This is a genomic window from Nocardioides cavernae (assembly GCF_016907475.1).
Taxonomy (GTDB): Bacteria; Actinomycetota; Actinomycetes; order Propionibacteriales; family Nocardioidaceae; genus Nocardioides; species Nocardioides cavernae.
The window spans coordinates 223021-338363 of record NZ_JAFBCA010000001.1 but is presented as its reverse complement, the minus strand read 5'-3'; the positions used below and the strand labels follow the sequence as shown (position 1 = coordinate 338363).

Below are 115343 nucleotides of genomic sequence, written 5' to 3'. Positions count from 1 at the left end.
CACGTGTTGCGCCCCTCGTCTCTTCGCTCAGTCGGTCACTCCCGAAGGCCGCGGCGACTCGGCACAGGTGAAGCTGACGCTGGATGAAAGTTGCTGGTGTCGAGTCCCCGCGTCTGCTGAGTCGACTCAGAACTTCATTGCAGATACGCCGTGTGGCGCCGACGTAGCCGAACCAACTTCATGAGTGCCGCCAAGAAGTTCCACGCGGTCGAGTCAGTTCCGTCAGTTTGGCTGGGGGCACCCGCGTGGAGCGCCAGCGGCTCGATCGTGTGGCGGGAACGATTCGACACTGCTCTGCATGATGCTGTGAGCACCAACTTCCCGATGTTGCTCTGCGGACGAAACAGCAAGGACAGCAGCCGCGTGGGTGCCTACGACGCTGCTGACGACCTACATCTCGCAGCGACCTTCCTCGCCGAGAACCATGGGCTGGACGTTCGCCCGATCCTGCCGTCACGCGACTTCATCGCAGACGCGCTCATGAAGCACGGCATCGTGGTTGAGTCGAAGGACGTTAACGGACGGAAGTTCAGTAACCGCTTCCTTCTGATCGACCTACGTGAGCACGGCGTCGTTCTCAGCGTGTCGGCCGGCTCAGGCAAGAAGATGACGGCGGACTTTCAGCAGCCCCATGTGCAATGGCTGGACCTGCTCGCCAAGACACCAGACCTGGCACTCGGAGCGTTGTACTTCAAGCGCCCCGATCGGATGGCACGTGAGTACTGGGCCATCGGAACGCTCCTGCACCGGTTGCGCCACCTGGAGAGCCAGCGGCCCATCTGGGTCGGCGACGGCAAGCGCGGTCGCTGGGATCTAGCCGCGGTCCAAGACATCGTCCGCTTCGTCGAGGCGACGGGCAGCACCCAAGAGGCTGACGGCTTCATCCTGAAGCGCCTCGCAAGCCAGCGCGAGCACACAGGTGCGGGGATGGAGCACTATCGCGTCCCATACGCGCTCCACAGCGCCTGCCCGCCCGGCACCTACCGGTACCAACCCCATGGCAGCAAGCGATGGACCCTCGCCATCGACTCACCCGACCTCTACCCCGAGGAAGACCCGGTCGCCGGCAAGCCCCGGGGCGTTCCTGATGTGGTTCTGCCTAATGCCTGTCTCGCCGATCAGGCGGCCACCATTCAATGGCTGCTCAGTGAACTTGGGAAGCCAGGCAAGGGTCTACGCGAGCTGTGGCCAAGCCTCATCGCTCGCGGCTACAGCACCGAGACGCTGCGCCTCAGCGAAGGTCAAGGCGCGCGGGCCTATTACGGAGGACCATCCAAACCAGTCACGGGGATCTCGTGGGACTACGTCTCGAGTTGGTCCCGGTCCATCATCGAGAACCTGGACTTCTACGAGACGGGCATCCTCGTTCGCTCCATCTCTCCCGACGTGGACCCGATCGAGATCGCCAATTGCTTCCCTCCCTCAGGACGGTGGGCCGAGCCCGCTGACTTCGAGCGGATCCGCAGGTACCTGCGTGACCGGAAACGGGCCGCATCGACACGCACGGCGTGGTCGTGGACGGGGATGCCGGTCACGGTCAACGGCGTCTCCGGACAACTCGGGACGCCGCGAAGGCCCAAGGAGCGGCAAGCGGTCCGGTGGCCTGTCCTCCTCGACAGCCCCCTTCCCGCAGGTGACCCAGCGCTTCGCGGCGGCCTGTTCGTGCCATTGGTTCCGGATGAAGTCCTGACGACCGGGATCGTCGAAAGTCTTCTGGCCGCGAACGGTCGTCCCCTGCTCGCTGCTATCGGCCACCAGTCCATGGACGAAGAGAATGCGGAGCTGGCAGCTCAGTTGGGCGATCTTGACCACAAGGTCGGCGTGCTGGAGCGCCGGATCGCGCGAAAGCAGGAGGACATCTACGCCGAGGACCCCGAGACCGGCGAGGCGGTGATGCCCAGCCTGATGCGGATCGAGGCCATGAAGGACATCGAACGTCTGCAGTTCGAGGCCGCTGCTCTTCTGGCACAGCGGCGCGACCTGTCCGACCAGTTCGACGGTCTACGCGTGAGTGACTCGGGTGTCAGCGTCGATGACCTCCAGGCGATTCTCGACGGCCTACACAACCCGCGGACGAACGCCTATCGGCAACGCCTGGGTCAAGCAATCCGATCGCTCGACTTCCAGATCGAGGCGATCAAACGCGACCGGCTGCGTGGACGATCGGTGACGTTCACGGGCGAGATCATCCTTGAGACGAGCGTCGGCGCTCGCTCGGTCCCGTTCGGAGGCGCATACGAGTTGGGCGCGGCGGCGGAGTCGGCAGCGACGACGCTGGATGGTCTAGTTCGACTCCGGGCGGGCGACCTGCCGGCGGCGTATCCGCGAGGAAGTCGCGAAAGGGTCGGCGTGACACTAGCCCTCAGGGCACTCGGGGCGAACGCAGAGGCATTCGCGCTCCGCACATGTGAAGACGGGCCTTTGCTCCGCCTCGGAATGGCTGCCCTCTTCCCCACGCCGGCGCAAGCCGAGGCCGGGGCAGCCATCGCGACGGTCGAGGACCTAGCCGCGGACGAAACATTCAGGGCTGACTTCGGCGACGTTGCCCTCCTGGCCGAGCGCATGGCGGAAGTGCACGCGAACCGGGGGACCCCCCGATGGCTCGATCCGGGTGAAGCTGTCATCGAGGTCGACCTCATGATTGCGTCGATCGTGCCCAGCCGTTCGGTCTCGTACACGCGTAAGCAACTCACGAACCTCCGCCGTCGGCTGAGCGATGATCCGCACAAGGCCGGCGCATGGAGCTGGGACGGCGGCCAACCGGTCCTGTCGCCCTGCCCTCACTGCGAGGGCATCTGGCGCGTACCTGTCCGCTTCCGCGAGGCCGCCGGCTACCTGTGCTTGGAATGTCGGTTGGACGTGGTCGGAGTTCGCTGGCCAGCGCGATTCGACCAGTGGGTCACACGTGTCGACGCATGGCAGGCGATCGGCGCGCCCATCGTCACGACCAATTGTGAGCCCGCGGCTCCGCCCAAGAGGCGCGCACGGCGCCACCGCTCATTGGCTGACCTCGACCTGAGTGCACGGGACGCGATCATCGCCGACTACCTCGACCGCAGCGTCCCAGTCAGTCGGATCATGACGACGCACAACCTCAGTGCCGACACACTGTCGAAGCTGGTGAAGTCGGCAGGGGTCCCGACTCGGTACGCCGCCACGCGCGAACGCTGGGACAGTCGTTCCTGACGAATGTCCGCCTCGTCTGGCCGCGGCGCTGTCGGTGGCCCCTGCCATGCTCAGCCTCCGACAGAAAGAGGGGCGTCATGGAGTGGGAGCTGTGGGTCTGGCGCGCCACTGCGAGTCGCGGCGTGCGCAAGTCCATCGCAGCGTCGACGGGCCTCGTGATCGTGTGGCTGTTCGCCTTCGGGCCACTGGTCGAGTGGCGCCAGAAAGCAATGATGGAGCGGCTGCAGCCGATCATCGCGGAGATCGTTGACGTTGATTCTGTGCCTACCGATTGAGCCGAGACACGAGATCGATGAAGACGGGTATGGCCTGGCCCCGCTGCTCGCCGTAGTGTGTGTTCAAGCCCGGTTTGCGGGCAATGCCCCTCCGTGCCGGAGGGGCATTCGTCATTTGCCGACTTTTGCATACGCGCCGTCAAGCAGCGAGGAGGCCTGCTGTGCCGAGAGACCCGAACGAGCCCGTAGCTCTGACGCGATGGATCCACGGTGAGGTGCGGGTCCACTTCAGGAGCGGCCACATCGCCGACGTGCCATCGTCCCTGCGCGGGGCTCACTCGCTGCGAAAGCAGCTCGAGGACCGCCAGGGCTCCGACAGCATCGGAGGGTTGCACGCACATTCTGGATGGGTGTGGGCACGCAACGACGAGGTCGTCTTGGCTGAATGGGTGCCGTCCGCTGACTACGGCTGGAAGGACACCTCGGTCGAGGACCGGCGACTGCTGGAGAAGGCTGGGCTTCCCTACGGGGTTCTGCGGGCACTGGCCGACCTCTGGGGAGGCAAGGGTCACCATAAGGCCGCCTACTCAATCAACGCCGTCGCCGCCTTGATGACGATCGCGACCAAGCAGCCGGGCATGACTCGCGACCTCTGGGACCGGATGGCCATCAGGTTGGAGGGGGACGAAGGCGCACGACTAGCTGATCCGGAAGCCATCCGCGCAGCGGTCGATGACAAATCCGAACCTGAGCCGGCCGCCTCGCCCACTCCAGGCACCGGTGGGTCACCTGGCGAAGCTCCACCCGCCGATCATGAGGCTGGACCGAGCGACTACACCTCAGACCAGCACCCTGTTGAACGCGACTCGGACGACATGGGGACGTGACTGTCGTGGCTCGGCGATACGCAGGCCGAGATCCGGTGGAAACGGTGCGACACCTCGAAGGTGAGCAGGTCGAGGACCAACCGAGGGGCGCCCTGTGGTTGACACTCAGGGCGCCCCGACTCGAGCAGCGCATTTCGCCCAGAATGGGGCACCTCTCATTGATCGGGGCTACGTTCGAAAGGCAAGTCTCAACCACCGCCGGGGAACGCCTACCTGAGTTGCGCCCGCCACCGCCGGGGAATTGATGTGGAGTCGCCTATCCCCCGCCACCCGGGTGTTGGGTCGCGCGGCCAGCGTCGGAGCGTGTGTCCAGGCTCAACGATCAGGCAACGGATGAGTTGCGCCTGCCAGGCGCCGCAGCGGAGTACAGGAACTCCTTGCCGCCTCTCGCCGCGCCAACGTTACGCATTTTGCGCAAAGCGCCGACTGCGACGAGGCGCTTGAGTCGGTTGTTGACGTTTTGGGGAGAGATGGACAGCGCTTCTGCAAGGTCAGCAGCTCTGACACTCCCGCGCGTCGCGGCCGCACGGTACGTCTCTTGGAGCAACACGTCACCCACGAGCTCGAGATGACCAGCATCATTAGCGACCACGACGGGTCGATCACGACGCTCCAAACAGACCTCTACTGTCTCGGCGTTCTCCGCGTTTAATCCAGAGACGCAAACCGTCATGTCGTGGCTTGCGGCGTCCAACGTGGCAAGGAACTTGCCGAGAAACTCGTCGGCGAAGCTGATGGTCATGGCTGTCACGCCGGCGAAGTCGATCGTCAGATCGAGACCGCGACTGTCGGCAAGGAGGTCGTCCAGCCTTGCTCGGCCCTCTCGTCCCTGAGCCCGCGAGGCGGGGAACTCGGCGAGTTGGTTCACACTGAACGTCACTTGTTCAGTCATCGCTTCTCCCGTTTCATTGTCCGGATTGAACCATACTGGCACTGTCCGCACCTAGATGGTGAGTAAGCCACGCCCAAGTTCCAGGCGTCCGGTCGATGCGTGGGCGGACCTCGTGCGTCACACCCTGTGGCGTCCCGAGAACCGAGATCTCTGCGCTTCCAGAGCGGATCTGAAGACGCGTGGTCCCGTGGCGCCGGCTGAACTCGACAAGGTCGTGAAGCCCGTTTCCACGGTCATCGCTGACGCCGCTGACACCTCTGCGTACGGCCTTCCCGAGCGCGGACTCGTCGTTAGTGAGGTGCGCATATCGCGGGTTCTGGCGCAGGTGGTCAAGGACGCCAACTCCGGTGTCGCAGACGGCCATCTCCAAGCGCGCACCGCCGCCTGACTGTCCGGAGTAGGCCTGAACGGCCACAAAGGATCCTGAGGAACTGGCCCCATGTTCCGTTGCATTGGCCAGGAGTTCCCCGCAGGCGGCGTAGGCACGGCGCCCCGCGCCGGCGTCGGCACCTCGGAAGTAGGTCGTCACGAGGCGACCGACTCGCTCGGCAACGTCGTCCTCGTTGTCCGGCGTCAGGCGCGTGACTTCGAGGAGGCGATGTCCTTGATTGGTGCGGACCTCGGGCGGCACGCGGCCGACGATCCTGGTCCGCGAAGGCATGTGGCGGAGCACGTCCAGCCTCTGGAGGTAGGAAGCAACCCCGGCGTCACGCGGCAGACGCAGCGTCACGGGCACGGAAGCTTCAGAGACGGCGTGTGCGGTGGCCACCATGCCCGCAAGGTCGAGCGGACATGCAAACGCGAGTTGCGTCGCATCGATGGTTAGCGATGTCGACCCCGTGTGGAAGCCAAGGTGAGCCGCGGTCGCCAGGGGCGCCTCGCCCACCAGCATCAGCTCCATCCGCACAGTGTGAGCGCCGCAGCCCCCCGTAGCAGGTGCGACGCGCAAGGGCCGCTTGACAACTGTGCAGGTATCCCGTTTCATTGATCTCAATGAAACGGATGAGCACGCAGCGCTCATGCCGCCGGTCAACCGGTACAACGAATCGAGGATCACCATGACCACCCCCATCACCACCGACCTTGCCGTCCTGCGTCAGGCCATGAATGTCGACGTCGAGTCCGTGGCGCCGAGCTACGGCTACAACGGCGACGCCTACGACGTCGTCAACAGCACCATCACGGCGACAGTGCAGGTACCACTAGAGGCTGAGTACCGCTTGGTGCTCGCCGGCCAGGTGGAGAGCGGCACCTCCGCGATCGTCCGTGTCGTATCCGCGACTGACCAGGACTTCAAGAACGTGGAGAACTTCAAGCGCATCAACAAGGGGGAGGCCAGCATCATCAAGCCGGTCCTGGACAAGGCCGGCATCGTGCTCGACCCCGCACTCGACGAGCGGGACCAGCTCATCGAGCACGCCGCCAACTACAAGGTCGCGGACATCAGGCTCCCGGCTGGTCAGCACGTTCTCCGTATCCACGCCAGTGAAAAGCTCACGCCGGTCGATGGTGACCCCCGTCAGTACCGCTTCACCATGTACGCCCCGCAACTCTCGCTCGCACCCGTAGCGAACGTCCGCCTGGGTGTGACGGTGGTGTTCCCGCTCGACTTCGCCGCGGCCATCCAGCCGCCCCTCGTCGAGGCGCTCCCCAACCAGGTGCAGCCGAACCTGGTCGCCGGAAGCGACCAGCCCGTGACCCTCGGCGCCCAGCAGGCCTACGGCTGGGCGTTTCAGGCCGACCCCAAGATCACGATGACCTACCGGTACGCCTGACGAGCGGCGAACGCGCGAGGACGAAAGGGGTGAGCCCATGGCCCGGAACACCGGACTTTCGGTGGCTCCACCCACGCTGACGCTGAGAGGAGGTGACGACATGGCTGGAAAGCCGAGCAAGGCCGCGCTGTCGAAGGCGGGCAAGACTCTCGCGTCCAACGGATCATCCAAGGGCGCAAAGTCGAAGGCCGGTAGCACCCTGGGTAAGGGCTGATATCAGCGCGGCCGCGCTCCTGTTTGACTAGGGAGCGCGGCCGTCCCCTGCGTCTGTCCCCCGCTTGTCGCGGTCATGAGCCGCTGTCGCCTCGGAGACCTCACTGCGAGTCGACCTCGGTTGGTTGGTTCTCACCGATTACGGTGCGAGCGGCAGTTCCAGATGGTGAATCGGGAGGATGAGTCTGTGTCTGCACTGGACGCGGTAGGTCAACGACTGCGAGCGTCCTTACGCGATTGGCTTCAAGCGGAGCCATCGAGCGATGGCAGTACCCATCTTGAGCGGGTCCGGTCCGGATGGTCTGACGGACGCAAAGCACTCGAACTGATCAGCACTCAGCAGGACTGGACTCACCGACGAGTTGAGACCTACTCACTTGAAGAGCACGGCGAGACGCGTCAGAGAATTTCGTGGGATTTCACAATCGACCGGTCGCTCGCCATACCTGCGAGCAGGGGCCGGACAGCTGTGCCTCTTGCCACAATGCGAAAACAGTCCTTGAAACGCCTCGACGTTACCGATGCCAGCGGGACGGCCCTTTCCGTATGGGGAAGAGACGACAACGGCCGCCTCGCGCAGGCCGCTCTGACCTCCTACCTGACCGGGCTCCTCGGCCGCGACCTAACTGATCGCGAGGAGTTGACCCTGCACAGAATCGTGTTCGCCACGGACGCCGAAGCCGCCTACCCGGATCTGCAGCGCCTGAGTCGAACTCTTTCGAAAGCAGGCGACGGCGGTGCGAGCTTGATGGCTATCGCCAGCGATCTCGCGGCGAACTTCCTATTGGTCGTTGAGGTGCCCACCGACTCTGTCGGCTCACGCTCGCTGGTGAAGCTGCAGCATGAGGGCGACATCGGTGAAGGCGAGCAGTTCAATGCCCTAGCCACAGTTCACGGTTATCGGTTCGAGGGGGCTGCGTGGTCCAGTGTTGCCAGTTGGCACGTTGAGATCCACGCCCCGCCGGGTTTGGCAATCGCTGGTCTCACCGCCCGAGTCTCCGACACAGATGACAAGGGGGAGTTGGTCACGCGGGAAGTCCTTATCTCGCCGGCGACGGGGCCGACGGCGCACATCAGCGGCGAGAAAACGCCGCTTGGGTCTTTGTCCTTCGCCGACCTGGAGTTGCGCCCTGCCGCCGCGGGGCTTGTCAACCAAACTGTCGCAGGCGCGATCGCTGCTTCGTTGCTCCTCGGTGCAGGTTGTATCTGGACCGACCGGCTCTTCGACGCGGTGAAAGAAGCCGATCGAGCAGCCGCCGTCGCAGCGGTGATGCTCGCCGTTCCAGCCGTCCTGATCGCGCTCGTGGCCAGAGGTCCCGAGCATCCGTTGGTATCCCGCCTTTTGCTCGCTCCCCGGCTCGTGAACTTCGCGGTCGCGACCGTCCTGCTTGCGACAGCGGCAGCGCTCGTCCTGGGACTTGACCAATACGCCTTCGAGTGGACGCTGAGAGCCTTGCTAGCAGGCCAACTGTTGCTCCTCATCGTCGCGATCGGCATTCGGATCCGCGCTGTCGGTGGTCGCACCTAACCTTCACTGCACAGGTAGAATCGATCTCGCACCACTGGGTGCACGGCTGGAGGAGCACACATGGCGAGGAAGAAGCACCTGCGCGTGACTCGCAAGGGGTCCACTGTGTCCGCTCCCAAGAAGGGCCTCATGGTCCGCTCGGCTGAGAGCACACGAATGACCGGCTTGCGGAGCCTGCCCGTGGACAAGCGCCAGGCAGCTGTCACGGCGATGCTGCGCACCGCCCGCTGAGCTCAAGATCATCCAGCCCTGAAGGGTCGTCCGTCCCTCGTCACACGCAGCAAGCACTAGGCCATGCCAGTGCGCCTGCGGGCGGGTAGCGCGTCAATCCGCCGCGTAGTCACGCTCGCTCAGTCATCCGGCGTAGGCAGCCGCCTTCAGAGCAGCGACCGCAGCCCTCGCATGCACGTCGACACGATCGAACAATTCACGATATCCCCGCGCCTGAAGCACGTCCTTGGGCAGGACTGCGAACTTGTCGCCCCTGAGCGGCAGGCTTGGGTACTCGAGGTCGTGGCCCATCAGCCTCATCCAAGGAGCAAATGGCATAAGCAACGCAACGAGCGGCTGGAAACTGCGCCAGAGCTCCCAGAACTGCTGTGCCTCGCTGGATGTGAGTGGGCGTCCGGCGGTCGGTGGGAGCGGTTCAGTCCAACGGAGAAACTCGTCGAAGCGCTTGCCAACCTGGGGCACGAAGTGCGCATCGATCCACTGGTGTTCAAACTCCGCCTGAAACTCCGTCCAGGTCAGAAGTTTGACGTTGGTTGATTCGACCGCAGCGAAGGCACCTGCTTGGAAACCGGAGGAGCCGACGATGTAGCCGATGTTTGCGCCGGTATCAGCCATCGTTGTTCGAAACCCGTGAACGACGTTCTGGGGAACACGAGCCTTCCAGTGCTTGCACTCGCAAAGAACGATGCTCTTACGTCCACGAATCACCTCCTCCGCGTAGACATCGACCTCAGTAGCGCCACGTACGGTTTGCAGGACGTGCTCTACCTTGACCAGGAAGCCACATTCCTCCAGTACGTCCCCAACTGCGCGCTGCAGGTCTCGCCAATCGGTGGGGACGTGTTCCGTGATCACCCGCGCAGCCTAGTGACGCCTAAGTCGCGATCGTCTCCCCATTGGACTCAGGCAGTCGGCCGTGAGTTCATCGATGTCACCGCTCAGGATGGATCGGGGTTCGCTCTACTTCTACTGATCGCTGAACTCGCGTCACTCCGCCGCGCTTATGGTGCGTAACGCACCCCCCGCGCGGGTCGCATCTTGATGCGCTGAAGCGACTTGGCCAGTACGCGTGGCTCGGCTCTCATGAAACGCTGGGCGCGCCCGCGTGTGTTGGTCTGCGCCGCTTCGCTTTCCTTCGGGAGCTCGGCGTGGTCCAGTCCGATGCCAGCGCCGGCCGTCGCGCACGCTGAGCACCCGCTGAGGCCCGCCCAAGCGTTTAAAGCCCTGCGCCCAGCTGTGCCGCGCACACGACCTCAGTATGGGCCGGGAATCTCATCGCTGATGTCCGGTCCATCCTCGGGGTTTGGTTGGATCGCGATGTTGTCATCGGAATCCAGCTCGATCTGAGCAACACCCTTGTATGACGAAACCGTTCCTTCGGCGCAAATCGTGGGCGCTGGCGCCTCGGTAGCCCACTGATAGGACTCTGCCAAGTCCGGCTCAGAAGACCAGACCACGATTGTGAAGCGGTCGGGGTCCGGGTAGTCCCTGCCAAGGTTGAAGAACGTTGCCTCGGAGTCGGAATCGAAGGACACACTTCGCAGCGCGCCGCACACCTCGGCGTCGTCTCCGACCTTCGCGGCGGCCTCGTCCCAAGAGATGGACGAGGAGCAGCCGCCGAGGATCACAGTCCCAACTAGGGCTATGAGGTGCGATCTGGCCACGCTGAGTCGCATGCTCGATTCCGTCTTTCTACGCGTGTCGTTCCTGGTCAGCCTAGGTGCGTCGCGGGTTGCTGTCCCTAGTTCGCGGAACCCGTGCTGACCGGGGTGAGGAAGTGCTTTTGCTCAGCACAAACAAGTACACACCACCGTCTTATTTGCGTGGGCGGAGTGGCACCAGGACTATCCAAAAGACGACAGTCGACCGTGCGGCCGATGGGGTACCTCATTATCGATCAGGACCGCTCGACGTGGGGGGTCTGGTCATCGCGGTGACTACCCGCAAACAGTTGCGGCGCGACGCCTGGGAGCAGATGCGGCGTGGTGCGGTTTTTGGAGCGCCAGCAGCCTGGGTCTGTCGCAGAGTTCGCTGCACAGTTGAGCGAAGAGACTCCCGAAAGCAACGTGCACCGTCTCCACGCCAGTTGACGACCCACGCGGAACCACCCCCGGCGAAGGTTGCGCCAGGGGTGGTTGTGTCCTTCAGTGAGGACTACTGGTCGTCGGGCTCTAGCTCCGGAAGGGCTAGCTCCCGCTCCCAGTCGTCATAGTCATCGTCCTCAAGTGACCCGAGGTTCCGAAACTTGTTGCGGTGCACCATCTTCTGGCTGTTGCCGTTGCGCTGGTGGACCTTGGTAGTCAGTCGAATCGTGCCGGTCGCCCCGAGCTCGATGCAACGACTCGTGATGACCTCGACGGTGTCCTCAATCATTTCGTCGCCGATGAACAGTCGCCGGCCTTGCAGCTCGAGGGCGACAGCACCGAACACGAGGTCGTAGTGCTGCCCAGCGTCAATCTCCTGCGAGAGCTGAAACGCGCCTGCGTTCCGCTCGGGCGTGAGCCCAATGCGCGTGATCCAGCGATGCTTCATCGGGACACGAAGGTCACGGATCGACTCCTGCACCGACCACTCCCACATCGCGGGATGGACTGGCGTGGCCCCGACTGGGGAGAGTTCCATTCGCAACGGCTCCGAAGTGCAGCAGAATCGTTGCAGGGCCTTACGATGCCTGTAGTGAGCGTCTGTCCACTCCAGGCGCGTCTCTGTCAAGAAAGCTTCGCGCGGACCTTCGCAGCCCGATCGTCGTCTGACAGGTCGAGGCCGTGGACCCTCCGAAAGTCAGCAAGGACGGCGGCGCGCATGCTCGACGACGCAGGAACGGTCACGGACACACGCGACGCGACGCGCGACACTGCGTTCATGACGCCACTGACGTGACGATCGTGAGCCATCGTGCTCATGTCTCTGCCTCCAGTCGATTACAGCGCCGACTGTGAGAGTTTGGGCCGGCGCTGCCCTCATAGTGTGTCACAACGGTCGGAAAAATGTACAGGTTTACTTGACAAGAGCTCGGTCACACTACTCACATAAGTAGACATGTCGGCGCCGAGCCGCACTGTGGACCAATGGCGGGCGGCAAGACACCGGGCGGGCGGGACACGGTTGCCGAGCGTGTCGCCAACACCCGCGCTTGTCAGGGCGGCCCCGCAGCACCTTGGACCTACACCGGGAAGCGACTGACCCGCAGACTGGCTGGCGTCCTGCGCGACAGGGGCCCGAGCCGTCTGCGCCACCCGTCCGTCACTGCTGGTAGGTCGGTCCATGCGAACGTCAGGCAGCTTTGCTGCTCGAGTGGCGGAACGTGAGCGGCCACTACGCACGGATCTGCCGCTTTGCCGCGGTCGCGAAGGCGCCCCATTCCGCCGCATGACAGCGCTGCGTTTTGGCAGCACTCGCTGATGCCGGTGTTGCGTCCACAGATGCACTTGAGCATTCGTTGGCTGGCCAGAGAAAGCAGCGCTTGCCCGCCCGGGCGCGGGTGGCTCGGCCTGGGCGACTCAGGACTGCAGGCGCCGTTGATCTTCAGCGAACTCCGCCGCAAGTTCCCGCCGTCGAAGCGCAGCCGGACTGTTCGGGTCCTCAAGCCGACCACCGCGCCACGATTTCGCCCGAACCTGCTCATAGTGCCGACTCGGCCCATTGGCCACGTCATCTGGTGCAGCGACCTGACGACCATTGAGCTCGAACCACGACACGGAGTACGCGCTGATGTCAGCTCCACCTTGGCGCCACCAGGCCAGTACGACCGATACGCACAGGACGCAGTACTCGTCGTGCGGTGTCAGATCGGAACGATCCGGCTCGGCCGTTACGGTGACTTGCGCTCCGCACAACTGCGCTCCGGAGGGATGGGCAAGCGCGTTGTGGAGTCCCACGTTAGGAGGCCTCAGGGGGCGCTTTCCGTACTGCGGGAATGCTGCGTAGATAAGGTCGTCCTTTGCTACGGCAATCGCGTGAGCCTCCACTGGTTCCCCCGACCTACTGACCCGTCTCGTTTGTGCAACAACGGTACTGGTCGGTCGAGTTGCGGCGGAGCAACTCTGCCGAACTTCGCCATGGAGCTCGCCATGGACGATCAAGCACGGTGACTTGAGGCTGCTGCGGACCACAGCACCAGGTCCGGAGACACCGCAGCGCGTGCGTCTTTTCGCCGCCTGTCGGGTGCGTCCGAATTGCGGGTGAGGTAACGGTGAGCGGACCGTTCAGTCTGCGGCTGGAGGCATGGGCATGGCTCCACGTCCGCGGCGCTTGCGCCAATCGTCCAACCGCTTGCCGGACATCGCGTTGGCGTGGGTTCGAGCCAGCTCTCGGAACCCGTCCTCCGATAACCGCATCGTCTCGTCGGTGACGGACAGGACGCCTTGAAAGATGATCTCGTGGTCGCGTCGGTTTACGGCGACATCGACGACGTTGAAGTTCAAAGTCTCGACCAGTCGCTCGCTGTGCTCCAGCGCGGTGAGCACTTCCTCGCAGATGATTGCGAACTCGTCGTCGTCGAAGACGCAAAGAACCCAGCAACGTCTGGGCGGCCCTCACCCGCGGGTCGGCGAGCAGGAGGGTGTCAGGCGGACACTCTCAGACCTTGGCGAGGCTCGCGACCCTGGAGCTGATCGTTGGCGTCTCACGCCCAGGCGTTGCTCACTGGTCGGGAGGTGAGGATGCTGGTGGTCCGAACTCTGCTCTCGAGGAGGCAGCCCATGTCGAGTGACTCACCGACTCCGTGGGAAGTGACAACGGAGCTGATGGGCAACATCAGGGAAGCGCAACGCCGGGCGGAGAAGGATTCGCTCAGGTTGGCGCTGGTCACTGCCGGGTTCCTGGTGCTCAGTTTCTCGGCAACCGACCAAATTGCTGTTGCCGGGGTGGTGGTCTCCGATCCAAGCATCGTCCTTTACGGACTCCTCCCGTACGCGGCCCTGCTCGCGCTGAGTTTTGTGAAGGCGCAGGAACTGACGACGTGCATCGCCCGGCGCCTTCGCATCCACATGCACGAGGACCAAATGGACGTCCCACGGGAGGCGTACCCGATGGACTGGGACGCCCTTCGCGACCGGACTCGGGCGCTCGGGTTCCCAAAGGTCGCGGACGTAGTTGGCCCCGCGATGGTGTGGGCTGCCGTACTTCTCGGGTGGGGACTCAGCCTGCGTGAGGCTCTTCAGGCCGGCGAGTACTTCTGGTTCGTGTTGGCGTCGGTCGCCACCGCTGGCGTGGTGGTCCTGAGTGCGAGGTCCGCATGGCACACCTCGTTCCTCGGCGCCCCTGAACACCGGGAGCATCACTGTCCGCGCTGCGGGTCACCGGAGGAGGGACACCCCGCCGCCGACCTCTAGTGCGCGCGGAGCTTGTCCCGTCTGGCCCGGACGCGCCGCGAGCCAGTCGCCGGGTGCTCCGGCCTTTAGTTTGCATACTTCCGTCGCCCGCCTCCTGAATCTTCGCCACCGGCACTAGGACGTCCGCCAAGCATCGGCAGGGCCGCCGACGCCCCGCGTCGAGCCGCCGCGTATGACTTGTCAATCACTGAGCCGAGTTCGGCGCGAAGTAAGACATGCCTGCGTCAGGACCTCTCTGCCGCCAGTAGAGGCAACCTGCAGATTCACGCTTACACCGTTCGGGGTGCGAATCACCCGCGCATGCAAAGGGCGAGTGCAATGGCCTACCCGTGACTGCGGTAGTACGTAAAGGCGCGTAGACCGCGAGCGTCATTGTGCTGTAAACCTGCATTTGACCGCGTAATCGGCGGTCCCACTCTCAGGGGCCGCCTCGGGGAGGAGCGGGCATGGCAGTGAACGTCAAGATCGACGTGAACGGGAATCGCTACTCGGGCGACAAGGTCAACGTCCGGGCAGGCGACAAGGTCACCCTGTCCGCCGTCACCGCGGCTGCCGGCGCGGCTGCGATCGATGGCACCTGGAAACACGAGAAGGAAGCGCTCAAGCCCGCCAAGGATGAGGCGGGCGAGGAGCAGGCGGGCAAAGTTGAGATCACTATCGGCAGGAACACCGCCGGCAAGCACATTTTCACCTCTAAGGCCAACACCGCCGACAAGGCAGAAGCCACCCTCGAGCTCGTCGGCGAACCGGACGACGAAGGACGGTCCTCCTTCTGGAAGGGCACAGGAGCCGTTTTCGGTGTGCTGGGCATGTTCACCGTGCTGGTCGGCGTCACGCTGTTCGTGCCACCGGACAGGTTTCACGTAGCGCGCAGCATCGTGGTCGGCATCTTGACGATCGCCGCCATGCTCGTCCTCGCAGACGTTGCTGGGCGCGTGACTGCCGGCAAGAGCGGACTGCCGGCTCTGGTTAAGGGAGCGGACCAGCGAGCTTCCACCTCCAAGATCCAGTACCTGCTGTGGACACTTCTCCTCGGCTTCGTCCTCGCCCTGGTAGCTGCTTACGCCGGGCTCACCGACGGCAGCACCTTCCAGTGCGGCGAAAGCACCACCAACTTCTGCATCCCGGGCGAGGAAGCCACCTGGACCCCGTATCTCATCCTTCTCGGCGTTCCCGCGGCCACTGCTGCGGTGGCCAAGGGGATCGTGTCCACGAAGGTTTCCAACGGCGTGCTGCAGAAGACAGAGGCACAGCAGCCGAGCCTTGCCGATGTTGCCACTAACGACGCCGGGAACGCCGATCTCGTCGACATCCAGTACCTGGTGTTCAACCTGATTGCGTTCGTCTACGTAGGCGCCTACTTCGCCACCAACCAGACGCTTCCGCGTGTTCCTGACCTCCTGCTCGGCCTGACCAGCGCAGCCGCCGCCACCTACGTGCTGAACAAGTCGTTACTCAATAACAAGCCGACGATCACCTCGGTCACCCCATCAGCGATCAAGCCTGGAGACGTCCTGACCGTGAAGGGAGAGAACCTGCTGGTCAAGGACTCCGATGGGAAGACGCCGCAGACCCTGTCCGCGAAGGTCGCCGGGATCGCCGCGACCGCCAAGGTGTTCGAGGAGCCGTCCGGCAGCGGCCATCTGACGATCCAGGTACCTGAGGGAATCGCGACATCCACCCAGACCACACCGACCGTGACCGTGGTGACAACCGCGAACATCGAGACGGACGGGTACCCGATCAGCTTGGTGCCGATCACGGTGCTTGGGTGGTCGCAAACCGCGACGCAGACACGTGCGCCGGCGGCAGGAGCGGACAACGCCAAGCTGACCGTGACGGGTCTGCCGAAGAAGCTCGAGCTCGACGAAGCCGACTGGAAGACAGTTCGGGTGATCATCGGCGGCATGGACTCGCCAGGCGAGCTCACCGACGACAACGAGGTGACCTTCGACGTGCCCGATGGCCTCGTGAAAGGTGAAACTGAGGTCAAGGTTGCGTTCCAGGGAAGAACGAGCGCGGTCGCCAAGGTCCCGATCGCCTGAGTGCGACAGCCCGGCCGGCGTCCAGCGCCGTTGGCCCTTCGACGGCCCGGTCCCGGTCCGGCCAGGTCTTGGGCCTAGCCCCGCACCGCGGTGTAGCCGGCACGGTCTGTGGTGAACCGAACCGAACCGGGCAACTGCTCGTGCCGGTCAATGACCTCGATCGTGGCTCGCGTACGCCGTGGTGGTTCGTGACCATCCCCGAGCCACTGATCCCACCGTGGGGGTACCTGTTCCGACCGACGCGGCCCACCGTGGCGCAACTGTCTCGCAACGAACGACCGCCTGGTCCGCACGAAGTGGTGCCCCGGTGCAGACTGCGCACCCATTGTGGCGCTGTGGCCGATCGGCTGCCGCTGCCGCACGTTCGTCGTGAACCAGCCAGAGCAGCCGTCCATCGGAGCCCCACTCGGGTGGGTCCCTCCATCAGACGAGTAGGGACGAGCTCGACGGAGACCTCTGCCTGCAGGCAAGACGGACGTTGTCGGACCTGGCAGCGGGGGCGCGGTGCCGGACGTCGGCACCCTCGGCGATCTATTCGACGCCCACGGCGGCGGCCCCGACCTGAGCGACTGCGCAGTCGACTGACCGACCACTCACCCGCGTCCTACCGCCGCGATCGCCGGTCCGCACGCGTTGGTGTCGAGTGCTCACTCGGCGATCGGTTCCCAAACGAGTTCAGCAACGTCGATCACGAGATTGGATCTGTTCTTCGGGTTGTCCGGTGCGCGGACCTCGCCCACGCAGACGCACTGGACGTCATTGAGGCGCCGGTAAGGATCGCGATCGCTGGTGTGGCGCACCGAACCGACGATCTGCCGGCGGCCCGCCGGATAGGCGCGGCCGTATCCTTGGAGATCAACCATGATGACCGCGCCGTCATCGGTCGCGATGGCGGCACGGAAATCCGGACAGAACGGCCCAGCTGACGTCCGACGATACGGAAAGTTGGCACCTCGGAAACTGCCGACGACCGACCCCTCACAACGGCCCTCGGCGAGGAACAGGTGTTGCTCCCATCCGCCTTCCAACGAGACAGCCCAACTCTCGGGGTAGGTGAAGCGAATCCGGTACAGCTGCTCCAGTCTCACGATGCCGCTCCCGCCCTCGACCATGGAGCCTGCCGAGCGATGACGGACAGGCACGGACCCGTTCAGGTCTACCCCGGTGTCCGGGCCTGGTCCAGATCTGCGCATCGCTGGACCCGCGTCACTTCGCCGCCTGACGGCGCCAGCTGCTGGACCTGCACATGCCGACGACAGCGCGTCCCCAGAATGCACGTTGAGCAGGCCCCTATGGTGCGGTCATGGATGCCTTTGACGACGTCATCGAATCTGCCAAGCCGCCCAAGTCACCCAGGTCGGAGGACACCAGGCGTAGGCCGAGTTTCCTCCTTCAAGCTGTCACTGTGGCCGCCGTGGCGACCGCCGCATTCACTGGCATCACTGCATGGGAGACCTATCAAGACCGCGTCAACACCAAGGCGTTCTACTGCACCTTTGCCGCCAGTCCCGAGCCCAACCCGGATCAGACGGACTTGGCCGAACGACTCGACTGTTGACAGCAACGGGCGACGCCAGTCGAGCAGCGATCGGGGCAATACGCACTGACATGTGCGATGAGTGCGTGCATCGGTGGTCCGTGGGGTACTGCAGAGCGCGTGCTCGTCGGCGTCTTTTCCTTCGGGCGAGACACGCTCACGCCCTAGGGTGCGAGCGCGGCGAGCACGCCCGTCGACGGTGAATCGACGATCACGGCCCGCGTCTTATCGCCGCGTGCCGAGCGATGAGGGGCTTGTACACGTTCTCGCACCGTGTTGCATGCCCCCTTAATCGGGGCCTCCGGGTACTCAGAGACGACCACGGTGCTTATGGATTCGGTCAACGGCCGCTTCGGCTTCGTTTTCGGCAGGAGGCTGGCGGAGCCACCGGCGTCATTCGTCGGCCCCCGTCATCGACGCGGAACTGCTGAATGAGGAAGCAAACGAGATCGACCCCGATGACGCGGACCTCAACACCCAAATAGTCCTCGTCATCGGTGTCTACGTAATCACTGAGCCGCCTCGCGACGTATGACTGGCTGCCCTGGCGGTGCCCGACGAGGCCGCTGGCCCGCCGCAACCGAGGCCGGTACAGGTCTCCGGTGCGGGTGGTTCGCCCGGCGTAGCGAGAATGGAAGCGGGTCTTGACCTCGAATGCGACCAGCGTATCGTCGACAATCGCGAGGACGTCGAGATCCTGCCTACCCATCGCGCGCGGCATCTCCGCGTCCCCGAGCGCCACAATCGTGCCGCAGAGCTCGGACTCGATCCAGATCGCTGCTGTCTCCTCGCCGAGCCCGCCGATCTGAGCATTGGTAGCGCCGTCAAGATGCACGTCGAGGACCAGTTCATGCCGATCCGGGGCAAGATCGTAGCGATTGCGAAATCGAGCCGCCTCAACGTCCGGGCCGTCGATGACGGCCATGTCCAGGAACGCCGGAAAGTCGCTGTCGTCGGTGTACTGCGGGAGGACTACTAACACTGCGGCAGTTGCTCGGACTGCCCGGTTCTCCAAGGCGCGGTAACGCTTGCCGGCGGCTGACCACCCCCGGTTCAGCGCACGGTCCTGGTCGAACAAGTTGGGGCCGAACAGGCCTCCGCCGCTGAAAGCCACGAAGTGGCCACGGTCCAGCGCCCGCCCGTGCCATTCGGTGCGAGTCGGGAAACCTCGCTGGTAATCCGCGTCGCGCGGTCCATCCGGGGTCGTCGGGCGAGCCACCACGGCTGCCGTCCTCTCCGCGCGTGTCTGGGAGCCTAGGTCGAACAGGTACGTCGCGGGGCCATGCTCGAACTCGACGAGTTGGGACGCGGGCGTATTGGCTTGGTACCTCGTCTGGCCGTAGGACAGCGCGGCGGCTGCCACCTCATCGACCGAGGCCGTTGCAGCCATCTGCGCAAGCAGCGGCCTTAGCCCGCTCTCGATGGGCATCTCGAGTGATCTCACTTCGGGTAGTAGGAGCAACGGACCTCACATTAGGCGGCCAGCGACGCCGCTCCGCACGATCACGAGTTCCCGCTCGGCCCGTCGAGCTTGCCTTGCGGCAACGCAGCCCACCGACTATCACCCATTCGATGCGGTCGGCTACACGTCCGGCGTTAGGACGCGGATGACGATGATGTCGCCGTATGCCAGGCAATGAACTCGAAGGAGGGTCAGGACACGCGCCGTGCCGTGACTGCCCAGAGCAAGCCGGATAATGCGACCACAGTTCGGAATGACTCAGTAACAGAGTGGCCGTGCCCCCGTCATGAGCGAAGGTTTTGTGGGCACCACCGACTTTGGGGGTCGCACGGCGGAGACCAGCGACGGCCCCCACGCTCAGGGCGCTAGCGCCACACCAGCCAGACCATGGCCACCACCGCCAAGGCACCGACGACGGGGAACACTCCGTTGTGTAGTGGCCAATGAACCGGACGCCATGCCGACTTTCTACGCGTGTCCACGAGGCCACGGAAGGGTTGGTCTACCGGGCTCGTCATGAACGGTCGCCAAGTCTTCGAATAGCTGGTGAATCGCTGTCGGTCGGACAGCGCTTCCGAGTGCGTGAACTCGGGGGCGATCACATTGATCAGATCAGCAACCGCATCTGGGGCGGCGTTGAAGCCGCTACGCCCCGACGGTCCCGAGTCCGTGATCGTCCACTGAGCCCACGGGACCACGGAGTCTGCGGTGCCGTAGTGGTTGAGCACTTCCCCCACCAGACCCTTGGTCTGCAGTCGCTTCCACGGGAAGTCGGGGCGAAGAATGCATCCGGTCAGGATGACACGTCCGATCCTCAAACCCTTGGGGTCGGCTTCTTCGTCGAGCAGTACGTGCCCGAGGAGCCATGTGCCGAAGCTGTGAGCAACGACGTCCGGTTCGCTGCGGACGGAATGCTTGGGCGCCTGTTCACTGAGCTCGAGGATCTTCTCGCGCAGCCGACGTTTGAGGGTGCGGCGACGCCAAGGGAGGATGACACCTGGGACGATACGTCCGTACTTGAAGACGAAGGTCGGGATCGCTTGGCCCTGCCAGAGACCGATGTCGAAGGTCAGGTGCTCCTGCCAGAGCCCCTTGGTGTTCATGCCGTGCACGAGGAGCAACCAGCCAGGAGTTCGCCTGGGGCCGGCGTTCCACACGAAGACAGGGATCCGTTCCGGCTCCTCGTCGGGAAAGTCCGGATCTCGTTCACCGTCGCGCCAGTGTTCGAATAGCCAGGTGGCGTCAGCGAGGAGCGCAAGTGCCTGCCCTGGCTGGAAGGTGACGTCGACGGTGGAGGCGGCCGCGGCGAGCTCCGTCGTTGTGAACGAGATGCTGCCGCGCTGGTAGGCCGATTCGAGTTCGTCGACCAGGAGTCGCGGATGGCGGCTGCGGAGGTCAGCCCAGTCAGGATCCGCCATCGTTGGCCGCCTTCGGGGTCTTCCTCGGGTTCGTTTGGAATCTGTAGAGCGTGCGGAGAATGTGCCACACGCTGTCGGCGGTCAGGCTCGACCAGAGGCGGATGCGGAAGTCACCTGCGGACAGTTCGACGCGACCAAAGTCCCCGAACCGGAACGCCGCTGAAGTGCCGTCGAACGCGCCAACGGTCTGTTCGCTGCGGATCACCTCGCGAACGACCTTGACGTCCGGCGAGTCGAAGTAGCTTCCGTCGGTTACGGTGGCGCCGAACTCGACGTACGCGGCGCCGCTCTTGAGTCGGGTGGTCGACGGGGTGGCCGCGACCCCTGCTGTGCCGAAGGTGAGCGCCTGGTCGAAGTTGCGGATAACTTTCGACACGAGCAACGGCTTGGAGCGAAGCAGTTCGAAGTCGAACACGGACTGGACTGTCTCCATCGCGGTTGCCAGCGCGGCTTCGTGTTCCGCGGTCTTGATGGGGCTCGCTACGAACAAGGCCGCCATGGCGTCCTGGGGTCGGATCTCGAACCGCATGACTTCGCGCACGGCGCGGCCCCGGTAGGCACGGAACTGGTACTCGAAGCCATCGATCCACTCGTTGGGTTTGTCGTGTTGCGCCTCGTCCCTGCCTCGGATCCAATACTGCGCGCCGGTGTGCCAGTGGAAGCGCAAGGAGTCGTCGTAGGTGATGGCAACCAAATGGAACGATTCGTCCTCCGGCCAGTCGACAACGCCGGTGGTCGATCGGTCCCAATACTCGCCGAGTTCGGCGTCCTCGACCGCCTGCCGGGCCGCAGTCCGGGTCGCAAACTGTGCCTTTACGTCCTGGCCAAGCCTGTACACGTAAACGTGCTGTTGACCCCAGCCCTCGACGGCGTTGAGCCACGATTCGATGTGTTCTCGGGTGATGACGCCGTCCTCGATCGCCTTGGTCAGGTTGGCATCGAAGTCCGCCTTCGTCGCGCCGATGCGGACTTTGTGCTCGCGCAGCAGTTCCTTGATGAAAGTGTTGCTTTGAACGCGCACGATGCTGAGAGCGAGTTCCCTGAGAGCCTCTTTCTCAGTGTCGGACATCGATGCTCCTGCCATTCGATAAATGTCGGCCTGGCTTCTGCGAGTCTTGACTCAAAGCGACGTCCAGCCCAGTATGTCCTGCCCGGCACGCGACACTATTAGCCACACGGCTCCAAGCCAATAGCCCGTTGATCGAGCACGGCGAGGCGCTCCGGCGACTGCCTTCCGCCTCCGCCGCGATGAGTGCGTCAATCCGCCGCGGCTCCGCAGCGACTGCCCAGGCTGCAGGTCGAGGTCAGGAGTATTTGGACCTCAAGCTCCTCGCTGCCGCGCTGGCGTCGGCCTCTTCGATCTGGTGCATAGTCATTTCTTGGAGGTCCTCCCATGCGGCAACGTACCCGTCGATTGGCTCGCCGCGTTCCGGGTGGACTGGCTCTCCACGGATGTAGCGGTCGAGGTTCCTACGACCCCACCTGATGGCCGAATACGCCACGCTCCGAGCTGAGACCGCTACCTAGCGCTCGCCAGCGAGGCGTTCGACGTCAGGCAAGAGGTTTATCACTACGCGCACGTGTCCACGGAGTGGTTGCGTTAGGTAACCACTCTCGACGCTGATGCTGTTCAAGACCGAGCGCGCCGCATGTCGCGATTCCTCGTCTGCCCACAACGTGGTGTGGCTAATCACTATGTGTCGCGACAGATGCGAATTGAGCTGAGCTAACAGTTCGAGGATGGCCTGCGCCTTTTGGTCCATCCGCGCACCTACCTCGTCCCGTCGGGTCTGTTGCGCCTCTTCGTCGCGGTCCTTCAAGTGCCAGTGATGCTGCAGGATATTGCCACCCAAGCCGATCGCGCCGCCGAGTACCACCCCGACGAGGCCAGCCCCCGCGCCAATCCAAATGTCTGACATGGCTCGATTCTCGGCACGCTTGTTGATATCGACAGGAAGAGGTCTTCACTTCCCTTCACATGAGCGGACTCCCGGGCTTGCGGACAACCGCGTGGAACGCGACGCGTAGAGCAGTGATTCAACTTCGCCGCCTTTCCACATCGAGTCGAGGCGCGCGTCGGGGAGGACGCTTGAGGTAGTCCTTCCCTCCGCCGGCGACTCGCCTAAGTCGAGGATGCTGGTTCAACAGGGAGTAGGTGCATCTTTTGCGGTCGAAGCGCGCGACCTGGGGTCGCGCCCAACGACCCGGCCAAGGGAGGCGCACATCGCGGGCTGCACGGGCTGCATGCCCGCTGCCCTCATTCACTGACAGCACCAGACGCCGAGTGTCCTGTCGGCAACGTGGGTCATGCTCAGACGGCAGTGATGTCGAAGGTCGTGACTAGCGTTTACCGAGGGTTGTCCCATGACAGGAGCAAAAGGGGGTGGTCGAGTTGCTGGACGGGACCGGAGCTGTACTCGCAGGAGTCGCGGCGCTCGTCAGCGCCGTCCTGCTGGGTGCTCCGTCAGGCGTCAAGGCGTACGTCGACTTCGTGACATTCCGCGACAAGCGGAGGCGTGAACCCTTACCGCGGGAGTCTCTGTCGTCTCGACCACCGCCACCGCCAGGCGGTTGAGGAACCAGTTCAGCCAAGGTCGTCGACGTGATCAAGGGCGTCGACTACTACCGCCCGGCCCACGAGGTGAACCACGACGCGATCATCGACCTCTACGGCCGCGGCGAGCCGGCCGACCCGATCACGGTGGCCGCCGAGCTAGTCAAGCGCGGCGAGCTGGTGCGCATCGGTGGCGCCCCCTACCTCCACACCCTGTCGGCCAACGTGCCGATCGCGGCCAACGCCGGCTACTACGCCGAGATCGTGCGCGACAAGGCGATCCTGCGCCGCCTGGTCGAGGCCGGCACCCGCATCGCCGCCCTCGGCTACGCGGGCGAGGGCGAGATCGACAACGTCGTCGACCACGCGCAGGCCGAGGTCTACAAGGTCACCGACCGACGGGCGGCCGTCGACTACGCGCCGCTGAGCGACATCATGAGCGGCGTCCTCGACGAGATCGAGGCGATCGGCTACCGCGAGGCCGGAGCCAAGAATGCGGAGACGAATTCAGACGCCGTCCTCCGGCGCCGACTGGCCACGTCGTGGCGCGCGGCGCAAAAAGCGCGCTCGATCGCGCGCAGGCGCGGCCAAACGCCAAGGAGAGCAATCGCCAGCGCAGGCGTCCAAATGTTGCGAGGATTAGGCGGCACATTAGTTACGCAACAGTGGGGAAGCATGAACAAGAAGATCGTCGTGGCCGCGGTCGCCGCGCTAGCAGTGCTTGTAGGCACGTTTTTCGGAGGTAAGGCGTCCTCCGACCCCACTGCCTCGACCGAGTACAAGTCCTTGACCAAAGAATTGAAGGACACCAAGACCGATCTCGCTCAGACCGAGGATGAGCTATCGACGACCGCGAGCGACCTGGCAGACACCACTTCCAATCTCTCGGACGCCGAGGCGCAGGTCGACGCACTGATGTCAGAGATTCCATCCCAAGGCGCTGGGGCCAACGAGCCCGCTCTGAGCGGGGGTGCAGCACTCGCGCCCCGCAACATCAAGCTCGGCGTGCGAGTGCGAAGCAAGGAGTGCTTCGGGTCGGCTGGGTGCCTCGTAACAGTGCAGATCGATCCCTCCTACGTAGGCAACCAGGACGTCACCACGGGCTCCTGGGAAATGACGTACGAACTGCGAGGCGTCGAGGATGGCCCTGTCATCGAAATCATGACGCTGGAGGACGGCACGTTCTCGTTCCCTGAGGAGCAGGATGTGAGCACGACTTCCAGCAGCTCGCCCATCACCGCGGTGGTCACTGAGGTCTACTCACTCAATTGACACTGAGTGGTCGTAGAGGATGTCGGCAACGCCCGACCCTTGGGTCCCTTCAAAGCGCGTCAAACCGCCGCGAGCGAAGGTGCGTCCTTCCGCCGCGTGCAGGTACCAGCCGTCAGCTCGAGCGAGCCATGCCGTCCGGTCAGTGCGCGAATCGCGACAAGCGAGGGACCGGCGTACGCTCCAACCTCCGTAGCAGGCGGCGCCGGGTCGGCGAGCCAGTGCGGTCGTCTAGATTGGCGCTTTCGGCAACCAGGGCCAGCTACCAACTGGGGAAGTATCGATGTGCTGAGCGCAAGCGCGGTGCAACTTAGATCCGCACGCCAACGCGTCGACGTGAAGTCGGCTTCGCGAGCTGTTCTGCCGGCCTGAGTGTTCGGCTTGGACAAGGCTTGTGAACGCGCGAAGAACCCCAGAACTGATCATGCTGGCGGCGCGTCATTGGCGTTAGCCTCACGCCACAGCCCGGCCTTCGTCGAGGCCGGTCACGGGGCGGGGGGGTGCATGTTCGAGTCAATCCCCGTTCCGGCTACGCAGAAGCAACCTGAGCCATTTCAGGCGAGCGTTTCGGACGTTGGTGCGGACGACCGGGAATTTGGCGCTCCACCCGTCGCGACGCCGACGGTTGAGGCATCTGCCGCGGGTGACGAACATTCCCCAGAGGCGGAGGCGGCGGAGGCGTCCGAGCGGGCCGGTCGCTCGGATGAACCGCCGCCAGGCCAGCCACCGACCACCACCCCCGCACCTGCCCCCGTCGAGCCTGCTCGCGCTCGGCGGGACGACCCGGCGCGTGTGACAACTGGGGGTAGCGCCGGCCAGACCATCGCCTTCGTCATCGCGCTTACTGTTCTGTTCGTCGTGGCGCAAGCCGAATCCCCGCGCGTCGTGGTGCTGGCGATGTTCGTCGTCTACGTCGCGGTCGCCACTTTGTGGATACGCGGGCAGTACGCCGAGTCCTTAGCTGGGCGATTCACCGCACCGACGCTTCAATTCCTCAAAGTGTCGCTACTTGTGGCGGCCGGGTTCGCCGTCGGCGGCTTCGGCTACAGCAAGATCGACGATCGCGTACCTGAAACGTGGCCGTTGCGGCCGAGCAGCTTCTACCTCGTCGCTGTCCTCATCTTGTACTTCGTCCTTGGCTACGCCATTGCTCGCAATCGCACGCTCGTGGGCACGCAGCGAGCATCAGGGTCTCGCGTTGTGCGTGTCCTGCGCATGGTCAGGTCGTCGTTCGCTTTGCTGAGCGTGTGCTTGCTGCTTCTTGGTGCGGCGTTCGCCGGAGGTCTGCTCCTGCTCGGGCATGATTTTGGGTGGTGGCCGCTGGTGCCACTCCTCGCCGCCGTGTTCGGATTCCCGTGGGTCGCGAGCCTGATGTCCGAACACGTCATCCAGTTCTTCTCCGCCAACCCCCGAACCGTCGTGGACCCTGAACCCGAAAAGGCTGACACAGAGGCCGACAAGCCGGACCGCTGGAAGCGCTCTTGGGCTCGCCTTCGTCGTGACCGGAGCCATCTGCGCATCATCGCCATACTCGTCGGGGTTGTGGTGGCTATCGCGAGCCTGGTGGGCGTGTACGCGGTCGCAGGCAACTTCATCGCGGTTCTTGGTATTGCTGCCCTGATGCTCCTCGTCGTCGCGCTGACGTCGTTCACGCTCGCCGATATCGCCGTCGTCCTTGCTCTCGTCGCACTCATGGGAGTCACGCCTCGCCAGGACAAAGACCTGCCTGCGCCCACCCAGAACGACCCGAGTGTGCTGGTCGCGTTAGGTGACTCCTACATGTCGGGGGAAGGGGCCAGCACGTTCATCGCTGGCACCGACGAAGGCGACGAGAATGAGTGCCGACGCGCCAGAACGGCATGGGCAGCCATGGTCGGCTCCCAACCGCCGTTCGACTCAGTCGTGTTCTTGGCGTGCTCGGGAGCGGACACCTACAACCTGCGACACGAGGGCAGCGACGCACAACCCGTTCCGGAACCGTCCAGCGGTGAGGAGCTCACGCAGCTCGACGCATACGACGACGTCGCAAGCACGTTCCCAGAACCTGCGCTCGTTGTCGTGTCCATCGGCGGCAACGACGCAGGCTTCGCCTCCATCGGCCTCACCTGCCTAGCCCCAGGTGACTGCAACGACCCCACCCCGAAAAAGTTGTGGAGCACCGGGAACCTGGACCGGCTTGAGAACCGTCTGCGTCAGGCGTACGAAGAGCTGTACCGAGAGTTCAAGGATGTGCCTGTCGCCGTCATTCTTTACCCCTCCCCCATCGACGCGGCTAACGCTCCCTGCCCTGAAGCCGACCTGTCACCAGGCGACGTCACGTTCGTCAACGGGTTCCTCAGCAAGCTGAACAACCGCATCCGCAACATCGCACCCGAGTACGGCTTCTACGTCACCGAAGACATGGTCAACGCGCTGACCGACGGGGACTTGCGACTGTGCGACCCGGACAACAACGGCTACCCGGGGCTGAACTTCATCGGCCTGCGCTCCGTCGGCGGGCTCGCCGGACAAAGGTTCAACCCCGGCCAGTGGCATCACAACAGCCTGCATCCCAACGAGCGCGGCCACGCGGCCTTGCAGGCAGCCTTCCTACGCTGGCTCGAAGCGCGTGGCGGCGTCGAGGAACTCGAGCCGGCCAGGCAACGCGTCTTCCCGGCCCGCAAAATCATTGAGTCCGTGTCCGAAGAACACCTCGAAAGTCGAGACCCAGACAAGTGCTGGACATTCGACCCGGACGGCGCCAACGGCTGCAAGAAACAAAGCCAGAACTGGGCGGCGCGCTCTACCGCGTCGGCCGTCTTGCTGTGGGGGGTACCGGTGACACTGGCACTACTGGCTGTGTGGTTCGGGTCGTGCGCGTTCTTTGGTTGGCGACGCAACGCGACTACAAGGACCTAGCGCGCCTGCACTCGTGTGCCCCAGCAGGGTCGTGAGGTTCGATTTCACTCAAGCATGGCAAGCCTTTGCTACGGAGCGACAGCGAGGTCCGACGTGGCGGCGTCTTTCCGCCGCCAACGACTGCCGGAGCTGCTGCGCATTGAGATGTTCGGACCTCTAGCGCCATTCCTCATCGATTAACAGGGATCTGACCCGGTTGACCGTGTCGTATCCGCGGACGTCGGTTCGTTGGATGGACAGGGGCAAGCGACGAGCTGCCTCCCCCTCCACCACAGGAAGGACCACTGCCATGTCCAAGGTTGTCGCCATCATGTCCATGTCACTAGACGGGTTCGTTGCCGATCCCGACGACGGCGTGGCCGAGGTCTTCGATTGGTACGCCAGCTCGGGAGACGTCCAGATCCACACCGGCGGATCGAACCCCATGACGTTCTCGATGTCCGAGTCGAGCGCCCAGCACGTCCGCGGGCTCACGTCGGAGCTCGGCGCCGTGCTCACTGGTCGCCGCACGTTCGACGTCGCCGGCGGCTGGGGAGGCAACCATGCGTGGGGACCCGGGTTCGTCCTTGCTCACGAGATACCTGCCGGCTGGCCGCGAGCCGACTCAACCGTCACCTTCGTGACCGACGGGATCGAGAGCGCCGTGACTCAAGCCAAAGCCGCCGCTAGGGGTAAGGCAGTCGGCGTCCACGGCGCCGACACCATCCAGCAACTGCTCAATGCCGGCCTGCTCGACGAGATCAGCGTCGACATCGCCTCGGTCCTGCTCGGCTCAGGCGTACGGCTCTTCGACCACCTCGACGGCACGCCCGCGGTACTCGGCAACCCGTCATTGATCCAGGGGGTCGGGGTCACGCACCTGCGATACCCCGTCCACACCCGATGAACCTGGGCTGCGTCACACCGCCGCGATTCACGCGGCGGCGCGACGTGTCTGCGGGCGTGGTGCCAGCGACGTGAAGCTGGTCGCACGGTACGGACTCATGGGCGGCAGGCATCTCGTCAGGTCCGCGCGGGGACCCGTGTTCGAAAGGTGAGACGCGCGGTAGGTTGCGAGATGCCGTCCTAACCTGAACACCGTTCAGCTTCTTTCCAGGGCCCCGCTATCCGATCCACGAGGTTCCGCCATGACCACGCACCCCGACGCCCACGCCCGGCGCGACATCCCGCTCATCGCGATCTTCGCGGGGGTGGTCGCCGCACTCGGCCTGTTCCCGGCGATCTCCGCGTTCGGCGGAGCCGTGCCGATCACCGCCCAGTCGCTGGGCGTGATGCTCGCCGGGGCGATCCTGGGGCCGCGACGTGGCGCCCTCGCGCTTGTCGTGTTCCTGACGCTGGTGGCGATCGGCCTGCCGCTCCTGGCCGGCGGTCGGGGTGGGTTGGGCGTCTTCGCCGGCCCGTCGATTGGCTACCTGATCGGGTTCCCGGTCGCTGCGTTCGCTGTGGGCGCGTTGACGTACGCCTTCGGTGCTCCGTACCGCCTCGTCTTGGGCATCCCTGCGGCCGTGGTCGGGGGCGTCGTCGTGCTGAACGTGCTTGGCATCATCGGCCTTGTGCTCCGCGCTGACCTCAGCGTCCGGGACGCGACCGCCGCCGCCCTGGTGTTCGTGCCCGGCGACGTGGTCAAGGCGATCGTGTGCGCCCTCGTGGCCCGTGGCGTGCACGCCGCCTACCCCGGCCTGCTCCCTCAGCGCCGGGACGTCGCGCGTCGCTCCGATGTCGATGTCCCTGCCTGAGCACGTCGACGTCCTGGGGGCGCCGGACCCGCTGGGGATCCTCGCGTGCGCGGCCCCCGATGACCTCCTGGCCTTCCGCACCGCCGGTACGGCCGGTCGGCCGCGGACCGTGCTGCGGACCAGCCGCTCGTGGGTGGAGTCGTACCCGCACGTGTCCGAGCTGCTGGAGATGACGCCAGCCAGCAGAGTGTGGGTACCGGGGCCCCTGAGCGCCACGATGAACCTGTTCGCCGCGGCCCACGCATCGTGGGCCGGGGCGGAGGTGGTCGCGGAGCCGTCCGCCGCCACGCATGCCCACCTCACACCCTGGTGGCTGCGACGCCAGCTCGCCGACGACCCGTCCGCCCTCTCCGGTCTGCACCTCGTGGTGGCCGGCGACCGCCTGTCCAGCTCGCTGCGCGACGCCGCCGCCGGCGTGGGTGCACAGGTGAGCCACTACTACGGTGCCGCCGAGCTCTCGTTCGTGGCCTGGGGGGGCGACGCGGAGTGGCTGCGACCGTTCCCGGGAGTCGAGGTCACGGCCCGTGACAGTGAGCTGTGGGTGCGTTCGCCCTACGTGTGCGAGGGGTACGCCGAGCCGGAGCACGTGCTCCGCAGCGACCAGGATGGCTGGCTGACCGTCGGGGACCGCGGCGAGGTCCGGCCCGCCAAAGGGGCCGTAGGCGGCACGGTGACGGTGTTCGGACGCGCCGGTGGCGTCACGACCGGCGGGTCAACGGTCCTGGAAGCCGACGTCGAGCACGCCCTGAGCCTCGAAGCGGCGGGTGAGGTGGTGGTGGTGGGCGTCCCGCACGTCGACCTCGGTCAGGTGGTCGCCGCCGTGGTCACCGACCCGGACGACATCGCCCGCCTCCAGGAGGTGAGCCGACGTGTCCTGGCGCCGCAGCAGCGGCCGAGGTGGTGGTTCGACCTAGCCTCGCTGCCGCTGACCGGCAGTGGCAAGGTGGACAAGGCGGCCATCGTGCGTGCGGTGACGCGGGAGGGTGTGGACGCATGACCGCCGACGCCGCGCCCGTGATCGTCGCCGCGGCACGCACCCCGATCGGCACCGCCGGGCACGCCCTCAAGGACCTGACGGTCGACCAGTTGGCAGCACCCGTGCTCGCCTCGCTGCTCGAGCGCGGTGGCCTGGACGCGCTCGCCGTGGACGAGGTGCTGCTCGGCAACTGCATGGGCCCCGGCGGCGACATCGCCCGGGTAGCGGCCCTTGCGGCCGGCCTCCCGTGGTCGGTACCGGCACTCACCGTCGATCGGCAGTGCGCGAGCGGCCTCGCCGCAATCGACCTCGGCGCCCGGCTGGTACGCACGGGGGCGCGCGTGGTCCTGGCCGGCGGCGCCGAGTCGGCGAGCACGGCGCCGTGGCGGTCCTGGCCGCCGCAGGCGGGCGGCGAACCGGTGCGATACGAGCGCGCCCCCTTCGCACCGGCCGCCGACGACCTCGAGATGGGTCTCGCCAACGACCTGCTCGCCGACGAGGCTGGCGTGACGCGCGAGCGGCAGGACGCCTACGCCGCCCGCTCGCACCGGCTGGCCGTGGCTGCGCGTGACAGCGGGCAGCTCGACGGCGAGGTCGTGCCCGTGGCGGGCCTCGCGCGCGACGAGCGACCACGTGCCGGCCTGACCGCCGAGCGGTTGTCCCGCCTCCCCGCGGCCTTCCGGCGCGACGGGGCGGTCACCGCCGGCAACGCGTGCGGCGTCAGCGACGGAGCCGCCGCGGTGGCGGTGGTCAGCGCCGAGGTGCACCGGCGGCTGGGCGGCCTCGGCCTGCGCGTCCTGGCGAGCGCCAGCAGCGGCGTCGCCCCCTCTCGTCCGGGCCGAGGCTTGGTCCCGGCCGCGCGGCTCGCGCTCGAGAAGGCCGGGACCTCTCTGGACCGGCTCGACGCCATCGAGCTCAACGAGGCCTTCGCCGGGCAGGTGCTTGCATGCTGCGACGAGCTCGGCCTCGACCCCGACCGCGTGTGCACCCAGGGTGGCGCGCTGGCCCTCGGCCACCCGTGGGGGGCGTCTGGCGCGGTGCTCGTGGTCCGCCTCTTCTCCCAGCTGCTCATGCGCGGGCCCGGCGCCCTCGGCCTGGCCGCGATCGCCGCCGGCGGCGGACAAGGCGTGGCGATGGTGGTGCAGTCGTGCTGATCGAAGTCACCGGCGTCTCCCACACCTACCCCGGCCGCGACCACCCGGCGCTGGTCGACCTCGACGTACGCCTCGACGAGCACCGCATCGGCGTCATCGGTGCCAACGGGTCGGGCAAGTCCACCTTCGCGCGACTGCTCAACGGCCTGGTCGTCCCCTCCCACGGAACCGTCCGCGTCGGCGGGTGGGACACCACCCGCGACGGTCGCGAGGTCCGCAAGCGGGTGGGCTTCTGCTTCACCGACCCCGACTCCCAGATCGTGATGCCCACCGTCGCCGAAGACGTCGCCTTCGGCCTGCGCCGCCGCGGCCTCTCCAAGGCAGACGCCGCGACCCGGGTCGACGATGTGCTGCGGAGCTACGGCCTGCACGCGCACGCCGACCACGCCGCGCACCGGCTCTCGGGAGGCCAGAAGCAACTCCTGGCCCTCGCCTCGGTCCTCGCCACCGAGCCCGAGCTGCTGGTCATGGACGAGCCCACGACCCTGCTCGACCTCCGCAACAGCCGGATGGTCGCCGACACCGTGGCCGCCCTGCCCCAGCAGGTCGTCCTCCTGACCCACCACCTCGAGCTGGTCACCGAATTCGACCGGGTCCTGGTGTTCGACCGGGCTCGGCTGGTGCACGACGGCCAGCCTAAGGAGTCGGTGAAGATCTACCGCGAGCTGATGGCATGAGCGCTGTGATCGGGCTTTACCGGCCAGGCACGTCACCGCTGCACCGACTGCCGGCCGGCGCAAAGCTGGCCGGGCTTGCCGCCGCCGGCGTCGGCTCGGTCCTGGTCGACACGCCCGCGCAGACCGCCGCGTTCGTGGCAGGGGCACTGGCCCTCCAACCTCTCGGCCGAGTCCCGCTCCGGGTGCTCGTCGACATGGTGCGCCCGCTGATGTGGGTGCTCATCCCGCTCGCCGTCTTCCAGGTCGCGTTCATCGGGTGGGCCCGCACCACCGTCCTCGTCGGGGTCATCCTCGCCCTGGTACTGCTGGCCAACCTGGTCACGCTGACCACACGCACGACCGACCTGATCGACGTCGTCGTCGCCCTGTGCCGGCCGCTGCGCAGGATCGGCATCGACCCCCTGCGCGTGGGACTGGTGCTCAACCTCGCCATCCGGTGCGTGCCACTCATGGCCGACCTCGCCGCCGAGGTGCGCGACGCCCAACAGGCCCGCGGGCTCGAGCTCAGCGCCCGCGCGTTCGTCGTACCCCTCCTGGTGCGAGCCCTCCACCGCGCCGACGACATGGGCGACGCCCTCGCGGCCCGCGGACTCCACGACTGACCACACATCGTCCGCGCGATCAGCGTCTTTCCGCCGCCTGTCGGCGTGCGACGTCCGCTCCGGCGGACCCATAGGCGTCAGGCGCTCACGGCGGGGCCGGAGCCCTAGTCCGGCATTGGACTAGGAGGGCTTAGGAGCGTCGCCACTTGGTTCAACACGTGCAGCGTCCATCCGCTCTCTTCGACATACGATCGAAGCCGTTCCTCGCATCCATCAGCCAACTTGTTGCGGTGCGAGGTCCACGCGACGAAGTCGCGCACAAGCATCGTGTGCGGATCGGAAACCTGGCCGGTGTAGTCGAGGCTGCTACCTGGCGAGGACCAGCCATTGATGGCGATTGTGCTGATGGTGGACAGCATCGAAGCCCCGAACATTGCCAGGTCGCCATACGTAACGTCTGTGTGCTCGGAAACTCGGTCGAGGAGTGTCAGGAGCGAAGGGTCAGGCTCGTCCATCTATCCATGATGAGCGGGCCCGCACATTTTCACTCACCCAAGTTCGGGCCGGTTTTGCGTGCGTCTAGCCGCCGCCTGCTGGGGACATGGGGACTGCCAATGTTGGGGGACAAAGTCCACCCCCGTGCTTGACCGTCGGATCATGCGTGCGGCGTAACGTCCCCGAGGGTCCAAGCCGCACTCTCGGGATGCGCCAGCGCCGGGATGGGACGAAGCACCACGATCGAGCTGGCGCATCCGACGAGCCTTTGGCTCACGTGACGCCGGTCGAGTGTCACGACGTGTAGCTCGCCCAGCTTGGCGACGCGAGCCAGGTCTCCGTCATTGCTAGCGAGCAGAAAGCGATGCACCCCCGAACGGTGCAACTGACGAGCGCGCACGAGGAGTTGGCGGTCCGCGCCGGACTTGCTTCGGCCGCCCGAGTGCGTCTCGAAGCCGCACTCGTTCAGCAGCGGTGCCCACCTGCGAGCTGTGCTCCGTCTACCTGCCGCGATCTTGGGAGCGTGCGGGCCCGCAAACTCCCCGAGTACGGCGACGAGCTCAGGAAGGTGGCGCCACTTGGTAGTCACGTTGTCGAGGTCCCACAGGAGTGCCGTTATCGGACCGACCGATCCGATGACGTCGTGCTGTTGAGCGGTTGCTCGTGGGCCGCCTGGCAATGGCACGGGATCCTCTGGGGCGTCGAGCGTCACAACAGGTGCAGCGCTCACTAGTCCGCGTCTCCCGACTCGTTGGGGCCGATCGAGCCGTCCGTACTCGATTCATCCCCTGAACGTCCGGCCTCGGCGCCTTGATCCTTGGGTGAGGGTGCCGCGTTCACTTCGGCGTCGTCCAGGAGAGGCTCTACATCGACCGCGGCATACGCGCGTTGCACCATTGAGGCCCCATCGCGTCCTTCAGTGCGGCGGGCAACTCTGGCAAAACCATCGATGTCGACCGTCTCGGTGATGCCTTGGTGGAGCAGAACCATGGCCTTCGCCGAGTAGCTGGGCTCGAACCCGCCCTCATCACGCCAAAGGTCGACCAGCGCCGTGATGATGCCTCCGTGAAAGCCATTGGCTTGCTGGGCCTCGCGCTCCTCTGGCGTGAGTGGCCATCCGTAGTCGGGCGTCGCCGTCCACTCGAGAAGGAGGATCTCCTTCGACTGGTATTGCATGAAGGCGTCGTCGTACAAGTGCAGCCGGTCGGGGCCCTGGCGCTCGTCGATCATCATGCGCATGCGCTCCACGGTTTGCCGGGACATGCGGTGGGTGCTGGAGCTCCCGGATTTCCAGTAGATCGTCACGTGCCCCTCCATCCATCGGCTCAAGGGCAAGGGCTCATTCAGGTCCAACATGCGTTGGTGCCTCCTGGGTACGGATCGGATCGGCCTGCTTGGTACGTCTGCTCGAGGGCGGGGACGGAAGAGTCGGACAAGAACTAGGCATGGAATCTGCTCAGCCACGCGCGGGCGAGCATCTCGGCAACCCTCCGGTAGTCGGGGTTGGCGACAGCGCATTCGGGGGTCAGCCAGTCCAACTGTTCGTTGGGAGTGCGAAGCCATACGGCCGCGGACCAGGCTGGACCTCCAGCCACGATCCGGAGAAGTGGATTCAGCTCCGACCGCACGCGGCCGTCGGTGCCGAACTGAAAGGTCGGGTAGAGCGTCGTGCCGTCGGCAGTGTCAACCGACAGCAGGGCCAGGATCCCTTCCATGCCGGATGGGCACGCACCATCGCCATCCAAGCGAGCAGCAACTGACTCCGCGCTGTAGAAGGGCCCTACGAGGTCGGCCATGCGGTTCGGCTCGCTGTTCATAGCTCGTCGGGCCGAGTGGCGTAGTCGAGCCAGACCGCCATGGATGTGCCGCGAAGCGCTACGAGCGTCGCGACTGCCTCGCTCAACAGTTCGCCTCCCAGGCGCTTCGGCTCGAGCTCCTGGGCTCCGCAAGGCGAGTAGCCGGCCGAGCGATAGCGGAGCACCCACTCGGCAGGGATTGAGCTGGACACCCACGCGTCCACGCGGGCCATGTACGGGACGTCGTTGTCCCGGTGCTGGGCGGCGTCGAGGCTATCGATGAGCAGTAAGGCGCGGTACTGGCGCGGGGTCCACCCGTTCTTGGCGGCCATGACCTCGGTGGTGTGCGCGGGAAACCCGTGTCGCGACCACTTAAGCCCTGTCCTAGGGGGAACTCCCGTGGTTGCCCACTCGCTGAGCAGGCTGGCTTGTCGCTTGCCTTCTGCTTGGTGGTGAGGGCAGTCGACCATCCGCTGAGCCTTGGTCAGGTCTCCACCGCACCCTGCGGCTACGAGCCGAGCGAGCTCGACCGCGTTCGCCGAGAGGTGCGGCCCGATCTGGGTTACGGCGTCGTCTGGATGAGCGGTCAACGCCTTGTCCCATTCAGCGCTCGGACATCGGTGCCGTTCATCGCGGCCTGGACGGTAAGGCAACCTCTCAGCGAAAGGTCCCGATCAAACCGGCTCACGATCTCCATGGCATCCCGAAGGCTGCTCACCCCCACGGCCGCGCAGAGCACGATGTCGTCGGGGAGGAGGGGCGAGTAGAGCCAGTCCTGGACCTGAGGAGCCTCCAGGCCCAGCGTCTTGAATCGAGAGGACACGAACGACGCCTGCTCCGGAGAGAAGCCCTTCAGCCACCACGGTACGGAGGGAGCAGGGAGCCAGCCCGCCTGATGCCAACGGATCGCGTCAGGGCCCGGGATCCCCTCCCATGCCCATGCCTTCGCCGCCTCGATGATCACCTCCGGCTGACACGTGTCGACGAGGTACAACCACGCATCGACATCCGACGACGTCATCTTGAGCGCGGCCAGGGCCGTTTGAAGACTCCGAGGGGACAGATTGACGGGCATGTGACTCCTTGGGTGAAAGACGTAACGTACGGTACGTTACGTACCAAGACTACACGTGTACCCAGACAGGAGCTGGTCGCATGCAAGGACCGCAGACGTCCGATGACCACGGCGCCCCAGCCCGCGTTTCTCTGTTGAAGGACCCTGCTCGCGCGATAGCCAACTCGGCGCCGAACGATCGCTGGCACCGCGATGGCTGGCTGTCCGTGGGCATGGCTGAAGTGGAAGCGGTCCACTGGTGGGGTCTGCGTTTCAACCCGTTCGAGGCAAAGACCTGGTCGGACGCGGGATATGCGCCGCGCCAAGCCGAGTTCGTGCAGACGCTTTCGATGTACGCGTGCTTGACCGGCACTGACACTGAGAACCCACCTGCCGCTCCCATCGACTGGGTGCAGTCTGGGCTCCGTCCTCACGTGGTGTGCCTGTGCCTAGCCGCGGGAGCGTCAGGCCCGGAAGACGTGCCGAAGACTGTGGACGGACGTCTGACTTTTGACCAGTACGATCGCCTCACGGCTCAGGCAAAACGCCGAGGCGTGGACCCCTGGCGCCTTTCCTTCTCGCCCGCACACGAGTGGCCACCCACGCCGTCGGCTACGTCAAAGGTGCTGCGCAGGGTGTGGCGAAAGGCGTCGACTGTAGTGTTCGAATGTGCCAGAGCGATCCGACCGTCACTCACGGGGCAGGGTCCTACTAGGTCAGGCGATCAGAGGTCGTCGCGAGGCGATGGGACTGAGCCTCGCGGATCTGAGTGCGCGCGTTGACCTCTCACCGTTCACGATCAACAGCTACGAGCGGGGGCGGCGGCTGCCGTCGCTGGAGGCCCTGGACGTCGTTGCCCGCGCGCTCGACACCGACGTTCGGGAACTGCTGGCGGGTGTCTTCCCCTGGGACGGCGGAGCTGAAGCGCCTGGGAACTAATGTTGTCCCGCGCAGCGACGTGCCGTTTGGCCGTACCGCGGTCAACCCGAAGTGCGTGGGGCAGTGATGAGGTCGGTGGACACCGTACGATCAGTCAACTTCAAGTGGCCCGCAGACGACGTGGTCGTCATTCGTACAGCACACCTCGAAGCTCGGCGGCTCTACCGCCAGCCTGCGCCCGCGGCGCTCAACCTCACTCTGTCCGCTTTCACCGAGATGGCTTTCCAGATCGGCCGCCGCCGATCGGTCGACTGGTGGAGTGACGCCTACGAACCCTCGGAGCCGCGCGAGATTCTCCGTGACCAACTGTCGCTCACATGGACTCTCGAAACGATCGCCCAGCTCGAAGACGACTGGGAGGACCTCTCGCATCAAGTCCTGCGAACGGGCAATTCAACCTCGCCGGGCCGCCGGAGGATCTGGAAGTCGGACGTCGCTCGACTGGCTGTCTTGACTGGTTTGAGTGCGTGGGAGAACTGGGTCGCGGCGTGTCGGAACGACGCTCGGCGACCAGGCCCTGACGGGCAGGCGTGAGCTCGTGCCGATGCTGTTCGCCACCCCTCATGCGGCCATGCCGGACTTGGGCGAAGACAACGTCACCAAGCGATCGTGGTCCTGCCTCGCCTGCCGTGGCACTTCGGTCGATCACCAAGTGCCACGGCGTCGCGGCTCGTGTTCAGAACGGAGGCTCCGGCCCAGTCTCAGCCGAGGGATGCTTCGAAGGGGCAGCCCACGGATCGCCGGTAGTGTGCGGATAGCCCCACGAGTATCCCGGTCTCGGCTGCTTCAGTGCCAGAAGGGTGCGTGCTGCCTCCGCCACTTGCGCCGCTCCGCCACTGTCGCGACTAGCCGCTTCATCTACGGCTTCGGGCGAGAAGCCCGCGCGAACGAGGTCGCAGAGGTCCGTTGCGGTGATGGCGTGCTTCTCCACGGTCTCGCGCCATGATGGTGCGCGGTCCGGGTCGACGCCTGCGTGGATGTAGAAGGCAGCCTGGTCTGCATCGAACTCGGAAATGATCCAGGCCAACAACTCTCGTTCGTTCTCGGCGATAATGACCGGCACGTATTCGCCATAGTGCTCGGCCAAGAAGTCGCCGATCCTTTGTGAATACGGCATAGCCATCTCCGGGGTGACCCCGCGCTGCTGGAGTGTCTCAGCAGAGTGGGCGCTGAGCCCGAGGTCGATGTAGCGGCATGCTGCTTCAGGTGCGATGCCGCGTGCCACGTACTCGCCGATGCGCCGGACTGCCTCTCCGGCGTCGTTGCGGAGGGCCCACAGGCGGTAGCCAGTGACGTGAGTGGCCCACGCATCGATGGTCGCTTGGTCGTAGCCGGCCGACCGGAGTGCTTCGACGGTGGCCGCCTTCGGACGCTGCATGTCGCTGATCTGGGGGAGGAGTGAATCGAGTGCCTCGTCGAGGCTCCATCCATCACCGTGTGCGCCCGACCACCGGGGGCTGGTGGCGCGAAGAGTAGGTCCGCGATCACCCGGGAGGCGGTCGATGACGATGGGCAGGGGGTAGGGCAAGTTGAGGTATGCGTGGTTGATACTCATGGCGAGGGTTCCTAGTTGTTAGTCCTGGATGCTCCGGCGAGCGTCCAGCGTGCGGAAATCGGCTGGGCTCTACGGCGGCGCCCGTATGCGCAGGCCGCGCGTTGGTGGAAATGGCCGTCAGTCGAGGAGCGCATCCATGTGCGCTGTCTCGGTCAGGAGGACTTCGCTGCTGACCGTGAATGAGACGCCGAGTGCGTAGAAGGCCGAGTTGTCCTCATCCACCAGGTCCATCCGGCATCTCACCTTCGAGTTGCTGGTCGGGTCCGCAAGTTCGAAGTCCATATGAACGGACTTCGCGATCTCCGCGAATCCATCCGCGAACGCCTCGGCCACGAAGCCGTCCGCCTCGTCATCTGCGATGGCGCGTGCGACGCTGCTCGGGGTGGTCAGCATGTACTCGATCGATCGCGCGTCCGTCTCAACCTCGTCGCCCCAGACCCACTGGCCCTCCTCGTACAGGTTGACGAGAAGCGCGGTGGAGCCGCGGTGGTAGTGCAGGTGATAGCCGGTGCCGAGATCGTCGACCAAGCGGAGGTCGAAAGTCTTGGTGGTGTCGTGGTCCATGTGTTTCTCCTGATGGGTGATCGGTGGGTGGTGCCTGTCATGGAGGGTCATCGGCATGCCCGAAGCTCGGCGATACCGCGGCCTCGTATGACCTACGTCACTCCCGTAGCCCTGCGTGACCAACGACCCTTGGGCGCCTCTCAGCCGGGCAGCCCGGGGACGACCAGGACTCCCGGCTCGACAGCGGATGCCAAAGCGGCACCGAGTGCGGCGTGAGCGTCGTACAGAGATGCGAGCGCTCGTGCAACGGCTGGCTCGCCAATGCCTATCCCGTGACACCGGACCTGCGCTGCACGGACCTTCAGGTCGTGCACTACCTCTCGGCTCAATGGACCGAGGATCGCCGACGCCGAGCCCTGCAGATCGCCACATGACCCAGCGTGCTGGAGCGCAGCCGCGCGAAATGACGCGAACGCCTCAGCGAGATCTGCGCGACCCATGTCGTCGTAGGAGGCGAGTAGGCCGTCGAGATCGTCTTCAATCTGTTGCGAGGTGTCAGATCTTCGTGGCACCTGCAGTGCGCACTTCTCGAGCGCGAGTTGTTCGATAAGCGCGTAGTGCTGAGTTCCGCACCGAGCGGGACTGTCGAGGTCGCTGCTGCGGACGCATCCAGTCGTGATCAACGTCGAACCTTTCTCCGAAGGGGCTGTGCACCAGACATCGGCGGACATCGCGAATCACTTGAACTCGTGTCGGCGAGCCAACCTGCGACAAGCGCCAGTCGTGCCTCGACGGAAACGTGTGCCGACACCTCGCTCGATGTGCCGATAGCCGAGCCGAGCCGCCCGCCGAGAACGGGACCGGGCAGATCCGGCAAGGGCTCGGAGGTCACACCGTGGGCATCTCAATCAGCGACGATCGCGATCTGTCACAGGCGACCAAGCCATCCAGGCGCGCCCTGCCCGGCCGAAGCATCGATCTCATCCGTGACGGTGTCACCGTCGAAGCCATCCGGCAACGAGGCCACGACCGAGCCGTGTGGAGTGCACTCGTCTCCACCGCGATGAGCGCCGCGAACCGAAACTGGGCCGCACCGGACTTCGTCGAGCTCGTCCTCGACCCCAGGAGTCGTCTTGGGACGCAAGCGAGCCTCAAGAACTCCAAGGCCCGCGGCAGAAGACAGACGGTCGAGCACCTCTACAAAGCCTGGGAACAGGCTCAGGCCAACATCTCGAAGACCCCGGCCTGGAACACGAGCGATTTGTCTCATGTCGCACAGAGGCGCCAGGAGCAGTCAGCGCGGGATCTCGCGGAGGTAGAACTGACGCCTGCCGAACGACTGGTTCTCGATCACGTGCGCCATAGGCTGGCCGAGACTGGCTCCGTCCAGAGGGCGATTCCGCGACAGGACTTCGTCGATGCCACAGGGCTGGGCAAGACTGCCCTCGACACCGCTCAGCGCAGGTTGCTGGCCAAGGGCCTTCTCGTCCAAGTCGAGAGGGGGGCGCCTGGGGGCCCAAAGACAGGCCGCCGTCGAGCCCACGTCTGGGCGCTCCCGGATAACGAAGAGCATCCGACCGCGGTCGGTCGCCAGCCGCACGCCTCCAATACCGTGGACCGGTATGTGGCGCCCCGCCGCCAGACGGACGCCACTCCTTGTGGCGCCCCCTGCTCCGACTCAGGCAGCAGGCCTGCCGACCGTCGAGACGATCTCCCCACGCCTGCTGTCGAGCAGTTGCTGTACGCACTTATTCGGGCACTCAGGCCAGAGGCGCCACGAGAGACCGTGGTGTTGTCCTGGCCGTCCGATCCAGCGGGTGAGCGATCCGCAGGTCTCTGAAGCAAGGGGCCGGCGGGACCACCTCGGTTCGAGCAGGCGCAGAACGATCGATACCGTCAACGCGTGAACATCGATGAGGCGGGCACTGCGGCTGGCCGCGCGGCGGGGGGCGCCAACGACAGTTCCGCTGGCTCGCGGAACGACAACCTCAACAGCGCGATCGCTGCAGTCCGTCGTGGCATCGACGACCTGGCCCGCGAGCTGGCGGACCTGGACACTGATCACCCAGTCCGAGGTGCGACGCCGTTGGCTGTACTGCGCCTTGTGGGCCGGGCGCTGACAGATGTCGCTTCGCGGGCAAGCGCGTACGCCCCCAACCTCGATCCGCACGAGGTGTCCGCAGTTGTCACGACCGTCTTCGAAGGTGGACCACTTACGGACGATCGCCTTGGTCCGCAGCGCGCGTTGATGAGAACGCACTTCGAGTCCCACCTTCGGTCCCTGCAGCGTTGGATGGGCTGGGAAGCTGCTGAGCATGCGGTAGATGGCAAGTGGTACGACGACGTGACCACTCGTACGGTGACGGCGTTCAAGCGCGACGAGGATGGCGCGGTCGCCTCCGACCTCCTGGGCTTCGTCGACGATCCCGCTGATCTGGCCCTGCCAGGGAGGCCGTTCCTGGCCTTCGTGCGTGACGTCGAGGCCGCCTACGGCGAACTGGTGGCGGAGTACGGAGAGGACGCGGTCAAGGGGATTCGTCTCTGGATTCTGGGTTCCGACGGACGTCCCGTCGTCCGTTGGTTCCCTCCCCGGTGGTCGCCGGAGGACTAGTAGGGGCGCTCTTCCACTACGAAGGAACAGGTCCCCGGTCGGCTCTTGACGAGCAGCGACAACGCACCCCGAACGTTGCCGAGAGCAGCCATGAAGTAGGGCGTCTCTAGCTCAGCCTCGGTGAAGCGCGGCATTCTCGGGTGAACTCGCTGCCAGTGGCTGACCGCGCAACGCACGAAGTCGACCTCGCTCAACACGGAGGGGGTGTTAGGCGGGTACTCGTCATTCTCTGGATCGGTCGGATCCTCGACGTCCCAGCGCTCATCAACAACCTGATAGTTGGTGGCGTTCTTGGCAAGGAATGCAATGGACAGGGGGTCTTCGTCGTTGGGGTCGTCAGACCATGCCAGGTCGAGGATGACGTCTTCAGCAGAGAAGTACCGAAGCCGGAGGGGCGGAATGCTCATGTCTGCCTGATGGTTCATCACGGGCCCATCTTCGCTCGTACCGCGAAGGTCTGGACACGCGTCGGTCGTCGCGAAGGACCGACGGTCGAGACCATCAGGCCTCCCGCGATCGCCGAAGCATCTGTGCCTCGGTCGCCCACGTCTGCGACGAGCGGCTCGCGTAGTAAATCTGCATGACCTCCTCGGTGTGGCCTGCCCACTCAGCGGCGACAGCCGGCGCCACGCCTCGCTCCAGCCACCACGTGATAGCAGCCTTCCGAAGAATCTTGGGCGACGCGTGCACGAGCGCGTGCTTGCTCGTGCCGGCGAAGACCTTCACCAGCGCTGGTCGCCAGTACTTCTCATCGACGTTGCCCCAATCGAGGTGCCCGCGGCCGGTCGGGCTCAGCCACGTGCGCTCGACGCTGCCGTAGCCGCGCTCAAGATGAAGTTGCAGTGCCTCAGCGACTTCGTCGAGGACAGGGATGTCCCGATAGTCATCAGGCAGCCTGTGCTTGAGTTCCCGATCACGTCGACCAGCCGAACCTTCTTTCGTGTCGTAGACCGCTGCCTCTGTCCGGTGGAACCGGACGAGTCCGCGACCTGCACACGTGGTCCACTCTGGGCGATGCGCGACCAGCTCGCCGGGTCGGGGGCCGAGGGTGCCGGCAGCCAGAATCAGGCTGCGGAATCTTTCGCCCGTCGGTCGACCGTCCATCATCTTGGGACCAAGCGAGGCAATTGCTGCACTGAGCTCGAACACCTCATCGATGTTGGGAACCAGTCGGGCGCTGAGTCGGGCCGCCTGCGGCTTGGGGGCCAGGGCCATGACGCCGTTCATCAGATCGGCCGGGACATGCTTGCTCTCGGCCGCGGCCTTGACGATCATGCCGAGGGTGACGGCGAAGGACCGAACTGTGGTGATCGAGGCCACCTCCGGGCTCAACTCAAGGTCCGTCACATCCTGACCGGAGGACTTCGCCGCCTCTATGCGCCTGCGGTTCACCGCCGCCGTGCGGCCGTTGATCGAGCGCCTCGCCACGACTGCGGCCTTGAGGTCGTCTGCGACCAGGTGACTCAGGGAGATCGATGCTCCTGCTAGGTGTCGCGAGTCGAGCCGCCGATCGCCAGCGGCGTACCTGAGGAGTTCGACAGCAACCTCGGCGTTGCGGCGATGGCCGAGGCGGTTCTTGTCGCCGAGCGTCTTCGTCAGCGTCGGCCACCAGACCTCCCACACGTAGGACTCCAGAGTGTGGCTCATCCAGTGCCCCGGCTTCATGCCTCCGGCAGCGTCAGGCTGTTCGGACATCGTGGGCTGGACTGGCCGCGACGGGTCGACCGGCCAGCCGCGCTCATCGGCGGCCCAGGCGAACAGGCGGGCCTTCTCCAACTCATCGCGGAAGGTTGTGGCGTGGCCCTTCTGTCGGAAGGTGCGCCGCTTCCTCACCCCGTCGACACGCCACCGGATGAAGTACGCCTTCGCTCGCTTGTCGGATGAGTCCGTCTCGGTGCCGTTCGCGAGCCGACCCCGAATGCCGTACACGCCCCAGGTGCTCATCGGACGGCCTTTTTGTCGAGCCAGTCCTGGACGTCGGCGGGATCGAACCGGACCTGACCGTTGATCCGGAAGTAGGGCGGGATCTTCTTGGAGGTCGGGCCGGCCTGCACCCACTTCTTGACCGCGTGGTCGGACACCCCCAGCCACTCGGCCAAGCGTGCGATGCTGATCAGACCCGGGTACTCGGGGCGGGTCGTCTCGGGGGCGTCGTTGTCGTTCACTGGCCCGGTATCGGTAGCCCGAAACGGCGCTGTGACCGGTTGAGCAAGACATTCTTCGACTGGATGCGAGGAGCCGAGCGCGGGGCGCTGTCCCCATGGAGTCCCCATCGCCAGCGCGACGCCGACAGCCGAGCGATGACGCGCGCCGGTACGAGGCCCAAGACGGACGAAACCGCAGGTCAGGGGCGCTGACCTGCGGTTTCGTGTCTTGCGCGCCTGTAGGGATTCGAACCCCAAACCTTCTGATCCGTAGTCAGATGCTCTATCCGTTGAGCTACAGGCGCTCGTCCCGTGCGGCCGATGCGGCTGCGAGGACTGGTCGAGAATAGCCGACGCACTGCGGACGGACGAAATCAGGGGACCGGTCGCGCGGCTGGGACCTTCGTCGCCGAGTCGGGACTTCCGGCCCCGTCGCGCACCGCGACGGTGCCCTATCGTGCCTAGCACCCGCACAGCGGCGAGGCACCGCCGCACGACGAGAGGGAGCGCGATGGCAGATCTCGAGGCAGTGATGGACGAGGCCGGGCTGACCAACCCGAAGGTCCGAGAGTTCGTGAAGGAGTACGCCGAGCTGACGGGCGCCGAGCACGTCGAGTTGGTCAACGCCTCCGACGACGCACGTCTCCTCGAGGAGGCCGTGGCGGCCGGTGAGCTGCAGATGGCCGGCGAGGGCCGCTACTACTCCCGCAGCTACTACAAGGACACCGCTCGCTCCGAGGAGCGCACCATCGTCGCGACGAACAACGAGTCGGACCGCGGCGTCTACAACAACTGGCGTCCGGCCTCGGAGATGAAGCCGATGCTCCACGACCGGATGCGCGGCGCGTCCGAGGGCAAGACGATGTACGTCATCCCCTACCTGATGGCGCCTCCCGGCAACGAGCTCGCTCCGTGGGCCGCCGGGGTCGAGCTCACCGACACCCGCACCGTCGTCCTCCACATGATCCGGATGGCCCGCGTCGGCGTGCAGTTCGTCAACGACCTCGAGGACCCCGACTCGTTCGTCCGGGCCGTCCACGTCACCGGCGACCTCGAGCACCTCGGCCAGGGCACGCCCGACGACCAGCGCTACTTCGTCACGGTCGCCGACGAGCGCACCATCTTGCACTTCGGGTCGTCGTACGGCGGCAACGCGCTGCTCGGCAAGATCGCGCACGGCCTGCGGCAGGGTGCGTACGACGGTTGGGCGAGCAGGAAGTTCCTCGCCGAGCAGTACATGCTGATCGGCATCCACGACAAGGAGACGGGGCGGACCTACCACGTCTGCGGCGGCTTCCCGAGCGCGTCGGGCAAGACCAACCTGGCGATGATGGCGGCCCCGGATGCGCTGGGCGAGCGCTACCACGTGTCGTTCTACGGCGACGACATCGCGTGGCTGTGGGTCGACGAGGAGTCCGGCCGGCTGATGGGCATGAACCCGGAGTATGGCGTCTTCGGCGTCGCCAAGGACACCAACGAGACGACCAACCCCAACGCCCTGGACTCCATCGGCGAGGGCTCGCGGGCGATCTTCACCAACGTCGCCTACAACCCGAGCACCGGTGAGGTGTGGTGGGAGGGCAAGACGCCCAAGCCGCCGACCGACGTCCGCGGCTGGCTCGACTGGACCGGCTCGCCGCTGGCCGACCGCAAGGACAACGACACCGCGGCCTGGGCCCACCCCAACAGCCGCTTCACGACCACTCTCGCCAACGTGCCCAACATCGCGCCCGACTACGACGCGCCCGTCGGCGTGCCGATCGACGCGATCATCTTCGGCGGGCGCACCAGCGACCGCGAGCCGCTGATCCGGGCGATCACCGACCTCGCCGAGGGCGTGTACGACGGCCTGACGCTCGGCGCCGAGGCCACCTTCGCCGCCGAGGGCGTCGACGGCCAGCTGCGCTACGACCCGATGTCCAACCGCCCCTTCATGGCCTATGGCGAGGGCGACTACGCGCGCCACTACCTCGACATCGTCGGCGCGGCGAAGGACCAGCCGATCTTCGCCCACGTCAACTGGTTCCAGAAGGACCCGGACGACGGGCACTTCCTCTGGCCCGGCTACCGCGACAACCTGCGCCCGCTGCTGTGGCTGCTGCAGCTGCGCAACGGCGAGGTGGAGGGCCGGCGGACGGCCGTCGGCATCCTGCCGACGGAGGCCGAGCTCGACCTCGCCGGGATGGACGTCCCGGCCGCCGACCTCGAGCGGATCCTGACGATCGACAAGGAGCGGTGGCAGCAGGAGATGGGCTTCCGCGAGGAGCACCTGTCCCAGTTCGACCGGATGCCCGAGGAGATCTGGGAGGCCCACCGCCGCGTCGCCGGCGATCTCGACTCCGCGGACTGAGCCTCGCGACGTCGGACGCGCCACTAGGGTGGTGTCGTGCGACGTCGTTTCTCGGGGACAGCCGCGCCGGGGTCCGCAGCGTCCGACCTCAGGCGAGGCGGCCCTGCCCTGGCCGTGCCCTTCGGCATCGTGGCGGCGCTCGGCCTCGTCACCGTGCTCCTGCCGCCCTACGACCGGCCCTGGTGGGTGGCCGGCCTCGCAGCGGTCCTGCTGGCGCTGGTCGTCGTGCTCTACGTCGTCAGCCGCCGTCAGCAGGAACGCACCTGGCTCGATCCACTGCCCGCCTACCTGCTCTTCCCCTACGCAGCCCTGGTGAACGACGCTGCCGGTGCGAGCAGCGGCGGCTCGTCATCGGGCATGACGGTGCTGCTCCTCCTCCCGATCCTCTGGATAGCGATCACGGGCACGCCGCACCAGCTCTGGATCGCCAGCGGCCTGGCGGTCGCGACCCTCGTCCTCCCGGTGGTGCTGATCGGGCCGCCCGACTACACCTTCGGCGACTGGCGCCGGGCGCTGATGTGGGGCGCCGTCGCGCTCGTCATCGCGCCCGTCCTGCAGCGGATCGTGCGTGACCTCGAGCGGCAGAGCCGTCGCGCCCGCGTCTCCAACGAGCGGGTCGAGAAGCTCTTCGACGACGCCCCGCACGGGGTGGCCCTCCTCGACCCCTCCGGGTCCATCATCCGCGTCAACATCGCGATGGCCGTGCTCGTGGGCCTCGACCCGCCCGACATGGTGGGCCACCGCCTCGCCGACTTCGAGAGCCCGGGCGAGACCAGGATCGAGGACCACCTGGGGCGGTTGATGCTCTACCGCGGCGAGTCCCTGCAGTCGGAGTGCAACTTCCGTGACTCCGGCGGCAACGACGTCAGCGTGTCCCTGAGCAGCACCGTCGTCGGTGACGCGCAGATGGGCGAGATCGTGATGGTCAACGTCGTCGACATCTCCGACCGGCGGCGCTACCTCGACCGCCTCGCCCACCTCGCCGACCACGACGTCCTCACCGGGCTCGCCAACCGTCGCCGCTTCGAGAGCGAGCTCGACCGGCACCTCGACCGCTGCCGGCGCCACGGTCCCACCGGGGCGCTCCTGCTGCTCGACCTCGACAACTTCAAGCAGGTCAACGACACGCTCGGCCACAACGCCGGCGACCAGCTCCTCGTCACCATCGCCGGGCTGCTGCGTCGTTCGATCCGCAGCACCGACGTCGTCGCCCGCCTCGGCGGCGACGAGTTCGCCGTCCTGCTCACCGACTGCGAGCAGTCCGACGCCGCGCGGGTGGCCGGCCTCGTCGTCGACCGCATCGCCACCCACGCCGCGACCCTCGACGGGGTCGCGCGGCGCGTGACCGCCAGCGTAGGAGCGGTGACGTTCCGGGCCGCCGCCGAGCACGCCGCCGACGTGCTCGCCCTCGCCGACATGACGATGTACGACGCCAAGGAGGCCGGCCGCAACCAGGTGGTCGTGCTGTCCGAGGGCGACGAGCGCGGCCCCCGCACCGCCGCCCGGCTGCAGTGGCAGAGCCGCATCGAGGCGGCGCTCGCCGAGGACCGCTTCGAGCTGCACCTCCAGCCCATCATGGACATCGCCAGCGGTCGGATCAGCTCCGCCGAGGTGCTGCTGCGGCTGCGCGACGAGGGTGAGCTGGTCCCGCCGTCCCGGTTCGTCTACATCGCCGAGCGGGTCGGGCTGATGCCGCAGGTCGACGCCTGGGTCGTCGACAAGAGCCTCGAGCTGCTGGCCCGGATGCGCCGCGACCACGACCCGTCGTTCGAGTTCGAGGTCAACCTGTCGGGCCACTCGATCGGCAACCCTGAGATCGAGAAGGCGATCGTCGGCTCGCTGGCGAAGCACGGCGTCGACCCGGCGGCGCTCATCCTCGAGATCACCGAGACCGCGGCGGTCGCCGACGTCGCGCTGGCGAGGACGTTCGCCGAGAGGATGACCGAGCTCGGCTGCGCCTTCGCGCTCGACGACTTCGGCGCCGGGTTCGGCTCGTTCTACTACCTCAAGCACCTGTTCTTCGACTACGTGAAGATCGACGGGGAGTTCGTGGCCCACGTCCACGAGTCCGCGGTCGACCGGACGATCATGCGCTCGATCGTCGGCATCGCGCGCGACCTGGGCAAGCGGACGGTCGCCGAGTTCGTCTCCGAGCCGGAGATCCTGCAGGTGTGCCGCGACGAGGGCGTCGACTTCGCGCAGGGCTACCTGATCGGCAAACCTGTGCCTTTCGACCAGTTCGTCCTCGAATTCATGCCATCCGCAGTCGGATCGGCTCCGAACGACTGAACGGTGCGGGCCGTGTGCGCCTGCGAGGAGAGAAGGAGACCCCGGACAGATGCAGTGGCTTCAACGGTCGGTGGGCCTGGCGATCATCGGCTTGGCAACGCTGGGAGCGGGTGCCCTGTGGGTGGCCGTCGCAGCGGGGGACCCGGAGGCGGGTCACGCCCCCGACGAAGGGCTGCTGTTCGGCATCTGGCGGGTCTTCTACGACACCGAGATGCCGGCGCCGCGGGTGCTGCTCGCCGCCGTGGGCGTCGCCCTGCTGCTCGCGGCCGGTGTCGCCGGCGTCGAGCGGCGCCTGCTCACCCGCGCCCGCCGCAGCGAGGACGGCAACCGGATGCCCCTCGCACCCAAGCTCGTGATGACCGAGACCCGCGGGGAGTACGCCGGAGAGGTGACCATCACCGTCCTCATCCCGGCACACAACGAGGAGGGCTGCATCTCCGAGACCCTCGCCTCGCTGCAGTCGCAGTCGCTGCCTCCGGCCCGGATCGTGGTCGTCGCGGACAACTGCAGCGACGGGACGGTGCGGCTGGCCCGCGAGGCCGGCGTCGACGTCTACGAGACCGTCGACAACAAGCACAAGAAGGCCGGCGGCCTCAACCAGGCGCTCGCGCAGGTCCTCCCCGGCCAGGGCGACAACGACTGCGTGATGATCATGGACGCCGACACCACGCTCGACGCCGGCTTCCTGGAGGGCGCTGCGAAGCGCCTCACCAACGACCGGGCGCTGATGGCGGTCGGCGGGCTGTTCTACGGCGAGGACGGCTTCGGCCTGATCGGCCAGTTCCAGCGCAACGAGTACACCCGCTACCAGCGCGACCTGCGTCGTCGCCGGGGCCGGGTGTTCGTGCTCACCGGCACCGCGTCCGTGTTCCGCCCGCGCGCGCTGCGCGCGGTGGCCGAGGAGCGGGGCAAGATCCTGCCCGGCGTCCCCGGCGACGTCTACGACACGATCGCCCTGACCGAGGACAACGAGCTCACGATCGCGCTCAAGACCCTGGGCGCCCTGATGATCTCGCCGAGCGAGTGCACCGTGGTCACCGAGGTCATGCCGTCCTGGCGCGGCCTGTGGGCCCAGCGGCTGCGCTGGCAGCGCGGCGCGCTGGAGAACCTCGGCGCCTACGGCCTGCGGCCGCAGACCTTCCGCTACTGGATGCAGCAGCTCGGCATCGGCTACGGCGTCATCGCCCTCGCCGCCTACCTGCTGCTGATCATCCTGATGATCCTGGCGACCTCGAACTGGGTGTGGTTCCCGTTCTGGATCGGCATCGGCCTCGTCTTCACCCTCGAGCGGGTCGTGACGGTGTGGCGCGGCGGGTGGGGGGCCAGGTGGCTGGGGCTCTCGCTCTTCCCCGAGCTCTTCTACGCGATGTTCCTCAACGTCGTCTACCTCAAGGGGATCTGGGACCTCTCCCTGGCCAAGCAGGCGGACTGGAAGCACGTCGTCCAGACCGCTCCCGGCTCACGAGCGGAGCACTGACATGCCGAGCCTCGTCGTCCCGATGGGCGTGCTGCTGCCCGACAGCATCCTCCGCAACGACTTCATCGCGGTGCTGGCGGCCTTCGTCGCGATCAACACGATCGTCTACGTCACGCTCGCCGTGGCCAAGATCCTGCCCAAGTTCTACCTACGCGACTGGCTCGCGGCCAGCAACCGGCGCTCGGAGACCCGCAGCATCCACCCCGACGCCCCGGTCGGAGGACCGACGGGCGGCACGCTCGGCACGCGCCTGGCCCAGCCGCATCGGCGTACGCGCGAGTAGCGAGACGCAGGTCACAAGTCTGTGATCGATCCAATATGTGCGCCGATTCACGAGCGTTAACGTCCGCGACAAGTCGCCGACAACGAGGCCGCGCGAACCGACCGCGACGCAAGCTGTGAGGAACCGGCATGACCGCAACCATCGACACCCAGACGACGCCACCGACCACGCACGCAGGCATCCTGGCCTGGGTCACCGAGGTGGCCGAGCTGACCCAGCCGGACGCCATCCACTGGTGCACCGGCTCCGACGAGGAGTGGGCGCAGCTCACCGCATCCCTCGAGGCGACGGGCACGTTCACCCGGCTGAACCCCGACGTGATGCCGAACTCGTTCCACGCGGCCTCCGACCCCACCGACGTGGCCCGCGTCGAGGACCGCACCTACATCTGCTCGGTCGCCGAGCGTGACGCCGGACCCACCAACAACTGGATGGAACCGGAGAAGATGAAGGACCTCATGCGCGGGCTCTACGCCGGCTGCATGCGGGGTCGCACCATGTACGTCATCCCGTTCGTCATGGGCCACCTCGAGGCGGACCACCCGATGTTCGGCATCGAGGTCACCGACTCGGCCTACGTCACCGTGTCGATGCGCGTCATGGCCCGCATGGGCACCGACGTGCTGCGCCGCATCGAGGAGCTCGAGACCGCGGGCGAGGACCCGAAGTGGGTGCCCGCCCTCCACTCCGTCGGCATGCCCCTCGAGGCCGGCCAGGCCGACGTCGCGTGGCCGTGCAACGACACCAAGTACATCGTCCAGTTCCCCGAGGAGCGGATGATCTGGAGCTTCGGCTCCGGCTACGGCGGCAACGCGCTGCTCGGCAAGAAGTGCTACGCGCTGCGCATCGCCTCGGTGATGGCGCGCGACGAGGGCTGGCTCGCCGAGCACATGCTCATCCTCAAGCTCACGTCCCCGCAGGGCGTGACCAAGTACGTCGCCGCGGCCTTCCCGAGTGCGTGCGGCAAGACCAACCTCGCCATGCTCAAGCCCACCATCCCGGGCTGGAAGGTCGAGGCGATCGGCGACGACATCGCCTGGATGCGCATCGGCGAGGACGGCCGCCTGTGGGCGGTCAACCCGGAGTTCGGCTTCTTCGGCGTCGCCCCGGGCACCAACGAGCACACCAACCCGCACGCCATGGAGACCATCCGCCAGGGCAACTCGGTCTTCACCAACGTCGCGCTGACCCCGGACGGCAACGTCTGGTGGGAGGGCCTGGAGAACACCCCCGCCGAGGCCACCAGCTGGAAGGGCGAGCGCTGGACGCCCGAGCTGGCCGAGGAGACCGGTGAGCTCTCCAGCCACGCCAACAGCCGCTACTGCACCCCGATCAAGCAGTGCTCGATCCTCGCCGACGAGTACGACGACCCGCGGGGCGTGCCGATCGACGCGATCCTCTTCGGCGGCCGTCGCAAGACCACCATCCCGCTGGTGACCGAGGCCCGCGACTGGAACCACGGCACGTTCATGGGCGCCACGCTCTCCTCGGAGACCACCGCCGCCGCGGTCGGCGCCGTGGGCGTCGTACGCCGTGACCCGATGGCGATGCTGCCGTTCATCGGCTACAACGCCGGCGACTACTTCGGCCACTGGGTGGGCATCGGCAAGGACAACGACGCCGCCAAGCTGCCGAAGATCTTCTACGTCAACTGGTTCCGCCGCGGCGACGACGGTGGCTTCCTGTGGCCGGGCTTCGGAGAGAACAGCCGCGTCCTCAAGTGGGTCATCGAGCGCATCGACGGCCAGGCCGCCGCGGTCGAGACCCCCATCGGCCACGTGCCGGCGCCAGGTTCGCTCGACATCGACGGCCTCGACCTCTCCGAGGCCGAGCTCGCGCAGGCCCTCGCGGTCGACGCCGAGGAGTGGAAGGCCGAGCTGCCGCAGATCCAGGAGTGGTTCGAGAAGTTCGGCGACGACCTTCCCGCGGTGCTCTGGAGCGAGCTCGACACGCTCAAGGCGCGCCTCGACGCCTGAGGCCACGACACCACGCCGACCCGCCGTCCCGGTGCTCCGGGCGGCGGGTCGTTGCGTGGTGCACGGCGCCGTCGAGCGCCTGCTCGCGGTGCCTGCTGGGGCTGGTGTGGCACCATCCTCACCACGGGGACGTCGTTCGAGCGGGAGTGAGCCATGCCCTTGGGGCCAGATGAGCGGATCGTGTTCGAGGAGCACGCGTCGCCCCTCTACGAGGAGATCGTGACGTCAGGAGGCATCGAGGCCTCCGATGCGCGCATCGCCGAGGGGGGCGAGCTGCACGCCGCGTTCGAGCTGCTCGTCGAGGTGGGCCTCGTGGTGAAGAGCGAGGACGGCGCGACCTGGCGGGCCGTCGATCCGGCCGCCGTCCAGGCCCGCGTGGTCGCTCCACTCGGTCAACAGGGCGCGGAGCTGATCGCGGAGTCAGCCCACTGGGCGCAGTCCTTCAACGCGCTCTCCCAGACCTGGCGTCGCTCGCCGAGCGCCGTCGGCGCCCCCTTCGCGGAGATCCGCGGGTTGGCGACCATCAACGACTACTTGGCAGCCCTGGCCAGCGACGCGAGCGACGAGGTGCTCACCGCCCAGCCGCAGTACCGGCGCGGGATCAAGAGGCTCAGCCAGGCGGGCGCCCAGGAGATCGAGGCGCTCAAGCGAGGCGTCCGCGTGCGCACGCTGTACCAGCACGCCGCGCGACGGGGGGCCGACACCCGCCGTTACGTCGCTGCGGTCACCGCCGCCGGCGCGGAGGTGCGCACCCTCGACGAGTTCTTCAACCGCCTGCTCGTCTTCGACCGGCGCGTCGCAGTGATCCCCGGCCACGAAGGCACCGACTCGGCGATGGTGATCAGCGACAAGTCGACCGTGGCCTACCTCGTCGACATGTTCGAGCGCCACTGGGAGCGGGCCCGGCCCTTCACCAGCAGCGAGACGTCGCTGATGCGCGACATCGCGGCTGAGCAGCGGGCGATGACCATCCGGATGCTGCTCGAGGGGCGCGCCGACCCGGCGGGCGCCAAGCGGCTCGGCGTCAGTCCCCGCACCTATGCGGCCTACGTCGCCGACCTGAAGAGCGAGTTCGAGGTCGAGACGCGCTTCCAGCTCGGCTACGAGATGGGCAAGCGCGGCATCTCCGGCCGGGAGACCGACGAGTCCTCAGGCTGAAAATAAAGGGGGAGGGCAGCACCTCCGTGGAGGTGCTGCCCTCGTGCCGGGACGGGCCTGTGGGGGAGGCCAGCGGACCAGAACTCGTGGGGGGTTGAGGGGTCCGTGTCCCAGCTCTTCATTGCGTGCCCATTCTAGGCACGAACTGGCTCAGATCAGCGGCTGACGGTGCGCCCCCAGGTGATGTCGATCGCGCCGGCCGGAGCCGAGGTCGCGCCAACGAAGCCGAGACCGAGTGCTGCCACGAGTGCGGCTGCGGCGATACGACGTACTGGGGTCATGGGGTTTCCACCTCTTGGTCTTGTCACAGGGGCTGACTTTGTCCATTGTCACCCACCGCGATCAGCCACGTCCCGTCCAGTCGACTGCAGTTCTGTGCATTGCACGTTCCTGCAAATGCATGCACAGCGAGCCGGGCCGGCCCCCTCGGTGGGAGGGGGCCGACACTGGCGGAGGCGGAGGGATTTGAACCCTCGATGGGGTTTTAGCCCCAAACCCGCTTAGCAGGCGGGCGCCATAGACCGGACTAGGCGACGCCTCCATGCCCGACCACAGCCGGGCGGACAGAAGGTTACAAGGCCCGGCGCGCGCGCGCCGAATCAGGTCAGAGTTTGCGCAGGCCGTGTCCGCGCTGCAGGTGGTCCTGGACGTCCCGGACGAAGGCCTCGCGGTCCACGGCGAGCATCTGGACGGGGATGGTGGTCGTCCGGCCGTCGCGCAGGCGCAGCACCACGACCGGGGCCGCGGCCACCGTCGTGGTGACGGCGTCCTCGACGTCCTTCCAGCGGCCCGAGGCCACCCCGACGCCGCGCACCCACTGGACCCGGTAGCCCTCGGCCGTCATCCGCACCACCCAGCCCCGGGTGTGCCACGCCCACCAGCAGCCGACCAGCACCGCCACCGTGAGGAGGACCGGGACCAGCAGGAAGACGGTGTGCAGGTCGAGCACGGCGATGGCCAGCGTGCTCGCCAGGATGACCACGGCCACCAGGCACAGCACCACGCCCAGCAACCGCGCCGCGACGGCGGGGGCGAGGCGGTGCACGGTGGCGGTCTCGGTCGTCACGCCGACGATTTCACCACGGGCGCCACCCGCCCCCGGCGCGCGGGTCCCGCCATCCTGACCGCGTACGACGGCCCCGCCCGCGCGGTTGGGTAGAGTCCCGCGGTGTGCGGCGCCCCGGCGTCGTACGAGGAGGGGTGCCGGAGCGGCCGATCGGAACCGCCTTGAAAGCGGTCGTAGGGAGACCTACCGCGGGTTCGAATCCCGCCCCCTCTGCTGAGCCTTCGCGGAGCGAAGGCTCAGCAGAGGCTGCTTGAACGCCAGCGAAGCCTCGCTGGCTCGAGGTTCACTCGTACCTGCTACGAGCGACCGTCGACCTTCCGGGTCAGGTGGCCTCCCAGTAGGCGAGGTGCACGCGGTGCAGCCAGTCGTCCACCCAGGCCCGGTCGGGCTGCGGCGGGAGGTCCGCTGAGTCGCGCAGGTCTTCGAGCCGGCGCTCGGCGTCGCCGACAGCGGCCACCACCTCGTCGAGCCCGACCTCTCCCCGGCGCACGGCGCGGAGGAAGGACAGGTCGGGCTCGGGGACCGGCAGCGTGATCCGGCCGGTGGTGAGCAGCTCGGTGCCCTGCACGCCGAGACGCAGCGCGTGCATGGCGAACTTGGTGTCGTAGCCGTGGACGGCGACCAGCTCCGGCCGGTTGGTGTGCGCGCCGACGGCACCGGTCGTCGCCGCCTTCTGGGACCGCAGGTAGCCGAGGAACCGGTCGGCAGCCAGGCGTGAGACGAACCGGTGGGCGTTGGCGACGAGCTCCGCGCCGACCTCGTTGCGGAAGACCACCTCGTCGTCGGGCACGAAGAGCGCGAGGAGCACGGTCGGGTTGCCGGCCAGCGCGAGCCGGCACCACTTCCGGGCCGAGTAGACGACCACGTCGAGGTCGCCCGCCCCCGACCGGTTGGCCAGGCCGCCCGGCTCGTCCCACACGGTGTGGCGCTGGTACTGCTCGAAGTCCACCTCCCGGTCCTCCCCGTCGATGCCGCGGGGCACGCGCGCCAGGCCGGTCACGAAGGGGGCCGGCTCGAGGCAGATGCCCATCTCGTCGCGGTCGTCCTGCCCACTGATCGAGGTGCCGTGCACCCCGGATCCGACCTGGACGCGCAGGATCATGCCCGCCTCGGCGATGGTCCGGGCCTCCTCCGAGGCGTGCGGGTGGGCGAAGCCGGCCGGGAGCGAGCGGCTGCCGTGGACGGTGCTGACGGAGGACATCCCACGACCCTAGGGACGTGCACGTGTCCGCGCGAGGCGTTTGCAGCGACGCCGACCAGGGTGCGCAACCCCCCGCCGCGGGCGCGGCTAGGCTCGCCCGGTGACGACCTGGTTCGAGTCCCCGGACGACGCCGCGACCCGGCTGCGCGAGGCCGGCTACCTCACCGACGACGCCACGGCGCTGACGGCGTACCTCGCCGGCGCGCTCGAGAAGCCCCTGCTCGTCGAGGGCCCGGCGGGCGTGGGCAAGACCGAGCTCGCCAAGGCGGTGGCCCGGGCCGCGGGCGCGGAGCTGGTGCGGCTGCAGTGCTACGAGGGCCTCGACGAGGCGCGGGCCCTCTACGAGTGGAACTACAAGAAGCAGCTGCTCCGCATCCAGGCGGCCGGCGGCGACCAGTCGTGGAGCGAGACCCACGACGACATCTTCACCGAGGAGTTCCTGCTCACCCGGCCGCTCCTCAGCGCGATCCGGCGCGACGAGCCGACGGTGCTGCTGGTCGACGAGGTCGACAAGACCGACATCGAGGTCGAGGGCCTGCTGCTGGAGGTGCTCAGCGACTTCCAGGTCACCATCCCCGAGCTGGGCACGGTCACGGCCACCCGCCGTCCGTTCGTGGTGCTGACGTCCAACGCGAGCCGCGAGCTGTCCGAAGCGGTCAAGCGTCGCTGCCTGTTCCTCCACCTCGACTACCCCGACGCCGAGCGGGAGCGAGCGATCGTCACCAGCCAGGTGCCGCGGCTCGACGACAAGGTGGTCGCCCAGCTCGTCGACGTCGTCGTACGCCTGCGCGAGCTCGAGCTCAAGAAGGCGCCGTCGATCGCGGAGTCCGTCGACTGGGCGCGCACGCTGGTGGCGCTGCAGGTCGGCGACCTGGACGAGGCCACCGTCGCCCGCACCCTCGGCGTCGTGCTGAAGCACGCCTCCGACCAGCAGCGTGCGGCCAGGGAGCTGAAGCTGGCCGCGAGATGAGACTTCACCCCATGCGAATCCTCGCTGCGCTGCGGTCCGCACAGGGACCCCGATGAGCCTGCTCGACACCCACATCGGCTTCGTGGAGGCGCTGCGCTCCGCTGGCCTGTCGGTGTCGCTGGCCGAGGGCCTCGACGCGATCAGCGCGCTGGAGAAGGTGCACTGGCACGACCGCGAGACCGTGCGCGCCGCCTACGCCGCCACCCTCGTGAAGCGGCAGCCGCAGCGCGTCACGTTCGACGCCGTCTTCGACATCTACTTCCCGCGGCTCATCGGCAGCGGCGTGGCCGGCGACGGCCTCGAGCCGGCCGTGGGCCCGCAGGACACCGGCCCGGACCTCGAGCGCTTCCGGGAGGCATTGGCCGACGCCCTGGCCGCCGGGGACCAGCAGGCGTTGCAGGACCTTGCAGTCGAGGCGGTCGCGCGCTTCGGTGCGATGCCGGGCCGCGGGCCCGGCCTGTCGAGCTGGTCGGCCTACACCTCGCTCCAGAGGGTGTCGCCCGCCGAGCTGATGGACCGGCTCGTGCAGGGGCTGCTCGGCCAGGGCCTCGACGACGAGCAGGCCCAGCGCACCGCCGGGCGCCGGGTCGGGGACTTCACCCGACTGGTCGAGGGCGACGCCCGTCGGCGCATCGCCGAGGAGAAGGGACCCGAGCACGTCACCGACGTAACCGTCCGCCCGACCATCGACCGGCTCGACTTCACGGCCGCCCGCCGCAGCGACCTCGAGGAGATGCGGCGGGAGATCTACCCCCTCGCCCGACGGCTCGCGGCGAGGCTGACGAAGGAGCAGCACGCCCGCCGGCGCGGCCCCCTCGACGTACGCCGCACCGTGCGCGCCTCGATCGCCACGGGCGGGGTGCCGCTGACCACCCACCACCGTCCGAAGCGTCCGCACCGCACCGACCTGGTCGTGCTCTGTGACGTCAGCGGCTCGGTGGCCAACTTCGCGCAGTTCACCCTGATGCTGGTGTTCGCGCTGCGGGAGGCCTTCAGCGGCGTGCGGGCCTTCACCTTCGTCGACGACGTCGTCGAGGTCAGCGACAGCTTCCGGCCGGGGGCCGACGTGGTCGAGGTGATGGAGTCGCTGTCCGGTCGGATCTCGCAGGCGGCGCTGTGGGGGCGCACCAACTACGGCCGTGCGCTGACCCGGTTCGCCGAGGAGCACCCGGACGCCGTCGGGCCGAGGTCGTCGCTGCTGGTGCTGGGGGACGGGCGGTCCAACTACAGCGACCTGGCGCTTCCCGTCCTCGGCGACCTGGCAGGTCGCGCGCGGCACGCGTGGTGGCTCAACCCGGAGCACCCCCGCCACTGGGGCACGGGCGACAGCGCGGCCGACCGCTACGGCGAGATCGTCCCGATGGTGGAGTGCCGCAACCTCGCCCAGCTCGGCGAGTTCGTGCACGGCATCGTCTGACGCACCACGCTCAGCCGGCGAGGAAGCCGAGGTCCTGCAGGCGGGTGATCTCGGCGCGCAGCTCCGGGTGCGCGGCGCTGTCGGCGGCACGGGCGCCGGTGACGTAGAGCTGGGTGCCCTCGGCACCGGCCGCGTCGAAGACGACCGTGAGCCGGTTGGTGGTCGACGCGTTGATGAGCGACCCGAGCAGCACGACGGGGTCGGAGCGGTCCTCGAGGGACAGCACCCGGGTGGCCGCCGGGATCCGCGGCACCTGGGCGGACGGGGCGCCGGCGGTGACGACCTGGTCGACCACGAACCGCGACGAGCGGGCGGTCGCGGCGATCTCGGTGGCGATGGCGCCGCCGGCCGCCGAGCCCACGAGCATCACCCGGGCGTCGTCCTCGGTGACCGACGCCTCGATCGCCCGCACCACCTGGCTGATCGACGTCGTCGGGTCGGCGCCGACGAGGCGCAGCCGGCCGGAGTCGTGGCTGAGCGAGCCGGGGAGGTAGGCGATGTAGCGGCCCGCGCCGACACGCTGGACGCTGATCCGCTTGTCCTCGGCGAGCAGGTTGGCCATCAATTCCTCGAGCGAGCGGGGCGCGGTGCCGACACTGCTGTCGACCTCGGCCTCCGGGATCGCCGCCTCGACGAACGAACCCGCGGAGTCGCGGAACGCTGACACGGCGTCGGTGGGGAACGGGTCCACGCCGATCGCCCGCAGGCCGCCGCGCGCCGCGTGGGCACCCTGGTCGGAGGCGAGGGCCCCGGCGGTGAGCACCGAGCGCATCTGCAGCCCGTCGAGCAGGCCGCCGCCACCGGAGAGGTGGTCCATCAGGTCGGGGTTGTTCTCGGCGAGCTCGTTGAGGTACGCCGTGACGTCGTCACGGTCGAGCGTGTCGGTCTCGATGAAACCGGCGCTGACGATGGCGCCGCCGAGGGCGACCTCGGGGGCGAGGTAGCCGATCGCGCGGCCGGCGATCGACCCGAGCGTCTTGTAGGCCGCCTGCTGCAGCTCGTCGATCCAGCGGTAGGTGAGGACCGTGGCGCGTACGACGAGCGCGTCGGCGTCGAGCTCGACCGAGCGGGTCAGCAGCCCGCTCTTGCCCGTGGTGGCGGCGCGGATGTCCTCCTCGGCCTCGCCCCAGGTCGCCTTCGACAGCTCGCCGGAGTCGACGACGTCGTCGTCGGCGAGGATCTCGGTGCCCAGGCGGGCACGGGTGCGCATCTCGCTGCCGGAGCCGTCGAACAGGTCGGCCAACGCCAGCATCTGGTCGTACTTGTCAGCGGCGACCGATGCCGAGGAGTCCTCCGGCGGGCCGTCGTGGGTGCGGGGGATGTCGAGGTCGCTCATGTCGGGGTCCCTGCGGCGTTGTCGGACGGGGGAGCGCAGCGGGGGAGGCCGAGAAGGCCGTGGGGTGGCTTCATGTGGGGGTGTCCTCCGGGGCGGTGACCTGCGCCAGCACGGGCGCCAGCTCGGTGGCCAGGTCGTCGGGGTCGACGCGGACGACCGCGACCCGTGCGCCGTCGTCGTCGTGGCGAGGGGTCAGGGAGTGCCAGCCGTCGCGGAGCAGGACCCAGGACACGACGCCGACGGACGTCGTGACGCGCTCGGACACCTCGGCGGCGAGGATGCGCATGCGACCACGGCCCTCGGTGTGCACGGCCGACACGGCGTCGGCGGCCTCGGCGCCGCTGATCTCACGACCGTCGGCGAGCACCACCCCGCCGGCGGACTGGGCGACCAGCACCGGCACCAGGTCGGCGCGGCCGGAGCGCAGCGCCTCCCCGACCGAGTCGGCAAGGGCGTAGGGGACGTCGAGGTGGGCAGGCACGTGCGTGGGGCCGATCGGGAGGTCCTCGGGAGGGGCGGTGACCCGGGCGAGCTCGGTGGTCCACAGGTCCACGGGGAACCAGGCCAGCTCGAACACGATGCCGTCGCAGGTCGACAGGCTGGCGACCGCGCCGCCGGCCTGGCGGTGCCAGGCCTTCACCTGGGTGGCCCCGGCGGCGACGTCGATGTCGAGCGCCAGCCGTGGCGTCGCCAGCAGCCCGACGGCCCCGACGATGCCGGGGTCGGCGCCCGCGTCGGTCACCAGGCCGCGTCGGCGCAGGGTGTCCTCCGGGTCGTGGAGCGTGCGGAGGGCGTCGGTGTAGGCGGAGTCCTCCACCGAGCCGCGGCTCTTGCCGAGGCGGCCGGACAGCGAGCCCGCGTCGACGGCCTCGTCGGTGCCGCTGGGCAGGTCGAAGGGCAGGGGCGCACCGCCGGCGAGCTCGGCGACGAGGCGGAGCTCGGGCAGCGTGAGCGCGAGCCGGCGGGCCATCGCGTCGATGAAGCTCGTGGGCGGCGGCGGAGGGGTGGTCAGGTCGATGGTCACCATGTCAGAGTCCCGGCAGGGTCACGGTCAGCCAGTCCTTGTGACCGGCTGGCGGAGGGTCGAAGGCGAGGAGGGCGGCGTCGGTCTCGTCGGCCTGGGCCGGGATCCCGTCGGGCCCGGATGCCTCGGCGGTGCGGGTGTGGGCGTCCTCGACGAGCGTGGTGGCCTTGTGGGCACGTACGTCGATCGCCTCCTTGAGCGTGTCGACCTCGGCGAGGTGCCGGGCGAGGGAGTCCGCAGCGGTCTCGTGGTGGGCAGAGGCGGTGCGCAGGTGGGAGGCGCGCTCCTTGATGCGCTCGCGCATCGCGTCGGCGGCCTTGCCGTGCCACGGCACGGCCTCGGCCTGGGACACGAGTCGGGCGGCCAGGGCCCGGATGTCGCCACCCTGCTCACGGAGCTGCGCCACGCGTCTGCGGCCCGCGGCGGTGTCGCCGTACATCGATCACTCCCTCTCGTCCGGGGACGCCTACCCCGTCAGCGCGACCTCAAACGTCCACTCCCAGCACGCGATTGTGCCGCAACCGGCCCCTGACGCGCTGGGGCCGGACCGTCCGAGCCCGGTCGAGGCGGCAGTGGCCCCCGTCGCCGGCCGATAGGATCCAGTCCGCCCCGCAAGCCGCTGAGCCACCCAGAGGTCCGATGACGTTCGACGTCCACCAGCTCGACGAGTTCGTGCTGGTCGGTGCGGTCGTGACCCTCGCGGCGATCCTCGCGGTGCGGCTCTCGGCGCGTGCGGGGCTGCCGTCGCTGCTCATCTACCTCTTCATCGGTGTCCTGCTCGGCGAGGGCGGACCCTTCGGCATCCCCTTCGACGACGCCCAGCTCGCGCACGCGCTCGGGTTCGGGGCGCTGGCGGTCATCCTGGCCGAAGGTGGCCTGACCACCGACTGGCGGCAGATGCGCTCCAGCGTCGCCCTCGGCCTGTCTCTCGCGACGATCGGTGTGGCGGTGTCGGTGGCCGTGGTCGCCGTGGGCACCCACTACCTCCTCGGCCTGCCGTGGGAGCTGGCCATCCTGCTCGGCGCGATCTGCTCGCCCACCGACGCGGCCGCGGTGTTCTCCGTGCTGCGCGCGCTCCCGCTGCCCAAACGCCTGACCGGCGCGCTCGAGGCCGAGTCCGGCCTCAACGACGCCCCGACCGTCGTGCTCGTGGGGATCATCTCCACCGGGGCCGTCGGGGAGGCGGGACTGCTCGAGACCAGCGGCCTCATCGTCTTCGAGCTGATCGCCGGCGGCGTGATCGGCGCAGCGATCGGCGTGGGCGGCGCGTGGGTCATGCGGCGAGCGGCGCTGCCGTCCTCCGGTCTCTACCCGCTCGCGGTCCTGTGCCTCGCGTTCGCGGCGTACGGCGCTGCGTCGGCGGTGCACGCCTCCGGGTTCGCCGCGATCTACGTCGCCGCGCTCATCCTCGGAAACAGCGAGCTCCCGCACCGGGTGGCGACCCGCTCCTTCTCCGAGGGGGTGGCGTGGCTGGCGCAGATCGGGCTGTTCGTGATGCTCGGGCTGCTCCTCTCGCCGGCCCGCATCGACCTCGACACCGTCGTCCAGGCGCTGGCCACCGGCCTCGTGCTCACGCTCGTGGCCCGGCCGCTGTCGGTCGTCGTCAGCAGCATCGTGCAGCCGATGGGGCGGCGCGACCTGGCGTTCCTGTCGTGGGCCGGCCTTCGTGGTGCGGTGCCGATCGTGCTGGCCACGATCCCGCTGTCGGAGGGCGTGGAGGGCGCCGAGGACCTGTTCGACATCGTCTTCGTGATGGTCGTCGTCTACACGCTGCTGACCGGCCCGACCCTGCCGTGGGTGGCGCGGACCCTCGGGGTCGCCCGGCGCTCGGAACCGCGGGGCCTCGAGGTGGAGGCGGCGCCGCTGGACCGGGTCGCCGCCGACCTCCTGCAGGTGACGATCGCGCCCACCTCGAAGATGCACGGCGTCGAGGTGGGTGAGCTGAGGCTGCCGCAGGGGGCCTCGGTCTCGCTGGTGATCAGGTCCGGCGAGGTGCTCGTCCCCGAGCGTCGTACGGTCCTGCGGCACGGCGACGACCTGCTCGTGGTGACGCCGCGCAAGCAGCGCGAGGCCACCGAGGCGCGGATGCGCCAGGTCTCCGACAACGGCCGGCTGGCGCAGTGGGTCGGCGAACCGAAACGCCGCGACAAGGACTAGGCCGGACCAGCCGGCCCGACAGTCACTCCGAGCCGGTGGCCCTGCACCAGGTCGCGTCGGCCTCGGCGACCACGGACTCGACCTGCTTCTTCTTCAGCGACTGGAACTTCTCGCCGACGACGACGACGACGCCGGGGCCGAGCGCGTCACCCTCGACGACCTGGGCCCTCTTGAACTGCTTCTGGACGAGCACGACTGCCGGGTTGGTCGGGTCGGAGGACCAGATCTGGGTGGTGGCCGCGGGCAGCGGGGAGTCGCCGACGGTGCCCTCGACGAAGCCGCGCTCGGTGAGCTGGGCGCTGGTGGCCCCGGCGAGGCCGCTGCGCTTGCTGCCGTTGAAGATGCTCACCACGACCTGGTCGCGGCGTACCTCCGACCCGGCGGGCAGCGTCGTGTCCTCACAGATCGCGACCGGCTCCTCCTCGGGCAAGGGCTCGGTGAACGCGGCCCATCCCCACACCGCGGCGGCCAGCACCAGCGCAGCGAGGACGGCCAGCGTGAGCGCCGACCGTGCCGCACCCGTCATTCGGGGCCCCCGCGGCGTTGTTCGGGGGAGCGGAGCGGCGGAGAAGAACGCCGTGGGGTGATCATTGGTCAGCTGCCTGGTGGACGCGGGCGTGCAGCACGCTGCGCTGCTGGAGCGCGGCGCGGAGGGCGCGGTGCAGGCCGTCCTCGAGGTAGAGGTCGCCCTTCCACAGCACGACGTGGGCGAACAGGTCGCCGTAGAACGTCGAGTCCTCGTCGAGGAGCGTGTCGAGCCGCAGGGTGTCCTTGGTGGTCACCAGCTCGTCGAGGCGCACCTGGCGCGGGGGCAGGTCAGCCCAGCCGCGCGAGTCGAGCCCGTGGTCGGGGTAGGGCCGGCCGTCGCCCACCCGCTTGAAGATCACGCCGGGGATCATAACGTCGCCCCCTCACGGGCCTCGTCCTCGTCTCCACCCGCGACCGGGCTCGCGGTTCTCGGTACGGCCCGTCACGACCTCGTCCCTCGGTCGCGGGGGCACTCGACCTCGCTCGTCACGCCGGGAGCGACCCCGTTGCGCCCGGCTAGGCTCGCGACATGAGCGAGACGCCCGAGGCCGAGCCCACCCCGTCCGCATCCGCCGAGGAGACCACCGCGAGCGCACCCGTGTCCGGCCCGGTCCCGGACCCCGTCCCGGACCCGATCTCGGACCCCATCTCGGAGGCCGTCGCACCCGGCTACCGGTTCGAGGGCGACGCGCTCGAGCTCGGTGGGCTGATGCTGGATGCCGACGCCCTCAGCGACGTACGCATCCGCATCCCGCTGGGGATGCTCAACCGCCACGGCCTCGTCGCGGGCGCCACCGGTACGGGCAAGACGAAGACCCTGCAGCTGCTCGCCGAGCAGCTCAGCGCGAACGGCGTGCCGGTCTTCGCCGCCGACATCAAGGGCGACCTGTCCGGCATCAGCGTGCCGGGGGAGCCCAGCGACAAGCTGACCGCGCGCACCGCCAGCGTCGGCCAGGACTGGACGGCGACCGGCTTCCCGACGGAGTTCTACGCGATCGGCGGCCAGGGCGTCGGCGTACCCGTCCGCGTGACGATGAGTGCGTTCGGTCCCACCCTGCTCGCCAAGGTGCTCGGCCTGAACGAGACGCAGGAGTCCTCGCTGGGCCTGGTCTTCTACTACTGCGACAAGCAGGGCCTGCCGCTGCTCGACCTCGCCGACCTGCGCGCGGTCCTGCAGTACCTCACCGGCGACGCGGCCGGGAAGGCCGAGCTGAAGACGATCGGCGGCCTCTCGCCCCAGACCGCCGGCGTGATCCTGCGCGAGCTGGTCGCCTTCGAGGCCCAGGGCGCCGACGTGTTCTTCGGCGAGCCGGAGTTCGAGACCAAGGAGTTCCTGCGCACCGCCGAGGACGGACGCGGCATCGTCAGCCTGCTCGAGCTGCCCAACCTCCAGGACCGGCCCGCGCTCTTCTCGACGTTCCTGATGTGGCTGCTCGCCGACCTGTTCCACGACCTGCCGGAGGAGGGCGACCTCGACAAGCCCAAGCTGGTCTTCTTCTTCGACGAGGCGCACCTGCTCTTCAACGACGCCTCCGACGCCTTCCTCGACCAGATCGCCCAGACCGTGCGGCTCATCCGGTCCAAGGGCGTGGGCGTCTTCTTCGTGACGCAGTCGCCCACCGACGTCCCCGACGACGTGCTCGGCCAGCTCGGCTCGCGGATCCAGCACCAGCTCCGCGCCCACACGCCCAACGACGCCAAGGCTCTCAAGGCGACGGTCAACACCTATCCCAACAGCGCGTACGACGACCTCGGCGCGGTCATCACGTCGCTCGGGATCGGCGAGGCGGTGGTGACGGTGATGAACGAGCGCGGTGCGCCGACCCCCGTCGCGTGGACCCGGCTGCGGGCCCCCGAGTCGCTCATGGACCCCGCCCCCACCCCCGAGATGGAGGCGGCGGTCAAGGCCTCGCCGCTCACCGCGAAGTACGCCGAGGCGATCGACCGCGAGTCCGCCCGCGAGCTGCTCGCCAAGAAGCTCGAGGAGGGCGCCCGCAAGGCCGCGGAGGACGCCCGCGTCAAGGAGATGGCGCGCGAGCAGAAGAACGAGCGCGTGACCAAGAAGGCCGAGCGGGCGCCGGAGGAGGAGGACGGCATGGTGGAGAGCGTCGTGAAGTCACGGGCGTTCAAGGACTTCATGAGCACCGCCGCCCGCGAGATCGCCCGCGGGATGTTCAAGAGCGGCCGGCGCTGACCTGTTCCGGAGTCCCCGGATATCCGGGGAGTCTCCCGCTTGGCACCCGAGATCTGGTGCGCGAAGTGGGAAACCCGGGTGCACAGTCCCGCCCGGCCGGTGTGCGAGGGGGTTTCCGGGACGCTCGAATCCTCCTCACACACCGCCCAGAACAAGGACTCACATGGTCGGGTCGAGCCAGGCCAGCTGCGCGGTCTGGGTGCCGCCGTCGCGGGTGACGACGCGGGCGCGGCCCTCCGGGGCGGGCTGCGGGCGGAGGTTGCCGATCAGGACGCCCTCGTCGCGAGGACCCGACAGCATCACGCCGGGCATCGCGAGGTCGCGCAACGACTGGATGACCGGCTCGTAGAGCGCGCGGGAGGCACCACCCGTACGACGTGCCACGACGACGTGCAGGCCGACGTCGCGCGCCTGCGCCATCAGCGGCTGGAGCGCCGAGACGGGTGAGGACTGGGCGGTCGCCACGAGGTCGTAGTCGTCGACCACCACGAACACCTCGGCCCCCGTCCACCACGACCGGCTGCGCAGCTGGTCGGGCGTCACGTCGGGGCCGGGGATGCGGCCCTCGAGGTAGCTCGCGATGTCCTTGAGCGTCGGCGTCGCCTGGGTCGCCGAGGTCAGGTAGTTGAGGAGGTACTCGTCGGGCACCTCGCCGAGCAGCGACCGCCGGTAGTCGACGAGGACGATCTGCGCCTCCTTGGGCGTGCGGGTGCGCATGATCTCGTGGACGTACGCCCGCAGCAGAGCGCTCTTGCCCGACTGGCCGTCGCCGAAGATCAGCATGTGCGGCTCGGCGTCGACGTCGAGGCCGACCGGTGCGAGCTCCTTCTCGTTGATGCCGAGCAGGATCTGCTTCTGCGGCAGCTGCCGCCGCACGGCGTCCTCGCGGACCGCCTCGAGCGTGACCTTCTCGGGCAGCAGGCGCAGCTTGGGACCCTGCGGGCCCGTCCAGGCCGCGGCCATCCGGTCGATGAGGTGGTCGACGCCGTCGCCGAGGGTGTCGGCGCTGCCGTCGCCGTCGATGCGCGGCAGCGCACCGAGGAAGTGCAGCTTGGACGGCACGAGACCGCGGCCGGGGCGGCCGACCGGGACGAGCGCGGCGACCTTGCGGTCGACCTCGGAGTCGAGCGGGTCACCGAGCCGCAGCTCGAGCTTGGAGCCGAAGACGTCGCGCATCGCGGCGCGGTAGTCGGCCCACCGGGTCGAGGCGGTGACGATGTGGAGGCCGAAGGTCAGGCCGCGCGCGGCGAGCTGCTGGATCTCCATCTCGAGGTCGTCGAACTCGGCACGCAGCGTGCTCCAGCCGTCGATGACGAGGAAGACGTCGCCCCACCCGTCGTCGACGCGGCCCTGCGTACGACGCAAGCGGTAGGTCTCGATCGAGTCGATGCCGTTCTCGCGGAAGTAGGCCTCGCGCCGGTCGACGATGCCCTCGACCTCGGCCATGACACGACGTACGACGTCGGGCTCCGAGCGGGTCGCGACACCGCTGACGTGGGGGAGGCGGGCCAGCGGCGCGAACGTGCCGCCGCCGAAGTCGAGGACGAAGAACTGCGACTCCATCGGCGTCGTCACCAGCGCCATGCTCGTGACGATGCTGCGCAGCATCGTGCTCTTGCCCGAGCGCGGTCCGCCGACAACGGCGACGTGGCCGGCCGCGCCCGTGAGGTTGAGCGTCATCGTGTCGCGGCGCTGCTCGCGCGGCCGGTCGACGGTGCCGAGCGGGATGACCAGGCCCGGCACGTTGCGCCACTGCGGCGACGTCAGGCCGAGGTCGGGGCTCTCGACCAGGTCGGGCATGAGCTCGTCGAGAGTGTCGGGCACGTCGAGCGGCGGGAGCCAGACCTGGTGCGCCGCCGGGCCCTTGCCGACCATGCGCGTGACGGCGGTGTCGAGCAGCGAGGGCTGCTCGCCCTGGTGGGGCTGCGGCGTCGCGACCTCGGTGACCTCCTCGGTCGGTTCGAGGGCCTGCACCTCGGAGATCGTGAAGGGCAGGATGCCGCGGATCGCGCCGCCCTCGTCGCGGGTGACGCGGGCGCGGCTCGACGGCGGCCCCGAGACGTACGCCGCCTTGAAGCGCAGCAGCGTGGACTGGTCGGGCTTGAGGTAGCCCAGGCCCGGGACGGCGGGCAGCTCGTAGGCGTCCGGCACGCCGAGGACGGCCCGGGACTCGCCGGCCGAGAACGTGCGGAGGCCGACGCGGTATGACAGGTGGGACTCCAGGCCGCGCAGCCGACCTTCCTCGAGCCGCTGCGACGCGAGCAGCAGGTGGAGGCCGAGCGAGCGGCCGAGGCGACCGATGGCGACGAAGAGGTCGATGAACTCCGGCTTGGCCGAGAGCATCTCGGAGAACTCGTCGACGACGATGAACAGCGACGGCATCGGCTCGAGCGGCTCGCCGTTGGCGCGGGCCTTCTCGTAGTCGCGGACCGACGCGTAGTTGCCGGCGTCGCGGAGCAGCTCCTGGCGCCGGGTCATCTCGCCGGAAAGGGCGTCCTGCATGCGGTCGACGAGGGTGAGCTCGTTGGCGAGGTTGGTGATGACGGCCGAGACGTGCGGCATGTCGGCCATGCCGGCGAAGGTCGCACCACCCTTGAAGTCGACGAGCACGAGGTTGAGCTGCTCGGACGAGTGCGTCATGACCAGGCCGAGGACGAGCGTGCGGAGGAACTCCGACTTTCCGGAGCCGGTCGCGCCGATCACGAGGCCGTGGGGGCCCATGCCCTGCTGGGCGGACTCCTTGATGTCGAGGTGGATCAGGCCGCCGGAGTCGCCGATGCCGATCGGCACCCGCAGCCGGTCGCGCGCCGGACGCGGCCGCCAGGCGGTCGCCGGGTCGTAGCTGAAGATGTCACCGAGCCCGAGCAGGTCCATGTGGTCGGGGGTCGTCGAGGTGATGTCGACGGCGCCGCCGGCCGAGGACGACTCGGCGCTCGCGGTCTTGAGCGGGGCGATGCGCCGGGCGAAGGCCTCGGCCGTGGCGATGTCGCACTGGTCGGCGAGGGCCCGGACGGGCTCGCCGCGCATCCGCAGCGCGCTCACCGGACGCTTGCCGAGCTCGTCGGGGGCGTCGGCGAACTCGAGGCGCAGGCGGGTGGAGTCCTCCAGCTCGTCCCACCGGCTCGGCAGGTCGAGCAGCGTGACGCCGTGCAGGCCGTCGGGCGGGACGATGTGGTTGCCCGGCGGCAGGTGGCCGCCGTCGATGACCAGCAGGATGTGCGGCGTGGCGGCGCGCTCGTCGGCGCCGAAGCGGGGCCGGTCGCTCAGGTCGGGCGGGAGCAGGCTGCCGAGGTCGTCGAGGGAGGTCGAGACCAGGCGCATCGGTCCGACCGCGTCGGCCTCGCGGGTGCTCTGCGCGTGCGGCAGCCACTTCACCCAGTCCCAGTGGGTGAGGTTCTGCTCCGAGCTGAGCACCGCGACGATGAGCTGGTCGGGGTTCTGGAACGCCGTCGCGGAGCAGATCATCGCGCGCGCCGTCGAGCGGACCTCCTCGGCGTCGCCGCACAGCTCGATGCGGTCGAAGGCGCGCAGGTCGATCGACGCCGGCAGGTTGGGCTGGAGGCGGTGCACGACGAGGAGCCGGTGCAGGGCGGACGCCGCTGCGGGGTCGACCTGGTCCACCGGGGCGCTCTCCGGCGGGACCAGCTCCAGCGACAGCGGCTGCGAGCACAGGCCGTAGCGCACGTGCAGGAAGTTGTCGTCGGACGCGGTGTGCTCCCAAAGCCGGGTGCGGTCCTCAGCCAGGGAGGGCAGCGCGGAAGGCTCAGGGTGGTGCCAGTTGAGCGCCCGCCGCTGCTGGTCGGCGGCCTCGCGCGCGACCTTGCGGATGTTGCTGAGGTAGCGCAGGTACTCGGTGCGCGAGCCCGTGACCTGCTGCGCACGCTGCTTACGCTGTCGGTCGATCTGGACGATGATGAAGCCGAGGGTGGCGAACAGGAACATGCCGGCCGCGAGGAAGCTGCGGCTCTTGTTGGCGCCGCCCATCGTGGCGACGAGCACGATGGATCCGAGGCTGCCGAGCATCGGGATGGCGTTCATCAGCACGCCGCCGGCGCCCTCGCCCTCCTGCAGCTCGGGCGGCGGCTGCAGCACGATCTGTCCACCCGGCATCTCCGGCTCGTCGAGCCTCTGACCGCCCCGCAGTGTCGTGCTCAACGCATCCCCCAGTGCCGTGCCCGATGAAGTCGCGTTGATGATAGGTGGGCTGCCACGCGGGCCGCACCTGCGACTACTCTCCAGCGGAGTGGTGCTTGTTTCCGTGGGCAACGCGAAGGGGGACTCGGTGTCGGACGTCGCGATGTCCAGCAGCGCTCGCGCGACCATCGCGCTGAGCATCCACGGCCCGGCCGGGGTGCTCGACCTCGTCGTGCCCTCCGCCGCGACCGCCGTCGACGTCGCGCGGGAGTACGCCAGGCAGGCCGACGTGCCCGGCATCCCGCTGCTGCAGACCGCCCTCGGCGAGCGGCTCAACGCCGCCGTACCGCTGGGCGAGGCGGGCATCCAGCCCGGTGACGTGCTCGTCGCGACGACCGGCGTGCACCGGCCGCGTCGGGTGACGCTCCTCCAGGCCGCCAAGAACGCCCCGGAGAGCCCCGCGCTCGCCGCGATGATCGCCTGGGTGGCGGCCCTGGTCGCCGCCCTCGCCGCGTGGTACGCCGGACGCGCGGGCGACGACGTCGTACGCACCGTCGCCGTCGGGGTGCTGCTCGCCTGCGCGATCGCCGGCGTGCTGCCGATCGGCCGCCACGCCCGGCAGCGGGCGGCCGCCGCACCGGCGTTCGCCGCCGCCGCGGCGTTCGCGGCGCTCCACGAGCCGGGCGTCCACCTGCTCCCGGCCGTCCTCGGTGCCGCCGGCATCGCGGCGGCCGTCGTCGCCGGCATCGGCCGCGCCCTGTCGGTCGACGACGACGAGGTGAGCACCGTGTGGATCGTCAGCGGCCTCACGGTCTTCGCCTGCTGCGCCATCCCCGCGATGCTCGGCTGGGACGGCCGGGTCGCCTGGACGCTGCTGATCTTCCTCTCGATGATGGCGGCGCGCTTCGCGCCCTCCCTCGCCGTCGACGTCCCCGACGAGGCGCTGCTCGACCTCGACCGGCTGGCCGTCACCGCCTGGTCGGCCCGTGACAGCCAGCGCCAGGGGCGCCGGGGCCGCATCGTGGTCGCCGGCGACGCCATGGAGCGCCTGGTGCACCGGGCCTCGCGCATCGTGACCGGCGCAGCGGCCGCGATCATGGTGACGATGCTGGTCGCCAGCCCGCTGCTGCTGCACACCGCGTCCATCGACCTCGACCGCATCGGCGCCCGCTGCCTGGTCTTCTTCGCGGGCTGCTCGCTGCTGCTCGCCGCCCGGTCCTACCGCCACGCAGCCGCACGGATCCTGCTGCGCCTGGCCGGCCTCGGCGCCCTCGTGGCGCTGGCCGTGCACCTCGTCGCGGGACCCGGCGCGAGCCACGTCGACGTGTTCCTCTACGTCACCGTCGGGCTGGGCGTGATCGCCCTCGCCGCGGCTGTCGCCGCCGGCCGCGGCTGGCGGTCGGTGTGGTGGTCGCGCCGCGCCGAGGTCGCCGAGTCGTTGTGCGGCAGCTTCGCCTTCGCGTCGGCCGTGGTCGCGGCCGGCGTCTTCCGTCGCCTGTGGGAAATGACCTCCTGAACACGCCTGGAGGCGCTCGCGACGGCGTCGATCGGTGGATTCATGTTTAGCCCCAAACCGGTCGGGTAGATGCACGTCAGCGCGGGGGGCCGGGACGTCTCCCCGAGCACCGGATCACCAGTCCAGTGAGTCACCAACACACAACACTCGGTCGGTTCGACCGCCGAGGGAGAAGGATCGACATGAGCGAGATGTACGGCCAGACAGAGAAGGCCCTCTCCAAGGGCGCCGACTTCGTCGACCAGGCCCGCGGCGACGTCAAGAACAAGTGTGGCGTCCTCTCCGGCAACATCCAGACGATGATGGGTGGATGGGGCGGCCAGGGTGCCACCGCGTTCAACAACCTCATGATCGCCTGGGACCAGAAGCAGGAGACCATCCTCAAGGCCCTCGACCAGCTCTCGGCCTCCATGCAGGAGACGGAGCGCGACAACGTCTCGACCGACGAGTCGCAGTCCGCCAACCACGCCAACCTCCAGGGCCGTCTCGGCTGACGCCGGCACCCGACTTCCGAGAACTAGGAGATCGACATGACTTTCGACGGAATCAAGGTCCAGCACGGCACCCTCGACGCCGGTGCGGCCGACGTGATGAAGGCGGCCAAGGACATCGAGTCGCGCCTCGACCAGCTCGAGAACGAGCTCAACCCCCTCAAGGCGGACTGGAACGGTAACGCCAAGATGGCGTACGACCAGGCCAAGGCCAAGTGGGACCAGGCGATGTCCGAGATGACCCTCCTGCTCCAGCAGGCCAGCCAGGGTGTCGACTCGTCCAACGCCGAGTACAAGGCAGCCGACGCCCGGGGCGCCAACCGCTTCTGAGCACCGCACACCGTACGAGGCCGGTCGTCCCTCCGGGGACGTCCGGCCTCGTGGCATTTTCGCGAGCGGCTTTCGCCTAGGCTGCTCCCCGTTCAGTGCTCCGGCCCCTCGGCCGACGCAGGTGCAAGGACAATCAGGGGGAAACACCAATGAGTCAGGGGTCCTCGGTCGCCTCAGGCCTGGTCCGGGTGACCATCGCCTCGGGATCTCGCCGGGTCGATCTCGTGCTGCCGGGCTCGATCCCGGTCGCCGAGCTCGTGCCGGAGCTCGCCCGCTCGGTCGGCCTGCTCGACGCCTCCACCGTCTACGGCGGCTACCGCCTGGTGACCCAGGAGGGCCGGATCCTGGTCAACAACGCCGGTCTGACGATGCAGGGCATCGAGGACGGCGGCCTCCTCACCGTCACCGCCGGCGTCGACGACAAGGCCCCGCGTGTCTACGACGACGTCGTCGAGGCGATGGCCGACGTCGTCGAGAACGAGCTCAAGCCGTGGGAGCCGGCGGCCGGACGACGTACGGCGCTGGGCGCGGGCAGCATCCTGCTCGGCCTCGGCGCGCTGGCCCTCCTCCTTCTCGGCGAGAGCGTGCTGGGCGGCGTCGCCGCGGCCGTGATCGCCGGACTCCTGGTCGTCGGCGGCATCGTGCTGACCCGCGCGCAGGGCGAGCCCGAGGCCGGGGTCGTCGTCTCGCTGCTCGCCGCCCTCTACGCCGCGGTCGCCGGGCTGCTGCTCGCGCCCGGTGACCTGCCGGCCTGGAGCTGGCCTCTGGACGACGCGTTCTTCGCCGACGCCCTCCTCTTCGCCGGGCTCGGCGTCCTCGCCGTCGGGCTGGTCGCCGTGGTCGGCCTCCAGGGCGGCCGTGCGCTCGTCATCCCGGCCGTCGTGGTCGGCGGGGTGGTCGTCGCGGGCTCGATGCTCATCCGGGTGTTCTCGCTCGAGCCGTCCACGGTCTTCGTCGTCCTGCTCACCCTGGTCGTCCTGGCCGGCAGCATCTTCCCGTGGCTCGCCCTCGGGGTGACCGGCACGAGCGTCGACCAGCTCTACTCGCTCCACGACATCACCGCCGACCCCGACGAGATCGACCCGGACGAGGTCGCCGACGACGCGCGCGTCGGCCACGAGATCCTGCTCGCGGTCTCCGCCTCGGTCGGCACCCTGCTCGTCCTGCTCGCGCCGTTCGCCGTCGGGCGCGGCGTCTACGGCACGATCCTGGCGGCCGTGTGCTGCCTGGCCGTCATGTTCCGCACCCGCCAGTACCGCACCGGCTCGGAGGTGCTCGCCGGCCTCGTCTCCGGCATCCTCGGCCTGGTCTCGGTGGCCCTGTCGATGCTGCTCATCCACGACGGCTGGCGCGCCGGCGCCGCCATCGGCCTCGCCGGCATCGGTGCCGTCCTGCTCGCGCTCACCCTCGTGCCAGCCTCGCCATCGGTGCGCCGCGGCCGCATGGGCGACGTCGTCGAGACGATGACCCTGCTCGCGCTGCTCCCGCTGATGGTCCTCGCGGCCGGCTTCGTCTCCGCGGTGGCGGGCTGATCGATGGCCACCAAGAAGGACCTCGTCGAGGCCCACGCCTTCAGCCGACGCCGCCTCGTCACCGCCTTCGTCTCCGGCGCCCCTGGCGGCCGCGAGGTGGAGCCGGTGAAACCCGGCCGCGTGCTGATCGGCGGCGTCGCCCTGTCCGTCCTCCTGCTCGCTGGAGCCGCGATCGCGGGCTTCCTGCTCGGGCGCCCGCCCGCGCAGTGGCTCGACGAGGGCAGCTTCGTGATCTCCAAGGACACGGGCGAGCAGTACGTCGTCCTGCGCGGCGGTGACGACCCGCTGCTCCAGCGGGTGCCCAACTACGTCTCGGCCCAGCTGCTGCTCGGGCAGGACGAGCTCACGCCCTTCACCGTCCGCGACAAGTACATCCGCACCGTCCAGCTCGGTGAGGACCTCGGCATCGACGCCGCACCCGCCAGCCTCCCCTCGGCGTCCGAGCTGGTCAACGACGGCTGGACCGCCTGCACGGGCGACGGGGTCGGCATCAAGGTCGCGGTGCAGCGCACGCCCACCGTCGAGGACCTGGCAGGGTCCGGCTTCCTGGTGAGCAGCGAGGGCACGACCTGGCTGATCGCGACCGCGCCGGCTGTCGGGAGCAAGCAGGGCAGTGCCTACCGCTTCCCCATGCCCGAGGACGAGACGCAGTCCTCGACGCTGGGTGACCGGCTCGGGTTTGGTGCGTCGGCCACCGAGGTCGACCCCGACTGGCTGAACCTGTTCCGGCTCGGCGAGCCCCTCGAGAAGGCGTCCTTCGGGGTCACCCGGCCCGGGGAGCCCGTGCCCTACGGCAGCACGGGCACCGACCTCTCGCAGTACCGCATCGGCGACCTGCTCCTCTCCAGCAGCGGGTCCTACTACCTCCTCGGCGACGAGAAGCCCGAGCGGCTCAGCGACTTCGCGGGCATGGTCTACGGCGTCGTCGAGCAGCCGGCGCAGGAGCTCCAGGGCGACCTCTCGGCGTCCTTCGGAGACCCCAACACGCCCGCGGAGTGGCCCAGCGACGTTCTGCAGCCGATCACCAACGGTGCGCTCTGCGCGGTGCTCCACCCCGCGACCGGTGCCGACGCCACGTTCAGCCTCGCGACCAACCCGACCGGCGCGGCGGACCCCTACCGCGACGACGTGCGCCCCGGTCGCCATGCGGTCGACGTCGAGCCGAGCGCCGGGGCCTACGTGCTCTCCGGCTCGGGCGAGGCCGCCGACGCCGGCACCCGCTACGTCATCGACCCCAAGGGCGAGAAGTACGAGCTGGTCGGATCGGAGGTGCCCGACTTCCTCGGCTACGGCGACGTCGAACCGCCGCTGGTGCCGAGCGCGTGGCTGGAGTTCTTCCAGCCGGGCGTGCAGCTCTCGACCAACAGCGCGCGCCGGGTCCCCGAGGACGCCCCGCCGGCGGACGACGCGGCCGCGGACGCCGGCTGATGGCTGCACCATCGACGGGTCGTCGCCTGCTGCGCCTCCCGCCCGTGCGTACGACGCTCGCCGCCGGCCTGCTCGCCGCCTCGGTGGTGCCGCTCGGGGCGCCGCCCGCCGCCGCCGACCACGACGCCCCCTGCCTCGAGTCGGAGGTGCCTGACTCCGAGCGGCTGGCCGACACCCACACCAAGGACAACCTCGCCTTCGAGCGGATGCACGTCGAGCAGGCGCAGGAGCTCGCCACCGGTCGGGGTGTGAAGATCGCCGTCATCGACAGCGGGATGGTCGGCATCGAGGGGCTCGACATCGCCGGCGGGACGGCCATCGCGGGCGTCAACCCCAACACCCGCCTCTCCGGCCACGGCACGATCGTCGCCGGGCTCATCGCCGGGCCCCGCGGCGTCGCGCCCGACGCCCAGGTCTTCGACGTCAAGGTCTACGACGCCGACGACGCCGACACCACGCAGGGGGAGCGGCCGCTGACGTCCGCCGGCATCGCTGCGGGCATCGACGCCGTCATCCGGGCGCAGCCGCAGCAGCAGTTCGACATCGTCAACATCTCCCTCGCCGTCCGTCAGCCCGACCCGGAGCTCGAGGCGGCGGTCGCGCGGCTCGTGGACCTCGGGGTCGTGGTGGTGGCCGCCGCGGGCAACGTCCCGGTCGGCACCGCCGACTCCGGCTTCGCGGGCACCCCCGACAACGACGCCGACGTCTTCCCGGCCGACTATCCCGGCGTGCTCGCGGTCAGCGCGACCCCGCCCGGCGACGAGAGCCCCAGCACCTACGTCGTACCCAACCTGGACACGGACGTCGCGGCCCCGACGCTGGGCGCGATCTCGGCCAACGCCACCGGTCAGGTCTGCGTCGTCGACCAGGTCGCGACGTCGTGGTCGAGCGCCGAGGTCAGCGGGGTCATGGCCCTGCTCAAGGAGCGTTTCCCGCGCGAGACCCCCCAGCAGCTGGTCGCCCGGCTGCAGGCGACCACCGAGGGAGCGGGTGCTCCCGAGGGCCCGGACGGCAAGGCGACGAACCCCTGGACCGGGGCGGGTGTCGTGCAGGTGCACGACGCGCTCACCCGGGAGATCAAGCCGGGTCGCAAGGGCAAGGTGGAGACCACCGTCCAGGAGGTCCGTGCCGACGCCCAGGCACCGCCCGCACCCCAGCGCATCGACCTGTTCGGCACCCCCCGCGCGATCCTCCTGTGGTCGGGGCTCGTCGCCGGATCGCTCCTCGCGCTCACCTTCATGCTGCGCCCGTTGCTGCGACGGTGAGACCGGTGGGGGGTCCATGATGGAATCAGGCCATGCCTGACACCTCGGACGAGCCCGTCGCCGTCATCCTGGCCGGAGGCCAGGGCTCGCGCCTGTGGCCGATCAGCCGCGACCGGGCCCCCAAGCAGTTCCAGCCCGTCGTGCGCGACCGCCCGCTGCTCACCGGCACCATCGAGCGACTCAGCGAGATCGTGGACCCCAGCCGCATCCACGTCTCGACGCGTGCCCGCTTCGCCGACGCGGCCCGCGCGACCCTCGGCCCGGTGCCGCCGGAGAACCTGATCCTCGAGGAGGAACCGGCGGGACCCGCGACGGCGTTCGCCCTCAGCATCGCCACGCTGTCGCACAAGTACGGCAACGCGCCCGCGCTGATTGCCCCCTCGGACCACCTCATCACCGAGGAGGACGCCTTCAACGAGGCGTCGCGCGACATGCTCGAGCAGCTCCACAGCACGCCCGGGTCCATGGTGGTCCTCGGTGCGGAGCCGACCCGTTTCGACCCGAGCCTGGGCTACATCCACACCAAGGGCTCCGACGACGCCGTGCAGGTGATCGACTCCTTCCACGAGAAGCCCGACGAGGACGTCGTCGAGGAGCTGGCGGAGTCGGGCAACCTCTACTGGAACACCGCCTGCTACGGCGTTCGTGTCGGGCGGGCGTGCGAGGCCTACCGCAGCGCGCTGCCCCTCATCTTCGAGTCGATCGAGCGCTACGCGCGCGGCGCCACCTCCGAGAGGGCCTATCGCGGGGCCGCCATCGGCGGCCACGAGATCTACCCGCTCATGTGGGCCGGCATGGAGTGCCTCGTCGTCCCGCGACAGCTCGGGTGGACCGACGTGGGCACCTGGCCCCGCCTCGAGCGGGTGCTCCAGGACCAGCGGGTGACCTCGATCGGTCCCGCGCTCCAGCTCGACGCCGAGGACACTCTCGTCGCCAGCATGGACGGCCGTCCGGTCGTCACGCTCGGCGCGCGGGGACTGATCGTGGTCACGCACGAGGACGCGGTCTACGTGCTCGACCGCCAGAAGGCCCTGGACGCCGGCATCCTCGAGCGACTGCGCTCGCTCCTCGCGGCCAGCAGCCGCGAGGACCTCCTCTGACCGGTCCCCCGGATCCCCGACCCAGCACGCTCCACCCGAAGGAACCCATGTCCCACGAGAACAGCCAGCACATCGTCGTCGTCGGCACCAAGCCCGACATCATCAAGCAGGCGCCGATCTACCACGAGCTGCGCGACCGCGGCCACGACGTCGTGCTGTGCCACACCGGCCAGCACTACGACCACAACCTCTCGCAGTCGATGCTCGACGAGTTCGGTGTCCGTGAGGACATCAACCTCGAGGTGCGCGGCGGCGTCAACGACCTTGTCTCCGGCATCACCGCCAAGCTCGCGCTGTACCTCCGCGGCTTCGCCGAGCGCGGCGGCTTCCCGATCACCTACGTGCACGGTGACACGACCACCGCCATGGCCGGCGCCCTCGCCACCTTCGGCGAGCGGCAGGCGCTGGTCCACGTCGAGGCAGGGCTGCGCACGCTCTCGCCGAAGCCGGAGGTCCTCAAGGGCTGGCTCGAGCAGGGCGCGGACCTCGACTGGGCGTCGTTCCGCGAGCAGTCGATCGACCGCGCCAGCTGGGCCAAGGGCAGCCGCGAGCCGTCGCCGGAGCAGTTCAACACCCGGGTGGCCGACGCGGGCTCCGACCTGCACGCCGCCCCCGTCGAGCTCAACCGCGAGTTCCTCCTCGAGGAGGGCTTCGCGCCTGCCGCGATCGACGTCGTCGGCAACTCGGTCGTCGACGCGCTCGAGCAGGCCGTCGCCGGCAGCGACAAGAACCAGGTGCTGCAGAAGTTCCCGCAGATGGGCGACGGGTCCTTCCTGCGCTTCTGCGTCCACCGCCGCGAGAACACCACCAACCGCGACCGCTTCAACCTCCTGATGGACGCCATGGAGGCGTTGCTCGAGCAGGGCCACCACGTGCTGTTCATCCGCCTTCTCGGCACCGAGTCCGCCATCGACAACTTCGGCCGCCGCCAGTGGCTCGAGGACCTCGAGGCGCGCTACGGCGACGCGCTCATCTCGACGCCCGTGTGGGACAGCTACCTCGACGTCGTCGCCGCGATGTCCATGTGCGCGGTCATCGTCACCGACTCAGGCAGCATCGTCGAGGAGGCCAACGTCCTCGAGGTGCCGTGCGTGACCCTCCGCTTCGGGTCGGACCGCTCCGAGACGTTCCTCGCCGGCAGCAACTTCCTCGCGCCGCCCATCGACAAGGACCTGATGACCAGCGTCATCCACCACGTCTTCGAGCACCGCGCCGAGCTGTCGTGGGACCGGGTCTACCCCGAGAAGGCGTCGGCCATGCTGGTCGACGCGGTCGAGCGGCGGCTCGACGAGGGGAGCCTGCTGATCTCCGAGGAGTGGCGCTACGGCCTCCAGGCCAAGCTGCGCTGACCGGCGTACGACTGGCGCCGCTCCGGGCGGTGCGCCAGCCACATTTCCAGGCGCTGGAAGGTGGCTGAGGCACCGCTCGGGTGCGTGTCGTACGTCGCTGCTCCGCCCAGAACACGACGAAGGCCCCGCACCAGCAGGTGCGGGGCCAACGTGTGTGGCGGAGGTAGGGGGATTCGAACCCCCGAGGGCTATTAACCCAACCCGCTTTCCAAGCGAGCGCCATAGGCCACTAGGCGATACCTCCGCCGAGGAGAGTACCGGTCGGTCCGGTGGCCGGTGAAATCGCCCGCCGAGCCCTCGGTTTGGGTGGCCGTGCGGGCCTCGCCTAGACTCCCCGCCAACCCCCCACGCGGCGTCACCTCGCCCAATTCCCCCAGGGCCGGAAGGCAGCAAGGGTAAGTGAGCTCTGACGGGTGCGTGGGGGGCCTTTGCATGTCCGGGCCCGGTCGTGCCAGAAGCAGGTCTCCCGCGGTGGTCGGTGTGGGTGGGCACGGTTAGGGTTCACGACGTGGAGTCACCGCTCGCGCTCTATCGCCGCTACCGGCCCGAGACCTTCCAGGAGGTCATCGGGCAGGACCACGTGACCGAGCCGTTGCGAGCGGCGCTGGCGGCCAACCGCGTCAACCACGCCTACCTCTTCTCCGGCCCGCGCGGGTGCGGCAAGACCACCTCGGCCCGCATCCTCGCCCGCGCGCTCAACTGCGCGCAGGCCCCGATCTCCGATCCCTGCGGCGAGTGCGACAGCTGCCGCGACCTCGCGCGCGGCGGCCCGGGCTCCATCGACGTCATCGAGATCGACGCGGCGTCCCACGGTGGTGTGGACGATGCCCGCGACCTCCGCGAGAAGGCGTTCTTCTCCCCGGTGCGCGACCGCTACAAGGTCTACATCATCGACGAGGCCCACATGGTCACGACGCAGGGCTTCAACGCCCTGCTCAAGCTGGTCGAGGAGCCGCCGCCCCACCTGCGGTTCATCTTCGCCACGACCGAGCCCGACAAGGTGCTGCCGACCATCCGCTCGCGCACCCACCACTACCCCTTCCGGCTGATCCCGCCGCGGCTGCTCAGCGACTACCTGTCCCAGCTCGCCGGCGAGGAGGGCGTGGCGATCGAGCCCGCCGCCCTGCCGCTCGTCGTGCGTGCGGGAGCCGGGTCGGCGCGTGACACCCTCTCCGTGCTCGACCAGCTGCTCGGTGGCGCCGGTCCGGGCGGGGTGACCCACAAGGTGGCGACCGACCTCCTCGGCTTCACGCCCGACTCGCTCCTCGACGAGGTCGTCGAGGCATTCGCGACCCGCGACGGGGCGGCCGTCTTCTCGGTCGTCGACAAGGTCGTCGAGACCGGGCAGGACCCGCGTCGCTTCACCGAGGACCTGCTGCGCCGACTGCGCGACCTCGTCATCGTCACCGCGGTGCCCGACGCCCCCGCGACCGGGCTGATCGACGTCTCGGAGGACGCCGGCGAGCGCCTCGTGGCCCAGGCCGCGCGCTTCGGTGCGATCGAGCTCAGCCGGGCCGCCGACATCGTGGCCGCCGGCCTCACCGAGATGCGCGGAGCGACCGCTCCGCGCCTGCTGCTCGAGCTGCTCTGCGCGCGCGTGCTGCTCCCGGGCGCCGACCACACCGCCGACGGCGTGATGGCCCGTCTCGAGCGGCTCGAGCGCCGGATGGACGTGACCGGCGCCCCGACGCCCGCCGCGGCAGCCCCTGCTTCCGCTCCTTCCCGACCGGCCGCCCCGGCCGCGGCCCCGGCGCCGTCCGGAGCGCCGGCAGCCCCTCCGCATTCCGCGCCCCCCGCTGCCCCCCAAGGGGCACCCGAGCCGGCACCCGAGGCAGCACCGTCGTCAGCGCCGCACGCCGCACCGCGAGGCGACGAGCCGGTCCCGCCGCCGCCCATGCCGGTGGCGCCCACGGGCGTGCCCGCCTCACCCACCCGCGACGACGGTCCGCCGCCGCCCCCGCCGATGCCGGGGTCGGGGCCGCTGCAGCCCGCGACACCGCAGGCGCCACCCGTCGTCGCCGAGCCGGTGCAGACCCCGGCCGCCGCTGCCGGGCCCGACGCGCCGGTCGCCGAACAGCCCGCCGGTCCCCGCGGCGGCCTCAGCCTGGTCGACGTACGCCGGCTGTGGCCCGACATCCTCGAGCAGACCAAGAACCGTCGCCGCCTGGCCTGGATGGTGCTCTCCCAGCACGCCCACGTGGTCGACGTCGACGGCGTGCGGCTGACCGTCGGCTTCGCCAACGCCGGTGCGCGCGACTCCTTCGTGAATGGCGGCTGCGACGAGATCCTGCGCCAGGCCGCCATCGACGTCGTCGGGATGGACTGGCGCGTCGAGTCGATCGTCGACCCGTCGGGTGCGGCCGCGGAGGCGCCAGTCATCCGCCAGGCGGCCACCGACTCCGCACCCCCGGCCCCCGCCGCCCCGCCGGCCGGACCTCCGGGCGCCCCGGCGCAGGAGGCACCCGACGGCCCGCCGTCCTGGGTGACCGGTGACGCGGCTCCGCCGTCGGCTCCCGCGGCCCCGCCGCCGGTCTCCGCCGCTCCCGCCCGTGAGGCGCTCGAGGCGGCCCGGGCGGGGGGACCGGCCGAGCCGGCCGCCCCGGTGCGCTCCGCCGACGACGACGTGGACCCCGACGACCCCGACGCCGACTCCGCGGCCATCGACACCGAGTCGCTGCTCAGCCAGACGCTCGGTGCCAAGCTGATCGAAGAGATCAAGAACGACTGACCCGATGACCGGCCCCAACCCCACCCCAGACCTGCAGCGGGAGACCCGATGACCCAGAACCCCTTCGACGCCCTCGGCGGCGGCGGCTTCGACATGAACGCCCTGCTCCAGCAGGCGCAGCAGATGCAACAGCAGCTCGAGGAGGCGCAGGCCAACCTCGCCCAGCAGACCGTCGAGGGCACCGTCGCGGGCGGTGCCGTGACGGTCACCGCCAACGGTGTCGGCGAGCTGGTCGGCGTGACGATCCGCTCGGGCGAGTTCGACGGCACCGACCCCGACGACCTGTCCGACCTCTCCGACCTCATCGTCGCCGCCTACCGCGACGCACGCGCCAAGTCGGAGGCGCTGGCCGGAGACTCGCTCGGCCCGCTGACCGAGGGTCTCGGCGGAGGCGGCGGCATGCCCGGTCTCCCCGGGCTCGGCTGAGGGGCCTCGTTGTACGAAGGTGTCGTCCAGGACCTGATCGACGAGCTCGGCCGCCTGCCGGGCGTCGGTCCCAAGAGCGCGCAGCGCATCGCCTTCCACCTGCTCCAGGCGGAGCCCACCGACGTACGCCGCCTCGCCGACGTGCTGATCGAGGTGAAGGCCCGCGTGAAGTTCTGCTCGACCTGCTTCAACGTCAGCGAGGACGAGCAGTGCCGCATCTGCCGCGACGAGCGCCGTGACCCCAGCGTCCTGTGCGTCGTGGAGGAGTACAAGGACGTCGTCGCGATCGAGCGCACCCGCGAGTTCCGCGGCCGCTACCACGTCCTCGGCGGCGCCATCTCGCCCATCGACGGCATCGGCCCCGACCAGCTCCACGTCAAGGAGCTGATGCCTCGCCTGGCCGACGGCACGGTCACCGAGGTCATCCTCGCCACCGACCCCAACCTCGAGGGCGAGGCCACCGCGACCTATCTCACGCGCCTGCTGCTGCCCATGGGGTTGCGCGTGACCCGCTTGGCGAGTGGACTGCCTGTGGGCGGTGACCTCGAGTACGCCGACGAGGTCACGCTCGGACGAGCGTTCGCCGGAAGGAGATCAGCCGAATGACCGAGACCGACGAGAGGGTGTTCGGCGAGCAGATCGCCGACTCCGTGGAGAGCTTCCTGCTCGCACTGCGCGCCATCGCCCGCGAGGGCAACGGGTCGCAGGCGGTGTCGCTGCTGCTCCTCGAGATCAGCCAGGTACTCCTGGCCGGCGCCCGGATGGGCGCCCAGAACGACTTCACCCCGCGCGAGGAGTTCCAGCCCGACGTGGGGCCCGAGGCCGACATCGACGACCTGCGGCTGCGGCTGGCCGAGATGCTCGAGGGCGTCGACGACTACTCCTTCGTCTTCGACCCCTACATCCCGGAAGTGGTCGTCAGCCGGCTCTCCGACGACCTGGCCTCGATCGCCATCGACCTCGAGAACGGCCTGCGCCACTACCGCGCGGGCAACGTCGACGAGGCCCTGTGGTGGTGGCAGTTCTCCTACGTCAACAACTGGGGAAACCTGGCCGGTGCGGCGCTCAACGCGCTGCTGACCGTCGTCGCGCACGACCGCTTCGACACCGACTTCGAGGCTGACGCCGACGCCGTGGCCGTCGCAGATGAGATGCTCGGGAGCGCCCCGGTCGCGCGCCCGTAGAATCGGCGGTGGCCTGGCGGCAACGGCGCCGACGGGCACGCCAGAGCTCCGCGGCCACTGAGGGCCGCACACCGATCCCGAGGAACAACCGTGGGCATTGTCGTGCAGAAGTACGGCGGCTCCTCGCTCGCCGACGCCGACGCCATCAAGCGCGTCGCCCGGCGCATCGTGGACGTCAAGAAGGCCGGTCACGACGTCGTCGTGGCGGTGTCGGCCATGGGTGACACGACCGACGACCTGGAAGACCTGGCCAACGGCGTCTCGCCGCTGCCGCCGGCGCGGGAGATGGACATGCTGCTCACCGCGGGTGAGCGCATCTCGATGGCGCTGGTCGCGATGGCCATCAGCGACCTGGGCTACACCGCGCGCTCGTTCACCGGCTCGCAGGCCGGCGTGATCACCGACTCGGTCCACGGCAAGGCCAAGATCATCGACGTCACGCCGGGGCGCATCACCCAGGCGATCGGCGAGGGCCACATCGTGATCGTGGCGGGGTTCCAGGGGGTGTCGGCCGACACCAAGGAGATCACCACGCTCGGCCGGGGCGGCACCGACACCACCGCGGTGGCGCTGGCCGCTGCCCTCGAGGCCGACGTGTGCGAGATCTACACCGACGTCGACGGCGTCTTCACCGCCGACCCGCGGATCGTGCCCAGCGCCCGCAAGCTCAGCAAGGTCTCCTACGAGGAGATGCTGGAGCTGGCCGCGTGCGGCGCGAAGATCCTGCACCTGCGGTGCGTGGAGTACGGCCGCCGCTACGGCATCCCGATCCACGTCCGGTCGTCGTTCAGCCAGCTCGAAGGCACCTGGGTCGTCAACGACCCGCAGCTCAGCCCCGGACCAGCCGGTCCCAGTGAGGGAGACACCATGGAACAGCCCATCATCGCCGGCGTGGCCCACGACCGCAGCGAGGCCAAGATCACCGTCGTCGGCGTGCCCGACAAGGTCGGCGAGGCCGCCCGCATCTTCGAGGCCCTGGCCGACGCGCAGATCAACCTCGACATGATCGTGCAGAACATCTCGGCCGCGGCGACGAGCCTCACCGACATCTCCTTCACGCTGCCCCGCAGCGACGGCCAGGTCGCGATGACCGCGCTGGCCCGCATCCAGGCCGAGGTCGGCTACGACAAGCTGCTCTACGACGACCAGATCGGCAAGGTCTCGCTGATCGGCGCGGGCATGCGCTCGCACCCCGGCATCACGTCGAAGTTCTTCGCCGCGCTCGCCTCCGCCGGTGTGAACATCGGGATGATCTCCACCTCCGAGATCCGGATCTCGGTCGTCGTGGACGAGAGCGCCGTCGACGACGCCGTACGCGCGACCCACACGGCGTTCGACCTCGACGCCGACGAGGTCGAGGCCGTGGTCTACGGAGGCACCGGGCGATGAGCACAACCGTCAACATCGGGATCGTCGGAGCCACCGGGCAGGTCGGCGTCGCGATGCGCCAGATCCTGCTCGAGCGCGACTTCCCGGCCGACCAGCTCCGCTTCTTCGCCTCCTCCCGATCCGCTGGCACCGTGCTGCCGTTCGGCGACCGCGAGATCACCGTCGAGGACGCCGAGACCGCCGACCCGGCGGGGCTCGACATCGCGCTGTTCTCCGCCGGCGCGACGACCTCCCGCGCCCTCGTCCCCAGGTTCGTCGAGGCCGGCGTGATCGTCGTCGACAACTCCTCGGCCTTCCGCAAGGACCCGGAGATCCCGCTCGTGGTCTCCGAGGTCAACCCCGACGCGATGGCGGCCGTCATCGAGGCCGGGCGCGGCGTGATCGCCAACCCCAACTGCACCACCATGGCCGCGATGCCGGTCCTCAAGCCGCTGCACGACGAGGCCGGCCTGACCCGCCTCATCGTGTCGTCCTACCAGGCCGTCTCCGGGTCCGGTGTCGCCGGCGTCGACGAGCTGGCCAACGCCGTGGCCGCGGCCGGCGACAAGGCGCGCGAGCTGGCCTACGACGGCTCCGCGATCGCCTTCCCCGACCCGGTGAAGTACGTCGAGCCGATCGCCTACAACGTCCTGCCGATGGCGGGCTCCGTCGTCGACGACGGCCTCAACGAGACCGACGAGGAGCAGAAGCTCCGCAACGAGTCGCGCAAGATCCTCGGCCTGCCCGACCTGCTGGTCTCCGGCCTCTGCGTCCGCGTGCCGGTCTTCACCGGTCACTCGCTCGCGATCAACGCCGAGTTCGAGCGGGCGATGACCCCCGCCCGGGCCCGCGAGATCCTCGGGTCGGCGCCCGGCGTCGAGCTCGACGAGGTGCCGACCCCGCTCAAGGCGGCCGGCAAGGATCCGTCGTACGTCGGCCGGCTCCGCCAGGACCCGGGCGTCCCCGACGACCGCGGTCTCGCCCTCTTCATCAGCAACGACAACCTGCGCAAGGGTGCCGCCCTCAACACCGTCCAGATCGCGGAGCTCATCGCCGCCGCGCGCTGACGTCGACTTGTGTTCAGGGAGGGCCTGACAAGTCCGGCCCGTCAGCGGACGTCGTACGACGACGAGCGCGCGGAGGCGCCCGCCGCCGGGCCGTCGTCACTGACGGCAGCGGTGACCCACCAGGACGCGGCGTAGGAGATCGCCGACGCCACGGGGACGGCGACGAGCGCCCACCCCTCGTCGAGCGAGCCGAGCAGGAACACCAGCACCAGCACCGCCAGGATGCCGACGGCGAGGAGGCTGGTGGAGCCGGCGTGCGGTACGCCGAGCACGCGGAGCAGCAGGCTCCCGGCCCAGGTCAGCACGACGAGGACGACCAGCAGGATCAGCAGCCCGGGGCCACCGCCGCACGCCGACGTGCCGCGTACGGCCTCGCAGCCGACCCCGGCCAGCCACGCCAGCACCACGGCGAGCCCGCCGACCGCGACGCCGGTCAGGGACGCCGCGCGCAGGCCGCTGACCTGCACTGCCGGGAGCCTCTGGGGGCCGGGTCCGGGCTCCGGCACCGCCGGGGGCTGGACGACCGCAGCGTCCGGCATCGCGGCCGTGTGGTCACGCGCCGACGACGTGTCCTCGTCGTCGGAGACCTTCCTCCTTCGCCGCAACGAGAAGGACGGCATCGCGAGCGGGGGACGGTCGTCGGCCATGAGGGGCACAGTGCCACATGACAGGAGCTCCCGGACCCACGGTGGGGTCCGGGAGCTCCGGTGGTCGGGCTGACAGGATTTGAACCTGCGGCCTCCTCGTCCCGAACGAGGCGCGCTACCAAGCTGCGCCACAGCCCGCCGCCCGGACCGATGATCGGAGTCCGGGCAACGCGGGCGAGCATACCGGAGCGGTCGGGGGCTGCCGAAATCGCCCCGGCCCGGTGGGACCGGCTCAGCCGCGCTTGGTGAAGGTGAGGTGGGTGACCCCGCTGGGCGACGAGACCGACTCGATGTCGAAGGTGTCCTCCAGTGCCTCGAGGCCGTCCCACAGCCGGGCACCGCGGCCGAGCACGATCGGCACGACCACGAGGTGCAGGTGGTCGACGAGGCCGGCAGCCACGAAGTCGCGCACCACGGACGCGCCGCCGCCTAGGCGTACGTCGAGGTCGCCGGCAGCCTCGCGCGCGACGGCGATCGCCTCGGCGGGGGAGGCGTCGAGGAAGTGGAAGGTGGTCCCGCCGGCCATCTCGAGCGGCGGCCGGGGACGGTGGGTGAGGACGTACGTCGGCGTGTGGAAGGGCGGCTCGTCGCCCCACCACCCCTGCCAGTCGGGGTCGTCCTGCCACCCGGGCGGGCCGAACTTGTTGGCGCCCATGATCTCCGCACCGAAGCCCAACTCGTGGCGGGCAGCGAAGACGGCGTCGACGCCGCGCTGGCCGGCCTCACGGTCCCAGAAGCTGGTGGCGAACATCCACTCGTGCAGCCGCTGCCCGGCGTGGCCGAACGGCGACTCCAGCGACTGCGGTTCGCCGGAGCCGAAGCCGTCGAGGGAGATCGAGAAGTTGTGGACCCGGACGAGTGGCACGTGTGGCTCCTTCAGTGGAGGGGCGGGTGGTCGAGCACGGTGGGGACGTAGTCGAGGAGCTGGAGGCGACCGTCGAAGGTCCGGCTCTCGACGAGCTCGAGGCGGACGTCGGGGTAGCCGTCGAAGACCCGGTCCCGCCCGGTGGCTCCGTTGATCACCGGGAAGACGACCAGCCGGAACCGGTCGACGAGCCCCGCGACGAGCAGCGAGCGGGCCAGCGTGAGGCTGCCGAGGGTGCGCAGCGGCAGCGGCCCGTCCTCCTTGAGGCCGCGGACGGCCTCGACGGGGTCGGCGGCGACGAGCCGGGTGTTGTCCCAGTCCAGCGGCTCGCGGAGCGTGGACGAGAAGACGATCTTGTCCATCTCCGCGAGCTGGGCGATGGCCTCGGGCTCCTCCTCCGCCATCCCGGACATCAGCCGGTAGGTGGTCGCCCCCATCAGCGTGGTGTGCTCCTCCTGCTCGCCGAGGAACGCGTAGTAGTCGGGGCCGCCCATGCCCCAGAGACCGGGCCAGCCGTCCGCGGCGGCGCAGCCGTCGAGGGACACGATGAGGTCGACCATCAGCTCGGGCACACCGGCACTCCCTTCTCGCTGGTCCCACACCACCACAACCGGGCGCGGGTGGAAAGGTGCGGGCGACGAGAGCTCAGGAGGCGGGGACCAGCGTCATCAGCGTGGCCTCGGGGCGGCACGCGACCCGGAAGCGGACGTACGGGTTGGTGCCGAGCCCGGCCGACACGTGGAGCCAGGACGAGCCGTCGTCGCCGGGGGCGGAGTCGGCGGGGTGGCGGTGCAGGCCGCGGGCGCGGGCGGGCTCGAGGTCGCAGTTCGTGGTGAGGGCGCGGCCGCCCGGGAGGCACACCTGGCCACCGTGGGTGTGGCCGGCGATGATCGCGTCGTAGCCGTCGGCGGCGAACTGGTCGAGGACGCGGAGGTACGGCGCGTGGGCCACGGCCAGGCGCAGGTCGGCCGTCGGGTCGGCCGGTCCGGCGACGCTGGCCAGGTCGTCGAACGCCAGGTGGGGGTCGTCGACGCCGGCGAAGGCGATGGTGGTGTCGCGCACCTTCACGGACCCGAATCCGTTGGTCAGGTCGAGCCAACCGGCCTCGGCGAAGCGTTCCTTGAGCCGCGGCCACGGCAGCTGGGGTGTCGAGGTGTTGCGCTTGCCAGTGTCGGGGAGCAGGTAGAGCAGCGGGTTGCGCATGCCGGGCGCGTAGTAGTCGTTGGACCCGAGCACGTAGACGCCCGGCACGTCGAGCAGTCCGCCGAGGGCGTCGGCGACGACGGGCACGGCACGCATGTGGGCGAGGTTGTCGCCGGTGTCGATCACCAGGTCGGGCTCGAGGTCGGCGAGACCGCGCAGCCACTCCTGCTTGGCGCGCTGGTCGGGTGCCATGTGGATGTCACTGAGGTGCAGCACCTTCAGCGGAGCGTGTCCGGCGGGCAGCACGGGCACGGTCACGCGGCGGAGGGTGTACTGCCGGGCCTCCCATGCGGCGTACGTCGCCAGGCCCACGCCGGCGAGCGTCCCGAGCCCGAGCGTGCGGCCTACGACGGGGAGGAGAGGCATTCGCCAAGGCTGCCACAATGGTGTTCATGAGTGCTCTGAAGGACCGTCTGCGCGCCGACCTGACCACCGCCATCAAGGCGCGTGACGAGCTGCGCTCCTCGACCATCCGGATGGTGCTGACCTCGATCACCAACGCCGAGGTCGCCGGCAAGGAGGCCCGCGAGCTCTCGGACGACGACATCGTCGGCGTCCTGTCCACCGAGGCGAAGCGTCGCCGGGAGGCGGCCGTGGCGTTCCAGGAGGCCGGTCGCACGGAGATGGCGGCCAAGGAGGCCGCCGAGGGCGAGGTCATCGCCGACTACCTCCCCGCCCAGCTCAGCGACGCCGAGATCGCCGACCTGGTCGCCGCCGCGATCGACCAGACCGGCGCGGCCGGCGAGGGGATGCGCGCGATGGGCAAAGTGATGGGCGTCGTGACGCCCCAGGTCAAGGGTCGCGCCGACGGAGGTGCCGTGGCGGCCGAGGTGCGCAAGCAGCTGGGCTAGGACGCACTGACCGGGCAGCTCCTCGCGCTATTGCGCGAGGAAGTGCCCGGTCGGCGGTGTGGTGCGCGAGGAAGTGCCCGGTCAGCGCCGGCCGCCGCCGTTGCCGCGACCCCGGCCGCCCCCGTTGCCGTTGCCGTTGCCGCCTCCGTTGTTGCCCGCAGAGGGCGGCGGGGGCACGTAGCCGGTCGAGGTGTAGAGCGTCACCGTGTCGCCGCTGCTGAGCTGGCCACCGCCCTCGGGTGAGGTGTAGGCGACGAGACCGGCGCCGGTCTCGGAGTTGACCTGGCCGCCGTCGGCGACGGTGAACCCAGCGGCCTGCAGCGCCGCGGTCGCGGCCTCGACGCTCTGGCCGGCCACGTCGGGCACCGTGCTGAGCACGCCGGCGATCTCGTCACCGGGCGGCGTCTGGAAGTCCTCGTAGGGCAGCTTGGCCGACGCCGCGGCCATCGCCTCGCCCCAGATCGGGCCGGCGACGGTCGAGCCGAACGCCTCGTAGATCGTGCTGCCGCCGACGACCTGGCCGTTGAGGGTCATCCACTCGCCGAACTCGTTGGCGCCGGCGACCATGGCTGCCGTCGCGAGCGTCGGGGTGTAGCCGACGAACCACACGGCCATGTTGCTGTTGTTGGTGCCGGTCTTGCCCGCGGACGGCTTGTCGATGGCGATGTTCTGCCCGAACCCGCCGGGCTCCATGACGCCGCGCAGGATGTCGTTGACGGCGTCGGCGGTGGCGCCGGGCATGACCTGCTCACATTCGCTGGCGAAGTCCTTGAGCGACGTGCCGGACGAGTCGAGCACCTGGGTGACGGGACGGGGGTCGCAGTGCAGGCCGCGGGCGGCGAAGGTGGCGTAGGCCTGCGCCATGGTCAGCGGGTCGGCGTCGGAGACGCCGAGGATCCACGACGGCACCTGCTGGGCCTGGGGCACCTTTACGCCCATCTCCTTGGCCAGCTCGAGCGGCTCGCACATACCCGTCTGGACCTCGAGCTGGGCGAAGAAGGTGTTCACCGAGTGCTGGGTGCCGCTGTAGAGGTCGAACGTGCCGGCACCGGTGGAGTTCTGCGGGTCCCAGCCCTTCTGGTCGCCGGCGTAGGGCCCGTCGCAGGTCTCGAAGTCCCAGTCGTCGAAGTGCATCGTCTGCGGCGAGTTGATGCTGGTGCTCAGCGGGATGCCCTGGTTGATGGCAGCGGCGAGGACGAAGAGCTTGAACGTCGACCCGGCCTGGAAGCCGTTGGCGTCGCCGTACTTCTTGGGGACGGTGTAGTTGAGGTAGGTCTCGCCGCCCTTCTTGTCCTTGCCCATCGGGCGGGACTGGGCGAGCGCGCGGACGTCACCGCTGCCGGGCTCGATCATCGCCAGGCCGCCGATGGCCTGGTCGGTCTGGTAGACGTGGGAGGCGACCGAGTCGTCGGCGGCCTTCTGCATGTCGAGGTCGATCGTGGTGTTGATCGTCAGGCCGCCGTTGTTCAGCGTGCGGCGACGCTCCTTGGGCGTGTCGCCTAGCACCGGGTCCTTGAGCAGCCAGTTGACGACGTAGTCACAGAAGAACGGCGCTCGCGACTGCTGGCAGCCGTTGGGCGAGGTCTCGATGTCGAGCGTCTTCGCCAGGGGCTTGCCCTTGAGCCGCTCGGCCTTCTTCTCGGTCAGGATGCCGAGCTGGGCCATCCGGTCGAGGACGACGTTGCGGCGGCCCTCGGCACGCTCAGGGTTGTCGACGGGGTCGTAGCCGACGGGGTTCTTCACGAGGCCGGCCAGCGTCGCCGACTCGAGAAGGTTGAGGTCCTTGGCGTTCTTGGAGAAGAAGTGGCGCGCGGCCGACTGGACGCCGAAGGCGCCGTCGCCGAAGTAGGCGATGTTGAGGTAGCGCTCGAGGATCCAGTCCTTGCTGTGGTTCTTCTCGAAGGCGATCGCGTAGCGGAGCTCGCGGATCTTGCGCGCGTAGGTCTCCTCGGTCGCGGCCTTGCGCTCCTCGTCGGTCTCCGCCTGGTAGAGCAGCGTCTGCTTGACCATCTGCTGGGTGATCGACGAGCCGCCCTGTACCGAACCGCCGTTGGCCTGGTTGGTGACGAAGGCGCGGACCGTGCCCTTGAGGTCGAGGGCGCCGTGGTCGTAGAAGCGGTAGTCCTCGATCGCGACGATCGCCTTGACCATGGGCCGCGAGATCGAGCCGAGCGGCACGTTGATGCGGTTCTGGTCGTAGAGCGAGGCGATCAGGTTGCCGTTGACGTCGTAGATGCGCGTCTTCTGCGACAGGTCCTTCGCCTCGAGCGACTCGGGGAGGTTGACCATGCCCTTGCTGACGTCCTTGGCTGCCACGCCGACCAGGCCCGCGAACGGGATGGCGAGGCAGGCGACGAGGACGCCCATGACGACCGCGACGGCAGCCATGACCGCCAGGTGGGACGCCACGCGACCGGCCGGACGGCCCGGGGGGCGCCCTGAGGGCGAGGACGAGCGTGAGGACATGCGCACCAGAGTACGGGGCGGACGCCTATCATCCGGAATTCCAAGCGCGCAGCCAGATAGTCACATTGGACTATACGAATTGAGCCACACGGTCCCTGTCTGGACCGGGGGTGATTCGTTTACTTTTCATTCTGAGTCAGGGATGGCCGCTATGGGGGCGGCCGACGGGCTCGACAATCACCGTGGGGTTTGACTTATGTGGGTCGAGGACTGGGCAGCACGCGCCGCATGCAAGGGCGACACGCCGGACGCACTGTTCGTGCGTGGCGCGGAGCAGAACAAGGCCAAGCAGGTCTGTGCGGGATGCCCCGTCCGGACCGAGTGCCTCGCCGAGGCGCTGGACAACCAGATCGAGTGGGGTGTCTGGGGCGGGATGACCGAGCGTGAGCGCCGTGCGCTGCTCCGCCGTCGCCCCGGTTCGTCGTGGCGCACCATCCTCGAGACGGCCCGCACCAAGGTCGAGGCTCCCTCAGTCTCTGTCTGATCCCTGGCTCGACAGGCTCTCGCCGATCGCGCGCAGGCCGTCGAGGTCGTGGACGTCGCTCGCCATCGCGGGCACGACCGCGGTCGGCACCTTCGGGTGGGCAGCAGCGAAGCGCTCGCGCAGGTGCTGCTCGCGCTCGATGATGCGGACCCGGTCGGCGTGGAGCCGGAGCAGGCCGGCGGTCAGTGACGAGGAGTCGCCCGACTGCAGCCGGTCGGCTGCGGTGATCGCCGCCTCCGCCGACAGCTCGGTGCGTGCCGACGGGCTGGCCCGGTTGACGACCAGGCCCGCCAGCGGCATGTCGTCGTCGGTGAGCCGGTCGACGAAGTACGCCGCCTCGCGCAGCGCGTCCGGCTCCGGTGCCGCGACCACGACGAAGGCCGTGCCGTCGGCCTGGAGCAGGGCGAACGTCTTGTCCGCCCGCTGGCGGAAGCCGCCGAAGAGGGTGTCGAAGGCCGCGACGAACGTCTGCATGTCGCGCAGCACCTGCGCCCCGAGCACCTTGGTGAGCGCGTTGGTCACGACCGAGAAACCGGCCGTCATCAGCTTGGCCGGTCCGCGGGCCGGGGCGAGCAGCAGCCGGATGAAGCGACCGTCGAGGAAGCTGGACAGCCGCTCCGGGGCGTCGAGGAAGTCGAGCGCGGAACGCGACGGGGGGGTGTCGACCACGATCAGGTCGTGGCTGCCATCGGCCAGTGCCTGCCGGTGCAGCTGGCCCAGCTTCTCCATCGCCATGTACTCCTGCGTGCCCGCGAACGAGCTCGACAGCGCGACGTAGAACGGGTTCTCCAGGATCTGCTTGGCCTTCTCCGGGCTGGCCTGCGACTCGACCACCTCGTCGAAGGTGCGCTTCATGTCGAGCATCATCGCGTCGAGCGACCCGCCCGCGGCCGCGTCGACGGCCGCGACCGGCCGCGGGGTGTTGTCGAGCTGACCGATGCCCATCGACTGCGCGAGCCGACGCGCCGGATCGATGGTCAGTACGACCACCCTGCGCCCCCGCTCGGCGGCGCGCAGTGCGAGCGCGGCGGACGTCGTGGTCTTGCCGACACCGCCGGCACCGCAGCACACGATGATCTCGGTGGTCCGGTCGTCGAGCAGCGCGTCGACGTCCAGCACGGGTGGGGTGGTCGTCATGCCATTCCTTGCTTCCGCAGCAGCTCGGCCAGCTCGACGAGCGCGCCCTGGTCGATCCCACTGGCGAGGCGCGGCAGCTCGTAGGTGGGCACCCTCTCGCCTGCGACGAGCTCGCGCTGCTCGTCCTCGAGGTGACGTCGTACGGCGTGGTCGCGCGCCTCGGCGACGAGCGACTCCACGAGGCCGGCGTCGACGTCGACCCGGGCCCGGGTCAGCTCGGAGGTGACCGCGGTCGGGTCGACGGTGTCGTCGCGCACCTGCGCCAGCGCGCTCGGGCTGAGGACCTGCGGTCGCACCAGGTTGACGACGACGCCTCCGACGGGCAGGCCCGCCGCGCGGAGCTCGGCGATGCCGTCCGAGGTCTCCTGGACGGGCATCTCCTCCAGGATCGTGACGACGTGCACGGCCGTACGCGGTGAGCGCAGCAGGTCCATCACCTTGTCGGCCTGGGTCTTGATCGGGCCCACCTTGGCGAGTCCGGCCAGCTCGGAGTTGACGCCGAGGAACTGGCAGATGCGGCCGGTGGGCGGCGCGTCGAGCACGACGGCGTCGTACGTGATCTGGTCCTTGTGCCGACCGCCGCGGGGCCGCTGCACCGCCTCGTAGACCTTGCCGGTGAGGAGCACGTCGCGCACGCCGGGCGCGATGGTGGTGGCGAAGTCGATGACGCCGAAGCGGTCGAGCGCCTTCCCGGCCCGCCCGAGCTTGTAGTACATCGAGAGGTACTCCAGCAGCGCCGACTCGGGATCGATGTGGAGCGCATGGACCTGGCCGGCGCGTCCGTCCCGGTCGGGCGCGCCCTTGGCGATGCGGCGCTCCTCGTAGGGCAGCGGGTCGACGTCGAACATGCGGGCGATGCCCTGGCGGCCCTCGACCTCGCAGAGGAGCACGTTGCGACCGGACGTCGCCAGCGCCAGGGCCAGCGCCGCCGCGACCGTCGACTTCCCGGTGCCGCCCTTGCCGGTGACGACGTGCAGGCGCACCTTCGGCCAGTCGTCGAGGCGTTCGGCGCTGGCGGTCACGAGCCGAGGATAGCCATCGCTGGCCGGTCCGTTCCGGACGCTTCTAAGCGTGAACATGCGTCTTTGTGTCCATGCTGACCGTCTTTTGCTTGACCGGCAAACAAAAGTCTGCGAACGTCCGCACAGGACCCCTCGTGACCCACGTCACAAGCGCGTCCGCTCCTCTTTGCTCGTGTACGCCCGCACCGCCGTACTCATCCGCCGTACTCACCAGCCTCTGGAGGCCTTGGGATGTCACCCACCACCCCGCGACGACGGATCGCCCGGCGATCCACCGTCGGCACCGCGCTGACCGCCGTCTTCGCGCTCGTCGGCAGCGTCCTGCTCGGCGTCGCCACAGCTCTGCCCGCGCAGGCCCACGACGGGCACGGGCACGTGCTGATCTTCACCGAGGACGCCGCTGGGGACTGGCACGACGCCGCCATCGCCCAGGGGACGCCGAAGGTGAAGGCGGCGCTCGAGGCGGAGGGAATGGCCGTCACGGTCGTCCACAAGGAGACGGCCGGCGGCTCGGAGGCGGTGTTCACCGACGAGGGCCTCGCGCCGTTCGACGCGATCCTCGTCTTCCAGGCCAACGGCGACCCATGGAACGCCTCGGAGAAGGCGGCGCTCGAGCGCTGGCACGCGGCGGGCAACGGCATCGCGGCGGTGCACAACGCCCTGGACATGCGCGGGAACTACCCCTGGTGGGACAACATGGTCGGCTCCCTGATGCCCGGTCACGCACCCACCGGCACCGACCCCGGCCCGTCCGGCGTCGTGCGCAACGAGGACACCACGCACCCGTCCACCAAGCACTTCGAGGACACCGAGTCGGTGACCCGCTGGACCCGCAACGACGAGTGGTACAACTTCTCGAACAACGTCCGTGGCACGGCCCACATCCTCCAGACGATGGACGAGTCGACCTACTCCGGCGGCAACCAGGGCTACGACCACCCGATCAGCTGGTGCAAGCCCTACGAGGGCGGCCGCTTCTGGGCCACCGCGCTGGGCCACTTCCCCTCGCACTACGACGAGCCGGAGTTCATGGCGCAGATCGTCGGTGGCGTGAAGTACGCCGCCGGCCTCGAGGAGGGCGACTGCGGCGGAACCGTGTGGAGCAACTACGAGCGCATCCCGCTCGACCAGAACACCTCCGCCCCCTTCGCGATCGACGTCGCCGACGACGGCAAGGTCTTCTACACCGAGCTCGTCCGCGGCCAGCTGCGGATGTACGACCCGGAGTCCCAGGCCGTGACCACGGTGCTGTCGCTCCCCGTCTACTCCGGTGGTGAGGACGGCCTGCTCGGCGTTGCCCTCGACCCCGACTTCACGACCAACGGACACATCTTCCTCTACCGCTCGGCCGAGTCCCCGGACAACGCGAACCCCGACAACTTCTGGTCCACCGTCTCCCGCTTCACGTTCGAGAGCGGGTCGGTCGACCCCGCGTCGGAGAAGGTGATCATCAAGATCCCCGCCCGCCGCCTGCCTGACGAGCCCGGCCACACCGGTGGCGGCCTCGACATCGACGACAAGGGCAACCTGTTCATCGGTGTCGGCGACGACGTCAACCCCCACTCCGAGCCGTCAGGCGGCTACGCCCCGCTCTCCGAGCGCGCCGGCACGTTCCACGACGCCCGCGAGACCTCGGCCAACACCAACGACCTGCGCGGCAAGATCCTGCGCATCACGCCGGTCGACGAGCCGGGTCAGCCCGGCGTCGGGTCCAGCTACACCGTCCCGGACGGCAACCTGTTCCCCGAGGCCGAGGACGCCGGGCGCGACAAGACCCTGCCCGAGATCTACGCGATGGGCTTCCGCAACCCGTTCCGGTTCTCCATCGACAACGAGACCGGCTGGCTGAGCATGGCCGACTACTCGCCCGACAACGGCACCGACGCCCCCGCCACGCGCGGTCCCGCCGGCATCGCCGAGTGGAACCTGATCAAGAGCGCGGGCAACTACGGCTGGCCGATGTGCATGGGCGGCAACCACCAGGGCCAGAACCCCAACGGTGAGCCGTTCCGCGACGTCGACTACGGCAGCACCACTCCGCTGAACCCGCCGGTCGTCGGTGACTACTTCGACTGCGCCAACCCCGTCAACGACTCGGTGCGCAACACCGGCCTGACCAACCTGCCTCCGGCTCGCGCGGCCGACATGTACTACGGCTACCGCCGCTCGTCGGTCGGCGCCATCCCGCAGGGCGGCGGTCTCGCCCCCATGGGCGGGCCGGTCTACCGCTACGACGAGGAGCTGGAGTCGGACACCAAGTTCCCGAAGTCGTTCGACGGCAAGCCGTTCTTCTACGACTGGGCGCGCAACAAGATGTACAACATCCAGCTCAAGAACCCGGCTGCGGCCGCGGGCGCGTCGCAGGTGGAGAAGGTCAACCCGTTCCTCCCCGACGTGCCGTTCCTGGCCCCGATCGACTCGAAGTTCGGTCCCGACGGATCGATGTACGTCCTGGACTGGGGCGGCGGCTACGGCCGTGACAACCCGACCTCGGGCCTCTACCGCATCGACTACATCAGCGGGTCCCGCTCGCCGATCGCCCGCATCGACGCCACTCCCGACTCGGGACAGGCCGACCTCGAGGTCTCCTTCGACGGCTCGCGCTCCAGCGACCCCGAGGAGGAGGAGCTGTCCTACGCGTGGGACTTCGACGGCGACGGCGCCACCGACGCCACCGGGGTGACCGCGACCCACACCTACACCGAGAACGGCGTCTTCAACGCCCGCCTCACCGTCACCGACCCGGCCGACAAGTCCGGTACGACGACGGTCCCGATCACGGTCGGCAACACGCGACCGGTGGTCGAGCTCGAGACCCCGCCGAACGGCGCGTTCTTCGACTTCGGCGACGAGGTCAGCTGGGACGTGGAGGTCACCGATCCCGAGGAGGAGACGGTCGACCCGCAGGCCGTCGAGGTGCAGCCGGCGCTGGGCCACGACGACCACGCCCACCCGCTGGTCGCCTCGCGCGGCTTCACGGGCAGCACCGTCACGAGCATCGGCGGCCACGCGGCCGACGAGAACATCTTCTACGCGATCGACGCCCGCTACAGCGACACCGGTGGCGCCGACGGCGAGAACCCGCTCCTGGGCTCTGACACCGCGGTGATCTTCCCGAAGCTGCGGCAGGCCGAGTGGTTCGACGCCAAGTCGGGCACCGCCACCCTGGCGCCGGGCCGTGACGCGGCCGGTGGCGGTCAGGTCGTGGTCGGCAAGGACGGCGCCTGGCTGCAGTTCGAGCCGGTCAGCTTCCACCAGATCGACACCTACAACCTGCGGGTCCAGGCCAACGCCGCGGGCGGCACCATCGAGCTGCGCAAGGGCAGCCCGACCGGTGACGTCGTCGGCACGGCCGAGGTCCCGGCGACCGGCCTGCAGTACCGCGACGTCGCGGTCGACGTCAGCGAGGTCGGCAGCGAGACGATGGACCTCTACCTGGTCTTCACCGGGTCGAACGACATCAAGCTCAACTTCATGGAGGCCATGGGCCAGGGCATCTCGCCCACCGCCTCCCCGCTGGTCGCCATCACCGACCCGACCGACGGCGACAAGGTCGACCCGGGTGCCCAGGTCGCGATCGCGGCCGAGGCCACCGACGCCGACGGCTCGGTCGCCAAGGTCGAGTTCTTCGCCGGTGACACCAAGATCGGTGAGGCCACCAGCGCGCCGTACACGGTGAGCTGGACCGCTCCGGCCGAGGAGGGTCTCTACGACATCACCGCCAGGGCGACGGACGACGACGGCAACACCACGACGTCGCGACTGGTGCAGGTGCAGGTGGGCGAGCTCTTCGGCGACCTGGTCCCGTTCACCAACGTCAACGGTGAGTTCGAGCGGCTCGGCGCCGGTCAGTTCCGCATCTCCGGTGCGGGCGCCAACGCCTGGCAGGGCACCGACCAGTACACGACGCTCTACCAGCCGGGCGCGGGTGACGACGAGTACGACGCCGTCGTACGCGTCGACGCCAGCACCCTGGCCAACAACTCGGGCAAGGCGGGCCTCATCATCCGCAACGACATGACGCAGCCCGGCACCTCGCCCGGCTACGCCATGCTCGCGTGGCGTCGCGCCGCCGGGATGGAGTTCCTCACCGACCCCGACGGCAACGGCCAGCTCAACGCCTCCATCGCCGGAGGCACCAGCACCGTCCCGAAGTGGCTGAAGCTCAGCCGTCGCGGCGACCAGGTGTCGGCGTACTGGTCCAACAACGGCACCACGTGGACGCAGATCGGGACGGCCGCGACCCTGGCCAACATCGGCGACACACAGGACGTCGGCTTCTTCATCATGGCCCACGAGTCCGCGGTCCGGACCGCCGACTTCTCGCAGTTCGCTGTCGACAGCGACCCGCAGGAGCCGGAGCCGGAGCCGGAGACCCCGGGCCAGCCGCTGACCTGTGCCACCGGCCCGGTCTCCGACGAGTTCGACTCGCCGGCGCTGCTGCCCAAGTGGGCGATGCGCAACGCTCCGGGTGCCCCCATCACCCAGGCCGGCGGCTCGCTCCGCCTGCCGGTCGCGAACGGTGACATCAACGAGGCGAGCGAGGGTCCGGTCAGCTTCGCCGGCCAGCCCGTGCCCGCCGGCGACTGGACCGCGACCACGAAGCTCACTCTCGAGCACAGCTCGCACTGGCAGTGGGCGGGCCTGGTCGTGCACCAGTCGGACAACGAGTACAACAAGATCGCGTTCGTCCGGCACCAGAACGGCACGCGCCTCGTGGAGTTCCAGTCCGAGACCAACGGCACGCGCACCACGCCTGCCGCCCCGGTCGTGGCCACGGACTTCCCGAGCACCATCCAGCTCCGGCTCACCAACGTGGGCGGCAAGCTGACCGGTGCCTACTCGGCCGACGGGTCCACCTGGACCGCGCTCGCCGGCACGCTCGACCTCAAGACCGGGTCTGGTGCGCGGATCGGGCTGATGGCGGCCGGCGACCTCGGCACCACGCCGCGCGTGGCGCAGGTCGACTGGTTCCGCGTGACGCCGGACCGCACGGCGCCGGCCTTCGAGGCCGACGACGAGTTCGACGGCACCGCGCTGGACGGCTGCCGCTGGGCGGAGTCGGTGCGTTACAGCTCCACCACGGCGTCGGTGGCCGACGGTCACCTCAAGATCGGGACGGAGCCGGGCGACATCAACGGCAACAACCCGGTCCAGCCGCGCAACTTCATCCTGCAGGACGCGCCCGAGGGCGACTGGGTGGCCGAGACCAAGCTCAAGGCCCCGCTCAAGCACCGCTACCAGCTGGCGGGCCTGCTGATGTACGGCAACGACGACAACTACGCCAAGGCCGACATCGTGGCCTACAACGCGCCCGGCAGCGCGCTCGACCTCAGGGCCGAGCTCGCCGCGGAGAAGGGCGGCAACGGCGTCGGGGGCGGTGACGCGATCAACATCCCCGACACCACCGAGAGCGGCTACTGGTGGGTGCAGGTGACCAAGGTCGGCACGACCTACACCGCAGCGGTGAAGTCGACCGCGGGTGCCTCGTGGACGCCCATCGGCGACGGCATCACCTACGACGGACCGCTCAACTCCCTCGGAGTGATGGCGATCGGTCCCGAGCAGGAGGAGCCGGTCACGGTCGAGTTCGACTACTTCCACCTCGACACCGAGGAGGAGCCGCCGGCCGACACGACCGCTCCGGTCACCACCGCCACCCAGGCCGTGGTCGAGGACGGCGTGCAGGTCACGCTCACGGCCACCGACGAGACCGGCGGTTCGGGCGTCGCTTCGATCGAGCACCGGATCGACGAGGGCGAGTGGACCGACTACACGGCTCCGTTCGTGGTCAGCGAGCCCGGCACCCACACGGTCGAGTTCCGCTCGACCGACGTGGCCGGCAACGAGGAGGCCGTCAAGAGCCTCGAGGTGGTCGTCGAGGCCGCCGACGAGGACGCGCCGAGCACCACCATCACCTGGACGCCCGCCACGGCCGACGGTGAGCAGGGCTGGTACGTCACCGCTCCGAGCTTCACGCTCGCCGCGGAGGACGACGGCTCGGTGGCGTCGACCGAGTACCGCCTCGACGGCGGTGCCTGGACGACGTACGGCGCAGAGGTGCCGGTCGTCGACGGCACGCACACGGTCGAGTACCGCTCGACCGACGGGGCCGGCAACGTCGAGGACGTCCAGTCCGCGCAGGTGAAGGTCGACACGGTGACCCCGGCGACCGGGGCCACGCACGAGAAGGCGCCGAACGGGGTGCGGGTGGTGCTCGATGCCACCGACGGCACCTCGGGTGTCGCGGGGACCGAGATCAAGGTCGACCAGGGTGCCTGGAAGGCCTACACCGCCCCGGTCGTGGTGACCGGCGCCGGTGACCACACGGTCCGTTTCCGCTCCACCGACGTCGCCGGCAACGTGGAGGAGGAGCAGTCCCTCGCGGTCACCGTCGACCCCGACGGACCGACCCCCGACACGACCGCTCCGGTGACCACCGTGCGGACCGACCCGGGCTCGCCCGACGGCAGCGCCGGCTGGTTCACCACGGCTCCGAAGGTCACGCTCGCCGCGACCGACGCGGGCTCCGGCGTGGCACGCACCGAGTACCGCATCGGCAACGGCGCGTGGACGGCGTACACCGCTCCGTTCACGGTCACCGCGCAGGGCCGCCAGGTCCTCCAGGTGCGGTCGGTCGACAAGGCCGGCAACGTCGAGACGGCGCAGTCGAAGGACATCGCGGTCGACACCGGCGAGCCGGAGGTGGCGATCTCCGGGATCCGGGCACGCACCTACCCGAGCCACAAGGCGACGGACGTGGCGTGGACGGCGACGGACGCGACGTCCGGGGTCCGGAGCGTGCGTGCGGTGCTCGACGGCGAGACCGTCGAGGCCGGCGTGTGGCAGATGTGGACGCTGTCCGCGGGTCGCCACGTCCTGACGGTCACGGCCACGGACGTCGCCGGCAACACCAGCTCGCGCACGGTGGTCTTCACCGTCCAGCCGACCGGCAAGTCGCTGAAGAACGTGGTGAGGACCGTGGCCTCCGACGGCGAGATCGGTCCCAAGCTCGCCAACAAGCTGCTGCAGGCCGACAAGGACGCCCGCAAGGCCGAGAAGTCGGGCAACCGGAAGGCAGCGAAGAAGGAGCTGAAGGCGCTGCGCAAGCTGGTCCGCACGAAGGTCGACGGGGAGCTCCGCGCCGCCCTGCTCGCCCAGGTGAAGGAGCGCCTGGCCAAGCGATGACGCCGCAGGACCGGCACTGAGACTGGCCGGGCCCGGGGAGGGTGCCTCTTCCCCGGGTCCGGCTGTTCCATTCCGTCCCGGCCCGCCTGCGCACCCGCTCTGCCACACACCCGCCGGGCCGCACTGTGGTGCCCGCCCACACGGTGGCGGCGGTCACACCCCCGCTAGGGTCTCGGGCATGGACAAAGTGGTCTCTTCCGCGGCCGAGGCGGTCGCCGACATCCCGGACGGCGCGACCCTCGCGGTCGGTGGGTTCGGCCTCTCCGGCATCCCCTCGGTGCTCATCGACGCGATCCTCGAGGCGGGCACGACCGACCTCGAGGCGGTCTCCAACAACTGTGGCGTGGACGAGTGGGGCCTGGGCCGGCTGCTCTTCGCCAAGCGGATCCGGCGGATGATCTCCTCCTACGTCGGGGAGAACAAGGAGTTCGCCCGGCAGTACCTCTCCGGCGAGCTCGAGGTCGAGCTCACGCCGCAGGGAACCCTCGCCGAGCGGATGCGCGCAGGAGGCTCGGGGATCCCGGGCTTCTACACCGCGACCGGGGTCGGCACCCAGGTCGCCGAGGGCGGCCTGCCGTGGAAGTACGACGACGCGGGCAACGTGATCGTCTCGTCGCCGCCGAAGGAGACCAAGGTGTTCTCCACCGCGGAGGGGGACAGGGAGTACGTCCTGGAGGAGGCGATCGTCGCCGACTTCGGGCTGGTGCGGGCCTGGAAGGGCGACCGGCACGGCAACCTGATCTACCGGCAGTCCGCGCGCAACTTCAACCCGCTCGCCGCGATGTGCGGCCGGGTGACGATCGCGGAGGTCGAGGAGCTCGTCGAGCCCGGCGAGCTCGACCCGAACGACATCCACACCCCCGGCGTCTACGTGCAGCGGGTCGTGCAGCTGACGCCCGAGCAGGCGGCGGATAAGAAGATCGAGCGGGTCACCACGCGGCCGAGGCCCTCGTCGGGCGACGCGCTGGTGGACGACGCGGCGACGCACGGACTGGGAGGCTGACATGAGCTGGACGCGTGAGGAGATGGCGGCCCGGGCCGCCTCGGAGCTTCAGGACGGCTCCTACGTGAACCTCGGGATAGGGCTGCCGACGTTGGTGCCGAACTATGTCGGCGACGACGTGGAGCTGGTGCTGCAGAGCGAGAACGGCATCCTCGGGGTGGGGGCGTACCCGTTCGAGGGCGAGGAGGACCCCGACCTGATCAACGCGGGCAAGGAGACGGTGACGCTGCGCAAGGGTGCGTCGTTCTTCGACTCCGCGCAGTCGTTCGGGATGATCCGCGGCGGCAAGATCGACGCCGCGATCCTCGGCGCCATGCAGGTCTCCGCGGTCGGTGACATCGCCAACTGGATGATCCCGGGCAAGATGGTCAAGGGCATGGGTGGCGCGATGGACCTGGTCCACGGCGCCAAGCGGGTGATCGTGCTGATGGAGCACACCGCGAAGGACGGGTCGTTGAAGATCCTCGACGAGTGTGACCTGCCCTACACCGGCAAGCGCGTGGTCCAGCGGATCATCACCGACCTCGCGGTCATCGACGTGATCGACCCGACGACCGGCGAGGTCGCCCCCTCGGGCACCCTCGGCGACCGGGCGCTCCGGCTCGTCGAGCTCGCCCCCGGCGTCACCGAGGACGAGGTGCGGGAGAAGACGCAGCCGCCGCTGGTCTGAGCGCGGCGGCACCGTCGCCGGACCCACGAGCCGACAGCTCGGCGGTCAGGTCACAGATCCGCAACGACCGGACTTCTCAGGCTGCGCGGGGTAATCGTTCAAGGGTCCTTCAGGCGCGCTTGGTTGAGTCCTCCTCGGCGGTGGCCCGACAGAAACCCCCGTAGGACGTCGGGTCACCGTCCCACCAGCCCAGCCCCCCGGAGGCGCATCGACGCCTCGACCTCGTACGCTGCCGATGACACCGGCCGCGGGGGGATGGAGGGAGAACGCACGTGCTGAGCCAGGAAGACGCCGCAGATGTCCGCAGTGCAGCGGACGACCATCGAGACGACTCCTCAGGGCAGATCGTGGTGCCGGGGCAACGTTCGCCCTCGGCAGCACGGCTGCTGGAGATGACGGCCCGCGACACCGATCAGTGGCGCTCCGACGCCCGGGCCGAGGCGGCGAAGATCGTCGCCGCAGCCCGGGACGAGGCGGATGCGCTGGTGCGTTCGGCGCAGGGAGAGGCCACGGGCATGGTCGAGGCCGCCCGACTCGAGGCGGCGCGGACGGTGGACGAGGCGCGAGCGACTGCCGATGGAGTGCAGGCGGAGTCAGAGAAGCAGCGCACGCGAGGGGAGACGGAGGTCGCTCGTCTCCAGCAGGTGGCGGCAGACCACGCGCAGCACCTCCGTCGACACCTGAGCGACATGCTGGACCGACTCGACTCCGCTCCCGCTCAGGCGCAGCTCGACAGGGGAGGCGACTCCCAGCCCGGGTAGGGGTGCAGTCAGAGCGGGACTTCCAGCTCGACCTGGGCAGGCCGGCGCTCCCCGATCAGGCGGTCCGTCGCTGCTCAGGGCTGGTAGCCCTCGCCGCCAGCGCTGGCCGACCAGTCGGGGAGCTCCTGGAGCGACCAGCCGTTGCCGTCGGGGTCGGCGAAGAAGACGAAGCGACCCCAGGCCAGCTCGTCGACCTCGCTGACCTCGATGCCGCGCTCGACCAGCTCGGCGCGTACGGCGTCGGCATCGGCGACGACCGCCTGGAGGTTGTCCAGTGACCCGGGCTCGAGCTGCGTGAGCCCCTTGCCGATCGCGATCGAGCACGCCGATCCGGGAGGGGTGAGCTGCACGAATCGCACGTCGTCGCTCACCACCTGGTCGTGGTCGACGACGAAGCCGACCTTCTCGTAGAACTCCTTGGCCCGGTCGACGTCGGTCACGGGCACCATCACCAGCTCCAGCTTCATGTCCATGACCCGAGGCTAGGACTCCTTCAGGCCATCCGCTGACCGCTTTGCCGCGGTATCTGCGGACGCCACGGTCGACAGCGGCCCCATCTCCCACCACCACGTCCTCAGGTATCGCCATGTGGGCGTGGGAAGGCGGTGCACCTGGCCAGGTGTGCTATCTGTAGTAACCCAGTAAAGATTACGCAGAAAGGCGGACGATGGAGTTCCTCTGGTACATCCCCAACCAGGTGACGGCCGGGCACCGGCTCGACGACACGGTCGCGGGGCACAACAGCCTCCCGCGCCTGACGGCGCTCGCTCGCCTGACCGAGGAGCACGGGTGGGGAGGGGCGCTGATCGGCACCGGCTGGAAGCGGCCGGACACCTTCACGGTCGCCACCGCGCTGGCTGCCGCCACGACGACGTTCAACCCGCTGATCGCGATCCGGCCGGGCTACTGGACGCCGGCGCACTTCGCCTCGTCCGCATCCACGCTCGACCAGCTCAGCGGCGGTCGGGTCAAGGTGAACGTCGTGAGCGGCGCCGACCACCAGCCCCAGTACGGCGACGACGAGGGCGACCAGGCGCAGCGCTATGCCCGGACGCGCGAGTTCATGCGGCTCGTGCGGCGCTACTGGACCGAGGACGACATCACCTTCGAGGGCGCCCACTACCGGGCCGAGGGTGCGACCCTCGAGCACAAGCCGGTGGCGCGCGAGGGGAGGCCGCACCCGCAGCTCTACTTCGGCGGAGCCTCCGAGGCCGCCCAGCGCACCGCGGCCGCGGAGGCGGACGTGCAGCTCTTCTGGGGCGAGCCGCTCGACGGCGTGGCGGCGCGCATCGACCACCTCCGGACGCTGAGCACCGAGCTCGACCGCGACCTGCCGCCGCTCGAGTTCGGCCTGCGCATCACGACCCTCGTCCGCGAGACGACCGACGAGGCCTGGGCCGACGCCGAGGCGAAGGTCGCCGCGATGGCCGACGGCCAGCACGAGTGGGCCGCTGACCCCGGCCGCCGGGTGGCCGTCGGGCAGCAGCGGCTGCTCGACCTCGCCGAGAAGGGCGACGTGCTCGACGACTGTCTCTACACGGCCCCCGGTCGCGTGGGTGGCGGCGGTGCCGGCACGACCTGGCTGGTCGGCTCGCCGGACGACGTGGCCAAGGCCCTGCGTCGCTACGCCGACCTCGGCGTCAGCCACTTCGTGCTCAGCGACACGCCGTACGAGCAGGAGATCGTGCGCGTCGGCGACTCGCTGCTGCCGCTCCTGCGCTGACCTCACGCACGCACCGACACCCATCGGAGCGGGTGAACGGGAACTCCTGTCACCGCAAAGTCAGCAAAGTCTAGTCATTTACATTACTTTTGAAGTCCGCTGTTCCGAGAAGGAGTACCACTGATGCCACGACGAGGGCGCACCCGCACCCTGACCCGAGCGGCCCTGCTGGCCACCGCCGGCCTCCTGGCCCTGTCCGCCTGCGGCGGTGAGGAGGCGGGGCCCAAGCTGGAGCTCTCGGCTGCCCTGCCCGACGCGCCGTCCGACGACACCGTGCTCCGCGTCGGCGACCCGGCCACGCAGGTGGCCCTCGAGACCTCCGGGCTGATCGACGACCTGGACATCGACGTCGAGTGGGCCAACATCACCGGCGGACCCAAGACGCTCGAGGCCTTCCGCGCCGACGCGATCGACATCGGGTCGGTCGCCGACATCCCGCCGCTCTTCGCGCACTGGACCGGCACCGACGTCCGCATCGTCGCCGCTCGCGAGACGGTCGACCCGATGGAGCACCCGACCTACGAGCTCGGCGTCGCGCCCGGCGTCGACGTGGCGTCGATCGAGGACCTCAAGGGCAAGAAGATCGCCTACAGCCCCGGCCAGGCGCAGGGCGCCCTGGTGCTCAACGTGCTCCGCGAGGCGGGCCTGACCCAGGACGACGTCGAGTTCGTCGAGATGCAGAGCGTCGACGACGCGTTCTCCGTGGCTCTGGCCGGCAAGCAGGTCGACGTCGCGCCGCTCGGCCAGACGCTGGCCAAGACCTACCTGGCCAAGTACGAGCAGGACGGCGCCAGCACCATCGACCCCGGCGTGCGCGACGACGCCTGGACGCTCTACACGCCGACGACCGTGCTGGAGGACGCCGACAAGGCGGCCGCCATCAAGGAGTACGTCGCCGCCTGGGCCCAGGCCCAGCAGTGGATCTCCGACAACCCGGACGAGTTCGCCGAGGCCTACTACGTCGACCACGAGGGCCTGACGCCCGAGGACGCGCAGTACGTCGTCGAGGCGCTGGGCCAGTTCACGGTGCCGACCAGCTGGGACGACGTCATCGCCCGCCACCAGGAGACCGTCGACACGCTGGTCGAGGCGCAGGACCAGGAGCCGCTGGACGTGGAGACGCTCTACGACCGCCGCTACGAGAAGGCGATCGCGGCCGCGGTGGAGGGCTGATGACGACCCTCACCGGCAACCCGTCCGCGCCCACCCGCCCCCTCGCGGAGGCGGAGGACGTACGCCCCATCCGGCGCCGGCTCGGCCCCGGCGAGCCGATCCGCTTCGGCGGGCTCATCGGCATCGTCGTGCTGCTGGCCGCCTGGGTGGTGGGCTCCGCCACCGGGCTGCTCGACCCGCGCACGCTGACCGAGCCGTGGACGGTGCTGCAGACCGCGGGCACGCTGATCGAGAACGGCCGTCTCCAGGAGAGCCTGGTGACGTCCGGCATCCGCGCCGCCCTCGGCCTGGGCCTCGGCGTCGTCGTCGGCACGGTCCTCGCGGTGATCTCCGGCCTGTCCCGCGTCGGTGAGTCCCTCATCGACGGGCCGATCCAGGTGAAGCGCTCCATCCCGACGCTCGCGCTCATCCCGCTGCTGATCCTGTGGCTCGGCATCGGCGAGCCGATGAAGGTCATCACCATCGCGCTGGCGGTCTTCGTGCCGATCTACATCCACACCCACAACGGCCTGCGCACCATCGAGGGCAGGTACGCCGAGCTCGCCGAGACGCTCGGCGTCTCCCGCAGCGAGTTCGTGCGCCACGTCGTCCTCCCCGGCGCGATGCCCGGCTTCCTGCTCGGCCTGCGCTTCGCGGTGACGTCGTCGCTGCTCGCGCTGGTCGTGGTCGAGGTCATCAACGCCACGAGCGGGATCGGCCACATGATCACGCTCGCGTCCAACTACGGGCAGACCGACATCATCGTCGTCGGCCTGGTCGTCTACGCGCTGCTCGGCGTCTCCGCCGACGCGGTCGTCCGACTGATCGAGAGGAAGGCACTGTCATGGCGTCGTACGCTGGCGAGCTGAGCCCCCACCAGGAGCCCGCGGTGCGGATGAAGTCCCTGCACCGCAGCTTCAACGAGGCCGGTGGCGTGCTCAACGGCCTCGACCTCGACATCGCGCCAGGTGAGTTCGTGGCCCTGCTCGGGCGCAGCGGCTCGGGCAAGAGCACCCTGCTCCGCTCCCTCGCCGGCCTGGACCGCGGCGTCGCCGGCACCGGTGTCATCGAGGTCCCCGAGAAGGTGTCGGTCGTCTTCCAGGACTCCCGGCTGCTGCCGTGGAAGCGCGTCCTCGACAACGTGACGCTGGGCCTCCGCGCCGGCGACGCGTCGGACCGCGGTCGCCAGGCGCTCGCCGAGGTCGGCCTCGCCGGCCGAGAGAAGGCCTGGCCCCACGAGCTGTCCGGCGGTGAGCAGCAGCGCGCGTCGCTGGCCCGCTCGCTGGTCCGCGACCCGCAGCTGCTGCTCGCCGACGAGCCGTTCGGCGCCCTCGACGCCCTCACCCGGATCCGCATGCACACGCTGCTGCGCAAGCTGTGCGAGGTGCACCAGCCGGCCGTGCTGCTGGTGACCCACGACGTCGACGAGGCGATCGTGCTGGCCGACCGCGTCATCGTGCTCGACGGAGGCGTCGTACGCCACGACGCGCGCGTCGAGCTCGACGGCCGGCGCTCGCAGGCCGACCCGGCGTTCGCCCGGCTGCGGGCCCGGCTGCTCACCGAGCTCGGGGTCGAGGACGACCACGACGCACCGGGACGCCACCTCGACCGCCACCTCGACCGTGCGGTGGAGAGGGCGGCCTCGTGACGGGCAGGCACCTGCACCTCAACCTGTTCATCTACCCCGACGGCCACCACGAGGCGGCCTGGCGGCACCCGGACAGCGAGACCGACCGGATCCTCGACATCTCCTACTACCAGGAGCTCGCCCAGCGGGCCGAGGCCGCGAAGTTCGACGCCGTCTTCTTCGCCGACGGTCCGTCGCTGGCCGAGAACATCCAGTACGCCGCCCGCTTCCGCCTCGAGCCGATCACCGTGATGACGGCGATCGTCGCGGCGACCGAGCGGATCGGCGTGATCGGCACCGCGTCCACGACCTACACCGAGCCCTACAACCTGGCCCGGCAGTTCGCGGCGCTCGACCACCTCAGCAAGGGCCGGGCCGGCTGGAACATCGTCACCACCGGGGCCGCCAACGCGGCGCTCAACTTCGGCCTCGACGCGCACCCGCTGCACCGCGACCGCTACGAGCGGGCCGAGGAGTACGTCGACGTCATCACGAAGCTGTGGGACAGCTGGGAGGACGACGCGGTCGTCGCCGACCGGGAGAGCGGGATCTTCGCCGACCCCGACAAGATCCACCGCGTCGACCACGTCGGCAAGCACTTCCGGGTGGCAGGCCCGCTCAACGCGCCGCGGTCCCCGCAGGGCCGGCCGGTCTACGTCCAGGCCGGGTCGTCGGAGGACGGGCGATCCTTCGCCGCCCGCTGGGCCGAGGCGATCTTCACCGCGCACCAGACGCTCGGGTCGGCGCAGGAGTTCTACGCCGACATCAAGCGCCGCGCGCAGGCGCAGGGCCGCGACCCGCGAGGGCTCAAGGTGCTGCCGGGCATCAGCCCGTTCATCGGGTCCACGGCGAAGGAGGCCGAGGACCTGCAGCAGGAGTTCAACGACCTCACCCAGCCGGAGTACTCGCTGGCCCAGCTCAACCGGCTCACCGGCGTCGACCTGTCGGCGTACGACCTCGACGGGCCGTTCCCGCGCGAGGTCATCGACACCGACGAGGAGCGCAGCGAGGGCAGCCGCTTCCAGCTCGTGCTCGACATCGTCGACCGCGAGAACCCCACGCTCCGCCAGCTGTGCCACCGGCTCGCCGGGGCGCGCGGCCACCGTGTCGTCACCGGTACGCCCGACCAGGTCGCCGACACGATCCAGGAGTGGGCCGAGTCCGGCGCCGCCGACGGCTTCAACGTGATGCCGCCGTGGCTGCCCGGGGGCATCGAGGTGTTCATCGAGGAGGTCGTGCCGATCCTGCGCCGACGCGGGTTGTTCCGCATGGAGTACACCGGAACCACGCTGCGCGACCACCTCGGCCTCGAGCGCCCCGCCAGCCAGTACGCCCCGACCCAGCAGAAGGAAACCGCATGAGCAGCTTCGAGCACTACCGACCCCTGGGCCGGACCGGCGTCCAGGTCAGCCCGCTGACCCTCGGCGCGATGATGTTCGGCGCGTGGGGCAACCCCGACCACGACGAGTCGATCGCGATCATCCATCGCGCCCTCGACGCCGGCATCAACGTCATCGACACCGCCGACGTCTACGCCCGTGGTGAGTCCGAGGAGATCGTCGGCAAGGCGCTGCAGGCCCGCAGGGGCAGCCGCGACGACGTCTTCCTCGCCACCAAGTTCCACGGCAACATGCACGACGAGGATCCCAACCAGGCGGGCAACTCGCGGCGTTGGATCGTCCGCGAGGTCGAGCACTCGCTGCGCCGCCTGCAGGTCGACCACATCGACCTCTACCAGGTGCACCGGCCGCGGCCGGAGGTCGACATCGACGAGACGCTCGGTGCGCTGACCGACCTCGTCCGCCAGGGCAAGATCCGCTACATCGGCACGTCGACGTTCCTGCCCTCGCAGGTCGTCGAGGCGCAGTGGGTCGCCGAGAAGCGCCAGCGGGAGCGCCCGGCCACCGAGCAGCCGCCGTACTCGATCCTCGCCCGCGAGGTGGAGCGCGACATCCTGCCGACGGCCGAGAAGTACGGCATCGGCGTGCTCCCGTGGAGCCCGCTCGCGGGCGGCTGGCTCTCGGGCCGCTACCGCCGCGGCGAGGACCCGGCCGTGTCGTCGAGCCGGCTGAAGCGCCAGCCCGCCCGGCACGACCCGGCGTCGCCGGAGAACAAGGTCAAGCTCGAGGCGGTGTACGCGCTGCAGGAGCTCGCCGACGAGGCGGGGCTGTCGCTGATCCACCTCGCGCTCGGCTTCGTGCTCGCCCACCCGGCGGTGTCGTCGGCGATCATCGGCCCGCGCACGCTCGAGCAGCTCGAGTCGCAGCTCGGGGTGGAGAAGGTCGTCCTCACGCCCGACGTGCTCGACCGGATCGACGAGATCGTGCCGCCCGGCACGACCCTCAACGAGGCTGACCGGGGTTACGCACCGCCGGCCCTCGTGGAGGCGGCGCTGCGGCGCCGGTGACGGCCGCGGCGGGTCCGGCTTGCGTGGGGTGAGCCGGACCCGGTAGGAGTGCCTCCACGGATCGGCGGTGGGATCTGGGCGGGCGGGGTGGTCCAGTGGGAAGTGGCTGCCCCGAGGCCCGGGTGGCGACCACCATCCACTGGACTACAGCGACTTCCGGGGGGACTGCCATGACCGAGCTGACTGAAGCACTGGGGCGGCTCGAGGCTCTGCTGCGGGGCAGGGGGGCGCTCGCGGTGGCGCACGCCCACCCCGGTCTGGAGCCGGGCCGGCTGCAGGAGGTCGTCGAGCCCTTGGGGCTGGAGCCGAGCGACGCGCTGCGGGAGTGGTTCGGCTGGCACGACGGTGCGGGTCAGCCGGGGCGTACGCCGTCGCTCGAGATCGAGATCGCGCCGGGGTGCGAGCTGCTGTCCGCCGCGCTCCTCGCGGGCGAGTGCCGACAGACCCGGGACGTCGCCCGCCAGCTCGGCGCCGACCCGGGTGTGCCGTGGATCGCCGAGCAGCTCTGGAGCTCGTCGTGGTTCCCCGTGCTGCGGCTGTCCGGGAAGGGGCTCGTCACCCTCGACCTCGAGCGGGACACGGTCCACGTCGTGTGGTGGGACGCGCCGCCCGAGGACCGTCGACGGGTCAGGTGGCCCAGCCTGGCCGCCTTCGTCGAGCACCTGCTGAGCCGGTACGACGAGGGGGTCTGGGTGGTGGGTGCCGACGGCCTGGTCGACGGCGACACGCTCGACTTCCCCTAGGAACGCACCGTCGTCCGCGAGGCGGCGAGCACGCCGAGCACCGCGGCGAGCGCGGCGAAGGCGAAGACGGTGAGGAACGGGTCGATGTCCTGCCGCTCGGCCGCCGCGAACGCGGCTCCGGCCACCGACAGCGCGAGGGCGGCGCCGAGGGAGTCGGCAACCGTGAGCGCAGAGGAGTTGAAGCCCCGGTCGCGGTCGGTCGACGCCTCGAGCATCGCCACGCCGGTGCGGGGGTAGGCGAAGCCCATCCCGGCGCCGGCGAGGACGTACGCCGCCGCGGGCAGGACCGCGGACGGATGGGCGCCGGCGTCGTGGGCCAGCACGCTCGCGGCGAGCGCCGTCAGGCCGGTGAGCACCAGGCTCGTGCCGACCACCATCGCGCGGGTGTGGGACACGCGGGAGCCGAGCCGCGCCTGGACCTGGCTGGCGCTGGCCCACACCACGCCGACGCAGGTCAGCGCGATGCCGGCCCGGCCGGGGGAGAGGCTCCAGTGCTCCTGCAGGACGTAGACGATGTAGGCCTCGGCGCAGAAGAACGTCGCGGCGAGGAGGCCGCGGGTGGCCACCACCGACGGCAGTCCTCGGCGCAGGGTGCGGCTGCCGGGCGGGAGCAGGCGGCCGAGCGAGATCCAGACGCCCGCGAGGGCGGCCAGGGCGCCGAGCGCCGCGATGCCGCGGGCCGACCCGACCAGCTCGAGCACGAGCACCGCCACCGCGCCCAGGGCCGCCCACCACAGCCGTGACACGGGCGTGTCCGTGCCCTCGGCGTGCACCGTGAGGCCACGCAGCGCCGGCGTCAGCAGGGCCAGGGCGAGGGCCACGAGGGCCACCGCGCCGAGGAAGACCCAGCGCCAGCTCCACACGTCCGCGACCAGGGCCGCGAGCCCGGGGCCGAACAGGGCGGGCAGGACCCACGCTGCGGCGAACGAGGCGAAGACCGCGGGCCGGAGCGTGGCGGGGAACACCAGCCCGACGACGACGTACAACCCCACCGTGAGCGCCCCGCCGCCGAGCCCCTGCAGCACGCGGCCGACGAGCAGCACCTCCATCGACGGCGCGAGCCCGCACACGAGCAGCCCGGCCGAGAAGAGCGCCATCGACGCCAGCAGCGGCACCACCGGTCCGGTGCGGTCGCTCCACATGCCCGCGGCCACCATCCCGACGACACCGCTCGCGAGCGGCGCTGCGAAGGCGAGCGCATAGAGGTCGAGCCCGTCGAGGTCGCGCGCGACCGTGGGCATCACGGTGGCGACGGCCATGGCCTCGAACGCGACGAAGGCGATCAGGCCGAACATCGCGACGGTCGTGGCGGCGTACGCCGGCGAGAGGATGCGCTCGCGGGGCTGGGTCGGGGTCGCGCTGGTCGTCACCGGCCCGACGGTAGGACCTCAGGTGCACCTGAGGTCAATCGGAATAACAAACCGGGTGCGGACGCTGGGCCGACAGTGACTGCTCCCTCCGTCGACCTGTCCGTGCTCGACCTCGTCCCGGTCCGCAGCGACCAGACCACCGGCGACGCCCTCGCCGCCTCACGCAGCCTGGTGCAGGTCGCCGACGAGCTGGGCTACCGCCGCTACTGGGTGGCGGAGCACCACAACATGCCGGCCGTCGCCGCCACCAACCCGCCCGTCCTGATCGCCATGCTCGCGGCGGCGACCGAGCGGATCCGGGTCGGGTCGGGTGGCGTGATGCTGCCCAACCACGCCCCGCTCGTGGTGGCCGAGCAGTTCGCCCTCCTCGAGGCCGCCTACCCCGGTCGCATCGACCTCGGCATCGGCCGCGCGCCGGGCACCGACCCGCTGACCCGCTTCGTCCTGCGCGGGGGGAGCGCGGAGTCGGCCGACGAGGCGGTCGCGAAGTTCCCCGACTACGTCGAGGACATCCGCACCCTGATGACGACCGAGGGCGTCGAGCTCCAGGTCGGGCCGCGGCGGCAGCCGCTGCGGGCCACCCCATCGGCACGCACGATCGCCGACATGTGGCTGCTCGGGTCGTCGGACTACTCGGCGCGCCTGGCCGCCGAGAAGGGCCTGCCATACGTCTTCGCGCACCACTTCTCGGGAGAGGGGACCGGCGCCGCGCTCGACCTCTATCGCTCGTCCTACCGCCCGTCGCCGGAGTACCCCGAGCCGCGGACCTTCCTCACCGTGAACGCCGTCGTGGCCGAGACGGAGCAGGAGGCCCGGCGCCGAGCGCTGCCCAACGTGCAGCAGATGATCGCGCTCCGCACCGGTGCGCCGCTCCACCCGCAGCGGCTCGTCGAGGAGGCGGAGGCCGCCGAGATGACCGCCGACCAGCGCGCCTTCGGTGACGCGATGGCGCAGCGCTGGATCGTCGGCTCGCCCGACCAGGCACGGACCCGCATCGAGGAGCTCGCGGCCGAGCACGGCGTCGACGAGGTGATGGTGCACCCCGTGGCGGGTGCCGCGGCCGGGACCGACGTACGCACGTCACCCGCGCGCGAGGAGACGCTGCGGCTGCTCGCGGCCTGAGGCCTAGTGGCGGGACTCGAGCCCGACCGCCTCGCGGAGGTCCTCCACCGCCTCGCGCAGCTCGTGGTCGTCGTCCGTGATCTGTGCCTCCATCAGCGCGGCGAGGGCCTCGGCGAGGACGTTGAGCTTCTCCTGCATCGCCTCGGTGTTGCGGCGGCCGGCGTTCTCGAGGAGCACGAGCAGCAGCAGCGAGAGAACGCCGCCGAAGGTGTGGATCGCCAGCTCCCACTTGGTGGTGCTCGCCCACAGCGGGTAGCTCACTGCCCAGACGACCACCACCGCCACGACGACAGCGAAGAACGGCGCCCGGCTGATCAGCGTGGTGGACAGGTCGACGAACTTCTCGAAGAGGTCGCGATCCTTCTTCGTCTCGCGGCTGTCGGCCGCGTCGGTGCGCTCCATGCACGGAACCTAGTGCCGCGGAGGCCTCGCCGTCCTCACCCCTGCCTCTTCACCCCTGCCTCTTCACCCCTGCCCGAGGCCGGCGTCCCGCGCACGGATGATGACGTCGGCGCGGTCGGTGGCCTGCAGCTTGGCCAGGATGCTGGTGATGTTGTTGCGGATTGTCTTGGGCGAGAGGAACAGCTCCTGCGCGATCTGGCCGTTGGAGCGACCGGCCGCGATGAGGTCGAGCACCTCGGTCTCCCGCTCGGTGAGCTCCGGGAAGGGGCGCTCGGGCCGGCCGGCCGGGGCGAGCACCTCTGCGATGCGTGCCGCCAGCGAGGCACCGAAGACGACGCCGCCGCCGTGGACGGTGGACACCGCGCGGACGATCTCGTCCTGCTCCGCCCCCTTGCGGAGGTAGCCCCGGGCGCCGGCTCGCAGCGCGGACAGCACGGTGCCGTCGTCCTCACCCATGGTCAGCACGAGCACTCCGACCTCGGGGTGCGCCGCGACGACCGCTCGGGTGGCGTCGATGCCGTTCATCACCGGCATCTGCACGTCCATGATCACGACGTCGGGGCGGTGCTCGTCGACGAGCGCGACGGCCTCGGCACCGTCGGACGCGCGGGCGACCACGTCGATCCCGGGCAGCGGGTCGAGAAGCGAGGCCAGGCCGTCGCGGAAGACCGGGTGGTCGTCGGCGATCAGCAACCGGATCGGCAGAGTCGTCGGCTCGGTCATCGGGTGCTCCTCACGGTTTCGGTCCGGCGCAGGCTCGACGCGGTGGTCGGGGGGTCGGTCGGCGGGACGGCGTCACCCGCGGCGGCGCCGTACGGCAGGACCGCGCGGACGGTGGTGCCGCCGGAATCGGGGCACACCACCTCGCAGCGACCGCCGAGCTCCTCCGCGCGCTCGCGGAGCGACAGCAGGCCGACCCCGGCGGTGACGTCGGGACCGATGCCCCGGCCGTCGTCCGCGACGGTGACGGTCAGCCCGCCCGCGTCGCCCTCGAGGCGTACGTCGACGTGGCTCGCGCCGGCGTGCCTCACCACGTTGGCGAGCGCCTCCGACACGATCCGGTAGGCCGCGACCTCCACGGCTGCCGGCAGTCCCGTCGCGCCCTCGGCCTCGACGTGCACGTCGACCTCCGAGCGCACCCGGTCGGCCTGCTGCCGGACCGCGGCCTCCAGGCCGAGGTCGTCGAGCGCGGGCGGGCGCAGGTCGTGCACGAGGCGGCGTACGTCGTCGAGGGCGTCGCTGACCTCGGTGCGGGCCAGGGCGACGAGCTCGCGAGCGCGGGCGGGGTCGGTGTCGATGGCGTTGCCGGCGGCCTGGAGGCGCAGCGCGACCCCACCGAGGACCGGGCCGAGCCCGTCGTGCAGGTCGCGGCGGATCCGGCGGCGGTCGTCCTCCCGGCCGAGCACGAGGCGCTCACGACTGGCCTGCAGCTCGGTGGCGAGCAGGCGGGCGCGGATCGCCACCGCTGCCTGGCGCACGAGGTCGACCAGCAGGCCCTGGTCGCGGCGCGACAGCATCGAGCGGTAGCCC

100 protein-coding genes, 5 tRNA genes, 1 other RNA gene and 1 pseudogene (1 of these 107 running past the window's edge) are annotated in these 115343 nt (G+C 69.1%); 59 read left to right on the top strand and 48 right to left on the bottom strand.

Features of this window, described 5'->3' with window-relative positions; all coding sequences use genetic code 11:
• Positions 1-306: 306 nt before the first annotated feature.
• From JOD65_RS01635 to JOD65_RS01625, 3 genes are all read left to right on the top strand, one after another.
• Positions 307-3186, top strand: a complete 2880-nt coding sequence (locus JOD65_RS01635; protein ID WP_191194061.1) for a hypothetical protein — start codon at positions 307-309, stop codon at positions 3184-3186.
• 77 nt (positions 3187-3263) lie between these two features.
• The gene (locus JOD65_RS01630; protein WP_191194062.1) at positions 3264-3461 is read left to right on the top strand and encodes a hypothetical protein; all 198 of its coding nucleotides are present in this window, start codon (positions 3264-3266) and stop codon (positions 3459-3461) included.
• Between the two features lie 350 nt (positions 3462-3811).
• Entirely contained in the window at positions 3812-4288 is a 477-nt protein-coding gene (locus JOD65_RS01625) for a hypothetical protein (RefSeq protein ID WP_191194063.1), read from the top strand.
• A gap of 322 nt (positions 4289-4610) precedes the next feature.
• Here the strand turns inward: JOD65_RS01625 and JOD65_RS01620 are convergent, their stop codons facing one another.
• Both JOD65_RS01620 and JOD65_RS01615 read right to left on the bottom strand, forming a co-directional pair.
• On the bottom strand, positions 4611-5180 hold the full coding sequence (locus JOD65_RS01620) for a DUF4325 domain-containing protein (protein WP_191194064.1): 570 nt from the start codon (positions 5178-5180) through the stop codon (positions 4611-4613).
• A 13-nt stretch (positions 5181-5193) separates the two neighbouring features.
• Positions 5194-6081: a hypothetical protein gene (locus JOD65_RS01615; protein ID WP_191194065.1), complete on the bottom strand. Its 888-nt coding sequence runs from the start codon at positions 6079-6081 to the stop codon at positions 5194-5196.
• Positions 6082-6145: 64 nt separating this feature from the next.
• On the opposite strand from JOD65_RS01615, the gene JOD65_RS01610 reads away from it, so the two are divergent.
• Positions 6146-6955 carry a hypothetical protein gene (locus tag JOD65_RS01610; protein WP_307820878.1) on the top strand — a complete coding sequence of 270 codons (810 nt, stop codon included), beginning with the start codon at positions 6146-6148 and terminating at the stop codon, positions 6953-6955.
• A 712-nt stretch (positions 6956-7667) separates the two neighbouring features.
• The gene (locus tag JOD65_RS01605) at positions 7668-8696 is read left to right on the top strand and encodes a hypothetical protein (RefSeq protein ID WP_191194066.1); all 1029 of its coding nucleotides are present in this window, start codon (positions 7668-7670) and stop codon (positions 8694-8696) included.
• A gap of 354 nt (positions 8697-9050) precedes the next feature.
• Here the strand turns inward: JOD65_RS01605 and JOD65_RS01600 are convergent, their stop codons facing one another.
• The 4 genes from JOD65_RS01600 to JOD65_RS01585 form a co-directional block, all read right to left on the bottom strand.
• Positions 9051-9782, bottom strand: a complete 732-nt coding sequence (locus JOD65_RS01600; protein ID WP_191194067.1) for a restriction endonuclease — start codon at positions 9780-9782, stop codon at positions 9051-9053.
• 398 nt (positions 9783-10180) lie between these two features.
• Entirely contained in the window at positions 10181-10603 is a 423-nt protein-coding gene (locus tag JOD65_RS01595; protein ID WP_191194068.1) for a hypothetical protein, read from the bottom strand.
• Positions 10604-11081: 478 nt separating this feature from the next.
• The gene (locus JOD65_RS01590; RefSeq protein ID WP_191194069.1) at positions 11082-11492 is read right to left on the bottom strand and encodes a hypothetical protein; all 411 of its coding nucleotides are present in this window, start codon (positions 11490-11492) and stop codon (positions 11082-11084) included.
• 1640 nt (positions 11493-13132) lie between these two features.
• The gene (locus JOD65_RS01585) at positions 13133-13393 is read right to left on the bottom strand and encodes a hypothetical protein (RefSeq protein ID WP_191194070.1); all 261 of its coding nucleotides are present in this window, start codon (positions 13391-13393) and stop codon (positions 13133-13135) included.
• A gap of 234 nt (positions 13394-13627) precedes the next feature.
• Here JOD65_RS01585 and JOD65_RS01580 point away from each other — a divergent pair, with 234 nt between their 5' ends.
• Positions 13628-14260: a hypothetical protein gene (locus JOD65_RS01580; protein WP_191194071.1), complete on the top strand. Its 633-nt coding sequence runs from the start codon at positions 13628-13630 to the stop codon at positions 14258-14260.
• 446 nt (positions 14261-14706) lie between these two features.
• On the top strand, positions 14707-16305 hold the full coding sequence (locus tag JOD65_RS01575) for an IPT/TIG domain-containing protein (RefSeq protein ID WP_191194072.1): 1599 nt from the start codon (positions 14707-14709) through the stop codon (positions 16303-16305).
• Between the two features lie 647 nt (positions 16306-16952).
• Here JOD65_RS01575 and JOD65_RS01570 read toward each other — a convergent pair.
• Positions 16953-17393, bottom strand: coding sequence for a hypothetical protein (locus JOD65_RS01570; RefSeq protein WP_191194073.1), 441 nt, complete (start codon positions 17391-17393; stop codon positions 16953-16955).
• 215 nt (positions 17394-17608) lie between these two features.
• On the opposite strand from JOD65_RS01570, the gene JOD65_RS01565 reads away from it, so the two are divergent.
• On the top strand, positions 17609-17863 hold the full coding sequence (locus JOD65_RS01565; RefSeq protein WP_191194074.1) for a hypothetical protein: 255 nt from the start codon (positions 17609-17611) through the stop codon (positions 17861-17863).
• 319 nt (positions 17864-18182) lie between these two features.
• Here JOD65_RS01565 and JOD65_RS01560 read toward each other — a convergent pair whose 3' ends face one another.
• The 4 genes from JOD65_RS01560 to JOD65_RS01545 form a co-directional block, all read right to left on the bottom strand.
• Positions 18183-19271 carry a hypothetical protein gene (locus tag JOD65_RS01560; RefSeq protein ID WP_191194075.1) on the bottom strand — a complete coding sequence of 363 codons (1089 nt, stop codon included), beginning with the start codon at positions 19269-19271 and terminating at the stop codon, positions 18183-18185.
• 398 nt (positions 19272-19669) lie between these two features.
• Positions 19670-20722 (bottom strand): hypothetical protein, encoded by a 1053-nt coding sequence (locus JOD65_RS01555; RefSeq protein ID WP_191194076.1) that lies wholly within the window; start codon positions 20720-20722, stop codon positions 19670-19672.
• Positions 20709-21791 (bottom strand): hypothetical protein, encoded by a 1083-nt coding sequence (locus JOD65_RS01550; protein WP_191194077.1) that lies wholly within the window; start codon positions 21789-21791, stop codon positions 20709-20711. Before JOD65_RS01550 ends, JOD65_RS01555 begins: the two co-directional genes overlap by 14 nt.
• A gap of 454 nt (positions 21792-22245) precedes the next feature.
• Positions 22246-22641: a hypothetical protein gene (locus tag JOD65_RS01545; RefSeq protein WP_191194078.1), complete on the bottom strand. Its 396-nt coding sequence runs from the start codon at positions 22639-22641 to the stop codon at positions 22246-22248.
• Positions 22642-23321: 680 nt separating this feature from the next.
• Between JOD65_RS01545 and JOD65_RS01540 the strand changes: the two are divergent.
• From JOD65_RS01540 to JOD65_RS01505, 8 genes and pseudogenes are all read left to right on the top strand, one after another.
• Positions 23322-24548 (top strand): annotated as a pseudogene (locus tag JOD65_RS01540) (DnaB-like helicase N-terminal domain-containing protein); the annotation flags it as partial.
• 501 nt (positions 24549-25049) lie between these two features.
• A complete protein-coding gene (locus tag JOD65_RS01535) occupies positions 25050-27443 on the top strand; it encodes an SGNH/GDSL hydrolase family protein (protein ID WP_191194080.1) in 2394 nt (797 codons plus the stop codon).
• 289 nt (positions 27444-27732) lie between these two features.
• On the top strand, positions 27733-28329 hold the full coding sequence (locus JOD65_RS01530) for a dihydrofolate reductase family protein (protein WP_191194081.1): 597 nt from the start codon (positions 27733-27735) through the stop codon (positions 28327-28329).
• Positions 28330-28570: 241 nt separating this feature from the next.
• Positions 28571-29179 (top strand): biotin transporter BioY, encoded by a 609-nt coding sequence (locus JOD65_RS01525; RefSeq protein WP_191194082.1) that lies wholly within the window; start codon positions 28571-28573, stop codon positions 29177-29179.
• Positions 29166-30176 (top strand): AMP-binding protein, encoded by a 1011-nt coding sequence (locus tag JOD65_RS01520; RefSeq protein WP_191194083.1) that lies wholly within the window; start codon positions 29166-29168, stop codon positions 30174-30176. The genes JOD65_RS01525 and JOD65_RS01520 overlap by 14 nt, the downstream gene beginning before the upstream one ends.
• Positions 30173-31309 carry a thiolase family protein gene (locus JOD65_RS01515; protein WP_191194084.1) on the top strand — a complete coding sequence of 379 codons (1137 nt, stop codon included), beginning with the start codon at positions 30173-30175 and terminating at the stop codon, positions 31307-31309. Before JOD65_RS01520 ends, JOD65_RS01515 begins: the two co-directional genes overlap by 4 nt.
• On the top strand, positions 31303-31986 hold the full coding sequence (locus JOD65_RS01510; RefSeq protein WP_307820877.1) for an energy-coupling factor ABC transporter ATP-binding protein: 684 nt from the start codon (positions 31303-31305) through the stop codon (positions 31984-31986). Before JOD65_RS01515 ends, JOD65_RS01510 begins: the two co-directional genes overlap by 7 nt.
• Positions 31983-32588 (top strand): energy-coupling factor transporter transmembrane component T family protein, encoded by a 606-nt coding sequence (locus JOD65_RS01505; RefSeq protein ID WP_204810897.1) that lies wholly within the window; start codon positions 31983-31985, stop codon positions 32586-32588. The genes JOD65_RS01510 and JOD65_RS01505 overlap by 4 nt, the downstream gene beginning before the upstream one ends.
• 104 nt (positions 32589-32692) lie before the next feature.
• Here JOD65_RS01505 and JOD65_RS01500 read toward each other — a convergent pair whose 3' ends face one another.
• The 6 genes from JOD65_RS01500 to JOD65_RS01480 all read right to left on the bottom strand — a co-directional run bounded on the left by JOD65_RS01500 (position 32693) and on the right by JOD65_RS01480 (position 35894).
• Positions 32693-33043, bottom strand: coding sequence for a hypothetical protein (locus tag JOD65_RS01500; RefSeq protein WP_191194085.1), 351 nt, complete (start codon positions 33041-33043; stop codon positions 32693-32695).
• A gap of 140 nt (positions 33044-33183) precedes the next feature.
• Positions 33184-33708, bottom strand: coding sequence for an NYN domain-containing protein (locus JOD65_RS24165; protein WP_372440144.1), 525 nt, complete (start codon positions 33706-33708; stop codon positions 33184-33186).
• Between the two features lie 44 nt (positions 33709-33752).
• Positions 33753-34328, bottom strand: a complete 576-nt coding sequence (locus JOD65_RS01495; protein ID WP_191194086.1) for a hypothetical protein — start codon at positions 34326-34328, stop codon at positions 33753-33755.
• Between the two features lie 134 nt (positions 34329-34462).
• A complete protein-coding gene (locus tag JOD65_RS01490) occupies positions 34463-34819 on the bottom strand; it encodes an antitoxin Xre/MbcA/ParS toxin-binding domain-containing protein (RefSeq protein WP_191194087.1) in 357 nt (118 codons plus the stop codon).
• A gap of 17 nt (positions 34820-34836) precedes the next feature.
• Positions 34837-35151, bottom strand: a complete 315-nt coding sequence (locus tag JOD65_RS01485; protein ID WP_191194088.1) for a hypothetical protein — start codon at positions 35149-35151, stop codon at positions 34837-34839.
• Positions 35152-35405: 254 nt separating this feature from the next.
• A complete protein-coding gene (locus JOD65_RS01480; RefSeq protein ID WP_191194089.1) occupies positions 35406-35894 on the bottom strand; it encodes a hypothetical protein in 489 nt (162 codons plus the stop codon).
• Positions 35895-36542: 648 nt separating this feature from the next.
• Here JOD65_RS01480 and JOD65_RS01475 point away from each other — a divergent pair.
• Positions 36543-36812, top strand: a complete 270-nt coding sequence (locus JOD65_RS01475) for a helix-turn-helix domain-containing protein (protein ID WP_307820876.1) — start codon at positions 36543-36545, stop codon at positions 36810-36812.
• A 75-nt stretch (positions 36813-36887) separates the two neighbouring features.
• Entirely contained in the window at positions 36888-37346 is a 459-nt protein-coding gene (locus JOD65_RS01470) for a hypothetical protein (protein ID WP_191194091.1), read from the top strand.
• Between the two features lie 142 nt (positions 37347-37488).
• Here JOD65_RS01470 and JOD65_RS01465 read toward each other — a convergent pair whose 3' ends face one another.
• The 3 genes from JOD65_RS01465 to JOD65_RS01455 form a co-directional block, all read right to left on the bottom strand.
• On the bottom strand, positions 37489-38367 hold the full coding sequence (locus tag JOD65_RS01465; RefSeq protein WP_191194092.1) for a hypothetical protein: 879 nt from the start codon (positions 38365-38367) through the stop codon (positions 37489-37491).
• A gap of 117 nt (positions 38368-38484) precedes the next feature.
• Positions 38485-38931 (bottom strand): hypothetical protein, encoded by a 447-nt coding sequence (locus JOD65_RS01460; protein ID WP_191194093.1) that lies wholly within the window; start codon positions 38929-38931, stop codon positions 38485-38487.
• Positions 38932-40165: 1234 nt separating this feature from the next.
• On the bottom strand, positions 40166-40363 hold the full coding sequence (locus JOD65_RS01455) for a hypothetical protein (RefSeq protein ID WP_191194094.1): 198 nt from the start codon (positions 40361-40363) through the stop codon (positions 40166-40168).
• A gap of 411 nt (positions 40364-40774) precedes the next feature.
• Here JOD65_RS01455 and JOD65_RS01450 point away from each other — a divergent pair, with 411 nt between their 5' ends.
• The gene (locus tag JOD65_RS01450) at positions 40775-41482 is read left to right on the top strand and encodes a hypothetical protein (protein ID WP_191194095.1); all 708 of its coding nucleotides are present in this window, start codon (positions 40775-40777) and stop codon (positions 41480-41482) included.
• Here JOD65_RS01450 and JOD65_RS01445 read toward each other — a convergent pair.
• The 4 genes from JOD65_RS01445 to JOD65_RS01430 form a co-directional block, all read right to left on the bottom strand.
• Positions 41479-41910 carry a hypothetical protein gene (locus JOD65_RS01445; protein ID WP_191194096.1) on the bottom strand — a complete coding sequence of 144 codons (432 nt, stop codon included), beginning with the start codon at positions 41908-41910 and terminating at the stop codon, positions 41479-41481. The genes JOD65_RS01450 and JOD65_RS01445 overlap by 4 nt on opposite strands.
• Before the next feature lie 73 nt (positions 41911-41983).
• Positions 41984-43426 carry a site-specific integrase gene (locus JOD65_RS01440; protein ID WP_191194097.1) on the bottom strand — a complete coding sequence of 481 codons (1443 nt, stop codon included), beginning with the start codon at positions 43424-43426 and terminating at the stop codon, positions 41984-41986.
• The gene (locus JOD65_RS01435) at positions 43423-43647 is read right to left on the bottom strand and encodes a helix-turn-helix domain-containing protein (protein ID WP_191194098.1); all 225 of its coding nucleotides are present in this window, start codon (positions 43645-43647) and stop codon (positions 43423-43425) included. Before JOD65_RS01435 ends, JOD65_RS01440 begins: the two co-directional genes overlap by 4 nt.
• Positions 43648-43858: 211 nt before the next feature.
• A tRNA-Arg gene (locus JOD65_RS01430) sits at positions 43859-43931 on the bottom strand.
• A gap of 206 nt (positions 43932-44137) precedes the next feature.
• Between JOD65_RS01430 and JOD65_RS01425 the strand changes: the two genes are divergently transcribed.
• The 6 genes from JOD65_RS01425 to JOD65_RS01400 all read left to right on the top strand — a co-directional run bounded on the left by JOD65_RS01425 (position 44138) and on the right by JOD65_RS01400 (position 53159).
• Entirely contained in the window at positions 44138-45976 is a 1839-nt protein-coding gene (locus JOD65_RS01425) for a phosphoenolpyruvate carboxykinase (GTP) (RefSeq protein ID WP_191194099.1), read from the top strand.
• Positions 45977-46012: 36 nt separating this feature from the next.
• Positions 46013-48265 carry a putative bifunctional diguanylate cyclase/phosphodiesterase gene (locus JOD65_RS01420; protein ID WP_191194100.1) on the top strand — a complete coding sequence of 751 codons (2253 nt, stop codon included), beginning with the start codon at positions 46013-46015 and terminating at the stop codon, positions 48263-48265.
• Positions 48266-48314: 49 nt separating this feature from the next.
• Positions 48315-49742 carry a glycosyltransferase family 2 protein gene (locus tag JOD65_RS01415; RefSeq protein ID WP_191194101.1) on the top strand — a complete coding sequence of 476 codons (1428 nt, stop codon included), beginning with the start codon at positions 48315-48317 and terminating at the stop codon, positions 49740-49742.
• 1 nt (position 49743) lies between these two features.
• A complete protein-coding gene (locus JOD65_RS01410) occupies positions 49744-50025 on the top strand; it encodes a hypothetical protein (RefSeq protein WP_204810895.1) in 282 nt (93 codons plus the stop codon).
• A gap of 128 nt (positions 50026-50153) precedes the next feature.
• Entirely contained in the window at positions 50154-52001 is a 1848-nt protein-coding gene (locus tag JOD65_RS01405) for a phosphoenolpyruvate carboxykinase (GTP) (RefSeq protein WP_191194102.1), read from the top strand.
• Positions 52002-52181: 180 nt separating this feature from the next.
• Positions 52182-53159, top strand: a complete 978-nt coding sequence (locus JOD65_RS01400) for a TrmB family transcriptional regulator (RefSeq protein ID WP_307820874.1) — start codon at positions 52182-52184, stop codon at positions 53157-53159.
• Positions 53160-53314: 155 nt separating this feature from the next.
• Here JOD65_RS01400 and JOD65_RS23550 read toward each other — a convergent pair whose 3' ends face one another.
• From JOD65_RS23550 to JOD65_RS01390, 3 genes are all read right to left on the bottom strand, one after another.
• On the bottom strand, positions 53315-53440 hold the full coding sequence (locus tag JOD65_RS23550; protein WP_263575288.1) for a hypothetical protein: 126 nt from the start codon (positions 53438-53440) through the stop codon (positions 53315-53317).
• A 166-nt stretch (positions 53441-53606) separates the two neighbouring features.
• A tRNA-Ser gene (locus tag JOD65_RS01395) sits at positions 53607-53700 on the bottom strand.
• 63 nt (positions 53701-53763) lie between these two features.
• The gene (locus JOD65_RS01390) at positions 53764-54225 is read right to left on the bottom strand and encodes a hypothetical protein (RefSeq protein ID WP_191194104.1); all 462 of its coding nucleotides are present in this window, start codon (positions 54223-54225) and stop codon (positions 53764-53766) included.
• Positions 54226-54353: 128 nt separating this feature from the next.
• Here JOD65_RS01390 and JOD65_RS01385 point away from each other — a divergent pair.
• Positions 54354-54438 (top strand) — tRNA-Ser (locus JOD65_RS01385).
• A gap of 109 nt (positions 54439-54547) precedes the next feature.
• Here JOD65_RS01385 and JOD65_RS01380 read toward each other — a convergent pair.
• Positions 54548-55426: a nucleotidyltransferase domain-containing protein gene (locus JOD65_RS01380; protein WP_191194105.1), complete on the bottom strand. Its 879-nt coding sequence runs from the start codon at positions 55424-55426 to the stop codon at positions 54548-54550.
• Between the two features lie 100 nt (positions 55427-55526).
• On the opposite strand from JOD65_RS01380, the gene JOD65_RS01375 reads away from it, so the two are divergent.
• On the top strand, positions 55527-56396 hold the full coding sequence (locus JOD65_RS01375) for an AAA family ATPase (RefSeq protein ID WP_191194106.1): 870 nt from the start codon (positions 55527-55529) through the stop codon (positions 56394-56396).
• Positions 56397-56448: 52 nt separating this feature from the next.
• Entirely contained in the window at positions 56449-57813 is a 1365-nt protein-coding gene (locus JOD65_RS01370; RefSeq protein WP_191194107.1) for a vWA domain-containing protein, read from the top strand.
• Between the two features lie 10 nt (positions 57814-57823).
• On the opposite strand, the gene JOD65_RS01365 is transcribed toward JOD65_RS01370, so the two are convergent.
• From JOD65_RS01365 to JOD65_RS01355, 3 genes are all read right to left on the bottom strand, one after another.
• Entirely contained in the window at positions 57824-59149 is a 1326-nt protein-coding gene (locus JOD65_RS01365) for a hypothetical protein (RefSeq protein ID WP_191194108.1), read from the bottom strand.
• 70 nt (positions 59150-59219) lie between these two features.
• Entirely contained in the window at positions 59220-60173 is a 954-nt protein-coding gene (locus tag JOD65_RS01360) for a hypothetical protein (RefSeq protein WP_191194109.1), read from the bottom strand.
• Between the two features lie 4 nt (positions 60174-60177).
• Positions 60178-60612 (bottom strand): hypothetical protein, encoded by a 435-nt coding sequence (locus JOD65_RS01355; RefSeq protein WP_191194110.1) that lies wholly within the window; start codon positions 60610-60612, stop codon positions 60178-60180.
• Between the two features lie 200 nt (positions 60613-60812).
• Here JOD65_RS01355 and JOD65_RS01350 point away from each other — a divergent pair, with 200 nt between their 5' ends.
• Positions 60813-62330 (top strand): potassium/proton antiporter, encoded by a 1518-nt coding sequence (locus JOD65_RS01350; RefSeq protein WP_191194111.1) that lies wholly within the window; start codon positions 60813-60815, stop codon positions 62328-62330.
• Positions 62331-62352: 22 nt separating this feature from the next.
• Here JOD65_RS01350 and JOD65_RS01345 read toward each other — a convergent pair whose 3' ends face one another.
• Together JOD65_RS01345 and JOD65_RS01340 are read right to left on the bottom strand one after the other, a co-directional pair.
• Positions 62353-62856 carry a LytR C-terminal domain-containing protein gene (locus JOD65_RS01345; protein ID WP_191194112.1) on the bottom strand — a complete coding sequence of 168 codons (504 nt, stop codon included), beginning with the start codon at positions 62854-62856 and terminating at the stop codon, positions 62353-62355.
• A 61-nt stretch (positions 62857-62917) separates the two neighbouring features.
• Positions 62918-63217: a type II toxin-antitoxin system VapB family antitoxin gene (locus tag JOD65_RS01340; RefSeq protein ID WP_191194113.1), complete on the bottom strand. Its 300-nt coding sequence runs from the start codon at positions 63215-63217 to the stop codon at positions 62918-62920.
• A 170-nt stretch (positions 63218-63387) separates the two neighbouring features.
• Here JOD65_RS01340 and JOD65_RS01335 point away from each other — a divergent pair, with 170 nt between their 5' ends.
• Entirely contained in the window at positions 63388-65052 is a 1665-nt protein-coding gene (locus JOD65_RS01335; protein ID WP_191194114.1) for a helicase HerA-like domain-containing protein, read from the top strand.
• A gap of 159 nt (positions 65053-65211) precedes the next feature.
• Here JOD65_RS01335 and eccCa read toward each other — a convergent pair whose 3' ends face one another.
• A complete protein-coding gene (eccCa, locus tag JOD65_RS01330) occupies positions 65212-69162 on the bottom strand; it encodes a type VII secretion protein EccCa (protein WP_191194115.1) in 3951 nt (1316 codons plus the stop codon).
• Between the two features lie 172 nt (positions 69163-69334).
• Here eccCa and JOD65_RS01325 point away from each other — a divergent pair, with 172 nt between their 5' ends.
• The 8 genes from JOD65_RS01325 to JOD65_RS01290 all read left to right on the top strand — a co-directional run bounded on the left by JOD65_RS01325 (position 69335) and on the right by JOD65_RS01290 (position 78197).
• Entirely contained in the window at positions 69335-70702 is a 1368-nt protein-coding gene (locus JOD65_RS01325; protein ID WP_191194116.1) for a hypothetical protein, read from the top strand.
• A 182-nt stretch (positions 70703-70884) separates the two neighbouring features.
• The gene (locus tag JOD65_RS01320) at positions 70885-71196 is read left to right on the top strand and encodes a WXG100 family type VII secretion target (RefSeq protein WP_191194117.1); all 312 of its coding nucleotides are present in this window, start codon (positions 70885-70887) and stop codon (positions 71194-71196) included.
• A 36-nt stretch (positions 71197-71232) separates the two neighbouring features.
• Positions 71233-71523, top strand: coding sequence for a WXG100 family type VII secretion target (locus tag JOD65_RS01315; RefSeq protein WP_191194118.1), 291 nt, complete (start codon positions 71233-71235; stop codon positions 71521-71523).
• A gap of 149 nt (positions 71524-71672) precedes the next feature.
• Positions 71673-73055 carry a type VII secretion integral membrane protein EccD gene (eccD, locus tag JOD65_RS01310; RefSeq protein ID WP_191194119.1) on the top strand — a complete coding sequence of 461 codons (1383 nt, stop codon included), beginning with the start codon at positions 71673-71675 and terminating at the stop codon, positions 73053-73055.
• A gap of 3 nt (positions 73056-73058) precedes the next feature.
• Positions 73059-74483: a type VII secretion protein EccB gene (locus JOD65_RS01305; protein ID WP_191194120.1), complete on the top strand. Its 1425-nt coding sequence runs from the start codon at positions 73059-73061 to the stop codon at positions 74481-74483.
• Positions 74483-75748, top strand: a complete 1266-nt coding sequence (locus JOD65_RS01300) for a S8 family serine peptidase (protein ID WP_191194121.1) — start codon at positions 74483-74485, stop codon at positions 75746-75748. Before JOD65_RS01305 ends, JOD65_RS01300 begins: the two co-directional genes overlap by 1 nt.
• A gap of 32 nt (positions 75749-75780) precedes the next feature.
• Positions 75781-76848 (top strand): sugar phosphate nucleotidyltransferase, encoded by a 1068-nt coding sequence (locus JOD65_RS01295; RefSeq protein WP_191194122.1) that lies wholly within the window; start codon positions 75781-75783, stop codon positions 76846-76848.
• A 47-nt stretch (positions 76849-76895) separates the two neighbouring features.
• Complete coding sequence (locus JOD65_RS01290) at positions 76896-78197, top strand: UDP-N-acetyl glucosamine 2-epimerase (RefSeq protein ID WP_191194123.1); 1302 nt, start codon at positions 76896-76898, stop codon at positions 78195-78197.
• 155 nt (positions 78198-78352) lie between these two features.
• Here the strand turns inward: JOD65_RS01290 and JOD65_RS01285 are convergent.
• Positions 78353-78441: transfer RNA gene (locus JOD65_RS01285), tRNA-Ser, on the bottom strand.
• Between the two features lie 95 nt (positions 78442-78536).
• Here JOD65_RS01285 and ffs point away from each other — a divergent pair.
• From ffs to JOD65_RS01250, 7 genes are all read left to right on the top strand, one after another.
• Positions 78537-78627, top strand: an RNA gene (ffs, locus tag JOD65_RS01280) — signal recognition particle sRNA small type.
• A 78-nt stretch (positions 78628-78705) separates the two neighbouring features.
• A complete protein-coding gene (locus tag JOD65_RS01275; protein ID WP_191194124.1) occupies positions 78706-80925 on the top strand; it encodes a DNA polymerase III subunit gamma and tau in 2220 nt (739 codons plus the stop codon).
• Positions 80926-80973: 48 nt separating this feature from the next.
• Positions 80974-81351 carry a YbaB/EbfC family nucleoid-associated protein gene (locus JOD65_RS01270; RefSeq protein WP_191194125.1) on the top strand — a complete coding sequence of 126 codons (378 nt, stop codon included), beginning with the start codon at positions 80974-80976 and terminating at the stop codon, positions 81349-81351.
• A gap of 9 nt (positions 81352-81360) precedes the next feature.
• Complete coding sequence (gene recR, locus JOD65_RS01265) at positions 81361-81957, top strand: recombination mediator RecR (protein ID WP_191194126.1); 597 nt, start codon at positions 81361-81363, stop codon at positions 81955-81957.
• Complete coding sequence (locus tag JOD65_RS01260; protein ID WP_191194127.1) at positions 81954-82535, top strand: DUF5063 domain-containing protein; 582 nt, start codon at positions 81954-81956, stop codon at positions 82533-82535. The genes recR and JOD65_RS01260 overlap by 4 nt, the downstream gene beginning before the upstream one ends.
• A 90-nt stretch (positions 82536-82625) precedes the next feature.
• Positions 82626-83924 (top strand): aspartate kinase, encoded by a 1299-nt coding sequence (locus tag JOD65_RS01255; protein ID WP_191194128.1) that lies wholly within the window; start codon positions 82626-82628, stop codon positions 83922-83924.
• A complete protein-coding gene (locus JOD65_RS01250; RefSeq protein WP_191194129.1) occupies positions 83921-84970 on the top strand; it encodes an aspartate-semialdehyde dehydrogenase in 1050 nt (349 codons plus the stop codon). The genes JOD65_RS01255 and JOD65_RS01250 overlap by 4 nt, the downstream gene beginning before the upstream one ends.
• Before the next feature lie 41 nt (positions 84971-85011).
• On the opposite strand, the gene JOD65_RS01245 is transcribed toward JOD65_RS01250, so the two are convergent.
• From JOD65_RS01245 to JOD65_RS01225, 5 genes are all read right to left on the bottom strand, one after another.
• Complete coding sequence (locus JOD65_RS01245; RefSeq protein WP_191194130.1) at positions 85012-85617, bottom strand: hypothetical protein; 606 nt, start codon at positions 85615-85617, stop codon at positions 85012-85014.
• Positions 85618-85678: 61 nt separating this feature from the next.
• Positions 85679-85755, bottom strand: a tRNA-Pro gene (locus JOD65_RS01240).
• A gap of 94 nt (positions 85756-85849) precedes the next feature.
• Positions 85850-86482, bottom strand: coding sequence for a dihydrofolate reductase family protein (locus JOD65_RS01235; RefSeq protein WP_191194131.1), 633 nt, complete (start codon positions 86480-86482; stop codon positions 85850-85852).
• Between the two features lie 11 nt (positions 86483-86493).
• Positions 86494-87054: a dihydrofolate reductase family protein gene (locus JOD65_RS01230; RefSeq protein ID WP_191194132.1), complete on the bottom strand. Its 561-nt coding sequence runs from the start codon at positions 87052-87054 to the stop codon at positions 86494-86496.
• 73 nt (positions 87055-87127) lie between these two features.
• On the bottom strand, positions 87128-88051 hold the full coding sequence (locus tag JOD65_RS01225; protein WP_191194133.1) for a metallophosphoesterase: 924 nt from the start codon (positions 88049-88051) through the stop codon (positions 87128-87130).
• A gap of 26 nt (positions 88052-88077) precedes the next feature.
• On the opposite strand from JOD65_RS01225, the gene JOD65_RS01220 reads away from it, so the two are divergent.
• The gene (locus tag JOD65_RS01220) at positions 88078-88536 is read left to right on the top strand and encodes a GatB/YqeY domain-containing protein (RefSeq protein WP_191194134.1); all 459 of its coding nucleotides are present in this window, start codon (positions 88078-88080) and stop codon (positions 88534-88536) included.
• Positions 88537-88617: 81 nt separating this feature from the next.
• Here the strand turns inward: JOD65_RS01220 and JOD65_RS01215 are convergent, their stop codons facing one another.
• Complete coding sequence (locus JOD65_RS01215) at positions 88618-91002, bottom strand: transglycosylase domain-containing protein (protein WP_191194135.1); 2385 nt, start codon at positions 91000-91002, stop codon at positions 88618-88620.
• A 196-nt stretch (positions 91003-91198) separates the two neighbouring features.
• On the opposite strand from JOD65_RS01215, the gene JOD65_RS01210 reads away from it, so the two are divergent.
• Positions 91199-91486: a WhiB family transcriptional regulator gene (locus JOD65_RS01210; protein ID WP_191194136.1), complete on the top strand. Its 288-nt coding sequence runs from the start codon at positions 91199-91201 to the stop codon at positions 91484-91486.
• On the opposite strand, the gene bagB is transcribed toward JOD65_RS01210, so the two are convergent.
• Both bagB and bagA read right to left on the bottom strand, forming a co-directional pair.
• Complete coding sequence (bagB, locus tag JOD65_RS01205; RefSeq protein ID WP_191194137.1) at positions 91472-92623, bottom strand: ArsA family ATPase; 1152 nt, start codon at positions 92621-92623, stop codon at positions 91472-91474. The two genes, JOD65_RS01210 and bagB, sit on opposite strands and share 15 nt — an antisense overlap.
• The gene (gene bagA / locus JOD65_RS01200; RefSeq protein ID WP_307820873.1) at positions 92620-93645 is read right to left on the bottom strand and encodes an ATPase BagA; all 1026 of its coding nucleotides are present in this window, start codon (positions 93643-93645) and stop codon (positions 92620-92622) included. Before bagA ends, bagB begins: the two co-directional genes overlap by 4 nt.
• A 231-nt stretch (positions 93646-93876) precedes the next feature.
• Between bagA and JOD65_RS01195 the strand changes: the two genes are divergently transcribed.
• The 4 genes from JOD65_RS01195 (at position 93877) to JOD65_RS01180 (ending at position 103267) form a co-directional block, all read left to right on the top strand.
• Entirely contained in the window at positions 93877-100833 is a 6957-nt protein-coding gene (locus JOD65_RS01195; protein ID WP_191194139.1) for an OmpL47-type beta-barrel domain-containing protein, read from the top strand.
• A gap of 178 nt (positions 100834-101011) precedes the next feature.
• Positions 101012-101836, top strand: a complete 825-nt coding sequence (locus tag JOD65_RS01190) for a CoA transferase subunit A (RefSeq protein ID WP_191194140.1) — start codon at positions 101012-101014, stop codon at positions 101834-101836.
• 1 nt (position 101837) lies between these two features.
• The gene (locus tag JOD65_RS01185; RefSeq protein ID WP_191194141.1) at positions 101838-102506 is read left to right on the top strand and encodes a 3-oxoacid CoA-transferase subunit B; all 669 of its coding nucleotides are present in this window, start codon (positions 101838-101840) and stop codon (positions 102504-102506) included.
• 392 nt (positions 102507-102898) lie between these two features.
• A complete protein-coding gene (locus tag JOD65_RS01180) occupies positions 102899-103267 on the top strand; it encodes an SPFH domain-containing protein (RefSeq protein ID WP_191194142.1) in 369 nt (122 codons plus the stop codon).
• 74 nt (positions 103268-103341) lie between these two features.
• Here JOD65_RS01180 and JOD65_RS01175 read toward each other — a convergent pair whose 3' ends face one another.
• Positions 103342-103740 carry a VOC family protein gene (locus tag JOD65_RS01175; RefSeq protein ID WP_191194143.1) on the bottom strand — a complete coding sequence of 133 codons (399 nt, stop codon included), beginning with the start codon at positions 103738-103740 and terminating at the stop codon, positions 103342-103344.
• Positions 103741-103934: 194 nt separating this feature from the next.
• Here JOD65_RS01175 and JOD65_RS01170 point away from each other — a divergent pair, with 194 nt between their 5' ends.
• The 7 genes from JOD65_RS01170 to JOD65_RS01140 all read left to right on the top strand — a co-directional run bounded on the left by JOD65_RS01170 (position 103935) and on the right by JOD65_RS01140 (position 110919).
• A complete protein-coding gene (locus tag JOD65_RS01170) occupies positions 103935-104990 on the top strand; it encodes an LLM class flavin-dependent oxidoreductase (protein ID WP_191194144.1) in 1056 nt (351 codons plus the stop codon).
• Between the two features lie 123 nt (positions 104991-105113).
• Positions 105114-106163 (top strand): ABC transporter substrate-binding protein, encoded by a 1050-nt coding sequence (locus tag JOD65_RS01165; RefSeq protein ID WP_191194145.1) that lies wholly within the window; start codon positions 105114-105116, stop codon positions 106161-106163.
• Positions 106163-107011 (top strand): ABC transporter permease, encoded by an 849-nt coding sequence (locus tag JOD65_RS01160; protein WP_191194146.1) that lies wholly within the window; start codon positions 106163-106165, stop codon positions 107009-107011. Before JOD65_RS01165 ends, JOD65_RS01160 begins: the two co-directional genes overlap by 1 nt.
• Positions 106987-107790: an ABC transporter ATP-binding protein gene (locus JOD65_RS01155; protein ID WP_191194147.1), complete on the top strand. Its 804-nt coding sequence runs from the start codon at positions 106987-106989 to the stop codon at positions 107788-107790. Before JOD65_RS01160 ends, JOD65_RS01155 begins: the two co-directional genes overlap by 25 nt.
• Positions 107787-109130 (top strand): LLM class flavin-dependent oxidoreductase, encoded by a 1344-nt coding sequence (locus JOD65_RS01150; RefSeq protein WP_191194148.1) that lies wholly within the window; start codon positions 107787-107789, stop codon positions 109128-109130. The genes JOD65_RS01155 and JOD65_RS01150 overlap by 4 nt, the downstream gene beginning before the upstream one ends.
• On the top strand, positions 109127-110176 hold the full coding sequence (locus JOD65_RS01145; RefSeq protein WP_191194149.1) for an aldo/keto reductase: 1050 nt from the start codon (positions 109127-109129) through the stop codon (positions 110174-110176). Before JOD65_RS01150 ends, JOD65_RS01145 begins: the two co-directional genes overlap by 4 nt.
• A 170-nt stretch (positions 110177-110346) precedes the next feature.
• Positions 110347-110919, top strand: coding sequence for an SMI1/KNR4 family protein (locus JOD65_RS01140; protein ID WP_191194150.1), 573 nt, complete (start codon positions 110347-110349; stop codon positions 110917-110919).
• Here the strand turns inward: JOD65_RS01140 and JOD65_RS01135 are convergent.
• The gene (locus JOD65_RS01135) at positions 110916-112289 is read right to left on the bottom strand and encodes an MFS transporter (protein ID WP_191194151.1); all 1374 of its coding nucleotides are present in this window, start codon (positions 112287-112289) and stop codon (positions 110916-110918) included. The two genes, JOD65_RS01140 and JOD65_RS01135, sit on opposite strands and share 4 nt — an antisense overlap.
• A gap of 75 nt (positions 112290-112364) precedes the next feature.
• On the opposite strand from JOD65_RS01135, the gene JOD65_RS01130 reads away from it, so the two are divergent.
• The gene (locus tag JOD65_RS01130) at positions 112365-113411 is read left to right on the top strand and encodes an LLM class flavin-dependent oxidoreductase (protein WP_191194152.1); all 1047 of its coding nucleotides are present in this window, start codon (positions 112365-112367) and stop codon (positions 113409-113411) included.
• 3 nt (positions 113412-113414) lie between these two features.
• Here the strand turns inward: JOD65_RS01130 and JOD65_RS01125 are convergent, their stop codons facing one another.
• The 3 genes from JOD65_RS01125 to JOD65_RS01115 all read right to left on the bottom strand — a co-directional run.
• Entirely contained in the window at positions 113415-113813 is a 399-nt protein-coding gene (locus JOD65_RS01125; protein ID WP_191194153.1) for a low affinity iron permease family protein, read from the bottom strand.
• Between the two features lie 63 nt (positions 113814-113876).
• Positions 113877-114536 (bottom strand): response regulator transcription factor, encoded by a 660-nt coding sequence (locus tag JOD65_RS01120; protein WP_191194154.1) that lies wholly within the window; start codon positions 114534-114536, stop codon positions 113877-113879.
• Positions 114533-115343 carry the 3' portion of an ATP-binding protein gene (locus JOD65_RS01115; RefSeq protein ID WP_191194155.1) on the bottom strand. The gene runs 1313 nt beyond the window's last position, so only the last 811 of its 2124 coding nucleotides appear in the window; the start codon falls outside the window, past its right edge; its stop codon occupies positions 114533-114535. Before JOD65_RS01115 ends, JOD65_RS01120 begins: the two co-directional genes overlap by 4 nt.

Bases quoted from the DNA above. Each gene is read 5' to 3' on its own strand.
- JOD65_RS01300 (WP_191194121.1), top strand. From the start codon at position 74,483: ATGGCTGCACCATCGACGGGTCGTCGCCTGCTGCGCCTCCCGCCCGTG.
- JOD65_RS01260 (WP_191194127.1), top strand. From the start codon at position 81,954: ATGACCGAGACCGACGAGAGGGTGTTCGGCGAGCAGATCGCCGACTCC.
- JOD65_RS01490 (WP_191194087.1), bottom strand. From the start codon at position 34,819: ATGGCCGACCTCGTAGGGCCCTTCTACAGCGCGGAGTCAGTTGCTGCT.
- JOD65_RS01185 (WP_191194141.1), top strand. From the start codon at position 101,838: ATGAGCTGGACGCGTGAGGAGATGGCGGCCCGGGCCGCCTCGGAGCTT.
- JOD65_RS01290 (WP_191194123.1), top strand. From the start codon at position 76,896: ATGTCCCACGAGAACAGCCAGCACATCGTCGTCGTCGGCACCAAGCCC.
- JOD65_RS01350 (WP_191194111.1), top strand. From the start codon at position 60,813: ATGACGTTCGACGTCCACCAGCTCGACGAGTTCGTGCTGGTCGGTGCG.
- JOD65_RS01580 (WP_191194071.1), top strand. From the start codon at position 13,628: ATGTCGAGTGACTCACCGACTCCGTGGGAAGTGACAACGGAGCTGATG.
- JOD65_RS01465 (WP_191194092.1), bottom strand. From the start codon at position 38,367: ATGAGTATCAACCACGCATACCTCAACTTGCCCTACCCCCTGCCCATC.
- JOD65_RS01180 (WP_191194142.1), top strand. From the start codon at position 102,899: ATGACGGCCCGCGACACCGATCAGTGGCGCTCCGACGCCCGGGCCGAG.
- JOD65_RS01195 (WP_191194139.1), top strand. From the start codon at position 93,877: ATGTCACCCACCACCCCGCGACGACGGATCGCCCGGCGATCCACCGTC.
- JOD65_RS01125 (WP_191194153.1), bottom strand. From the start codon at position 113,813: ATGGAGCGCACCGACGCGGCCGACAGCCGCGAGACGAAGAAGGATCGC.
- JOD65_RS01225 (WP_191194133.1), bottom strand. From the start codon at position 88,051: ATGCCTCTCCTCCCCGTCGTAGGCCGCACGCTCGGGCTCGGGACGCTC.
- JOD65_RS01575 (WP_191194072.1), top strand. From the start codon at position 14,707: ATGGCAGTGAACGTCAAGATCGACGTGAACGGGAATCGCTACTCGGGC.
- JOD65_RS01190 (WP_191194140.1), top strand. From the start codon at position 101,012: ATGGACAAAGTGGTCTCTTCCGCGGCCGAGGCGGTCGCCGACATCCCG.
- JOD65_RS01345 (WP_191194112.1), bottom strand. From the start codon at position 62,856: ATGACGGGTGCGGCACGGTCGGCGCTCACGCTGGCCGTCCTCGCTGCG.
- JOD65_RS01165 (WP_191194145.1), top strand. From the start codon at position 105,114: ATGCCACGACGAGGGCGCACCCGCACCCTGACCCGAGCGGCCCTGCTG.
- JOD65_RS01560 (WP_191194075.1), bottom strand. From the start codon at position 19,271: ATGCCCATCGAGAGCGGGCTAAGGCCGCTGCTTGCGCAGATGGCTGCA.
- JOD65_RS01415 (WP_191194101.1), top strand. From the start codon at position 48,315: ATGCAGTGGCTTCAACGGTCGGTGGGCCTGGCGATCATCGGCTTGGCA.
- JOD65_RS01595 (WP_191194068.1), bottom strand. From the start codon at position 10,603: ATGCGACTCAGCGTGGCCAGATCGCACCTCATAGCCCTAGTTGGGACT.
- JOD65_RS01160 (WP_191194146.1), top strand. From the start codon at position 106,163: ATGACGACCCTCACCGGCAACCCGTCCGCGCCCACCCGCCCCCTCGCG.
- JOD65_RS01480 (WP_191194089.1), bottom strand. From the start codon at position 35,894: ATGCCCGTCAATCTGTCCCCTCGGAGTCTTCAAACGGCCCTGGCCGCG.
- JOD65_RS01320 (WP_191194117.1), top strand. From the start codon at position 70,885: ATGAGCGAGATGTACGGCCAGACAGAGAAGGCCCTCTCCAAGGGCGCC.
- JOD65_RS01530 (WP_191194081.1), top strand. From the start codon at position 27,733: ATGTCCAAGGTTGTCGCCATCATGTCCATGTCACTAGACGGGTTCGTT.
- JOD65_RS01535 (WP_191194080.1), top strand. From the start codon at position 25,050: ATGTTCGAGTCAATCCCCGTTCCGGCTACGCAGAAGCAACCTGAGCCA.
- JOD65_RS01295 (WP_191194122.1), top strand. From the start codon at position 75,781: ATGCCTGACACCTCGGACGAGCCCGTCGCCGTCATCCTGGCCGGAGGC.
- JOD65_RS01545 (WP_191194078.1), bottom strand. From the start codon at position 22,641: ATGTCAGACATTTGGATTGGCGCGGGGGCTGGCCTCGTCGGGGTGGTA.
- JOD65_RS01410 (WP_204810895.1), top strand. From the start codon at position 49,744: ATGCCGAGCCTCGTCGTCCCGATGGGCGTGCTGCTGCCCGACAGCATC.
- JOD65_RS01220 (WP_191194134.1), top strand. From the start codon at position 88,078: ATGAGTGCTCTGAAGGACCGTCTGCGCGCCGACCTGACCACCGCCATC.
- JOD65_RS01315 (WP_191194118.1), top strand. From the start codon at position 71,233: ATGACTTTCGACGGAATCAAGGTCCAGCACGGCACCCTCGACGCCGGT.
- JOD65_RS01440 (WP_191194097.1), bottom strand. From the start codon at position 43,426: ATGAGCACCTGGGGCGTGTACGGCATTCGGGGTCGGCTCGCGAACGGC.
- JOD65_RS01365 (WP_191194108.1), bottom strand. From the start codon at position 59,149: ATGAGCGACCTCGACATCCCCCGCACCCACGACGGCCCGCCGGAGGAC.
- JOD65_RS01270 (WP_191194125.1), top strand. From the start codon at position 80,974: ATGACCCAGAACCCCTTCGACGCCCTCGGCGGCGGCGGCTTCGACATG.
- JOD65_RS01620 (WP_191194064.1), bottom strand. From the start codon at position 5,180: ATGACTGAACAAGTGACGTTCAGTGTGAACCAACTCGCCGAGTTCCCC.
- bagB (WP_191194137.1), bottom strand. From the start codon at position 92,623: ATGACGACCACCCCACCCGTGCTGGACGTCGACGCGCTGCTCGACGAC.
- JOD65_RS01335 (WP_191194114.1), top strand. From the start codon at position 63,388: ATGAGCGAGACGCCCGAGGCCGAGCCCACCCCGTCCGCATCCGCCGAG.
- JOD65_RS01210 (WP_191194136.1), top strand. From the start codon at position 91,199: ATGTGGGTCGAGGACTGGGCAGCACGCGCCGCATGCAAGGGCGACACG.
- JOD65_RS01405 (WP_191194102.1), top strand. From the start codon at position 50,154: ATGACCGCAACCATCGACACCCAGACGACGCCACCGACCACGCACGCA.
- JOD65_RS01500 (WP_191194085.1), bottom strand. From the start codon at position 33,043: ATGGACGAGCCTGACCCTTCGCTCCTGACACTCCTCGACCGAGTTTCC.
- JOD65_RS01140 (WP_191194150.1), top strand. From the start codon at position 110,347: ATGACCGAGCTGACTGAAGCACTGGGGCGGCTCGAGGCTCTGCTGCGG.
- JOD65_RS01525 (WP_191194082.1), top strand. From the start codon at position 28,571: ATGACCACGCACCCCGACGCCCACGCCCGGCGCGACATCCCGCTCATC.
- JOD65_RS01520 (WP_191194083.1), top strand. From the start codon at position 29,166: ATGTCCCTGCCTGAGCACGTCGACGTCCTGGGGGCGCCGGACCCGCTG.
- JOD65_RS01370 (WP_191194107.1), top strand. From the start codon at position 56,449: ATGAGCCTGCTCGACACCCACATCGGCTTCGTGGAGGCGCTGCGCTCC.
- JOD65_RS01485 (WP_191194088.1), bottom strand. From the start codon at position 35,151: ATGGCCGCCAAGAACGGGTGGACCCCGCGCCAGTACCGCGCCTTACTG.
- JOD65_RS01380 (WP_191194105.1), bottom strand. From the start codon at position 55,426: ATGTCCTCCGTCAGCACCGTCCACGGCAGCCGCTCGCTCCCGGCCGGC.
- JOD65_RS01630 (WP_191194062.1), top strand. From the start codon at position 3,264: ATGGAGTGGGAGCTGTGGGTCTGGCGCGCCACTGCGAGTCGCGGCGTG.
- JOD65_RS01615 (WP_191194065.1), bottom strand. From the start codon at position 6,081: ATGGAGCTGATGCTGGTGGGCGAGGCGCCCCTGGCGACCGCGGCTCAC.
- JOD65_RS23550 (WP_263575288.1), bottom strand. From the start codon at position 53,440: ATGACCCCAGTACGTCGTATCGCCGCAGCCGCACTCGTGGCAGCACTC.
- JOD65_RS01505 (WP_204810897.1), top strand. From the start codon at position 31,983: ATGAGCGCTGTGATCGGGCTTTACCGGCCAGGCACGTCACCGCTGCAC.
- JOD65_RS01550 (WP_191194077.1), bottom strand. From the start codon at position 21,791: ATGTCCGACACTGAGAAAGAGGCTCTCAGGGAACTCGCTCTCAGCATC.
- JOD65_RS01120 (WP_191194154.1), bottom strand. From the start codon at position 114,536: ATGACCGAGCCGACGACTCTGCCGATCCGGTTGCTGATCGCCGACGAC.
- JOD65_RS01245 (WP_191194130.1), bottom strand. From the start codon at position 85,617: ATGGCCGACGACCGTCCCCCGCTCGCGATGCCGTCCTTCTCGTTGCGG.
- JOD65_RS01305 (WP_191194120.1), top strand. From the start codon at position 73,059: ATGGCCACCAAGAAGGACCTCGTCGAGGCCCACGCCTTCAGCCGACGC.
- JOD65_RS01565 (WP_191194074.1), top strand. From the start codon at position 17,609: ATGGATGCCTTTGACGACGTCATCGAATCTGCCAAGCCGCCCAAGTCA.
- JOD65_RS01555 (WP_191194076.1), bottom strand. From the start codon at position 20,722: ATGGCGGATCCTGACTGGGCTGACCTCCGCAGCCGCCATCCGCGACTC.
- JOD65_RS01145 (WP_191194149.1), top strand. From the start codon at position 109,127: ATGAGCAGCTTCGAGCACTACCGACCCCTGGGCCGGACCGGCGTCCAG.
- JOD65_RS01515 (WP_191194084.1), top strand. From the start codon at position 30,173: ATGACCGCCGACGCCGCGCCCGTGATCGTCGCCGCGGCACGCACCCCG.
- JOD65_RS01355 (WP_191194110.1), bottom strand. From the start codon at position 60,612: ATGTACGGCGACACCGCCGCGGGCCGCAGACGCGTGGCGCAGCTCCGT.
- JOD65_RS01250 (WP_191194129.1), top strand. From the start codon at position 83,921: ATGAGCACAACCGTCAACATCGGGATCGTCGGAGCCACCGGGCAGGTC.
- JOD65_RS01460 (WP_191194093.1), bottom strand. From the start codon at position 38,931: ATGGACCACGACACCACCAAGACTTTCGACCTCCGCTTGGTCGACGAT.
- eccD (WP_191194119.1), top strand. From the start codon at position 71,673: ATGAGTCAGGGGTCCTCGGTCGCCTCAGGCCTGGTCCGGGTGACCATC.
- JOD65_RS01170 (WP_191194144.1), top strand. From the start codon at position 103,935: ATGGAGTTCCTCTGGTACATCCCCAACCAGGTGACGGCCGGGCACCGG.
- JOD65_RS01175 (WP_191194143.1), bottom strand. From the start codon at position 103,740: ATGGACATGAAGCTGGAGCTGGTGATGGTGCCCGTGACCGACGTCGAC.
- JOD65_RS01215 (WP_191194135.1), bottom strand. From the start codon at position 91,002: ATGTCCTCACGCTCGTCCTCGCCCTCAGGGCGCCCCCCGGGCCGTCCG.
- JOD65_RS01155 (WP_191194147.1), top strand. From the start codon at position 106,987: ATGGCGTCGTACGCTGGCGAGCTGAGCCCCCACCAGGAGCCCGCGGTG.
- eccCa (WP_191194115.1), bottom strand. From the start codon at position 69,162: ATGCCGGGTGGACAGATCGTGCTGCAGCCGCCGCCCGAGCTGCAGGAG.
- JOD65_RS01425 (WP_191194099.1), top strand. From the start codon at position 44,138: ATGGCAGATCTCGAGGCAGTGATGGACGAGGCCGGGCTGACCAACCCG.